Origin of the sequence: Bacillus sp. ISL-47, from assembly GCF_018613175.1 — a bacterium.
Classification (GTDB): Bacteria; Bacillota; Bacilli; order Bacillales; family Cytobacillaceae; genus Cytobacillus.
In genome coordinates this window covers 1-115343 of sequence record NZ_JAGGQS010000022.1, presented here as the reverse complement: position 1 = coordinate 115343, position 115343 = coordinate 1, and the positions used below count along the sequence as shown (strand labels likewise).

The window sequence follows — 115343 nt, the reverse complement described above, 5'->3', positions numbered from 1 at the left end:
ATTTCTTGGAATTAACAGCTTTCTATACTTATTTACCAGTTAACAGCAAAATTGCCGAAGCTAATCCAGAATGGGCAACTGATGCTGGTGAAAACTATACAACAAATGGACCTTTCCATTTAACAGAATGGTCACACAGTGACAAAATTGTCCTTGAGAAGAGCGAAACTTACTGGGACGCTGAAACTGTTAAGCTAGACACGATCGAAATGATCATGATCAATGATCCAAACACTGAACTATCCATGTTTGATAATGGTGAATTAGATTGGGCTGGAGCTCCAACTGGTGCCCTTCCAACTGATGCTATGCAGGCTCTTAAAGATGAAGGCCGCTTAGTAACGAATCCAATTGCAGGAATCTATAATTACAAGTTTAATACAACTGTTGAACCTTTCAACAACGCTAATATCCGTAAAGCATTTGCTCATGCAATCAACCGTCAGGAAATCATTGACAACATTCTTCAGGGTGAGCAGCTTCCAGCTATGGCGATTGTTCCTCCATCAATGTTTGAAGAGAACGAAAAGGGTTATTTCCCTGACAATGATGTAGAGAAAGCAAAAGAATTCTTGCAAAAAGGTTTAGAAGAGCTTGGATTAAGCGATGCTTCTGAACTTCCTGCTGTAACTCTTTCTTATAACACATCTGAAGCACACCAAAAGATTGCTCAGGCAATCCAGGATATGTGGAAGCAAAATCTTGGCGTTGAAGTAACGCTTGATAACGCCGAGTGGAATGTTTTCCTTGATAAAGTTAACACAATGGATTACCAAGTTGCACGTATGGGCTGGTTAGGTGACTTCAACGATGCAATGAACTTCCTAGAAATGTATCGTGACGCTGATGGCGGTAACAATAATACAGGCTGGGAAAGCAAAGAGTTCCAGGATCTGCTTGCTAAATCTGCAACAGAAACTGATGCTGATGCTCGCCAGCAATTATTAAAGGATGCAGAAGCAATCTTCATGGAAGATATGCCTGTAGCGCCAATCTACTTCTACACTAATAACTGGGTACAAGCTGAAAACTTAAAAGACGTTGTTGTATCCGGACTTGGTGATGTTCAGTACAAATGGGCATACTTTGAATAAGAATAGCTAACTTGACGAAAGGTATATGGGATATTTAATCCCATATACCTTCGTTTCTGATTAAGGCATAGTAATAAATTGGAGGTGTTTGACAATGGCGAAATATATTGGAAAGCGCTTACTGTATATGATCCTATCCTTATGGATGATTGTTACAGCAACGTTTTTCTTCATGCGCATTGCACCCGGAAACCCTTTTGCATCAGAGAAAAAACTTCCTCCCGAAATTGAAGCTAACCTGAATGCCCACTTTGGCTTAGACAAGCCATGGTATGCACAATATTGGGAGTATCTAGTTAGAATTGTCAATTGGGATTTCGGCCCATCATTTAAATATAAAAGCCAAACTGTTAATGACCTAATTAATGAAGGCTTTCCCGTTTCATTTTTACTTGGTATGGAAGCAATTTTTATCGCTGTTGCAATTGGTGTGCTTTTAGGAATCATTGCGGCATTAAAGCATAATAGATGGCCGGATTATACAGCAATGATTATTGCTGTTTTAGGTATCTCTGTGCCTTCCTTTATAATGGCATCTTTCCTGCAATATTTCCTCGCTATTAAAATGGGTATCTTCCCGGTAGCACGTTGGGAAACATTCATGCACAGTGTTCTGCCAGCCTTGGCACTAGCCTCAACACCGATGGCTTTCATTGCACGATTAACACGTTCAAGCATGCTGGAGGTTTTGGCAAACGATTATATTAAAACAGCAAAATCTAAAGGATTAAGCAGTGGAGTAATTACAGTTAAACATACAGTCCGTAATGCACTATTACCAGTTGTAACATATATGGGACCGTTGACTGCAGGCATTTTAACAGGAAGCTTCGTAATTGAAAAAATCTTTGGTATTCCCGGACTGGGTGCACACTTTGTAACGAGTATCAATAACCGTGATTATACGGTAATTATGGGTGTTACAGTTTTCTACAGTATTCTGTTGCTTGTATCTATTCTCCTTGTTGACATTGCATACGGAATCATCGACCCACGCATTAAACTTGCTGGCGGGAAGAAAGGAGAGTAATTATGCAGATTTCGAAAGATAAGTTTAAATTAGTCGGAACGCAGCTTAGTGAAGCTGAAAAAATTTCAAAACCGAGTCTTTCATTTTGGAAGGATGTATTTATCCGATTTCGAAAAAACAAGCTCGCTTTGTTTGGGTTAGTACTATTAGGTTTGCTAATCTTCATGGCGATCTTTGGACCATATATGACTCCATATGATTATGCATCAAATGACCTCGGCAATAAGAACCAGCCTCCTTCATCTGAACATTGGTTTGGTACAGACGATCTTGGACGTGATGTGTTTGCGCGTACATGGGAGGGTGCAAGGATATCAATTTTTATCGGTGTTGCTGCAGCGTTGATTGATTTAATTATTGGTGTAATCTGGGGTGGAATCGCTGGATATAAAGGCGGACGTACTGATGAATTTATGATGCGTTTTGCCGATATTCTTTACGGTGTCCCTTATCTTCTATTAGTTATTTTGTTAATGGTTGTTCTTGGACAGGGTTTAACTACTATGATCATAGCGATGTCAATCACAGGCTGGATCAACATGTCCCGTATTGTCCGTGGACAGGTATTATCACTAAAGAGTCAGGAATATGTTCTGGCAGCGAAAACGCTTGGTGCCAATACGAATAGAATTATGAGCAAACATTTAATTCCAAACTCAATGGGACCGATTCTGGTTACCATGACATTAACTGTCCCTTCTGCAATATTTACTGAAGCATTCTTAAGCTTCCTGGGGCTTGGATTGACTCCGCCGCTTGCCAGCTGGGGTACAATGGCCAATGATGGTCTTCCGGCGATGCGTTATTATCCATGGCGTTTATTTTTCCCTGCTACGTTTATCTGTCTAACAATCTTTGCTTTCAACGTAGTTGGCGATGGATTACGTGATGCTTTAGATCCAAGAATGCGGAAATAAAGGAGTGAGAATATGGAAAAATTACTTGAAGTCAAAAATTTAGAAGTCTCATTCCAAACATATGGAGGTACAGTAAAAGCAGTCCGCGGTGTCAGCTTTGACCTTCATAAGGGAGAGACGCTTGCCATCGTTGGTGAATCAGGGTCAGGAAAAAGTGTTACGTCCCAATCAATTATGAAGCTAATACCTATGCCGCCAGGCCAGATTTCCGGAGGCCAGATACTATTAAGCGGTGATGATATAGTACCTAAAACCGAAAAACAAATGGAAAAAATCCGTGGGAAAGAAATCAGTATGATTTTCCAGGATCCTATGACATCCTTAAACCCGACAATGAAAATAGGGAACCAGATAACGGAAGGCTTAATAAAGCACCAAAATATGTCCAAGCAGGATGCAAAGAATAGAGCGATTGAACTTCTTCGCTTAGTTGGTATTCCGATGTCTGAAAAAAGGGTAAACCAATATCCTCATGAATTCTCAGGCGGTATGAGACAGCGTGCCATGATCGCAATTGCTCTTGCTGCTAATCCAAAGCTTTTAATCGCCGATGAGCCAACAACAGCGCTTGACGTTACAATTCAGGCACAAATTCTTGAACTGATGAAGGATCTACAGAGCAAAATGGATACATCCATCATTTTCATCACCCATGATCTTGGAGTTGTAGCCAATGTTGCAGATAGAGTCGCTGTAATGTACGCTGGACAAATTGTTGAGATGGGTACTGTTGATGAAATATTCTATGACCCGCGCCATCCATATACATGGGGCCTTCTAGCTTCCATGCCAAGTGTGGATAGTGATGATTCAGCTGAATTAGCTGCCATTCCTGGTACTCCTCCGGATTTAACAAATCCTCCAAAAGGAGACGCGTTTGCAGCAAGAAATAGTTATGCACTAGCAATTGATTTTGAAGAAGAACCGCCAATGTTCCAGATTTCAGAAACTCATTTTGCAAAAACATGGCTTCTTCATCCGGATGCTCCAAATGTTGAGCCGCCTGAAGCTGTAAAGAAACGTATGCGCCAATTATCCTCCACATTTGAAAAACCAGTATTAGTGAAGGAGGGTAAATAATCATGGCAGAAAAATTACTTGAAATTAAAAACTTGAAACAGCACTTTAATGTTGGACGCCCGAATATGGTAAAAGCAGTTGATGGTATTACTTTTGATATCTACAAAGGTGAAACTCTTGGCCTTGTAGGTGAATCCGGATGCGGAAAATCAACAACTGGACGTACCATAATCAGATTATATGACGCTACTGATGGCCAGGTTCTCTTTGAAGGTGAAGATGTACATGGCAAAAAGTCTGCAAAAGAACTAAAAAAGTTTAATCGTAAAATGCAGATGATCTTTCAGGATCCTTACGCATCTTTAAACCCTCGTATGACGGTTGCTGATATCATTGCTGAAGGCATTGATATTCATGGTCTGGCTAAGGATAAGAAAGCGCGCATGGAGAGAGTCTATGAGCTTTTAGAAACGGTTGGTTTAAACAAAGAGCATGCTAACCGTTATCCTCATGAGTTCTCTGGCGGACAAAGACAGCGTATCGGTATCGCCCGTGCACTTGCTGTTGATCCAGACTTTATCATTGCTGATGAGCCAATTTCAGCCTTGGACGTTTCGATCCAGGCCCAGGTTGTAAACTTGATGAAGAAGCTTCAGCGTGAAAAAGGATTAACTTACTTATTTATCGCCCATGATTTATCAATGGTTAAGTATATCAGTGACAGAATTGGGGTTATGTACTTTGGAAAGCTGGTAGAATTAGCACCAGCAGATGATCTTTACAACAATCCAATGCACCCATATACCCAATCACTATTATCAGCGATTCCGCTGCCGGATCCAGAAACGGAACGGACACGCAGAAGAAAATCCTATGATCCTTCTGTACACAATTATACTGAAGGTGAACAGCTGGAGATGCGAGAAATTACACCAGGACATTTTGTTTACTGCTCTGAAAAAGAATATCAGCAATTAAAAGCCCAATATGCAAAGTAATAAAAAACGATCTCATACTGAGATCGTTTTTTTACATCCTGGAAAAGTTATAATTAATAAACTTAATGCCAAACCCTTTCAATGCGAAAGGATATACCAAGATGTAAAATTGATCTGTACACATTTCGAGAGTGAAAATATGTCTTTAACACTTTTATTCGCTAATGTAATTTGCTTTAGTATATAATACAACATTTTGAAGAATATTACTATTAGAATTTTCGATTAATTATATTTTTCCGCGAAATTGCTTAATTAAACATTTTGTTTTAAATGGTGAATTATTTTTTAAAAAAAGGTTTAAAGATTAAGAGGAAAAGATACATATAAGGAAAGAGGTACAAGTTTTTAAGATTCATCATAGCACAGGTTTCGAAATAACTTTATAATGAAAGTAACAGTAAGGACGTTTGCAAGGAAGAGGGGGCATAACATTTGAAAAAGACAAAGAGGATAGCTGCATCCTTGTTGGTTATGGCAGGTATTTCATTTACGGCAGGTACCGGTGAAGCAAAAGAACAAGAATTTTTGGAAATAGGAAAGCAGCCTCAGCGAGCACACAGTTCGCTTTTGAAAGAACTCCCAGAGAAAGTTAGCCGTTTTCAATTTGATTCCGGCTATGTTTTTCAATACCCAGATGCTGTAAGAGGGGTTTATGTAACAGGGCATTCAGCAGGTGGAGAAAGGTTCAATAAGCTTTTAAGTTTAATGGATAAGACTGAATTAAATGCTATGGTAATAGATATTAAGGATGATTGGGGAAACTTGACTTATATCCCGGAAGAAAACTCCCCATACAGTGGTATAGGGAAGCCCTACATAAAAGATACAAAGAAGATCCTGAAAACAATGGAAGAAAAGCAAGTTTACCCGATCGCAAGGGTGGTTGTTTTCAAAGATTCCGTACTTGCCAATAAGAAGCCTGAGTTGACATTCAAAGAAGGAAATAAGGTATGGAAAAACGGCAGAGGAGAGTCTTTTGTCAATCCATTCCTGAAAGAAGTCTGGGATTATAATGTAGGAATAGCTATTGAAGCAGCTAAAATGGGTTTCCAGGAAATACAGTTTGATTATGTCCGTTTTCCGGAAGGATTTGAACATCGGGATACATCTTTGTCATATGGTCTGGGGGAATATAAAGATTTGGAAATGGAAAATGTCCAAAAACGTGTGAAAGCAGTTACTGATTTTGTTGCTTATGCAAAGGAACAGTTAGAGCCATATGGAGTAAAGGTTTCAGTTGATATTTTTGGCTATACAGCAACCTTGCCGGAAGCCCCTGGAATTGGCCAAAATTTTACTAAGATCTCAGAACATGTAGATGTAATTTCTTCGATGATTTATCCGAGCCATTGGACTTCTTACTTTGGAATAGCTAAACCTGATCTAGAACCATACAAACTGGTGGCAGAATATGCAAAGCTTGAGAAAAAGAAGTTGAGTGAGCTTGAAAAACCGCCTATTTCCAGACCATGGCTTCAGGACTTTACGGCATCTTACTTAGGATCGGGTAACTACAAGAATTACGGAAAGGCCGAAGTCGAAGCCCAAATTAAGGCTTTAAACGAACAAGGTATAAATGAATTCCTCTTATGGAATGCAGGCAATACGTATACGCAGAATGTGGATTACACTCCATAGAAAAAGAGGCTGAAGAAATCAGCCTCTTTTCTATTAACCGTTTAATCTTAAATCTGGCTCGAATGTTAAGACCACATATGCTTTATGTTTATCTTTTTATTTGACACCATTATTGTATGCGGTATCATAGTATATAGGCATATCGGAATTTACTTTTTCTTTCCGCCTACGCTTTTCCATCCAGTCTGCACTTTTGCAGATTGATCCACGAATTGGGATTTATTTTTACCGCCAAAAAACCTTTCTCCAATACCATTAGTTAGTACACCTAATAAGGCAGTAAATCCAATTATGAGCAAAGCAACAATTGTTAAATCTGTTATGTAACCAACCATGATAAACCTCCATCTTTCTTTTCACAGTTTCCTGTGATTAGTATGAAACATCCCCTATCCCTATTTTATTCGAAATTTTCACGTATTAAAAGGGGAAATTCCACAAATACTTAATCTGGCAGGATATATCGTTTTTTAGGAAAATGTATAGCTTATTACTTTCTATTCAGACACACCTTCATGGAAAGGAAAGCTGGGAGCTTATCATGCTGGAATAAATACTTGCGCCACCAAATCTAAGGTTTGGGAAGCAGAAAAGGAGCAGATCCATGCATTGGTATGAAAAATTGAATCAGTATTTCCCTATAGAGGAAATGAAATCGAAAGATCACATGGAAACACTTTTAAAGGAGCGTTCGGACATTTATCACAAGGATGAAGGCCCTCACCATGTCCTTATGTATGTAGAGCTCGACAATTTTGTGTTTATTGATTATTTATTTGTATCAAAAGATGCCCGCGGCCAAGGGCTTGGCCATAAATTGCTTGAAAAGCTTAAAGCAAAGGGAAAGCCTATAATTTTAGAAGTTGAGCCAGTTGATTATGAAGATACCGATACAGAAAAACGTTTGCGTTTTTATAAAAGAGAAGGGTTTGAACATGCCCAATCAATTGGTTACAGCCGGAGATCGCTTGCAACAAATGAAATTAATTCAATGGAAATTCTCTATTGGTCCCCAGGGAATGAAAGTGAAGAAATGATTTATGAAGCAATGAAAAAAACATATGAAATGATTCACACCTATAGGGACACGCATTTCTATGGCCAATCTTATCAGCCAGTCGAAGAAGTTCTAACTTTTGAAGAAGATAAAAATGGCCAGGATGTTTTGGAGGATCTTTAAGAAAAGCAATAAAAGCACATAGTCATCAAATGGAAAAACACAGCCACTTCTGGAAATGGCTGTGTTTTCATTTTCATTAATTAATTGAGAATAAAAAAATAATTGTTATAGGTTTAATTGAGTTAAATATGGGTAATTAATAAGAGATTAGAAAATATAATTTTTTTATTTCTACATAATTTTCCTTGAATGAGCAAGCTGATGGATTCTTTCAGAAATAAAATAGGAAAATTAAATAAAAAAATGAAACTTTTTGCTCGCTGGTTCGTCTTATATAATAGATTTGATTCTTAAATAGGTTTGTTTAATTTATGTATAAGACTTTTATCATATTTATAAAAAGTTATACCAAATAGATCTTGTTTGTTGTATAATAAATAATATAAATTACTTGATTAAAGTTATTTTAATTTAGATAGCTCTAAATATATGTAATTAAACAAATATTAATCTAGATAATGGATTTATATATGTCTAAATTTAAGGAGTGTGAATTTGTAAAATGGTCACATTATACACTTCACCAAGTTGTACATCTTGCAGAAAAGCCAAATCATGGTTGGAAGAACATGAAATTAGTTATAAAGAAAGAAATATCTTTTCCGAACCGCTTTCGATTGACGAAATTAAAGAAATCCTTCGAATGACAGAAGATGGAACAGATGAAATTATTTCTACTCGCTCCAAGACATTCCAAAAGCTTGATGTGAACCTTGAAACAATGCCTTTACAAGATTTGTTCGAGCTTATTAAAGAAAACCCTGGACTTCTTCGCCGTCCAATCATCATTGACGAAAAACGTCTGCAGGTTGGATATAATGAAGATGAAATCAGACGTTTCCTGCCGAGAAAGGTTCGAACTTACCAGCTGCGTGAAGCACAGCGCATGGTTAACTAATTTTAATATCTGGACTTCTTTCTGCTTGCAGAAGGAGGTCTTTTTTATTATTCATGTGAAAAATAACAAGGAAAATGGATATAATAATAGAATATAAAAAAACATATATGTTATTTCATTATTAGCATATGCTAAAAAATGCATTAATTTGAGCCAATTGTAATAGGCATATAACGGTTTTATTAAAGATATGACTTTTTAATTCCCTTTATTCTCGTTTTGTCATAAAATGAAAGTACAAGGTACAAAATACACTTTACCTTCTTTTTATATGGGGATTAGCCAATTGATTTATGGGTAAATGGATAACACACATGACTGCTGGGGGTATTTGTCCCTTCAATCATAGCCAGAAGGGAGAGTTGCTGCATGGAAATCGAACGTATTAATGATCATACAGTTAAATTTTATATTTCTTATCTTGATATAGAAGAAAGAGGCTTTGACCGTGAAGAGATTTGGTACAATCGTGAACGGAGTGAAGAACTCTTTTGGGAAATGATGGATGAGGTCCATCAGGAGGAAGAATTTCTTGTGGAAGGTCCGCTTTGGATACAGGTTCAGGCTTTGGATAAAGGCTTAGAGGTCTTGGTTACAAAGGCTCAGCTTTCCAAGGATGGGCAAAAATTTGAACTTCCTGTTCCTGATGAAAAAGTGAAAGACTTGCCTGTGGATGAACATATAGAGGAAATGCTTGATCATCACTTCCGCAAATCAGATGATGACTCAGGATATGAGGGTGATCTGGAATTTCTTTTAACTTTTAAAGATTTTGAGGATATTATATCCTTATCAAAAAGAACCAATCTTGATTCCATAAACACGAAGTTATATTCCTTTGAGGGGAAGTACTATTTATTCGCAGAGTTTCCGGAGGATCTTTTTGAAGAAGATGACATAGATAACATGCTAAGCATTCTCCTCGAATATGGGCAAGAAACAAGCACGACGATACACCGTATTATAGAGTACGGTAAGTTGATTATTGAAGAAAGTGTCTTCGCACACTTAAGAAAGCATTTTAAATAATTCAAACCGATTTCATTTTTGGAATCGGTTTTTTTATTTTGGCTGTTTTCGCAAAACTTGTTGCTTTAAACTCATTTATCCACTGAATTGATTAGAGCGGAAGGCGAGAGATCCCTTCAAAAATGCAAGAAAGTCTTTTGAAGGAATTAATACTACAATAGGCATGGTTATTCGATTCTAATTTAAAGAAGTAAATTTATTTTTTCTGAGTAGAGAGGATTTTGGAAGCAAATGGAGAAATAGCAATGTTAGGAAAGGAGTTGATTATTTGTTAGTTGCAAACACAGAAGGAGGAGAACGAGTAAATTTATTTGAAAAGCATAATCTTCGGAGGTTAAGGGAACTTAGGATACAGAACGGATTTTTCTGTCCTGAATGCAGCGAAGAGGTTGTCTTGAAAATTGGGACAAAGCGTATCCCCCATTTTAGCCACAAAAAGGGATCGGAATGTCCAGAAAGCTATGAAAGGGAGTCAGATTATCATATTAACGGCAAACTTCTTTTATTTGGCTGGCTGAAAGAAAAAGGGCTTAATCCTGTTCTTGAACCTTATTACCCCAACATATCACAAAGGCCGGATATTGGCGTCAAGTATGGAGGAACAGATTATGCTATTGAGTATCAGTGTTCAATCATTTCTGAGGCATTGTTTACAAAACGTTCAGAGGCGTACATTAAATCGGGTATCATTCCTATATGGATACTGGCAGGAAAAAATTTAAGCCGAAAAGGAAAAAATAAAATATCTTTATCTGGTTTCCACTATTTATTTCTTCGCAAAACAGCTTCAGGCAGTTGGGTCATTCCTTCTTTTTGTCCTATCAATAAGTCTTTCATCAATATTCATCAGATTATTCCATTTACAGTAAGAAACACTTTTGCAAATTTTGAAATTAAGACAATGGGCCAAGCCAGCTTAGAACTATTATTTGAACCACCTCGTCTTAACAGTAATCTAAATCAATATGAGTGGCAAAGGGTGATTCGGCAAGCGAAAAATGGTCTACCCCAAACCCGAGGAGCTTTCCGTAATAAATTTTTGCAAGAGTTATATTCCCTCTCACTTAATTCTTCTCTACTGCCTCCTGAGATTGGCCTCCCGGTTTTTCACGCACCCTATATTGAAACATCCCCTTTACAGTGGCAAAGTTATTTACATATAGATGTACTCATGAAGGAAGATGTTTTTTCTTTGGAAAGAATGATTTCATGCTTTCAAAACAGGGTATGGAAAAGTGATATTAAAATCAGAAAACTTCCTCTCGTACACAGTGGCGAGGCAGTTCTTGCCGTGAAAGAATATGCAGAGCTGCTTGTTAACTTAAAGTTCCTTTTAAGAACAGGAAAAGGTCTATACAGAAGAGCTGCTCCATATCCAGCATTTGAAAATCAAACCTCGCTGCTTCAGCGGGAAGCGGATTTTTACCGGGATAAAGGAAATATCATTGTGGAAAATATAAAGGAATGCTTTTATGTTAAATAGAGTTAATGAAAATACCTTTTTTAACATAAAATAATTGAGCAATGAGCAATAAATACCTATAAAAGAAGGATTTTCTCACTGTAAAGAGAAGATACAGTAATGGTGCTTTAGAAAATGGGACTTTTGAATGGAGGATGAAGATGACAAACGAATCAACAGTAAAAAAGCTTCCTGCAAGAAATGAAATTGCAGCAGAAGATACTTGGCGTCTTGAAGATGTTTTTTCCACTGATGATGAATGGGATAAAGAATATAAAGAAGTTGAGAAACTAATACCACAAGCGGGCACTTATCAGGGCAAGCTTGGTGCAAGCGCAGAGACTTTATATGAAGCACTGCAGTTCCAGGATCATTTGCTATCACGCCTCGGCAAGCTATATACATATGCCCATATGCGTTATGACCAGGATACGACAAATTCTTTTTACCAGGGCATGGATGACAGGATAAAAAATCTATACTCGGAAGCTGCCAGTACATTGGCTTATATTGTGCCAGAGCTGCTTGCGGTTGATGAACAAAAGATTAGCGGTTTTCTAGAAGAAAAGAAAGAACTACAGCTATATAAACATTCCCTTGAGGAAATTAATCTTCAAAGACCTCATGTATTATCTGCTGAGCAGGAGGCGCTGCTGGCTCAGGCATCTGAAGTCCTTGGGGCTTCAAGCAATACTTTTGGCATGCTGAATAATGCCGATTTGGAGTTTCCGTCCATAAATGATGAAAATGGTGAGGAAGTTGAAATAACCCATGGGCGCTTTATCCGCTTTCTTGAAAGTGATGATCAGCGCGTCCGCCACGATGCCTTTAAAGCTGTTTACAATACTTACGGAAAGTTCCGCAATACGTTCGCAAGCACCTTGAGCGGCAATGTTAAGAAAGACAATTTCAACGCCAGGATTCGAAACTATGATTCTGCACGCCATGCGGCATTAGCAGCCAATAATATACCTGAAAGTGTTTATGAAAATTTAGTGAATACCGTCAACAATAATCTTCATCTTTTGCATCGCTATGTGAAACTGCGGAAGAAGGTTTTAGGCGTTGATGAACTTCATATGTATGATTTATACACCCCGCTGGTTAAAGAAGTAAAAATGGAGATACCCTATAATGAAGCAAAGGATTTAATTCTAAAAGGTTTGAAACCGCTAGGTGAGGATTATTTAAGGATCTTAAAAGAGGGGTTCGACAATCGTTGGGTGGATATCCATGAGAATAAAGGCAAAAGAAGCGGTGCCTATTCTTCCGGAACATATGGGACCAATCCATATATCCTCATGAACTGGCAGGACAATGTGAATAATTTGTTTACCCTGGCCCATGAGTTTGGACATTCCGTACACAGTTACTACACTCGCAAACACCAGCCATATCCTTATGGAAACTACTCAATCTTTGTGGCTGAGGTGGCTTCTACATGTAATGAAGCACTTTTGAATGACTATTTACTGAAAACCATTGATGATGATAAGAAACGTTTATATTTACTGAACCATTATCTTGAAGGCTTTAGAGGAACTGTTTTCCGCCAGACAATGTTTGCGGAGTTTGAGCATCTGATCCACACAAAGGCGCAAAGTAATGAAGCTTTAACAGCAGATTCACTAACAAAAGCATATTATGAGCTGAACAAGAAATATTTTGGGGAAGAAGACATTGTCATTGATGAAGAAATTGGTCTTGAATGGTCAAGAATTCCGCATTTCTATTACAATTATTATGTATATCAATACGCTACCGGCTATAGTGCTGCTACAGCGTTAAGCAAACAAATCCTTGATGAAGGCCAGCCCGCAGTCGACAGGTATATTGAGTTCCTAAAGTCCGGAAGTTCGGATTATCCGATCGAAGTTCTGAAAAAAGCAGGAGTTGATATGACAAGCAGCAAGCCAATTGAAGATGCATGCAAAGTTTTTGAAGAAAAGCTGAAAGAAATGGAGAGCCTGCTTTCATAATTAAAAAGGAGAGTCCCAAAAGTATAGCTTTTGGACTCTCTTTTTACCAGCAAATACATTAAGGAAAAAAAGAAGAAAATCGTCCTTATAATAAAAAACTGACTCAAAAGAGTCGTCACTTAACGACCTTTTGAGTCAGCCTCTTTTTGGTGTAGTTAGAAGCCCCTAAACCGCTTGCGATCATTCAGATACAATAAAAGGATCAGCAGGGATACAAATAATAGGGGAGAAGTAATGAATATAGGGAAGAGCTTCATTAAACCAAAAATATTTAAAATAAAGGAGAGCAAAATGAGGACCAGCATGACGAAAATCGGCAGTTTTTTCATTTAGTTCTCCTCCTTATCTTATTGGATTCACAGAATATATAATCACAGCAGAAGTGCTTTTTGTATAATCTTATGCGATTGTCCGATCTATCATGACTTGATTATGACAATATTGTGAAAAAGCACACAATCTTATTGTTTTGCTTGTTTTTTTCATGGTATATTACAGGTGTGAAGTTGGTCACAAGCAAACATATACCCCTTTGTTTGGTCGTGAAAAATTTCTCCCATCCCCTTTGTTCGTATAAATAATTCGAAAAAAGCCGTGCTCATAATCTGCATGGTTTTTTTCATGAGATAAACCATGAGCTACTGTCCTGTTAAAAATAGAATAAGCTGTGCACTCTGCACAGCTTATTTGCTAACCTATATATTTCCAAAACTTCCCATACTTTGCCGGAATATGCTCAACTACTTGCTTGAGCTGCAGCTTCTTCATTTCCCGGTTTACTTCGCTATCTGACATATCGTATACCACTGAGATTTCCTTGCTTGCTACAAGTTTAAAATATTTTAAGAAATATTCAAGCGGTGGAAGAGGAGATCGTTCTGGCTTTGCAGGCAGCATCTCTTCCAGAATCTGTTCATAAATCTCATAAGGATAATAACCGGTAACCTTGATTCCTTCATCTTCAATATTTTCGTTGAAGAACACTAGGGTAGGGATTTCCTGGACGTCCATTTCAGCAGTAATTTTTAAGTCACATTGAAAAGCTTTTGCTGCACTGTCTGAATGGATATCAGAAACAAACTCTACTACATCAAGACCGACATCTTTTGCACATTCCTTTAGTACCTCAAAGTTGGAGACATTCTGTTTCTCAAGAAACAAAACCTCCTGAAGCTTCCGTAAAAATTTGATCCCCGCTTTTCTGCCCTGCAATTCAGCTGCTTTAATCGCAACCGATGCAAGATGGGGAGAGGAAATTGGATTCTCGAACCAGACGCTTCCATCACAAGACATTCCGGAGCGGCTTGCTGTTTTTTCCCACAAATCCGCAATGTTTTCGTAATTTTGTCTTTTTCCCATATTCAAGGTTGCCAAACGGCCGCTTAATACATGCTTTATTGAAAAATAGCGGCCATACTCAATCAGCAGCTTTTTTACGATTGGTTCCAGTGCCCAGCACTCAGGACAAAGGGGGTCAACAAACATATATACTTCAATCGGCTTTTTCTCACTGCCGTGGCAATGTGGGGATGCCTGCTTGTTTTCATATGATTCCCGCTTGTTCACGAGCCTTCACCTTTCACACCGTTTTCAGGTGTATTAATCATATGCTGTGCCGTAAGAACAAGCCTTGCAAAAAAGTCCTCTCGCAAAGGACCCTCAAGCCCAATTTCATCCATTGCACTATCCATGCAGGAAAGCCAAGCCCGGGCCCGGGTTTCCGTTATAGGGAAAGGAATGTGCCTGGCACGCAGCATTGGATGCCCATGTTCTGAAGTATATAATGGAGGCCCCCCTAAATATTGGGTCATGAATTGTTTTTGTTTTCTGGCTGTCTCTGTCAGGTCATCTGGAAAAATAGGAACGAGATCAGGATGTTGTCCTACGCGCTGATAAAAAGCGTCAATAAGCTGGTGGAGCTTTTCCTCGCCAATAGCGTCGAAGGGAGTGTGCATTTTCTCGGCCATATTTAAAACTCCTTTTATGAGTTAGTTCACTAAATTAAATCTTCCTATATAATATCGGATGATGGTATCTGTTTATATTCTATCAATGAGGCATTTATATCTCAAACAAATAGCTTATAGCAGAACTTCAGCTCCGGAAACGACATCGTTAGGGCACTTATTCTTACTATTAGTATGAGTTAACAGCATAGCATCAATCCGGGTGAAAGATAAAACATTAGCCTAACGAGGATATAGCAATAGCAAAAGCCGCCTGGCTAATAAAAAACACAGGCGGCTTTTGCTATACAATTTTAAACTATAAAAGATGCGGTTATCTTTTTTATGTAGTTCAGTGTTTCCTTAAAAGGGGGAACACCGCCGTACTTATCTACATTTCCGGGACCTGCATTATAAGCGGCAAGTGCCAATTCAATATTATCCCCATACCTGTCCATCATTTGGCGAAGATATTTCACTCCGCCAAATATGTTTTCCGCTGGGTCAAATATATTTTTTATGCCAAGGCTCCGGGCGGTTTCGGGCATAAGCTGCATCAGGCCTGAAGCGCCTGCTTGGCTAACGGCATTTGGATTAAAATTTGATTCTTGTTTGATAACTGATTTAATTAAATGAACAGGCACATTAAACATATCTGATGCTTTTTGAATCAAATCATCGAAATCTCCAGTTGGCAATCCGGCAATTTTGGTAAGCTTAACCGGCGGCAGGGCAGGCGTATTCAAACGATTTTTATCAGTTAGATTAAAGTAAGACTCCAGGGAAGCAATGGTGCCAAGGCCATCAGTGACTTGGGATGAGGCAGACTGGTCACTAGCCGATATAAGACCTGTTAAAAGCTGCTGAAACAAAGGGCTTGAGTTGTGATTTTGCTTTACATGGTTAAAGCCTTGAAGAGCCTGCAATTCAAGCATAATTTTCATTTGATCTACATTCATAATAAAGCTCCTTGGCAAAAGGGAAACTTCCTTATTGTGATTCCTTTTGCTGTCTATATTTTTCATTATAGAAACGCTTAATTTTATTTTCGGTTTTCCTGAGAGGAATGTTTAGCTCTTTAAGCAGATTTAGAAAAATGGCTTTGCCTTCTTCTCTTTTGCCCACTTCATATTCTATCTCAAAATCTTCTTTGTTTAAATAGCGGCTGTGATCTAAAACAGCTAGTCCGTTCAAATAATTTTTTTCAGCCCGGGTGGTTGAGAGCGAGCCAAAGTATTGAAAATTTTCAGGATTTACACCCATTTCCCCGATCGCCTTTTTTATTTGTTCAAAAGGAATTTTTCCTGTTTCTAATACCTGCTGGACCTCAGGCTCTGTAAGGTTTTCATTCGTTTCCAATAGCCCTTCCGGATGGGGCTGCTTTAGCGTCATTTCAAATGAATCATTTTTCCTTCTAATTCTTAGAGCGCTGCCATGAGATTTTAATGAAAAGTCAGGTGTATCGAAGTAATAGTTTACCTGTTCAGTAAAATCTTGTTCATTTATCCCCAAAAACTTCATTAATGTGAAAAATTCTTCTTTCGTGACCATGTTTTTAAATTCAATCTCAATATTTTTAGACAAGCTTAACACCTCAATTAAAAGCTATTTCCTTCATTATCTCCTTCATAAAGCAAGACTTCAATCTTTGAGATATTTCAAACTCCTGCGATAAAGTGAAACTCAATCAGTGGGGAAATTTTTTCATTCCCCACTGATTGTAAGTTGAACCAATCGGGCATTTACGGGCAGTTAGTCCCGTGATTCATCTTTGAGAAATGCAAGGCAGATAAGTGGGACTTTTACTGCCCGTTAATCTGCGATAAAATAGGAAATGACTATGGAGGTAGAAAAATGAAACAAAAACTAACAGTTACAAAAGCAGAAATGAAAGAAAATGGGTTATTTTTAGAGGTAGAGGATGGATCTGTTTCAGGTTTGAAAGCAACAGAGCAAATACTGGCTGATTCAGACAATCTGTCATTTATTTACATAGCAGATAATAACGAAGATTATACATATATTTCCCTTCCTGAATCTGTTTGGCCGGAGCTGAAAAATGCCTACGATGCCCGTTTGCCTGTCTATGTAACAGATCAGCGTGATCAGCTGCTGCTTAAAGGTTTTCATGAGGAAATAGGAGATTTAATAGAAAATATTAGAGGCAACAGCAATTACGGTGAGGAAATGGTTGCAAAAGTGGAGAGCATTTTTTAAGTGAGTGTTTAATAGCCGTTAAACAAGGATAAAGAGGCAGATATATTTTCAAAAGAAACCGTGTGCCTGGATGTCTAGTATGCTTTTCCAGGCTCCCGCTCTCTTTTACTTCGGATGTGGTGGTGTTGCAGGTGAAGCATTGGGATTTATTTTTGGCCCCATATAAGCAGGCGGTCGAAGAATTAAAAGTTAAATTAAAAGGGATGAGAAGCCAATTTGAAATGGATTCTTCCCATTCGCCGATTGAATTTGTTACCGGAAGGGTAAAGCCTATAGCAAGTATTTTAGATAAAGCGAATCAAAAAGGGATCCCCCTTGATAAATTGGAATCCGAGATGCAGGATATTGCGGGTGTCAGGATGATGTGCCAATTTGTCGATGATATAAAAAGGGTTGTTGAACTATTAAGACAGAGAAACGACTTTGAAATTGTGGAAGAAAGGGATTATATCTCTCATAAAAAAGCAAGTGGCTACCGATCTTACCATGTGGTAATATGCTATCCGGTCCAGACGATCAAAGGAGAGAAAAAAATTCTCGCTGAAATTCAGATTAGAACGCTGGCAATGAATTTCTGGGCTACAGTTGAACATTCCCTAAATTATAAATATAAGGGGCAGTTTCCTGAAGATATTCAGATGAGGCTGCAAAGGGCAGCAGAGGCAGCTTTCAGGCTTGATGAAGAAATGTCTCTGATCCGCGGAGAAATCCAGGATGCGCAGGCGTTTTTTACAAGAAAAAAGGAAAAGCAGCAAAAGGAAGATAACTAAGCGAATATTTATTTCTAAGGCTCTAGTGAAGTGCATTGTCTTTTTGGCACCCTGTTGATTGGAGCGGAAGGCACGAGACCCCTGCGGAAGTGCGGATCAAAGGGAGCCCCACAGGCTAATGCTTGAGGAGGATCCCGGAACGTCTGCGGTTCGCTGAGTGCCTGGAGCGGAAAGAAACAGGCAAGTTTTACAGAGCTATTTCTAAAAAGAGGAGCTTGGATACGATGAAATTTGCCATTACCTCAAAAGGAGATTCAAAATCAAATACGCTCATGCACAAAATGAGAACCTATTTATTGGACTTCGAGCTGACATATGACGAAGAACAGCCTGATATTGTCATATCGGTAGGCGGGGATGGCACTTTGCTCTATGCCTTTCACCGATATAGCAGCCGTCTTGATAAAACCGCGTTTGTGGGGATTCATACTGGCCATTTGGGATTTTATGCAGACTGGGTGCCGGAGGAAATCGAAAAGCTTGTGATTGCAATTGCCAAGACTCCTTATCAAGTGATTGAATATCCGCTGCTTGAGGTGATTATTCGATACCAGCATGGCGGGAAAGAAACACGCTACTTGGCACTGAATGAATCAACTGTTAAAGCGGTTGAGGGAACTCTTGTGATGGATGTAGAGATTCGCGGACAGCACTTTGAGCGTTTCCGAGGGGACGGACTTTGTGTATCGACCCCATCTGGCAGTACAGCTTATAACAAAGCATTGGGAGGAGCTATCCTTCACCCTTCGCTGCCTGCCATCCAGCTTGCTGAAATGGCGTCAATCAATAATAAAGTGTTCCGTACAGTCGGTTCTCCGTTAGTTCTTCCGGCTCATCATACTTGTATGCTCAAGCCCGTAAATGAACCGGATTTTCAAATTACGATTGACCATCTGACTCTTCTTCATAAAGATGTAAAATCGATTCAGTTCAGGGTTGCGGATGAAAAGATCCGCTTTGCCAGATTCAGGCCATTTCCATTCTGGAAGAGAGTCCACGACTCCTTTGTTGCGGATTAAGCAGCTAAGATGAGCTTTGTATGGGAAAGTCTAATAGAACAGGAGCGCAATGCATAATGGCGCGTTTTCAATTGCAATGGGTAATTTCTGCACAGCAGTCAGGAAAAATAATCAGGGAATTTCTTAAAGAAAATGATATTTCAAAGACAGCACTTACGGATATTAAATTTGCAGGAGGTTTTATTACTGTGAATAATACAGATGTGACTGTCCGTTATGAACTTAAAGAAGGAGACATGCTTAAGGTTGGCTTTCCGGAGGAATCACCGAGCGAGGGAATGAAAGGGGAAGATTTGCCCCTGGATATTCTTTATGAGGATGGTTATGTCCTTGTTGTGAATAAACCAGCTGGTATGAGTACAATTCCTTCCAGAGAGCATCCGTCAGGCAGTTTGGCCAATCGCCTGATCGGATACTATCAGCGAATAGGGTTAATGTCTACCACACATATTGTAACACGGCTGGACAGGGATACTTCTGGGATCGTATTGATTGCAAAACACAGGCATCTACACCATTTGTTTAGCCAGCAGCAGCGATCCCGGGAGATACACAGAATGTATGAAGCATTTGCAGAAGGAGCCGTTAAACAGGACACCGGTACTATAGAGATGCCAATAGCCAGAAAGAAGGACAGCATTATAGAACGGGAAGTTAGTGAAGAAGGTCAATATGCTTGCACCCATTATAAGGTTATCAGCCGAAAAAAAGGGTTTACCCATCTGCGGCTGAAATTGGAAACTGGCAGGACCCATCAAATCAGGGTCCATCTTTCCTGGCTGGGGCATCCCTTGGTGGGGGATGAATTGTATGGTGGAAGGAGGGACTTCCTTAACCGTCAGGCTCTTCATTGCTCCTGCCTTTCCTTCTATCATCCGTTTTTGCAAAGGACTTTATCGTTTGAAGTGCCTCCCCCAGAAGATATGAAATGTCTATTATAAAGGCTGTTTTCGCAAACTTTGTTGCTTATTAAACAAGTATTGTAGAGAGGTTGATTTCCGCTCCAGGCTGCTCAGCGAACGCGGGGTGGGCGGTGAGCCTCCTTGGCGCGCTGCGCCTGTGGGGTCTCACCTGTCCCACTCTATTCACAAATCTATTCAAAAACAACAATCTTTTAGAAAACAGCCAATAGAAAAAAGGCCGGTTCTTCCGGCTTTTTTCTATTTACGTCTTGAATTGTTTATAATGGCCTGAATTTCTCCTCAACATAAGGCATGCTTGATTGAACAGACAAAATTTCCATTTCAGGATACCTGAGAGCGGTTAATTTATTCCCAAATACTGCCCCTGTATCGATGTTATAAGTATTTTTTATTTTCCTTACTTCTTTTACCGGGGTATGCCCATATACTATGGCAGGCTTTCCTTCATATTGCTTTGCCCAATCTCTCCTAACCGGTGTCCCGTCAGGATTCTTTTCTCCGGTAATATCTCCGTATAGGACGAATGTCTTTACTTTGGAAGAATGCTTGCCGATATAATCCTCCCTTATCCCGGCATGAGCAATGACAAGTCTTTTGTTGTCAAGTACATGGTATAAAGGTGCTTTTTCATATAGCTCCATGAACTTTCGCCTGATTTCCATTCTCTTCTTCGAATCAAGTTCTTTATATTCAGCTACAGTTGTCTCCAACCCGTGGGTAATTTGAACCTTGTTCCCCAAAAAATAGCGGTATAGTTTATTGCAATGATTACCTGGTACGTAAAAAGCCATATCATTTGCTACAAGATTATATACTGCATCAATGACTGTTAGGGATTCTGGTCCCCGATCTGTTAAATCACCTACAAATGCTAGTTTCCTCCCATTTGAATGAACCGGATATCCGCTGCTCCATTCGTAATTCATTACCTGGGTAAGCTCTTTAAATTCGGCAAAACAGCCGTGAATATCGCCAATAATATCTAGTTTCATACTGGTGCTCCTTTGCTTAATCTACTGTTATGTTATCAATATTCCTTTTTATTATCCGGGTTTGCAAATTTTAAACTTGCTGTGGTCCATGATGATTTTTTGTTGGTGGGAAGGGAACTTTAAGGTTAATAAACAAAGAGTCGACCCTTATTTTTACCAGAGGGATGCTCATAGACGACAAAAAAACAAAGATTTGCTAGTATAGTGAGGTACGTTTTTCAATAACTATGAAAGGGGGTAATTCATTATGGCAGAACATGCGGAAGAAAGAGATACGCATATCAATAGAGATCTTTTAATCCAATCTTTACAAAATGAAGAAATCGACATTTTCAGGAATGAATTTCTTGAATTGCATCCTTATGATCAGGCTTCATTTTTTAAAGATCTGGATGAGGACATCCGAACAAAAATTTATCTTTATCTCTCTCCGGAAGAGATGGCGTCCCTTTTTGAAAATCTGGAAATTGATGAAGAAGAATATAAAGACGTTCTTGCTGAGATGAACCCCAATTATGCAGCAGACATGCTTTCGCAAATGTATGCGGATGATGCAGTCGATGTATTAAATGAACTTGATAAAGACCAGGTTGTCAGCTATTTGACCATCATGGACGATGAATCGGCAAAGGAAATTAAAGATTTGCTTCATTACGAAGAATATACAGCAGGAAGTATCATGACGACGGAATTTGTCTCCCTGTCAGCAAATCAGACCGTCCGATCAGCCATGTATATTCTTAAAAATGAAGCGCCCAGGGCCGAGACGATTTATTATGTGTATGTCGTTGACGAGGAGAAAAAGCTTATTGGGGTTATCTCTTTAAGAGATTTGATTGTCAGCGATGATGATACGATGATCTCTGAAATTACAAACGACAGGGTTGTATCAGTGTCCGTAGGTGAAGATCAGGAAGATGTAGCAAGAAAGATTAAGGACTATAATTTCCTGGCTGTCCCTGTTGTGGATTTTCAGAATCATTTATTGGGAATTATAACAGTAGATGACGTCATGGACGTTATGGATGAAGAAGCGTCTGATGATTACTCAAAGCTTGCTGCTGTTTCCGATATGGATAATATCGACAGAAACCCGGTCTCGGCTGCACGCAAAAGGCTGCCGTGGCTTATCATATTGCTGTTTTTGGGCATGTTAACTGCAAGCCTGATCGGAAGATTTGAAGATACCCTGGATCAAGTTGCGATCCTTGCGGTTTTTATCCCGCTGATAGCGGGAATGGCAGGGAATACAGGTACACAGGCATTGGCTGTAGCTGTCCGCGGTATTGCGACAGGTGATTTAGAAAAAGAAAATAAAATGAAGCTTATCATTAGAGAAGCAGGGACTGGTTTGATCACCGGAGGAACCTGCGGTGTTCTGGTAACGTTGGTTATTTATTTATGGCAAGGAAATTTCTTTCTGGGCATTTTAGTTGGTATTTCTATTTTATTTACACTAATTGTTGCAACCTTAGCCGGTGCCCTTATTCCACTATTCATGCACAGGATGAACATCGATCCAGCTGTGGCTTCAGGGCCATTTATTACAACAATTAATGATATCATTAGCATTCTTATTTATTTCGGAATGGCTACATTATTTATGAGTTATTTAACAGGTTAAGGGGGTTTTTCTATGGAACATGGAGCATCGGTTACATCACTCGTAATTGTTATTTTAGCTGCCTTTATTACGCCCATTTTGCTACACCGGTTAAAGATTAATTTTATTCCCGTAGTAGTTGCGGAAATCCTTGTCGGTTTGGTAATAGGGAAAAGCGGATTTGATATTGTTCATGAAGATATGTGGCTCGAAACACTTTCAACATTGGGCTTTATATTTCTCATGTTTTTAAGCGGACTGGAAATTGACTTTACCGCCTTTTCATCGAAAAAGAAACGTGAAAAACTTCCAAATGGAAAACTTGAACCAAATTCGTTTATGGTTTCATCAATCATTTTTATTGGCATTTTCCTTGTCTCATTGGCATTATCTTATTTATTTGTCCTTGCAGGCTTCATTGATAACGCCTTTTTAATGACACTAATCATCTCCACCATATCCCTTGGAGTCGTTGTTCCGACTTTAAAGGAAGCGCATATCATGAAGACTGGCATCGGCCAAATTATTTTATTAATTGCCGTTATCGCCGATTTGGCAACGATGATTTTACTTGCTGTTTTTGTCTCCTTGAATGATGGAGGGGAAGGAAATACTTGGCTGCTTCTGGTCTTATTCGCCGTAGGTGTTTTATTGTATTTTGCTGGCAGGCGGTTTAAAAACCTCAAATTTATTGAAGCGTTGTCGACAGGTACTGTCCAAATCGGAACGAGGGCTGTCTTTGCTCTCATTATTTTCCTTGTTGCACTTTCAGAAACTGTCGGAGCAGAGAATATTTTAGGTGCTTTCCTGGCAGGTGTGCTCGTATCACTGCTTGCACCTAACCAGGAAATGATTCACAAGCTGGACTCGTTCGGTTATGGATTTCTCATACCGATATTCTTTGTAATGGTTGGAGTGGATCTTAATGTCTGGACTTTGTTCGGCGATCCCAAAATGCTTATGCTTATACCGCTTCTGCTGATTGCCTTACTTCTTTCTAAGATTTTGCCAGTTTATCTTTTAAAAAGATGGTATGACATAAAGACGGTAATTGCTTCAGGCTTTCTGTTAACATCCACCCTATCGCTTGTGATTGCTGCTGCAACAATTGGGGAAAGGATGGGCGTAATTACGGCAGAAATGAGCGGCACGCTGATTCTGGTGGCTGTTATCACAAGCGTCTTTACACCGGTTGTTTTTAAAAAGCTCTTCCCGCAGGAAGCTGCAGAGGAGAAGAAGCTCAAGGTTTCCTTTATTGGGGCTAACCAAATGACTATGCCGATCTATAGTGAGCTTAAATCCTCTTTATATGAACCTGTTCTTTATCACAAGAAGCAGGAAAAGGCGGAAAAACAGATTGCAGACTCTTTATTTGATATTATTGAAATAGAAGATTTCGATATGGAGGCACTTGAGAAAACAGATGCTTTTGATTCGGATATCGTTGTAATTTCTACAGGCGACGAAGAGACCAATGCAACGCTTTCCATTGCCTTTAAAGAAAAAGGCGTGGAGCGAGTCATTTGCCGCATGGAAAGCCCTGATATGGAAGAAACACTTCGTGAGCATGATGTAGAACTATTTTCTACGATACTCTCTGCCAAGGCGCTTCTGAGAGCCTTAATTGAATCACCAAGTGTAGTTAACATTTTAACAAATCAGGACACTGCATTATATGAAATCCGGTTATTAAACGAGCAGTTTGAAGGCATGATGCTCAGAAGATTCCCGTTTACAGGAGATGTCATTTTTGTACGGATTTTCAGGGGGAAGGATTCAATCGTGCCTCATGGGGATACCGAACTTCATGTCAATGACCGATTGATTGTTACTGGCTCAAAAGAATATGTTGATGAATTGAAGCGTGAGCTAGAATTTTGTGAATGGTGTTAAGAAGCGTAAGGTCTGTTATAAACCTGCGATCGCTGAAGACACTTAAAGCTCAAAGCATTCAAATATAAACGTTAAAAAATCCTGCTTGCCACGAGCAGGATTTTTTCATGTTTCCAACACGGCTATAGGCTTTTCTTTTTTTAAAAATTCATGTACAATTAGCACTAGGTACTAATAACTTGTAATAAATATTTCAGGAGGCCTATAAAATGACTCTTTCTTTAAATGGAAAAACGTTCGTAGTAATGGGAGTTGCCAATAAAAGAAGTATTGCCTGGGGGATTGCCCAATCTCTTCACAATGCAGGTGCAAGGCTGATTTTTACATATGCGGGAGAAAGGCTTGAAAAAAGTGTGCGTGAACTTGCTGAATCGCTTGAAGATGCCAATTCACTCGTACTGCCTTGCGATGTAACAAGTGACGAAGATATTGCAAAATGCTTCAGTACAATTAAGGAAGAAGCAGGCGTAATTCATGGAATTGCACACTGCATCGCCTTTGCCCATAAAGAAGAACTTCAGGGTGAGTATATGAACACAACAAGGGACGGATTCCTTCTTGCGCATAATATCAGCTCTTATTCCCTGACGGCTATCGCAAAGGAAGCAAGAGGGTCAATGACTGAAGGGGGAAGCATTGTCACCCTTACCTATCTTGGCGGTGAAAAGGTTGTAAAAAATTATAATGTTATGGGAGTGGCAAAAGCATCACTTGATGCAAGTGTCAAATACCTTGCTAATGATCTTGGAAAAGACGGTATTCGTGTAAATTCCATTTCAGCCGGACCAATCAGAACTCTTTCTGCTAAAGGAATCAGCGAATTTAATTCAATTCTAAAGGAAATCGAAGAACGTGCACCGCTTCGCAAAACAACGACACCTGAAGAGGTTGGGGACACTGCGCTATTCCTGTTCAGCAGCCTGTCACGCGGAATTACAGGTGAAAATATTCACGTTGATTCAGGTTATCATATTCTTTAAATTATTGAGGCTGACTCAAATTTGAACTACAATTTTTTTGAGTCAGTTTTTTGTTTTATGACATTAAGGACAATTATTTTTCACCTTAGTGTATGTGCTGATATTGATTCTTGCATCCTGTTGATTGGAGCGGAAGGGGCGAGATCCTCGAAAATGCGTCCGCATTTCCTTCGTGCGGTGTAAAATCAAGGATGCTGATTCAGAGTCCTGCGGGAGAAGCGAGTCAACGGGAGACCCCGCAGGTGCGAATGCACCGAGGAGGCTCCCGGACCGCCCGCGGAAAGCGAGCCCCTGGAGTGGAAATCAACAGGCCAATTTTATAAAGCTATTGTCTTGGAAGAAAGAGGGTGCCCAAAGCCTATACTATTTGGACACCCTCTTTTTTATTGTCCACGCAGAAACGAAAGCCCATTTTCTGCATACATATAATAAGATGAAAGATTATGATTGCGGAGGTGGACGATAGTGGCAGAGAAAAAAGAAAAGCAACCCTTATTTTATATTCAGCAGCCAAATTTTCAATTTCCGGAAACTAAAATGCAAACTGTTTATTCCAGCAGAAAAGCAGAATTGGAAAATAAAAACAAGCAATTGGAGACAGGGTCGGAACTTCATGATCATACCACTATAGAAAAACATAAAAACATGATTGAAGATGCGGCGGTTGAGAAAGTGGCAGACAAGGAGAAAGTGCAGGAAGCCATAGAAGAATTTGAAGCAAGCCGGGAGGAAAAAAAAGAAGCACCCTCTTTTGCTTTTACTACAGAAAAAAGAAAGCCGTCTTTTCAACGGGTGAAAGGCTTTAAGGAAATGGACACGGCTGAACGTTTGGATTACTTAATTGATTTTCCAAAACAGCTTCCCCCAATTCCTTGCATTTTTGAAACCGAAGAGAAAGCAATTAGAGGATTTTTGGCCACTAAAGATAAAGAATGGATAGAAATTAAACTTTTTGATGAGTCAATTGAAAAAATTAGCATTCAATCATTAAAGGAAGTAAAAATGATTGGCTTAAGAAGATAATCTTCCCACAAAAAGAGCCAGCCGTATGGTACGGCTGGCCTCTTTTAATTAGTCTTCACAAACATCAAGGTCTACATCGGCAATACATTGAACAGCACAGAAGCAGCTTAGATCAACTGTAACACAATCGTCAGTCGCTAAGAAGTAGTCTACTTCACAAACTTTCTTCAAGTCAATGCAGCAGTCATCAGCAAGATTAACTACCTTGTCACGACCTTCTTTCCTATTTACCGGAAGAAGGACACGAAGCACTGCACAGCAGTTATCAAATACTTCTTCTACTCTGAAGAAGATGGAAACACATGCACAGTCATCTCCTTTAAAGAAAGCATGGAACGGTGACCCATCAGCTGATTTTAGTGTGAACACGCGAGTATCCGGACGCTTATGGCGACGTTTGCTTGAAGGTGATATAGCTCCCAGCGGCTCCAGGAAACAGTTTGAAGGGCATTCGCACACATCTTCTGCATTATCTTGAATATCTTTTATAGCACGAACTACTTCACATACACAGCTTTTGCCTTTGAAGTCGTCTTTTTTTCCACAACCCATTTTTGATTTCCTCCTTGTTTGTTTCTTGTGGTCTACACTAATAACATATTGCCGGGGTCCCCTATGGGTTACGGACAAACGCCTTGTTTTACAAAAAAATAGGCTCTTTTTTTATAATTGGAGGTGAAAAGGTGGATATAACACCTATGGAATTGCTTATCCTCTCTCTTGCAAGCTTTCGGCTGACCAGACTGATTGTGTTTGATAAAATTACGGAATTTATTCGGAAACCATTCCTGGAGGAAGTAGAAGAAAAAGGTGAAGACGGTGAAGCTGAAATCTATATAGTCATAAAAAACGGAAGGGTCCGGGGGTTTTTCGGTGAACTTTTGAGCTGTTTTTGGTGTACGGGCGTATGGAGTGCCATCTTTATATGTGCATCATATGCTTTTCTCAGGGAATGGGCTGTTCCAGGATTGCTAGTGCTCGCTGTGGCGGGGCTTGCAGCAATCATTGAAACGGTGCTTCAAAAGTGGATCGATGAATAGAAAGGTATTTATTGCTTAGGCATTTGATTTACACAAGCATGGTGGCTCAGCATAAAATATTCAGAGGGAAAATATTTGAAAATGGAGGGCCTCCCCATGATGAAGAATGAAAATGAGCAAGCGGACACAAAATCCAGGCCTCTAAAAAAGAAAAAGAAAAAAGGCTGTGGGTGCGGGAAAAAGTCAAAGAAAAAATAAAAATAAAGCCGGCAGGTTTCCGGCTTTATTTTTTTGCGGTTGATTGGAAAAATTAGGATTATCAATAGTTTTCATAAATTAGCACCTGTTCGAGGACAATATAACTAAAGTTTCTACATAGGAAGGGAATTATATGAAAAAAAGACACTTATGGCTATCGGCAGCCTTACTCTTCGCAATAACTGGATGCAGCGGAGATGGTGAAGTGACAGAAAGCGATTTGGCACTTCTCAAGACGACCAACCCTCCGCCTACTTTAATTGACAAGAATACAAAAAAAAATTTGGACTTGGTTGCAAGTATTGAGCATGATGTCGAATCCATGGAAGAGCTATATGATGTGGCTGTTGTGAAAGGGGATGGCGACACACTTGTCGCCTACAAAGTCAAACACCTGAAGCGGTTTAACATGAAAAAGATTGAAAAGAAGATGAATAAGATGCTTGAGGAAAAATATCCGGACGAGAATTTTACCGTTTCGAGCGACTATAAGATTTTCATTGAGGCTGTAGAGCTCCAGGAAAAAATGAAAGATCCGGATTTCTCTGATAAAAAAGCAAAAAAGAAGCTTGATAAAATTATTAAATTAAAAAATGAAATGACATAGAAAGGGGCATGGGCAATGAGTAAAAAAAATTCCAGCAAGACACCGGAGCAGCAGCAATATGAACAGCTAGAACAAAAGCATGAACTGCAGCGCCCCGTCATAAAAAATTGTATCCGTGCTTTCTGGGTAGGAGGCCTAATTTGTGCAATCGGACAGGCTATTACGTATTTCTACATTTATTTTTTTAACTTTACAGAGCAAACAGCCGGAAATCCGACAGTAGCTACCATGATTTTCCTATCCATGCTGCTGACTGGCTTTGGCGTCTATGACCGCCTTGGCCAATTCGGGGGTGCCGGGAGTGCTGTTCCTGTAACAGGGTTTGGGAATGCAGTTATCTCAGCAGCAATCGAGCATCGTACAGAGGGATTTGTACTGGGTGTCGGGGGAAATATGTTCAAGCTTGCCGGCTCCGTCATTCTTTTTGGAGTATTCTCGGCTTTTGTAGTAGCTCTCATTAAAACGCTTTTAGGGATATGGGGGGTTATTTAATGCTAAAAGGAAAACAATCCTGGATTTTTCAAAACCGCCCTGTAATTGCTGCTACTGGTGTTTCCGGTGGTCCTTTTGAAGCAAATGGCAATCTTGCGGAGGATTTTGACGTCCTGCACGACGACCTATGGATGGGGGAGGACTCCTATGAAAAAGCTCATCGTGTCCTTATGGAAGAAGCTGGGCAAACTGCATTGCAAAAAGCCAATAAGCAAAAGGAAGACATTCAGTTTTATATTGCAGGCGATTTAATTAATCAAATAACTCCGTCAAGCTTAAGCGCAAGGACCATTCAGATTCCTTATTTCGGGATATTTGGTGCTTGCTCTACTTCTATGGAAGGACTGGCGCTGGCATCCTTTATTGTTAATTATCAAGGGGCTGACTACATTTTAACAGGTGCATCCAGCCATAACGCAGCTGTAGAGAAGCAATTCCGGTATCCGACCGAATATGGCGGGCAGAAGCCGCCAACCGCTCAATGGACGATAACTGGTGCAGGAGCAGCCCTTGTTACTTCTAAAGTACCTGGCAAGAATATGCCTGTCACAACTTCAGCCACTATTGGAAAAGTGATCGATATGGGCCTCACGGATCCTTTTAATATGGGAGGGGCAATGGCTCCGGCAGCTGCAGATACGATAACAGCACATTTCAGGGATATGCAGCTTGATCCATCTTATTATGATTTGATTGTAACTGGAGATTTGGGGAGAATTGGACAGGAAACCGCTTATGAACTGCTGTCTAATAACGGCCTGAACATAGAAAGAGAGAAATTCAAGGATTGCGGGCTAATGATTTATAAAGAAGATCAGCCTGTTCAATCAGGCGGAAGCGGAGCAGGGTGCTCAGCTACGGTATTGTATGGACATTTATTAAACCAAATGAAACAGGGAGTATATAAGAGAATACTTGTAGTTGCCACAGGAGCGCTTTTATCGCCATTGACCTTTCAGCAGAATGAGAGCATTCCTTGCATTGCCCATGCAGTTTCAATCGAAATGGATTAAAGGAGGTTTTTTTGTATGTTGCCAATGTTTTTCTGGGCTTTTGTTATAGGGGGTCTTATTTGCGTAGTTGGCCAGATATTATTTGATGTATTTAAATTAACACCTGGTCATACATTGAGCCTTTTAGTTGTATTAGGAGCGGTTCTCGATGGAATTGGTCTTTATGAACCACTAGCTGACTTTGCAGGGGCAGGCGCAACAATACCGATTACAAGCTTTGGCAATTCCCTGGTGCATGGCGCCATGCAGGAAGCTGATCAGCACGGCCTTGTCGGTGTTTTGACAGGAATGTTTGAGGTAACCAGCTCCGGTATATCCGCTGCCATTATATTCGGCTTTATCGGCGCACTTATTTTTAAACCAAAAGGCTAATGGCGAAGGACGTTGGTAACGGATGGAAGAAAGTAAACAAAATCTAAAGGTACTGCAAGTGATGATTAAGGAGATGGAATATGCGTTAAGTGAAAAGGCCATGGCTTCTTCAGATGATAAAGCACAGCGTATTTTCCATCAGGGGATGGTTACAGCTTCAGATATAAATGGTTTTTTATCCAAGCGCATAAGAGAACTTAATCGTTCATTTCATTATTAGGGGCAACTACATTGACAGAAATACTTGCAGCAGTTGTACGTTCATCATTTATCATCCTGGGACTCTTTTTCATCACGAAATTATTAGGAAAAAAGCAGCTCTCCAAGCTATCCTTTTTCGAATATATTGTTGGCATCACTGTAGGCGATATCGCAGGAACACTTTCTATGGATCCTGAACTAAGCTTAAGGGATGGAATAACTGCCTTATTGATTTGGGCATTTGTGCCATTATTTATCAGCATTTTGTCATTAAAAAGCAAGCCCTTTCGAGATTTTGTTGAAGGGAAGCCAACAACTTTTATTGAAAAAGGAAAAATACTGGAAGATAATTTAAGAAAAGAAAAGTTCAGTGCAGACGAATTGATGGAACAGTTAAGAAAAAAAGATATTTTTCGGGTTGCCGATGTGGAATTTGCTTCTTTGGATTCGAATGGCGAATTAAATATAATATTAAAAAAAGCCAAACAGCCGCTGACTGCAGGAGACTTATTTGACCACTTTCCAGAAGCGGGCGTACCACATGCTGTCATTATGGATGGGACCATTTACTACGACGCTTTGAAAAATGCGGGAGTTAGCAGGGAATGGCTGAGCATAGAATTGGCAAAAAGACAGGTAGAGCCAGAAAATGTCTTTTTTGCTCAAATTGATGAGCAAGGCCAGCTTAAAATTGATCTTTATAATGACTCATTAAAGATACCTGAGATAAAGCAGGACGAGCATCTTTTAATCTTAATGAAAAAAATTCATTCTGAACTTGAATGGAACTCAATGACTGCACAAGAACCTGTTTTAAAAACTGCTTATAAGGACTACGCAAGGCGCATAGACGAATTAATAACAAAGGCCAAGCCTTATTTTAGTCTGATGGACTAAAATGCAAGAGTTGCTTAGGGGCTTGCCTATACACCTGCTGGTTAATATACATATCTTGTATTGAGTAAAAACAAAGTGAGGTGATAGGCATGGGCTTCGGTTATTGCGGCTATGGTTATGGCGGCTATGGCGGGGGATACGGCGGAAACACTTTTGTTTTAATTGTCGTGTTATTCATCTTGTTAATTATTGTTGGTGCGAGTTTCTACCACTAAGATTTTATTTTGAGAGCGGCTGACCTAATGCCATAGTCATGGTTGGGTCGGCTTTTCTTTATTTCACCTTTTTTGCCCTCCTTCATACAATATAAAGTAGTTTAAGAAGGAGCGTGAAAAGCAGCATGGATAATAATTTCTTTAAAAACCTTGAAAAGAAAACAGGCGTAAATATGAAGGATGTATTTGAGCTGGCCGGTTCTTTGCAGAATGCAAACTTTAAAGATGAAAAGACAGTAAGAAATGTTATTAAGAGGGTTTCCAAAATTGCGAATAAGCCCGTTTCAAAAGATATGGAAGATAAAATTGTGAAATCAATTGTTGCTGATGGCAAGCAGCTTGACTTTAATACCATTTCACAGATGATGAACAAAAAATAATGAATGATAAAAGGACCTGGCAATTAAAGGCCAGGTCCGTCTGCTTTTCTAAAACTTTAGCGTCTGCTGCTTCTTGTAATGGGGGCAAGGAACCGTGAAGGATAGGCTTTTCGTCCACGCCTTTTTTCCGGTACTGAAATATATAAGTCTTTTTTCGCCCTAGTTACAGCTACATACATCAGTCTGCGCTCTTCCTCCAACGGAGCGGAATCCCCTGAACGGTAAGCTTCAAGAGCATGATCATGAGGAAGGCTTCCTTCTACAGCCCCGACAACATACACCACATTATACTCAAGGCCTTTTGCACGATGGATCGTACTTAAAGTAATGGCGTTGGAATAACTTTTGCTGAGTTGCTTGATTTCTTTATTCATGGCTTTCATATGCTCAGTATGCTCTATAAATTCGGCAAGAGAATTAAAATTGCGCGCCGCAACCTTCAAGTCCTTCAGGTCATCAGATCCCTTTTCCATCTTATTGCCCTCATTGCCCCGTTTTTTTATAAAATCCTGAAATCCGAGTTCCTTTTCAACCGTTTCAATTGCAGTTAAGGGAGTAAGCCCTGAAAGTGATCTGGTCACGGGAATCACCTTTTTTAATTTGCTTTCCTGAAAAGCAAAGCCTGTTTTTATATGGCTAAGACATTCGAGCAGTGAACAATCCTTTAAAATACTCTCCGCTTTTATATCCTGCAAAGCCGTCTGCTTAACAAAAAGAGAAGGTAATATATCTTTTATCGCATTTTGATCGTCTTCATTTATAGAAAGCTTCAAAAAAGAAAGCATGCTTCTGACAATAAAACGATCATAAAATGATTCGGCATCCTGATCTAGTTTAAAAGGGAGGCTTGAATTTGCCAGTCTCTCGAAAACAGCTCTGCTGCCGGCGTGTGTCCGGAATAAAACCGCAAAATCTTGTGGTTCATAGCCTTTTTCTATTTTATCCTGAATGTCTGTTAGGATTATGGTTGCTTCCTCTTCTTCATCATACGGAAAAAATAAGAAGGGCTGCTGATTACTCGAATATTGGGCATTCATGCTTTTTGCCCGTCTTAGTTTATTAAGGGAAATAATTTGGTTGGCTGCTGAGACTATCTCATGTGCAGAGCGATAATTTTGATTTAATGTTATGACCTTTGCTTCGGGAAAATCTTTTTCGAAATCGAGAAGATATTGCGGGTCGCTGCCTCTGAAAGCATAGATAGACTGATCATCATCGCCGACTGCACATATATTTTTTGTCTGTGCAGAGAGCATTTTCATTAGTTCGTATTGAACTTTATTAATATCCTGGAACTCATCAATCAAGAAATATTGAAATCGACTTTGATATTGTCCGAGGATAGCGGGATGATTTTTAAAAAGGGCATAACAGCCTGTTAGCATGTCATCAAAATCAAATAATCCTTTTCTCTCCTTTGCTTGTTCATATCTTTTATATAGAATTGCGGTTTGTTTTTCCCAGTCATTTTCAGGTTGAATCTTCTCTGGCATGATAAGTGAGTTTTTCCAATAACTAATTTGCTGTAGTGTCAGGTCATAGGCAATTTCTTTTTCGTCCAATTTTAAATCTTTGCAAGCCTCTTTAATAATCTGCTCCCGCTGCCATTCTCTGTTCAGCAGCTTGCCTGAAGACCATTTTTCAGGGGAATGGAAGGAAAGGATCCGGTAAAACAGACTATGAAATGTACCTGATATTACCTGCTTTACCTTTCTGGAGTCCATTCCGGGATAATCAAGCAGCCGTTCTTTCATTTCGGCAGCAGCCTTTGCAGTAAATGTGACGAGCATAATCGACTTCGGGTCGATCTTTTTTTCCCGCAGCATAAAAGCCGTCCTCGTAGTTAAAACTCGGGTTTTTCCGCTTCCTGCTCCAGCAAGGACAAGCAAGGGCCCCTCGATATGGGATACAGCAGCAGCCTGCCGCTCATCCAAAAAAATTCCTGATTGGGACAGCGCCTGCAAGTACTCATCCGGAAAGCTATGGTTCTGAGTGTTGTCTTTCGTGTAAGGAGGGATGTTTTTAACAGGCAGAGCTTTTTTAAAGGTTGAATCGGCATTTTTAACTGCAGTGGAAGCAATAGCCCTTGATACTGGAATCTGGAAACCGTTTCTTTCGATAAATTCTTTCAATTCAGCTTGTGCTGTTTTAGAATCGGAATCCTGTTCAGCATCCTGGCACATTCTGCTAATAGGCTGAATATGATAAAAATGAGGTTCCTTGCTGATGCCTAAATACAAACGGACTGAAGCCCCGCAATCCGGACAAAACAATTTCCCTTTTTTGCCCTCTTGATATATATGTTGATAGCTTTCTCTATTTAACTTTTCAAGATTTAATACTTTATTATGTAAAAGTGCCGTTTTCATAAAATACCCCGCTTAAAGCAATCATTTGGACAATGGATTTAGTACGTCCCATTCAAAATGAATGCTGAATTGCCTTTGTCACGTAAAAGGAACAAGACAAAGTTTATCATATCAAAACACAGAAGGATTCTAAAGTCCCTTAATGTTTAATTTTCTTTGAAAACGGGTACATAAAAATGAATTACATAACGTATTTCTTTAATAAGAGTGTGAATGGAGAGGGGGGAGCAATCATGGGCTATATCCTGCCTTTGACCTATTACCAATATAATCAGTACGCAGAAAGAGAATTTGGCAATAAGTATGATCCTTTTCGTTTTGTACCTGTTACCCGAATAGCTGCTCAATCTAATTCAAAAGACTTCATTCAAGAACTTCCTACTGATATAAAAAAAAGATTAAATAAAACGAAAGCATATCAGCGTTCCGAAAACAAAAACACTACAAATAGAAAAATAGCAGAACAAACATATGGCGAGCTGACTGGAAAAGGCCGTCACTTTAGTGAATGTATATAATAGAAAAAAGAAGGAGGGGCTTAGTACGTTTGCACGTGCAAAGCCTCTCCTTCTTTCCATTCCGCATATAAAACTTTCTTTATAGACACAGCTCCGTTCGCTTTTATTTCATTATTAAGCCTGATTTCGTCCCATCCAATGCTTTTAAGATTATCCCATACCACTTCTCCATCCAAAATGACTGTAACTGGAAGTTCAACCGTGTTTAACGGTAAGTTCAAATCCTGAATAGTAGGCGATGCATACACTGGTTTTTTTAACGCACTAATCGTTCCGTCAGTTTCCAGGATGGCATATTCGCACTCACGGATGGAAAAAACGTCCTTTGAACGGAGAAGATGCTGCAGCTGGTTTAAATCCAAGTGGTTTTTTTTCAATTCTTCATAAACAATTTTCCCCTTTTTAATAACGATAGAAGGTTCACCCTCAAGGAATTTACGGGCGCGTTTAAACTTTTGTGTAAGAGTTTCTGTTGCATAAATTAAGATTCCCCATACAGCTACTGCAAAGAAAATTTCAAGAATACCAATTTCTTCATCATAAAGTGCATTCCCCACCAGCTCTCCCAATACTATCGCCGATATAAAATCAAAAGGAGTAATCTGAGTGATTTGCGTTTTTCCCAAGACTTTTGCCATTACAAATAAAAAGATGTAGCCTATTACCAGTACACTGACGATATGTAAATATTCCATCCAAACCACTCCTTTAAAGCTGCATCTGGAATAGTGTTTGCAGAAAGATGAAAAATTATTGCACAACAAAAAGCTCCTGCCACCAAGGCAGGAGCTAGTCCGTTAAATTAATTTTTTCATCGTGCGGTGCGGGATCCCTGCATCCATAAATTCTTCTGAGATGACCTCATAGCCCAATTTTTCATAAAAAGGAATGGCTTGTGTTTGGGCGTTTAATTTTAGAGCAGGCAGTCCCTGGTCTTTTGCGTATTCTTCAATTTTCTTCATGATCGCTTTTCCGGAACCGCTTTTCCGATTCTTTTGCAGTACGCAAATTCTTTCTACTTTTCCAACCCCATCTACAGTACGGAAACGGCCTGCACCTGCTGGCTTTCCATCATCATATAGTACGAAATGGGCTGATTCATCTTCATACTGGTCAATTTCCTCTTCTTCAGGAACATTTTGCTCGTGAATAAATACCAGTTTACGTACAGAAAATGCATCCTGTAATTGTTGTTCAGTTGCGACGATTTTTACTTCCACTTTTGATTAATCCTTTCCTAGTCGAAATGTTTCATATACAGTCCAAGAGCCATTTTCCAGTTGATACAGAAGATGAAAACGGTCTATTACTTCTTCGTGATTAACCGGCTGCATTCTTAAAGATCCATATACATCTGAATGCTCATCATTGGAAAGTTTTTGACCAATTGTAATATGAGGGACAAAATTATACTCAGGACCCTCTGCAGCAATATTATCATTCAATTCCCGGTGAAGCTCTTCCAGCTGGGAGGTAGGCTCAATCTTAAAATAAATGACATTGTTAACCGGCTGAAAAGAGCTGATTTTCGAAGCATTTATTTGAAAAGGCTGGTGTTTAATGGCTATACCGTGCAAAGTTTCAGTTAGCACTTTAATCTCCTCTTCCGATGCTTCAAACCCGGATCTTAACGTGACATGTGGAGGAATTAATGCATAATGCGGATCATACCGCTTTCTATAAGAGTTGGCTAAATCTTGCAATTTTTTTGAAGGGAAGATAACGATACCGTATTTCGTGCTCATACAACAACCTCCATGTTTATTTTTGTTTAATAACTGGCAGGATTAAATGAGATAATAAAACTTTGTAGTTGAACTATTATAGCAAATTTTCTAAATTCATTATATAATTATACCTTTTTTTAAAAGAAAAAACAGTGCCCATCCATGTATTCTTTTCGTCAAAGCTCAATAATAGTCCTTTTCGCTTATAAAAAAGGTCAAAACATTAATTTAAGTGCTCTTTTCAAATCTGGCTGCCAGTATGTCCATGTATGATCTCCATCAAATTCGTCATAAAAATATGGAAAACGTTTTTCTTCAATTAGTTTTGAAAGTTCGCGATTTGGAGTGAGGAAGTCTTGTTCCGAGCCTCCGGTTGTTTTTACAGCTGTTTCTTTTTTTCCAATGACATGGTAGATATTAAGAAGGTGTGGCTGGTTGAATTCTTTCACAGCCTCCATAACTGATTCGTTTACAAAAGGAGACTGTAGAATTAACCGTCCGAATGTATTGGGGTATTGAATCGCTGTCATTAACGATACCGTAGCAGCAAGGGAGTCCCCCATCAGCGCCCGGCCCATTCCCATTTGGTAAGTGGGAAACTCACGGTCAAGGAATGGTACCAATTCATGTGCAAGAAAGCGGATATAAGCTTTATTCTGGTCTCCGTCAGGATGATATTTGTTCCATCTATCTTTAACGTCTTTATATGGAACGCCGACAATGATTAGGTTTTCAATTTCTTTTTCGCCTAAAAGTTCGTCTGCGATACGGCCAGCTCTTCCAAGCTGAAAATAATCTTTTCCATCCTGGGTGATGGCAACGGTATATTTATATAAAGGTGAATAGGAAGCCGGCAAATAAATGAGCAGGCTAACCTCTTCTCCCAGCTCTTTGCTGTCTATCTTAATATCCTTAATTGATCCTCTTGGAAAATCCATGTTATCTATTCCTCCGTTTGCATGTATGTAAGGCTTTTCATCAAGATTTTATCATATATATATACGATTTGCTTTTTACAAGTATTCTTGAAGGAGGCATTCTGTAATAATATGGGTGAAAGTGCTAAAAAAGATGCCAGCTAATTCTAAAAGATGAGCAGCTACATGCATAAAATACTCATACCTTTCGGAGGTTAACGGAAGACGTATACTGAATTATAAATAGAAGGAGGTATCATTTGACAATCAGGATATCCTTTAGATAGTATATAGTACGAGAAACTGTAATTTTATAAAGGGGGAAGTATAATGAAAAAGAAAAGTTTTCTTCTCGCAACAGTTTTACTGTTAGCGCTTTCGATGGTACTTGCTGCATGCGGTGGCGGGACTGATGAAGGCAATGGCGGCGGTGGCGAAGGCGATGGCGCTGAAAAGCCGAAATTTATGAGCATCGTAACTGGTGGAACAGGCGGTACATACTATCCGCTAGGCGGATCGTTCGCTGAGATTATTTCTGATGCTACGGGAATAGACACAAATGCTGAAGTATCAGGTGCATCTGCAGAGAACATGAACACACTGAAAGATGGCAATGCAGAAATCGCTTTCTCTCAAACAGATATTGCTTCATATGCTAAAGAAGGAAAGCTGATGTTTGAAGGAGCAGCGGTTGATAACGTAAGTGCAATTGGCACACTCTATCCAGAAACGATTCAGATTGTTACAACTGCAAAGTCAGGCATTAAATCAGTTGAAGACTTAAAAGGCAAAAAGGTCTCAATTGGAGCTCCAGGTTCAGGTACTGCTGCAAACGCTGAGCAAATTCTTGAAGTGCATGGGATCACATTAGAGGATATCAACAAACAGGACCTATCTTTTGATGAATCTACTGCAGGAATTCAGGATGGCACAATTGATGCCGCTTTCGTTACAGCAGGAACTCCAACTGGTGCTGTAGAAGGCCTTTCTGCAACCGAGGATGTTGTCATTGTTCCAATCGAACAAGGCAAAATTGATGAACTGATTGAAAAGTATCCATATTACGTCCAGGATGAAGTTCCAGCCGGAACTTACAAGCTTGCTGAAGCTGCTCCAACAGTAGCTGTACAGGCAATGCTTGTTGTTTCTAACGACCTTTCTGATGAAGTTGTGTATGATGTAACAAAGGCTATCTTCGAAAATCTTGATAAAGTAACTCACGCAAAAGGCAAAATGATCAAAGCAGAAAATGCTGTTAAAGGCACGGGAATCGAACTGCACCCTGGTGCTAAAAAGTACTTTGACGAATTAGGCTTAAAAGCTGAGTAGTCTGCACAAAACATAATTTAAACGCTTAAAAACTTGGCCGGCTGTAAAACCTAATAAGGTTATTACGCCGGTCAATTAACTTTAAAAAATGTTTTTCCAATCAAATGTAAAGACTGGTTATTATAACTATTATTTTAGGTGGGGTTTTATATGAAATTTAAGAAGCCAGGGAAGGCAAAATTGATCCTGGCATTCCTCAGCCTCACATCCATCGCAATTATGCTTTTCATTCCTATAAAGCAGGCAATTGTTTTTGAATATCAGGACAAAGGAGAAGTGCTTGCTTATCTCCCAATTAAAGAGGACGGATCTTTTAAAATAAAGTACACTCATTCCATTCACCTTTCAGATGTTGTTGAAAGCTACAATTTAACTGAAAAAGGCAATATTAAGCTATACGAGCTTATGTATGAGGATTTTGCGATTGGAATGCCTGAAAATGCTTCAAATGGAGAAATATTTGAACAGAAGGACGGCAAATATTATATTAAGAATATGAATCGGGTTTTTCCTTCATTTGATCTCCGGCTAGGAGAGGTTAGAGCAAATCATACAGTAATTAATGGAGGAAAAGAGTATCCGCTTTCAGACTATATAGAACCAGGAACCTGGGTGCGTATAAAAGCTAAAAAATTAAACTTAATTGAGACTTTGAAAGGAGTGAATATCCTTGGACAATAAAGGGGAAACGTTATCTCTGGAGGAACAGCAGAAACTGCTGGAAAAGTATGATCCCGAGGCTGGTACAAGGAAACTCAGAGGCATTATGGGCTGGATTGTCTTTATTGGCCTTTTATCATTCTCGCTATTCCATTTATATACTGGAGTTTTCGGAATGCTTACAGCCCAGCTGCAGCGTTCGATCCACTTAGGTTTTGCATTGGCTCTGATCTTCCTGTTATTTCCGGCAAGGAAAAAAGACAGGGGGCGAAAACATAAAGTTGCCTGGTATGATGTAATACTGGCAATTCTCGGTATTGTAGTAGGATCCTATTGGCCTCTATTTATTGATGAAATTGTTATGAGAGCTGGGCGACTGACAGAAATAGATTTTTATGTAGGATTGCTTGCGGTATTATTAGTGCTTGAAGCAACAAGGCGTGCAGTTGGATTGCCGATTACTATTATTGCTGTTATATTTCTGGCATATGCCATGTATGGCCCTTATATGCCTGCATTCTTGGCACATCGCGGATTGGATTTGGAAAGACTTGTTCAAACGATGTTCTTTACGACTGAAGGGATTCTTGGTACTCCATTAGGCGTATCAGCTACCTTTATATTTCTATTCCTATTATTTGGATCTTTCCTGGTGAAAACAGGTGTTGGGCAATACTTTAATGATTTGGCCGTTTCCATTGCAGGGAAGAGAACAGGAGGTCCTGCAAAGGTTGCGATTTTTTCCAGTGCCCTTCAGGGAACAATCAGTGGAAGTTCTGTTGCAAACGTTGTAACTTCGGGCTCATTTACCATCCCAATGATGAAAAAACTTGGCTATAAGAAGGAGTTCGCAGGTGCGGTTGAAGCGACTGCTTCGACAGGGGGGCAAATCATGCCTCCAATCATGGGTGCTGCCGCATTCCTTATGGTCGAGTTCATTGGCGGAGGCATTACCTATTGGGATATTGCCAAAGCTGCAGCAATTCCAGCTCTTCTTTATTTTGCCGGCGTTTGGATCATGACTGATTTTGAAGCTAAAAGAGTAGGCCTTAGAGGGCTGAATGATGACGAAATGCCAAATCGGAAAGAAGTACTTAAAAAGATCTATTTGCTTCTGCCTATTCTGGCAGTTATCGTTTTACTTATGAGCGGAATGAGTGTAATCCGTGCGGCTCTTTGGTCTATTGTTATTACAATTGCAGTGAGTATGATACGGAAGGATACCAGAATCAACTTCCGGGATGCAATAGATGCATTGGTTGATGGTGCACGTACAGCTTTGGGCGTTGCAGCTGCTACGGCTGCAGCTGGTATAATCGTAGGTGTAGTTGTTAAGACTGGTCTTGGATTAAAAATGGCTAATGGCCTGCTTGACCTTTCTGGCGGTTTGCTAATTCCAACCTTGATGCTGACAATGGTTGCAGCCATCATCCTGGGAATGGGGTCGCCGACGACTGCAAACTATGTTATTACATCTACCATTGCTGCTCCGGCCATTATACTGCTGGGTGTACCTGATTTGTCTGCCCATTTATTCGTATTTTACTTTGGTATTGTGGCAGATATTACCCCACCAGTGGCACTTGCTGCATTTGCTGCTGCTGGGGTTTCAGGAGGAGATCCGATTAAGACCGGCGTAAATGCCTCCAAGCTTGCAATTGGGGCATTCATCATTCCGTATATGTTTGTTCTTTCTCCAGAGCTTTTGATGATTAATACCACCTGGTATTACTTAATTTGGGTAGTATTCACTGCTTTGGCCGGTATGATGGCGATTGGTGCTGGGGTAATTGGCTACTGGCTGCGCAAATTAAATCCCCTGGAAAGAATATTGGGAATTGCTGGCGGACTGATGCTGATTTATCCTGAAGGTATTTCTGATATAATCGGACTTGGAATTTTTATCTTGCTAATTGTATTGCAGGTTGTCTTCAAACGAGATGATAAAGCAAAGCCCCAAACGGCTTAACGAAAAAAGGAAGGGTCTCCTCTGAGATCCTTCCTTTTTGTTTGCCAGATTGTTTTGGGTTTTCTCCTTTTATGCTTCCTGATCGCTTTGGCCGATGGATAGGCTTGCGTTGATATAACCTTCTTCATTGCTATTTAGTACAACAGTGAAAGTTCCGGGTTCATCGCCTTCATATAGTTCATCGCTAACTGCTTCCTTTAATAGTTCGCTTTTATATTCAATAATTTCACGCTGCTCATTTTGATGATCAGTATTTCTGTCAACTTCTTCTGAATCTCTCGGAATGCGTTTTTCGATATAAGAAAGGATCTCATCGTTGCTCATTTCCTTTTCCATATCTTCAAATTGCAATTCAATGTTAACAGCACGATGGGTTTCAAACTCTACAAGCATTGTATCGCCATTAAAGCGGGCAATTTCCTTGTTGTTTTGATTTTCTCCATATTCTTCAACAAACTGTTCGTGTGTGTCGCCTAACCCAACTTCTTCAGTAATCTTTGATTGATCTTCGGGAGCTTCCTCTGTCTCCGCTCGCTGTTCCTCTAATGAAGGATTATTTTTGTCTTCCTCCTCAACAACATTTTCTTCACTTTGATTACAGCCCGCCAATACCAGGCTTCCGGCAAACAAAGCCATTAAAAATGAATTTTTTTTCATAAAACCTTCCTTTCTTCTCTTCTAAATGTAATTCACAGGACAAAGCCCTTTTCAGGAATATATACCCTCTTAAGTGGCAGTTAATCAGTGCAGGACAGAAATGCAGTGAAGGCAGGAAGGCATAATAAAAAGCCGTATTTCGTATGAGAAATACAAGCTTTTGTTATTTGAAGTATTGAATTAGCTGATTTGGCGTGTTTTCTTATCTGGCAGAATGGACATAATATGATTTAAATTAAAAATGCGCATTTGCTTTCTATATAAGCAGTAAGCCAAAATAGTGCTCCCGCGCAGTTCTTTAATTAAAATTTTTCTTTGTGTAAATGAATTACGTTTGGAGAGATAGATGATTTCCACAGGCTTTCTCTCTTCCATTGCTCGATAAAGAATTCCTTTCATATAAATCCCTCCTTACTTATATTTACATTATATACGAACGAATGTTCTTTTTCAAGCGTTAACAGAAAATATGTTCGCATAAAAAAGAGGGTGTCCCAAAAGTATAGCTTTTGGGCACCCTCTTCTTTCCAAGACAATAGCTCTATAAAATTGGCCTGTTAATTTCCACTCCAAGGGCTCGCTTTCCGCGGGCGGTCCGACGCTCCTCGGTGCATTCGCACGCCTTTTAAATAATTTTTAGTCCTTTATCTTTCAAGAGGTTTAGGAACACTGTGCCATATTGGATTGTGTAGCCTAAAAAGATGGCGACGAATAAAGTACCTAATCCTACCGGACCGCCTAACAGGAAACCAAAAGCCAAAGCCAAGGATTCATTTAGGATACGGGCGTTTTTAATGCTAATATTCAACCTTTTAGCTGTTGCAATCATTAAACCATCAATGGGTCCGCTAAATAATTTTGGGCGGATATAAATGGAAACGCCAAATCCAAGTAATAAAACACCTGAAAAGAAGGAGAGGATTTGAACAGGAAAAAGTGTAATATCAGTGCTGTTAAATACAAGTTCCAGCCAAAGATCGATTCCAAGACTTGCTAATAAAGTACCTATAAAGGATTTGAATTGTGGCTTTTCCCAGGAGAGCAGTGCGTTGAAAAATATTAGGGAAGTAGTAACCAGAAATGACCATGTTCCGATTGTCAGACCGAACTTTTTAAAAAGTCCAACATAGACGGTATCCCAAGCACCTGCACCAAGACCGGATAAAATAATTAATGAGACACCCAAAGTGAGTATTAAATAACCTGCAATGATTTGAATGATTGTTATATGTTTTATCATGATGTAGCCTCCCCAATACATATTACCGTATTTAAATAATTTCTCAAGGGGAGGAAGATGAAAAGAGGAAGGTAATTTTATCATATAAAAAGAACAGCCACCCAAAAAGGGAAGCTGCTCGAGGCTTAGACCTTGATATCGATTTTGGCGCTTTTCTTTAATTCTTCAACATGCTTAACCAGTATTTCTTGCTGTTTTTGCTGTTCAAGCTGCTGCTTGATCTGTGGCTTTACTTCTTCCAGTTTAGGGGGCTCTTGGCCTTCAGCGCCACCCTGGCTTGCATACTCATCATAAAACTTCTGGATCTCGGCGTCTGTAACCTCTTCAGGCTTAATTTCGCTATCGATATACTTTGTGTATTTAATGTTGTTGGCAATTTCTTTCTCTAAGGAGTCTGGATTAAGACCAGCCTGCTTCATGGCTGTTTCGAATTCTTTATCGTCTTTAAATTGTCCTTTTGTTTCTTCAAGCTGCTTTTTTACTTCTTCATCAGAAGCTTTATAGCCTTTTTTGTCCGCTTCCTGGAGAAGAAGAGTCTGGCCAACTAAGCTATCAAGCGTTTGCTCCTTGATTTGCTCTGCAGCTTCTTTAGTAGTAGGATCTTGTCCCATTTGCTGAAACATCATTTGGGATGATGTAAGAACGCTATTATACTCCCGGCCAAGAATTTCCTGGTCATTTACAATTGCAACTGTTTTATCTTCCTCAAGCTTTTGTTCTTCCATTTTCTTTTGCATTTCTTCCATTTGCTTTTGCTGATCCTGCTGATCGGTTTCAGCCGTTTCAGCCGTTTTGGCCTTATCATCTTTTTCTGCGCTCTTGCCTTCTTCATCTGCACCGCAAGCTGCTAACACTGCAGAAAGTAATACTAGTAAAAAGGGATACATTAGTTTTTTCATTAAATTTTCTCCTTCCGTAACCCTGAAATATTTGATTCATCTAACAAAAGAATCATATAGAGGGCATTATAAAGCATATTTTCTTAAAAAGATACATTACAGACTTAAATCAAAAAAATGTAATGTGAATGTAATCTATTTTCAAACTATTAATCTTCTATTAATGAAATGAATATCGGTATTGACTTTTATGTGAAAAAAGTTTATATTTTATATTGTCCTCACTAGGGGAAAACAAAATAGGATTCCGTAGCTCAGCTGGGAGAGCGCTACCTTGACAGGGTAGAGGTCGCTGGTTCGAACCCAGTCGGAATCATCAGTTAAAAGCCTAGAGCCTCAACGGTTCTAGGCTTTTTCTATATTCTTAAAAATATAGAGTAAACCCCAATTGTTGACGAATTGTTGACGAAATTTTTAAATGCTATTTTTTTGCCGTGTAAAAAGTGAGTCTAATTTGTTAGCTGCTTCCTGATCTGCAGTTTGTAAAGCATGTCCATATGTATCCATGGTTATACGGATATTTGAATGACCCAGTCTCTCTGAAATAATTTTTGCATGAACACCCTGATTTATTAGTAGGGTTGCTGAAGTGTGTCTTAGATCATGTAACCTGATAAATCGGACTCCAGCCCGGTCGGTAAATCGTTTCCACCAGGTAGTAGGCGTGGTGGGGTAATAGTGTTTTCCGTTTTCATTGCAAAAGACAAATTCATGCTCATGCTCAATCCACAAATCTCTCATCCGCATTTTTTCTTTTCTCCAGTGTATATGGTATCTTTTTAGCTCCTCTACCATCATACGCGGCAAAGAAATAACCCGTTTTGAATTCCTTGATTTTGGACCTTTTAAAATGGGTCTTCCGCCGGTACCACGTGTTATAATCTGTTTGATTTGAACAATACCTTTTTCCAAGTCAATATGAGACCATTCCAGCCCTAATAATTCACCACGTCTTAATCCAGCAGCAAGAGCAAGAGAAGTAAATACACGCCAATGTACCGGTTCTTCCTGAACAGCATCAAACAATATGGCTACTTCATTTTCATCATATACGTTTATTTCTTTCTCTAAAATTCCTCGTTGGCTGGGTTTTGAGACATCTGCAGCAGGGTTACTTTTTATAATCTTCCAATCTGCAGCTCGCTGAAGAATGTTTCTAAGGACACGATATACATATTGCGCAGTGGAGACAGCCATGGGGCTGCCGTCTACTTTTTTTAATTGAGATAAAAAGTTAACAATATGAATCGGCTTTATCTGGTCTAGTCGCAAATGGCCAAGAGCAGGGAGGATGTGGTTTTTAAAGTGAGTAAGGTAAACATCTAATGTTTGTTCACTTAGCCCGCCTTTTTCAGCATATTTTTTCTGCCAGTCTTTTACGAACTCTGCAAGAATCATTTTTTCTGGAGTAATGTACGCACCTGACTCAATTTCCATTTGGAACTTAACTAACTCTGACTGCAGGTAGTCATTTAATTTCTTTCTTGTTTTTAGTAAAGACTGATCCTTAATTCGTATAGTTTTGGTTTTCTTCTTTCTTTTGCCTTTTGAATCATAACCGACCTCTACAACAAGCATAAAAGAGTTTGCTCCTCGTTTTTGAACGCTTGCCATTATTTTTTCCTCCTTATTAATTTTATCAAGAATTTCGATAAGGGAATATATGTTCTGTTCGGTGTTGAAATAAAAATGCCTAGTTCAACAGGCAACTTTTTAGGTGGATATTTAATTCTCTGTTCTAAAAAATATTTCCTAATGGTAATATTTAATTGAACGAATAAAATGGAGTGAAGTAATATGCTTACTGATTTTGATATCAGGGCGAAATTAATTGAAAAAATTCATAAAGAAAACCGCGGCAAACACTACAGGATAATTGAAGAACTAGTTATTTGCGACGGATTGGCCCGTGCTGATATTGCATTAGCAAACGGAGTTTTTCATGGTTTTGAAATAAAGAGTGACCATGATAGCCTGGAAAGATTAATAAATCAAATAGAGTGCTATGATAAAACGTTTGATAAAAATACAATTGTTGTGGGTCAAAAATTCGAAGATCGAATTGCTGACTATATCCCTTCACATTGGGGTATACAAGTAGCATATGTAAATAGGTTTGGTACAATTTCAATTAAGAAAATTCGATCAACCAAAATGAATAAAAAGATCTCATTGTACAATCTCTTAGACCTGCTCTGGAATGTTGAGTTAAGGTCTTACCTTAAAGAAAATAAGGTAAGAGGTTATTCAAAAAAAGACAGAACAGGTCTCAAAGAGATGGCAATTGAAAACATTGCATTTAAACTATTGAAGGATTATACGAGAGAGACCCTAAAAACTAGGACCGGTTGGAGAGAAGATTTACCATGAGAGTAATATGGTGATTCTCATCTATTGAAACCCAGCTTTGAAGATTACCAGGTCCAGTTGTTTCCCCTGAGTATCTATCATAAATCTCAGTGTCTCCCCATGAAAAGTCTGGACCCTTAAAATGTCCGGACTTTTCAATTATTGCTTTACATCCTTCTAGCACTTTATCAATTTTCAACCCTCCCTTTTTAAGAGTCAGACCTTTATAGATGAAGTATTCATTTTCCGCTGCATAGCGGATCTTAAAGGACATCTGCATTCCAGGAATAAATTCGAAGTAGGAGTAATGTGAAATTGTGTAATCAGAAAAAATCGGTTCAATGCCTTTTGGCATTAGAGCTTTTCGGATATTTTCGAATAATAGCTTTTCAAATCTTTGAATGGATACTAGTTCCTCTTTAGGAACATTAAGAGTATCAGGGATCGATCCACTTGCAATGATAATTCGCCTGAATGAGGCAAGGTTAGGAATAGTTGAAAGAGTACTTTTTAACACAAAAATCTGTGTATTCAAAGTGTCATTATTAATAAACTGTGCGTCAAGTATAAGATCACAATTTGAAAGTTCGTTCTCTCTCAACATGTCAGAGAAAGAAAAATCAAAGTCTGGATCGGAAAGCTCATTAGTTGTAACTCTAATCGCAATTCCGTTAGCAGATACTTCTTTAACCTTTGCAATTTTTTCCGAATTGTCAGAAACATGTACCGCTGGAATCATATCACTCAATACATCATCCATAATGCATTTATCAATGAGCTCGAAGTATTTTTCATTATCGATTTCTAGAGCAGCATGCAAGTCAAAGTAGAACTTCCTACTTTTCCAAGCCCTTGTTATATCTGAGAACTTAGAAATAGTATCCGGTGCAACTTCAAATAAAGGAACAATTTTGTCTTTTACATCATCCTTTAATTGAATTAATGCATCCTTTTCTCCTGCTTTACATCTTAAAATTGGTACATACAACATTAATAATCCCCCATTTTGTTAATATTTTTATATTAACAGGAGTAATTAGGTTAAATATAAATGCTGTTCATGCTGTCCCTAACTTCCTGGAATTTTATTTAATTTCCAAAAGAATTCCATGAAATATATGTTCGTTTAAAGTTGAAAAGAAAAGCCCAAAAGGGCTAATTATTGAATCTCAGAATTATAAATTTTCCAATGGTAATTTAAATCATAGTCTCCGCGTGATTCTAAAGTACCTTTGACTGTAACACTATCACCTGGTTTTAAATCGGTGAGAAGATTACCTGTAAAATCTGCAACAAAAACATTGTAAGCTTCATTACCTGATGAATTAACATCATCCCACGTTTGACCGGTGTAATCTCCTGCACCTAATATCCAAATTTGTGAAGAACCTATTTCCATTATAGTGCCAGACCAGGTTACTTCTTGACCGTATAGGTAATTATCCCATGTAGGCGTTTTTTCTTCACCGAGTTCTTTATAATTATTTATGAACTCTGGGAAGTTATTGAGAGAGTCAATAGTTTTCTGTTGTTGCTCGGATATTTGTTTTTCGGTGTCACTCGGTTCTTCTGCTTTTTCATTAACTTCATCAGTAGGCTTGTTTACCGGCTCTTTAGTTTCCTCTGTACCTGAACATGCCCCTAAGATAAAGCTTAGAGATAGAACAGAGATAACTAGTAAAAACTTGTACTTCATCTTACCCAATCTCCTTTTTAATAAATTTATGTATTTATGGATTAATTACCCATTAATACTCAATATAAAAACACGCAAATCTACGTGTCACATGGTTTGGTTTTATTGAAAAAACTATCTATTTTTTAAATTTTTTTAAGTGAGCAAGTTCTCTTGGCACACCATATATTTCAGCAATTTCATAGATTGAAAGATGTGAATCTTCATATTCACTTAGACTTTCGTCTGGAAGTAACAACTCTACAGCGAATTGACTTGCTTGCCTTTCGTATTTGCTTTCTGGAAAGAAAGTATTCTTTTTTAGGAATGAAGCATTATGTTTGGGGTGAAGAACCGAGTGACCTAATTCATGTCCCATGACAAAATTACGGACTTTGCCCAAGTTGTTATTTATGAAAATAAATTTATTTTTTCTCTCATATTTGTACATTCCCTGGACTTCATCCGTAAAATCCCATGGTACAACATGGACACCAAGTTTCTCAGCGATTAGAAAAGGATCTCTTGTCTTGAATTTCTTAATTAATCTTTGAACTTCAGCAACAATAAAATCCTTCATCTAATCAGTCCTGTTTATCACGATATTTCTTAGGAATATATTTTTTGTTAATCCTGGTGGCTTGTCTAATTGCATATTCCATGGCATCCATGATTGATTCCTTTGCTTCCTCGCTAATTGGTTCCCCCATTAACATATAGCCATCGTCTTCAGAAAGGTCTTGACGAATTTTCTCCATTCTTTTTGCAATATCTTTTTCGTCTTTTGTGGAAGGCTTTTGTGAATTTTGTTTATCACTTACCTCACCAGTTATATAAGACACAGACACTCCGTATTTAGAAGCTAGCTTTCTTAATGTTTCTAATGAAGGTTCGTTTCGTCCTTGCTCATAATATCCATAGCCACTTTCGCTAATCCCAAGAAAGGTAGCAACATCCTTTTGTGTCATTTTGTTCTTTTTTCTTAATTCCCTTAATCTCTCAGCGAGTAGTGACATAAATACCCTCGTTTCTATAACTTTCTGGAATAATTACTCTTTAATTATACAACCTGTAGTTGGGTAATTAAACAAATTGAATAAAACAACAACAAAATATTGTGTTTTATTATTGACGTACAACATTTTGTTGGGTAAAATAAAGACAACAAAATGTTGGGAGGTGCAAAATGAAAAGCAATCGTAGAGATATCCTAATTTCTTTAAGAAAGGAAAAGGGTCTTCTTCAAAAAGATGTTGTTGATTTATTACAAAGGTTCCATAATGTCGAAATAAGTGAAAGTTATTATGGAATGATTGAACAAGGAGTACGTACCCCAAAATTAAGCATAGCTCTTGCAATATCTGAGCTCTTCGAAGCTAACCCGTATGATATTTTTTTTGAAGTAAAACCCAACAAAAAGTTGCGTGAGCGAAATCTTGCTTAGACTAAATAAAATCTGAAACCCTTAGGAGGTGCAAAATATGGATCTCAAAAAGCTAATAGCCCACGACCATTTCAAAGTGCAGCGAAAAACTCTTACAGCTCAGGAAGTGGCTGATTATATTGGTGTCCATCCTGACACAATTTATACGATGGTCCGTGAAAAACAAATCCCACATTTCAGGGTTAGGCGAAGAATTTTCTTTTCTCTGGAAACGATCAATGCCTGGATGCGTGACCAAGAACAAAAAAGTCTGGAGGCTATGTAAATGAATCAATTGCAGCCTATTTGCCAAAGAGGTAAGCGAGTATTAACAACCACTCAGCTTGCAGCAGCTTTTGGAACAGAAGCAAAAATTATTAACCGGAACTTTCAAAGAAATGCTGATCGGTATGTTCAAGGCAAACATTATTTTGCCTTATCCGGAGAAGAATTACGGGAATTCAAAGGGTCACGTCAATTTGACGACAGCCTTAAATTTACTTCTATTCTCTATCTTTGGACTGAAAAAGGAGCTTGGCTTCACGCTAAATCACTAAATACTGAGCAAGCATGGGATGCATATGAAAGGCTGGTCGATGAATACTACACGATTAAAGAAGACATGGTTCCTCTATCAAAAGATCAGGCTCTGGTAACGGTGCTGAGAACAACTGCAGATCTTATGGAGGATACTCAAACCATTAAAGCTGAACAACATAAAATCAGAAAGCTAGTCTATGAGATTGATCATAAAGTCGAAGAGCATATCACTCTATCCAGTGGCGAACAACGACGTGTGCAGAAAGGAATCGCTCAAAAGGTTTATGAGCTGGAAAGTAATCCAGAGTTCCGTTCAAAGCTATTTAGGGAACTACATCGAGAATTAAAGGACCGTTTTGGTGTAGCAAGCTACAAAGACATTAAGAGAAAAGAGCTTCAATCAGCCCTCAGCTACATAGAAAACTGGTTTCCTAGAAAAGTTTCATGAGCGAAGGCACCGAACGAAGCTGCCAGGCTCAAAAGAATTCGGTGCACTTCCTTTCATCTATTAATTTTAATAGCAATCTATTAATTTGTCGGTTCCATACTGGAACGTTTCCAAATTGGAACATAGAAGGGAGGGAGAAAGGATTGACTTTCGGCGCAGTATTGAAAGCATGCCGGGAGCGAGCTGGTCTTACCCAGGAGGAAATCGCAGAGAAGCTTCATCGTTCACGGAGTTGTATTTCAAAATTTGAAACAGATAAAAAAACACTGGATGTCGCTACTTTAATTAAGTGGGCAGATGTTACCTCAGCTAAAGATGTGGCATGTGCCATTGTGACAGGGGTAGACCCAGTGATGATAATACAGCAGTTAATGCCGTTGATAGGAGGAATAATCCAATGGTTCTGACCAGAAAAGAGAAGCTGGAACAATTAATTAAAAAATTGAAGAGGCAAGGAGTCAAGATTGATTGGGCTGTTAGGATCAGTACTCCAAAGGAGGGTTCATAAGTGGACTTGGGTTATGTCCTAGCTATGATTTTCGGAACCTATTTTATTTTCATCATGGGAATTTTAATTGGAGATTTTACTTCAAATCAAAAAGAAAAGCAGTAAGCTCACCACAGCTCACTGCCACTTAATCGTCGATACTTCTATTCTAACATCCATAGAATAGGGCGGCAAGAACCTTTGTTCCTGCCGCGATAAGTCGGAACGAATATCTACCATTCCCCCATCATCTACGTTTCGGCTTATCGCGGTGTGAATAAAGCACCTAATACATAGAGAGGAGGATAAAAATGAATCATCCTATGATTGACCAAATAGAGAGGTTTGGATACCCGAATATGGTTGAACAGCCTGAACACGTGGGGCTAGATTATTTTGGACATGAAATTCTTTTTGGTGATGACATTGTTGAATATGACGGTGAAATCATTTTGAGGGATAACTTGGAGCGGTATTTAACAGAAGTCATGGGATTTGAATTTAAAACAGCATAAAAAGACACCTGTTGGGAGGCAGGTGTCCGGGTTCGATGAAAATCGAAAAACAATTATAGTACCGTCATTGTAGCATATAGGCCCCTGGCGGTAAAGGGAGGACTCAATAGTGGCCATTAATGCAGTATGTACAAAAGCAATGAGCCGTTATGAATGGCTGCAAGAAAGGGCTAAAGGAATCGGCGGAAGTGATGCTGGAATCATACTGGGAGTTAATAATTTTCGTACACCTTTTGAACTTTGGCTAGAAAAGACAGGACAGGTCGAACCACAGGAAACTGATAATGAAGCAATTTACTGGGGAAATCAAATGGAAAATGTGGTTGCCAAGGAGTTTGAAAAGCGTACAGGTAAAAAGGTACGCCGAACAAATTTCATGTACAGCCATCCCAAGTATCCATTTATAAAAGCAAACGTTGACCGTTTAGTTGTTGGTGAATCAGCTGTTTTGGAAAGTAAGACAGCCAGTGCGTTTCTTGCTAAAGAGTGGGAAGGCGAAGAAATTCCGGCAAGCTATCTTGTGCAGCTCCAGCATTATCTAGGAGTGACTGACAAGGAAAAAGGTTATATCGCTGTTCTTCTTGGCGGGAACAAGTTCATCTGGAAGGAAGTAGAGCGAGACCAGGACCTTATCGATATGATTTTCAATGCTGAAAAGCACTTTTGGGAATATCACGTACTGCAAGGGCATGCTCCAGAGCTAGACGGATCCAGCGCAGCTGAGAAGTATTTGAAAGAGAAGTACGATCGTGCTGAGAAGGATAAAGAAATTGTCCTTCCATCTGACTATAAAGATTTGCTGGTTCAATATGAGAAAGTGAAATCCGATGAAAAGCTGATTAAAACAGCAAAAACGGAAATTGAAAACAAATTAAAAGAAGTATTGAAGGATGCTGAAACAGGAATTACTGACCAATTTATTGTCACTTGGAAAAATCAGAATAGAAAAAGTGTGGATTCGAAAGCCCTGAAAGAGAGGTTTCCAGACATTTACAAAAAAGTTTTGAAAGAATCCTCTTTCCGAAAATTTGCTGTAAAGGAGATTAATTGATGGCGACCAATACAGAATTGAAAAATCAATTAGCTAATAGACAGGAGACAGCAGCAAAGCAAGTATCAGCTCAGTCACTTGGACTTAAAAGTCTACTAAATACGCCAACAATGCAAAAGAAATTTGAGCAGGTATTGGCCAATAAAGCTCCGCAATTTATGGCTTCCGTTCTTAATTTGTATAACGGAGATCCTGGCCTAAGAGAAGCTGAGCCTATGTCCATAGTGTCCAGTGCAATGGTTGCTGCATCTCTCGATTTACCAGTTGATAAAAACTTAGGCTACGCCTGGATTGTTGCTTTTTATGATTCTAAAAAGGGGTATAAGGCAGCGCAGTTCCAACTGGGATACAAAGGATACATTCAACTGGCATTAAGAAGCGGCCAGTACAAGGCCATAAATGTAATACCGGTATATGAAGGAGAACTCCTAAAGTGGAATCGTCTAACGGAGGAAATTGACCTTGATTTGGATGTCAGGAAAAGTGACAAGGTCATCGGTTACTGTGGCTACTTTAAGTTGGTCAATGGCTTTGAAAAAACGGTCTATTGGACCCGAGATGAGGTCGAGGCGCACAGGATTAAGCATAACAAGGCAAAAGACAAGAAATCCATTAATAATGTTTGGCGCTCTGATTACGATGCGATGGCTATGAAAACGGTTCTTAGAAATATGCTAGGCAAATGGGGTATCTTGTCCATCGATATGCAAAAAGCATTCTCAGAAGATGAGCAGGAGCGTGAGGTAAAAGATATTACGGATGAGGCCAATGAGTATGATGAGCCAATTCAGTATGACTCTCCAAGCAAGGAAGAGCATGTATCAGATGAAGAGCCTGAAATTATTGATACGGATCAAAAGAAGAAAAAAACTAGCAAAAATATGTCCGCCCAGGAATCATTGGACATAGATTTTGAAGATGCAGAGTAACAAAACAAATGTCCTCCTTCCAGCATGGATCTGGGAGGAGGCTAGAGATAAAGAACAATTGAAAATGCTTGTTTTAGAGTATATGCGGAGGTATTCGGATTACAAAGTAAAAGGGGTTAAAAACGGATTTGCTGTATGTGAGAGGGAGTGAATCACATGTTTGTTAAGACCATTCGTATTCCAAATGGAGATGTATTTTCAAAGTATTTTATATTCAAATGTGAAACTATCGGGGAATCTGATATGCGTGCCATGTCATAAAAATGTCCATAGGAAGTAGGTGATACGGTGCCCGAAAGTTATCCATTTCCAACCTATTCAGGATTATTAGAGCCGAAACATTACAAAAAAATTGGATCAGCATTGTGGCTTTTTCTCTGGTGCGTCAGTTCCACTACAAAAGAGATTGAACGAGATGGAGTAACCTGGGGCATCGTGTTAGGAAATAAGCCATTGAAACGCTCAGAGTTGGCAAAACCTTTTGGAGTTAGCGAAAGAACTGTTCAAAGGTGGCTGGATGACCTAGAAACACATGGTTACATAAAGATCACCAGAGCACCTTATGGATATATTATAACTGTTAAAAACTCTAAAAAATACAGCAAAGAGAGAGTGGACAAAAACGTCCAGTCTGATGGAGACCGGACAAAAACGTCCAGTCCAGAGTGGACAGAAATGTCCAGTCATGTGGACAAAAGTGTCCACTCTAATAAAGATATTACAAAGATAAATAATACTACTATTACTATTACTAAAGAAAATGACCCAGTAGATATTATTGCTGAAAGATTCATAGAGTTACGAACGATACAAGAAGGACGTTCTGTTTACCCAACAACAAAAGATTATGAAGCAATCGCCCGGATTGTCGCCCGTGGTATGCCGTTGCCACAAACAATCAAATTGCTTGAACAGTGTTTTGCTGAATATAAAGAACGTCAGCCAAATGGAGCCATTAAAGCCTTCGGTTACTGTGAAAAATACATCATGGATCATTATGAGGCCTTAGTAGCAAGAGAACAGGCAAAAGAAGCAGCTAAAAACGTTAAGCCTTTTAAAAGCAATAATTCTTATAAACCTAAGGGTATGCGATCCAAGCCAATACGTACGGAAATGCTGCCAGATTGGTTTTATGAAAATGAGCAACCAAAACAACCGATAAAGGAAAAATCACCTGACCAAATTGCTGCCGATAAGGCTGAACTTGATGAAATGCTGAGGAAAATGCAAGAGCGGGAAGTGCCTAGCAATCAAGATGAGCTGGCCCGTAAAAAGGCAGAACTAAATGAAAAGCTAAAAATATTAAGATCAGGGAGTTGAAACCATGGGGATCCTATATGAATCCGTTATGCAACAGAAAAGGAATATCCTCATCAAGAGATTGTCAGAACTTAATATTTATAAGGCTCAGTCAGGAAAGAGAATCCACGATTGTGATTACGAGGAACTGAAATATGAGCTTGTACTGGCATCTTTTCGGGAGATTAATACAGAGGCTACACAAAATAACTGGTTTTGAAGGGAGATATGAAAAATGACTATCACAAATGTTAAATTAGTTACTCGCTGTCCAAAATGTCTGGCCAAGGGGACAGTGATAGGACATCGAAAAAACCTCTTATTACTTGAATGCAGGGACTGCAATACACGCTGGAATACTTACTCAAAGACTTGCAAGATTTGTGGAAAGCCAAATTATTTCTACATTGAGGGTCCATGCGTGAAATGCTACTCGGAAAAACACAACGCCATATGATTTTAAAAGCAGCGAAGCTGAGCTTGCTGCTAAGTTTCCTCAAAAAAAAGACCCCTATAAAGAGGTTGTTTAGCTGACAAGCTTATTTAATGCGGGGATTAATTCATTAAAGTACGGTTTTACAATAAAATCTTTAGCACCATAATTTAAAGCTTCCACGATTAATTTAGATTGTCCCATTGCGGAGCATATAACAACTTTTGCATTTGGATCAAGATTCTTGATCTCTTTTAAAACAGCCATTCCATCTTTACATGACATTGTTAAGTCTAGTAATACGATATCTGGGGAAGACTTCTTGAAAAGTGATATAGCTTCGCAACCATCAGAGGCTTCAGCAATTACTTGATAGTTGCCTTCAGACAAGGTTCTTTTAAGTATTTGTCTCATAAACATAGAATCATCAGCAATTAGTACTTTATTAATCATATCAAACTCCCTTTTTGAAAATTAGGCAAATTTAAGAAAGGAGTTATAAGAGATTTACGAGATTGATAAATCTCGGTAACCCGGCTGCCTTAGCTTTTACCTTACACCCGTGGCTTTGCGTCTTTTACTTTCATAAAATTTGCCATTATAGGTATATTAACACAGTGAATATAGTGGAAAACGACAAAATGTGACAAAAAATTGATAATTTCGTGACTTATGGATTATAAATTTCGTTGGTGGTGAGGGAATGAAGCAATTAGACTTATTCTCCTTTGCCCTTGAAGATCAGATAGCTGAACTAAAACAAGGCGAAGAGTTGGAGTTTTACAGAGGGATGGAACGGCTGCTGATCCGTCATCATGAAAAATACAAGGGCGTTTGTCATTATCAGGGACCTGATTTCTCTGGTGTAGCATTTCATCTTGATGAAAGGGAAGGATTAGATTTGTTTGTTGCCAAGATAAATAGGTGGCTGGAAGAGTAAGACAAGGAAGCAAAAGAGTAAACTAGGTATTCTTTCGAATTCTAAAAGTATACTCCCTGCATTTTTTGTAAATGTTAAGAGAAAAACAAGGGAGGATTTTTAGTTGGAATGGATTTTTTATCTATACCTGATAAATACGTTTTTTATCTTAATCATAGCAATTCGGGATGTACGTAGGCCTGCCAAGGCTTTGAATTGGATAATAATCGTCCTTCTTTTTCCTATCATTGGTTTCTTGCTTTATCTTAGCATATCAAATCCTAAGTTTATTCATCGGAAAAGATTGACCTCTTCTAAAAGTGAATCGAATAAATTACCTGATACATTTGGTGATTCAGCATCGGTAATCGCCGATGCTTTACGGCCCTTCACTGTGAATGGGCTACGAACGGGCCAAGTCCAAGTATTTGACAATGGAATAGCAAAATATAAACAACTCATTGAATCCCTCCAAAAAGCCCAAAAAACGATTGATCTGGAATATTTCATATTTAGGAATGACCAAATTGGTAATCGCATCACAGAACTGCTAATCGAAAAAGCAGTAAATGGAGTGCGGGTTCGTTTTATGAGAGATGGCTTGGGGAGTTATAAATTTCCGCGTGAAAAAATCCGACAGATGGTCAAAGCAGGGATAGAATGCCGTACAATATTTCCTTTACGATTTCCTTGGATCTTTTCTTATTGGAATTATCGGGATCATTGTAGAATTGTCACAATTGACGAAAAAGTAGCTTTTACTGGATGCATGAACGTAGGATATGAATATACAGGATTGAAGCCTGACGTTGGCTACTGGCGGGATACCCACTTGCAAATCATAGGAGATGCATTGGTCGATTTACAGACTGTCTTTGATGTTCATTGGAATATGGCAGTGCCGGAAAAAATAAAATCAAATACTAACCCGAAAACAAAGTCTGATGTAATCAATCCAATCGGCAGAGAAGATCATGTCAGATGGTTAGCCGAATTGGGATCAGAGTTGAGCACCCTAGATTATAATGAGATAGACATATCGCCAAAAACAAGGACATTGCAAAAAGCGTATATCCATACGTTGGAAGGAAACCCTGGAATTCCTACCCCATTTATTCGTCAAACTTACTTTATATGTATAACACAAGCGACTAAGACTATTGATATAACAACACCCTATTTTGTACCGGAAACAGATATTATTATGGCATTAAAGACAGCAATAGCTCGAGGTGTGAGCGTAAGATTGCTGGTTCCTCGCCACAATAATCAAAAAATCGTGGGTTTTGCAAGTCGTACTTATTATGGGGAACTTTTAGAAGCTGGTTTACAAATCTACCAGTACGACAAAGGAATGATTCATACCAAGGTGTTGACTATAGATGAGGAGATTGCTGCCGTAGGCTCAGCAAACTATGATATGAGAAGTTTTCGACTGAATTATGAGGTATGTCAAGTCTTGTACAGTGCAGATGTGGCGAGGGAACTCACAGATCAGTTCGAACGTGATCTAATTGACTCTATTCCATTAAATATTGAAGACTTGCTGGAACGACCCCTGACCGAGCGGATTGTTGAACAGAGTGCCCGCCTGTTTTCTCCATTATTATAAGTTGATAAAACCGGTATTTTTTATCTTTCTGATTTTAATTTAGCTTACATGTTGTAATATAAATATTTTAAAACATGAGGATTTTTGAAATCGAGTGAAATATAAAATGGAGGAATAAACTTTGGGTGAAGTTTTTTTTGGTTTACTGACAATCAAAGTCATAGTAGGTTTTGTCACCTTATTTTTTATCATTATCATAACCGGTAGAACATCAATCTCTCAGTTAACCCCGTTTCACTTAGTTTTTGTATTAGTGCTTGGAGATTTTTTAGGAAATACCATTTATGAAAATAAGGTAGGGATTTTTCACTTTTTATATGCCATCGGATTGTGGACGCTTCTCATGTTGGGGATAGAGTTCTTGACTCTAAAAAATAAATCGACACGTTCTCTCTTATTGGGGGATCCTAACATCATTATTCGGGATGGTGTAATGGATAGAAAGTTACTTAAAAAGAACAAATTGGATGTAAATCAAGTATTAAGTATACTTCGACAAAATCAGGTTTTTTCTGTTCGCGAAGTCAAATACGGTATATTGGAAGCTAATGGGCAAATAAGTATATTATTACAATCGAAGTATCAAAAACCAGACAAGCAAGACCTCAGTCTTCTAGAAAGTCCAGTATACCTCCCAACAGCGTTAATTATAGATGGGGAAGTATTAAGGGATAATTTACATGAACTCGGATTTGATCAACAGTGGTTAGATAATCAATTAACTACCAATGGCTATGATAATGTTAAACGTATACTCTACGCAGATTGGCGAGAAAATGAAGGAATTCATATTAGTCCATTTTAAAATTTTATTAGGATATTAGCATATGTTTGTGAATGGCCATTTGGATTTTAAATATTAATTCAGTGTTTTTATAAAAATTGAAACAGAGAATATGTATCTCGACTCTTATTTGAAATTTAAAATGTTATCTGCATTTTGATTGATACTTGAAAATTAATTTATCAAGAGATTGACTGTTTCTTATAGTTTCAGGGTCATCTAACCCTTTCCTTAATCCGGTTTCAATAAGCACTTTTCTATACAATTTAATCTTTTTTCTAAGCTCTCGGCAGAAATTACACATTAATTTGCTCCTTTAAATGATAAAATTACAGGAACTATTATTTCAGATAAAGGGAAAATATTGAATGATTTCGACAAAACTTGTCTATAAAAGACAAAAATTAGTAATAAGAAAAAGCCAGGATTTCTCCCGGCCGACCTAATATAATTTTAGCACTTGGGAGGGATTCCTGGTGAAAACCAATATAGAAAAAATGACAACTGAAATCGATAGTCGATACCCCGCCGAGAGAGTTCGGTAAGCAAGTTATATCCTGGTAATCAGGGAAGCCTTCTCATTATGAATTAAACTACTCAAATAAGATATGATCATTTATTCCATAACTTGGATAGATTGATGGGGACTATTTCTTCCCCATTAATTTGTTTATGTATTATTGGATTTTGAAAAGGGTTGTAAGCATAATTTTCACTACCATATTTTGAATTGCGAGCACGGACATCAACACCGAGGACACTTCGAATCATTTTGTGGTATGTCATAGCTGTTCATCTCCTTTGTATTTATTAGATTTATTATTTTTAATTGCTCAATAAAAAATTCATAAAAAAACAAAATAAGTCTACTGGAACAACCAGGGGCACTGAATGGCGAATTAAGCGTTGTTTGGTGTCCATTTTTATTATATCCAAAGGAGTGTTTTTAATGAAAGAAGCTGCCAGCAAACAAATTGAATCCATTCTTAAGGATTACCATTGGATGATGAACTCTATAAAGATACTCAGGGACTCAATGAAAGATGCAGGGGAAGAGCTCACAGCTCAATATGGAGATGAGGCTGGGATGCCGAAAGCTAAAGGCTCCACAAGTGATCCTGTTTATAGAGAGTGTGTACGCAGAGAGAGAAGACATTCAGTTATTCATAAGTACGAGGCAAAGATTTCTGTTATTCAGGATCGGATGCATCTTATTACAGATGATAGAGAAGTGGAGGTTCTCTATTGGCTGCTTGAAGGGAAAAGTTATCGATGGATTGCTATGCATATGGGTTTGTCTCATACCCACATTGGACGTATTAAAGATTCAATTGTTAAGAAAATGAGTGAATATGTTCCAAATGGGACAATCGGGACAAATGATACGAAATTGCTAAAACATAAATCTGCTTGCTAAACTTGAAGGCAGGACGGGGAGGCGGTAATAAGCTGCTTCCTCTATATTTGTTCGATGATACATATTCAAGTGAATTATTTACAGGAAAATATCTCCTTTTGTCGAATATGGTGTAAAGGGGGGGTGTAATAGATGAAAAAATTCAAAGTAAGATTTAGCTTCGATCATGAGAATTCTAAAACTTTAGAAATAGAAGGGGAATCTTCAGAACAATTGCTTAACAAGTTAACCAGTCATTCTGGTTGGTACATTGATAGTAAAGCAGAGACTGCAATCAACATGAACCTTGTGACAAGAATAAGCTTTGCAAAACCTGCAAGAGCCTCTGCAGTTAGTGGCTTGTAATCGTGGTAAATATAGCATCCTTCGGGGTGCTTTTTTCTTTATTCAAAACAAACTCAAATACCTGGAGGTGGCAGGTGATGTAGATGACTGAGAAATATGTTCAAGCTGAGAAGGATTACGTCAAAGGCATGAAATACAAGGACATTGCTGAGAAATATCAGGTGTCACTTAATACCGTCAAGTCCTGGAAAAAGCGATATGGCTGGAATCGTGATAGGGGTGCACCCAAAGAAAAAGGTGTGCACACAAAAAAGCGGGGTGCTCCTAAAGGCAATATTAATGCAAAAGGTAATAGAGGAGGAGCTGCTCCAAAAGGGAACTCCAATGCAGTAACCCATGGTTTTTTCTCGAAGTTCCTCCCAGATGAAACAATAGAGATAATGGAGCAGATGCAGGAGCATTCCCCAGCTGATTTAATCTGGGATCAAATACAAATTCAATACGCTGCCATTATTCGAGCGCAGAGAATCATGTTTGTTGAAAATAAAGATGATATCACAAAGGTATTAAAAAAGAAAAAAAACTCAGATTTTGCTGAAGAAAGAGAATGGGAATACCAATTCGCATGGGAAAAGCATGCTAACTTCCTGAATGCTCAGTCCAGGGCAATGGGTGAGCTGCGTTCCCTTATTAAGCAATTCGATGAAATGGCTCACATTAACGATGAGCGCAGGCTTAAGCTTGAGCTTATGCGGGCTAATATCGAGAAGACAAAAGCTGAAATCAAAAATGAAGGTAGTGATGGCAGCAAGGTCGTTATTGTTAATGATAAAGAAGCAATGAGGAAGGCGTTAGAGAATGACAGTCAAAACGATTAATGTCATGGATTTAATGAACGTCAATTTCTATTCCCTCTGGCTTGCTGAACAGTCCCATATAGTCGCTAAAGGCGGCCGATCCTCTATGAAATCCTCCGTGATAAGTCTAAAGCTTGTAGTCGATTTTTTGGAAGATGACTTGGGCAATGTGGTTTGCCTTAGGAAAGTAGGTAAATACCTTTCCACTTCCATCTACGAGCAAATTAAATGGGCCATATACATGTTGGGTGTTGAGGATGAATTTTATTTTGGGAAATCTCCATTGTTGATTCGGCATAAAGCTACAAACACGGCTTTTTATTTTTATGGTGTAGACGATCCAATGAAGATTAAGTCAGCCAAAATAGCAAAAGGCTATGTCATGGCCCTCTGGTTCGAAGAAGCGGCTGAATTCGCTGGTGTTGAGGATATCGATATCGTTGAGGATACATTTATCCGGCAAGAGATTGAAGGAAAAGAGGTTAAGGTATATTTTTCTTACAACCCTCCCAGGAATCCATATAGCTGGATAAATGAATGGTTAGAAACCAAGGTTGGGGATAATGATTACTTTATTCACCATTCAACTTATCTTGATGATGAAAAAGGTTTCTTATCCGAGCAAATGATCCGGAAAATTGAGAAGTACAAAGAAAACGATGAGGATTACTGGCGCTGGATGTATGCTGGTGAGGTTATCGGTCTTGGTGACATGGTTTATAACATGGCACATTTTAAAGAAATCGATGAGCTGCAGAAAGATGACGATTTGATTCTTATCGATATTGCCATTGATACCGGGCATCAGGTGTCTGCGACCACTTTCTTGGCCTTCGGATTTACGAAAAAGCGGAATGTAATTCTACTTGATACCTTTTACTATAGCCCAGAAAACAAAGTGGTAAAAAAGGCTCCTAGCGAGCTGTCAAAGGATTTAAAAGAATGGATGGATAAGATTCAACAAATCTATAATAGACACTTTGATCAGCAAACCATCGATTCTGCAGAGGGAGCCTTGCGGAACCAGTTCTTTAAAGATTATGGAATCCGCCTTCATCCGGTAGCGAAGAAAAAGAAAATAGACATGATTGATAACGTCCAGGACTTATTGGCTCAGGGGCGTTTTTTTGTGCTTAAAAAAGCAGCCAATGAGATTTTCCTTACTGAGCATAAAAAATATCAATGGGATGCTGACACCTTGCAAAGTGATGATCCGAAGGTTATAAAGCAAGATGATCACACTGTCGACGCGTTTCAGTATTATGTTCAGGATAATTTAAGGAAGCTTGGATTGAAATATTAAGGCGGTGACAACTGATGTTTAAAAACATGCTGGCCCGCATAAGGCAGGTGATGTACAGAATGGGATTGATTAAAGGCATTAAGAAGCTGGCTGACCACAAGGACATCCAGATTAATGAGGATTTCTACAAAGATATTGGGAATTGGAAAGCTCTCTATAAAGGGTATTTTAGTGAATGGCATGATATCAGCTATACAACGATTGCGGGACCGAAAAAACGTCGAATGGCTTCCTTGAACATGCCAAAGGTGGTTTCTCAGGAGCTTGCCACATTAATCTTTAACGAACGCTGCGAGATAAATCTTTCTGACAAGACATTGTCTGAGAACATTCATGATGTCTTTAAGAATAATAATTTCGTTAAGAAGTTCCAGGATTACTTAGAATACCAGTTTGCTATGGGTGGCATGGTGATCAAGCCTTATGTAGAGGATGGAAAATTAAAGCTCTCTTATGTGACAGCCGATTGTTTTATTCCGATTAGCTGGGACCATAATACCATTAGAGAGGCTGTTTTCCTAAATGAATTCTCCAAGAAAGGAAAGAAATACACTCACCTGGAATGGCATTTGTGGGAGGGGGAGACCTATTTAATCCGGAATGAAGTCTATGAAAATAATACAGGTGAGGAATTAGGAGTTAAGGTTCCACTGAAGCAGTTTTTCCCGAATCTTGAAGAGGAGATTAGAATATCCAATTACAAGCGACCGGGTTTTGTCTACTTTAAGCCAAACATAGCCAATAACTTAGATACAACTAGTCCATTAGGAATTTCCATTTTCGCCAATGCGCTTGATACGCTGCATTCCTTGGATATCGCTTTTGACTCCTATCAGCGGGAATTCAAGCTTGGGAAAAAGCGGATTTTAGTACCGGATACAGCTATTCAAACCGTTATTGACCCACTAACTGGACAGATGCACCGTTATTTCGATGCCGATGATGAAGTTTACCAGGCTTTGGCGTTAGGTGACATGGATGCCAATAAAATAGCAGACATTTCAGCAACACTTAGGGTAGAGGAACATATATCAGCGATCAATTCTTTGCTCAATGTCCTGGCAATGCAAATAGGCTTTTCTTCAGGTGCATTCACTTTTGATGGCCAGGGAGTCAAGACAGCAACAGAGGTTGTTTCGGAAAACTCTAAGACATTCCGGACCAAGCAAAGCCATGAAAACCTCATTGAAGCGGGAATTCAGGAACTAGTGGAATGTATTATTCAGGTCGCTGAGCTATATCAGTTATTTTCCCGGCCAGAAGGCGAATATGAAGTTACAGTTGCTTTTGATGACTCTATAGCAGAAGACCAGAACGCAGAGATTGCAAAGCAGGTTCAGTTGGTTACCAATCAGCTGACTTCTAAGAAAAAGGCGATTATGAAAATCCACGGCTTTTCAGAAGAAGAAGCCGAGCAGTTACTAAAGGAAATTGCTGAAGAAAATGCAACAGCAACGGCTGAAGCAATTGATTTCTTTGGTCTTAACAAAAATAGACAAGACCAGGGTGAGACTTAATGGAACCACTAAGGCAGCAGCAATTAACAATGCCTGTTATCGAAGTCTTTCTATCCATTGAGGAAGAAATCCTTTTAAACATTGCCAAGATCCTGAAACAAGGAAAAAGCCTGCTGGAAGAAGATGTAGAAAGGTGGCAAACCGAAAAGCTTGGACAATTAGGAAAATTAACACAGCAAAATATTATAACCATAGCAAAATACGCAGAACTTTCGATAGAAACAGTAACAGCTATGCTTGAAGAAGCTGGCTATGAAGCTGTCACAGATTCAGAAATGGAATTGATCGAAGCTGTTGCTCAAGGAATCTTGCTGCAACCTCCTTTACCTAAAGAAAGCCCTGTTCTTGAAGCGGTATTAGTGTCTTTTCAAAGGCAAGCAAGGGAAACTTTCAACCTGATCAATACAACTATGTTAGATCAGTCTCAGCAAATATATTTAAATATCTTGAATGAAACAACAGGAAAGATCTTGGCAGGTACAAAAACGCCAAGACTAGCGCTGGCAGAGACAGCTGCAAGGTGGGCAGAACACGGGGTTCCTGCTCTTATTCGAAAAGACGGGGCCAAGATGTCAACGGAAGCCTATGTATCAATGGTTACAAGGTCAATGTCAAACAGTGTTGCCAATGAAATGCAATTTGCTCGAATGGATGAATATGGCGCAGATTTAGTTGAAGTCAGTTCCCATATGGGAGCAAGGCCAAAATGTGCAAAGTATCAGGGGAAGATTTTTTCAAGGTCAGGCAACAGTCATAAATACCCTCCGCTTTCATCTACTAGCTATGGTGAACCCGATGGACTTAGGGGGATTAATTGCCGGCATGTTTTTTATCCCTTTATTGAAGGTTTTTCAAAGCGTGTCTATAAGCCTTATTCAGCTGTAGAGAATAGGAAGGTCTACGAAGAAAGCCAGAGGCAGAGGCACTTAGAAAGGGAGATCAGGAAAGCTAAAAGACAATTAGCTGTAGCTGAAGCCCTGGGTGAATCTGATGCAATAGATGCTGCCAAAAAGAAAGTGCGGCAACGACAAGCTAACATGAGAGCCTTTATCAACGATACAGGCCGCACTAGGCGATACGAACGTGAAAAAGCTTATTAATAAGGTGCGTCTTTTTAAAGGTTAGACGCCATAAAGAAACGGAACCTTTTGCGTGAGGTGTGACACGCTAAAAAACATTAAAAAGGGGATCGGAATAGATGGATTTAAAAGAATTACTTGGTGAAGAATTGTACGGTCAGGTTATGAAAAAAGTGGGAGATAAAAAGGTTGCTATTGTTTCTGATGGCAATTGGATCCCAAAAGAAAAGTTTAATGAATTGAACGAAAACACCAAGGAATTAAAAAAGCAGTTGAAAGATCGTGATATTCAATTAGCTGAACTTGGTGAAAAGGCCAAAGGACATGAGGAATTAACAGCCAAGATTAATGAATTAACAGAAGAAAATAAGAAAACTGCAGCTGAATATCAGCAGAAGCTTGATCAGCAGGCTTTTGATTTTGCTTTAAAATCTGCTTTAACAAATGCCAAGGCTAAAAACCCTAAGGCGGTTGAGGCTCTATTAAATAAGGAATCTATCAAGTTGGATGGAGATAAGCTCTTGGGCTTGGAGGACCAGTTGAAAGCATTGCAGAAAAGCGATGCTTATTTATTTGAAACAGAGCAGCAGCCTAGTAAACCCACATTTTCACAGGGTCAACACCAGACGACTCCAGCTGGTGAGCCTAGCACACTTTTAGATGCATTAAATCAAAGGTTTTCAACAACCAATAATTAAAATTAGGAGATGATTTAACATGCCGATTACATTAGCACAAGCAAAGGTTGGAATGGCAGACCATATTGACCAGCAGGTTATCGATGAATTTCGTCGAGCTTCCTTCCTTTTAGATCAGTTAACATTTGATAATGCTGTTTCTCCAGGTACAGGTGGTTCAACATTAACCTATGGATACACTCGTTTAAAAACTCCTTCAACTGCTGGGTTCCGTGAAATTAACAGCGAATACACAGCAAATGAAGCAGACCGCGAGAACCAATATGTGAATCTTAAAATCTTTGGTGGAGCGTTTAAGATTGACCGTGTTATTCAGGATACTAGCGGTCAAATCAACGAAATGAATTTTCAAATGCAGCAAAAAATTAAAGGGGCAGCAAACCTGTTTCATTACACAGTAATCAATGGTGATTCAGCTGTCGATTCCAAAGCATTTGATGGATTAGATAAGGCGCTTACTGGTTCTAATACAGAATTAAACACTGATTCTGTTATTGATCTTTCAGATGAAGCAGGCTTAGACAGCAAAAAGTTTGCTTTATTGGATGAGATTGATAATTTCTTAGCTGAACTCGATGGCCGGCCAACCATGCTGATGGGGAACAGCAAGTTAATCACTAAAATCAAATCAGTTGCCCGCCGGGCTGGTTACGCCACTAAAACAGAGGATGGATTTGGACGCACCGTAACAGGGTATGATGGAATCCCATTGGTGGATCTTGAATATTTCTATAACGGTACTTCAACGGTACCGGTTGTTCCAATCGTAAACCGTACGGTTGGTACTGAGCAAACGGGCTTAACTGATCTTTATGCTGTTTCTCTTGGAATGGATGGATTCCACGGTGTTTCGCCTACCGGTAATAAAGTGATTCGTACTTTCTTGCCTGATTTCAACTCTCCAGGAGCGGTTAAAACAGGTGAGGTTGAAATGGTGGCTGCTGTTGCCCTTAAAGCTACCCGAAAAGCCGGTGTTCTTCGTAATATTAAAGTGCAATAATAAAGAAGGGAGCTTTTTTTATGGCTAAAATTAAAAGTCCCAATCCTCATTACAACGGGAATAGCGCTTCCCTTCAATTTATTAATGGAGAAGCTGAAACCGAAAATAAATGGCTGATCGAGTGGTTTAAGAATAAAGGTTATACGGTGGAGGAATCTAAAGAGCCTAAAAAGAAGAACTCAGGGCAAACGAAAGCTAAAAAGCCTGAAGGTAAGAAGGATGAGTAGTCATGCCTTATATTGATCAGGCTTTTTATAATGATGTATACAAAGGTACTCCAATGGATGCTGAAACTTTCACCAAATTGGAGATAAGGGCTTCAGATTTGATAGATAGGGTGACGAATTATCAATTAATGGGAGTTGATCTTTCACAGCAACCTTCATTAATTCAAACAAACGTAAAAAAAGCTGTAGCGGCACAAATTGAATATATGTATTTGGAAGGTGGGGAATTGTCAGTTCATGGCGGTTCCCCTTCTTCAGTTAGTATAGGCGGCTTTAGTTATACAGAAGGTTCCGGTGTGAAAATAGTTTCTGAAATGGCCCGCAACTATTTAACGCCAACGGGATTGCTGTATATGGGGGTTGGGGTTAGATGTTAAATATTAAGCCTATTCCCAGGAAGCTTTTAATTCATGAAGCAACTTATGAAGAATTCGATACGAATAGCAGATATGGTGAAACTTATCTTCCTGCCGTAACTCTGAAAAATATCAGGATTAATTTTGAAAGAAGCTTAAACCGTTCGAGCGATACAGAAGCCAAAAACATTAAAGCTACAATGTTCTATGACGTTAGGAATTCCAGCGCAACAGGTGCTTTTGTGTTTAAAGAAAAGTCAAAGCTTACGTTTGATGGTTTTGAAATGCAAGTCCGAAAAATCAATCCAGTTTATTCCGATACTTTCCACCATTACGAGGTCGAATTGATATGATTCGGTTCAATGTCAGGGTTGAATTGGGTAATATTCGGCAGCAAGTGGAAGCAGCGGCGGATGCCGGACAAAGGCAGCTTGATCAGGAGGTATTAAAGGGTTCAAACTATTTCATCCCTAAAGACACAGGGGAACTTGAAAGATCTTCATTAAGGGCTTCACAAATCGGTAAGGGAAAGTTGATTTGGGACACTCCGTATGCAAGAAAGCTGTACTATAACCCACAGTACAACTTTTCTAAGGATGTAAATCCCAATGCACAGGGTCTTTGGTTTGAAGCTGCAAAGGCCAGATTCCTAAGTGATTGGATTCGAATGACACAGCAGGCAATTGATCGGCACTTGTAAGAAAGGGGTGAATTTCCCCTATGGCTTCGGATTTTATTGATGATATGGCGACACACCTTGAATCAGCCTTTACTTTATTCACTTCAATATCTGTTGATGTTCTTCCTGAAGATTTAAATGCAATCACTATAAGAAGAATACCTTCCGCGCCTTTAGGCAGGTATATGGATTCAACTAAAGATTGGAGTATCGCCTTTCAGGTTCTTGTGAAACATCAGGAACAATGGAAGGCGATTCAAACCATGAATAATATAACCATTCATTTAGATCAGTTAGGCCCTGGAGATGTGTTGTCTGCAGATGATTCCTATCAATTTATTAAATCAGAAATCTATACCATGCCTATTTTAGTGGAGAAGGACAGCCGGGGCAGCTATATCTATTCAGCGCTATTTAACGCAACTATAACCAAGAATTAAAGGAGGGCATTTTGATGGCAGGATTCACTTTAAATTCAGCTCATACTTTTGAAATTGAAACAACCCAGACAAGTGACGAAATGTCACAAGTTTGGGCGCGTGTGGCAGCAGGAATCAATACCTTTGATCCACAATGGAATGAAGAAATTGACCAAACGCCTTATTTAGATGGTGATGGATTCGGCTCATCTGATGTTACTGCAGCACAGCTTGTTATTGTATTTGAGGGCCATAGGAAATATGGGGATGAAGCACAAGATTTCATTGCCGGACTTCAAACAGAACTTGGAGAAGGGCGTAAAACCCTATTCCGTTGGACAGATCCAGAAGGTGATTCTTATGAAGGACCATGCACTGTTGCTAATATTGTCGGTGCTTCAGGGGCTGCCAATGAGAAAAGCACGTTTAGTTTTGAAATCCATTTCAATGGAAAGCCGACTTATACCCCAGCTACACCATAATTAATAAAAAAATAATGAAAGAAAGGGATCTAAAATGGCAATTAAAATTAATGTTCAAAAGGCTTATGAAGAAGTAGATATTGCGGGAAAGGTTTATGTTATGGATCTGAACGATCATAAGCTTCAGGAATATACCAAAGCTTTCAAACAGTTCAGGAAAGAATCCCTAAATCTTTCCGAAAAAGATTTTGCGGATATGACTGAAGATGAACAGACGTCAGCAGAAAGAAAGAACCTTGAATTAATGGAAAAGGTTGCTGATCTACTTCTGGGTAAAGGTTCTTTTCAAAAGGTTTATAGAGATACCGGGAAATCATTGATGATTATGGCTGATATTTTGCTTCAACTGATGGATGTTGTGAACGGTAGACTAGAAACCTTCAAGAAAAGAGAAAAAGCCTATTACACAGGAAAATAAAAGCCTATGAAGCTTACTGAACGGTTTACTGATGAAATAGAATACAAGGGCCAAACAATAAAGCTGAATTTAGCATTTGATAATGTCCTAAGAGTAAGGGAATTACTCCAAGATGATGTTTTTTCAGGTGCTGAAAAACTGCTGATATTGTTTGAAATGCTTGTTAAAAATGCCAATGGGTTGAACTTCTCATTCAATGAAATTAATCAACTCATTGGCTTTATTTTTGACGAAATCTTGTTCCCTAAAAAGGGCAGCGATGGGAGAAGTCACTTTGACTTTGATCAAGACGCTGCCTTTATTTATGCTTCATTCCTGCAAGATTACAAGATGGATCTCTTTGAAATGCAAGGCAAACTTCATTGGGAAAAGTTTTTAGCCCTATTAGAATGCTTGTCTGATGATACCAAGTTTAAAGAGGTTGTATCAATCAGGGCACAAAAGATCCCAGCACCGACTAAATACAACCAAGAAGAACGAAAGCGACTAATTGAACTAAAGCGGATTTATAGGCTTAAAAACAAAAAACCCTCACTTGAAGAAGCTGATGCAGCTTTAATGTCCATTTCTAAGGCTTTAAAGAAGTCCTACAAAAAGGGTAGGTGAAGGTAAATGGCTGCTGATGGGCGCATAGTTATAGAAACTGCTTTAGATAGCAGTAATGTTGATTCAGGGTTACGGCAGATAGAAAACAGGGTCCAAAAGCTTGGTGAATCAATACAATCTGCCGGGGACTCTATGACAAAAGCGATAACAGTTCCCCTTACTGCAATGGGAGCTGCCGGGATTGCTGCTGCATCTTCTGTCAGTGATGCCCAAACAAAGATTAGGAACAGTTTAGGTCTAACTAAAGATGAAGCTGAAGCACTAACCCAAACAGCCAAAGGGATCTATTCAGATGGATTTGGTGAAAGTCTGGATGATGTTTCAAACGCATTAATTCAGACCAAACAAAATATTAAGGGGTTAGATGAAGAAGATCTTGCAAATGTTACGAAATCAGCAATGAACCTAGCCCAGACTTTTGATGCTGATGTAAATGAGGTTACAAGGGCCGGTTCCAACTTGATGAAAGGTTTTGGGATTGATTCAGAAGAAGCTTTCGATCTCATGGCACATGGCGCACAGAATGGCCTGAACTTCTCTAATGAAATGTTTGATAATCTAAGCGAATATGCGCCACTCTTTGGGGAAATGGGCTTTTCGGCTTCTGAATACTTCCAACTCTTAGAACAAGGTAGCGAAGCCGGAGTTTATAACCTTGATTATATTAATGATGCAATGAAGGAATTTCAAATTAGGGTTAAAGATGGTTCAAAATCCACAAGTGATGCAATGGGGCAAATGTCCGAAAGCACTCAAAAGGTATGGAAAGACTTTTTGGCTGGGAAGGGAACAGTAAAAGATGTTCATAACGCAGTCATTGCTGAATTGAAGGGGATGGATGACCAGGTAAAGGCCAACGAAATAGGGGTTGGTCTATACGGCACGAAATGGGAAGACCTTGAAGCTGATGCTATGTATGCCCTTGGCAATATTGATGGTGGGGTTAAAGGTGTCAAAGGTTCTATGGATGAAATGAACCGGGTTACAGAAGAATCCTTTGGAACCAAATGGAAACAGTTCACAAGGGAAGCCTTGCTTGCCCTGGAACCATTAGGCAAGGTACTGTTGGACTTTGCTATGATTGTTCTTCCTTATGTATCACAAGCGACTAAATTCGTTTCTGATGCCTTTGTTGGCATGGATCCTGTTATGCAGGCCGTTACAGTGGGGATAGGTCTTATTGTTGCTGCAATCGGCCCTTTCTTGACGATTTTGGGCATGATGATTGGCCCTATTACCAATGTGATTAATGCCCTTATGAAATTAAGGCCAATGTTCACCGTGATCAGAACAGCCATGCTTGCCCTTACCGGCCCGGTTGGGATTATTATTGCTGTTGTAACAACTTTGGCTATTGTAATCTATCAAAATTGGGATCAGATAAGGGTATGGACAATTGAAAAGTTTACTGAAGTAAAGAATTTCCTTTCGAATTTCTTTGATTTAACAGAAAGGCTTTTTAAGATTGCTGTTGAGTTTATAAAAACTACCTACACCAATGGTATCCAATACGTGAAAGTGAAATCAGTAGAAATTTTTACTTCTGTAAAAACATTTATATCAAATACCTTTGAGAGTATAAAAACCAAGATTTCTGATACAACTGAAAGAATCCGTTCAACTGTTTCAAGCAAATTCCAGGCTTTGCGGGATGCAGTAAGTGAAAAACTCAAATCTGCAAAAGAAAAAGTCATTGGAATTTGGGGAGAAGTGCATGGTTTCTTTGAAGGAATCGACTTATACAGCATTGGATCAAACATAATTCAAGGGCTTATTGATGGGCTTTGGGGAAAATTCAGCAGCTTAATGAGTACAACAAGTGAAATTGCAAACAGCATTACCAAAAAGATAAAAGGTGCTTTAGATATTCATTCCCCTTCAAGGGTGATGATGGAACTTGGTGGTTTTACAACAGAAGGCCTTGAAGAAGGTATGCTTGCAAGGTCAAGAAATCTTGAAAAAGCTGCTGAAAAGATCGGAAACGTTGCTATTGACGGAGTAAAAGAGTCCACACTTTCAGGAAGATCTGTTTCAGGTTCAAATTCCTATTACACAGATAACAGCAAATACAATGTAATCCTTGAATATAAAGGAGGTACAGGAAGAACAAGGCAGGAGCTACTTGAAATGGTTGATATGATTGACAGAGAGCTAGAGCGAAGAAAGAGGATTAACGCCAGGGCAAAAGGGGTGATTTTAACTTGATCACATTCAATGGGGTTAATTTAAATAGTGCTGTTCCTGGTTTGCGGATAGGGACTATCAGACGCGATATTCTTCCCCCAAGGGTAGTGAACATGATTGATGTTCCTGCCCGTATGGGGGCTTATTTTTTGAACGTGAAGAATGGGGTAAGAACTTATACTGCAACTATTTCCATTACAGGCATAAGCCTTGAAGATATACGTTTCAAGGTTCGTGATCTTGCAGAAATCTTGAATACTGATGGCCTTGCTTCATTAGTCTTTGCTGATGAATCCTACAAAACCTATATGGCAATTGCTGTTGAAAATACTGAACTTGATGAAAAAGAAGTTCTTGCAAAAGGTTCTATTACCTTTTTAATTCCTGATTCTGTTGGAAAAGGGGCAACGGTTAGTAGCAACCTTGGAGCATCGGGGCAGGTTCATTCTATTGTGAATAACGCAAATAGCCCAGCCTTTCCTATCTTCAAAGTTGATTTCAATGCTGACGCGCAATTTTTTTCAATGATCAGTCCAGATGGTTTTGTGCTTATTGGTAATCCTGCTGGGGTTACTGAAATTACTAAAAAGCCTTTGGAAATGGTTCTAAATGATAAAGCTGAAGATCTAACACCATGGAGTTCGGCAGGGGCGCAATTAGATTATGAATATGCCGTAAATTCAGGAACAATGGCTGTTGTATCAGATACTTTGGGCGGTGGGCTTAAGTTTAAGCCTTCGGATTATGGTGATGATGCTGCAAACGCAGGTAAATGGCATGGTCCAGCAATAAGAAGATCCTTACCTTCACAAATTCAAGATTTCAGGATTGAACTTTCCATTGAATTAAGATCAAGTGATTTAGAAACAGGCCGGATTGAATTTGTATTCTTTAATGCTTCTAACGTTGCCCTTGGCAAAATGGTTCTTTGGGATCGTTACCCAAAAAGCGAACTAAACACAGGGCATATATATGCAGGAAACATTCAGGACCAACACACCTTAATCGCTTCAATGGGGCCAAAAAAATATGATTGGAACCAATTCTTTGGCAAATTGAACATAAGACGGGAAGGAAATCAATGGGAAGCTTCAATTGTACAAACTGATTATTCGGGGCGGTACAAATATGGGACACACCTTTACAAGCGAGGCTTTTTAAATCTTTTTAATGATCCTATTGCTTCAATTCAAGTACACATATCAAAATACGGTTCTACACCTGCTGCTGATATGTCTGTTCGTGATATTCGCATTCAAAGAATTAATCAAGTTCTAATTGAAGAGGTGCCTACTTTATTTGAAGCAGGTGATCAATTAATTATTGATCATGAAAAAGGAGCTTGTTTTCTGAATGGTCGGTTTTTTAATCAGCACCTTGATCCGGCAAGCAAGTTTTTCAAGCTTATTCCTGGAACTACCCAGGTAACAAGCAGGACAACAGATGAAGCCAATACAACGATTCAAGCGGAATTTATGGAAAGGTGGATTTAAACCATGATCTTTGTTTTAGACAATGCAGAAAATGTGGTAGCAACTTTAAACAATGAGGTTCCTGATGCCTGTCCATATTTTAATGATAATATGACTGAACGCTTGAATGATGGATACCTTGCTTATGAATTTGAAGTGCCTGCTGAACACAATGATGCTGCATATCTTTTGGAAGATGGTTATCTGATCCGAAAGGGATTGGATGATCATCTTCTTTTATTTCAAATTTCTAGGGTGGATGAATACCGTGATGATCAAGGACTGAAGAAATACATTTATGCTGAATATGGTTGGGAAGAACTGAATAAAACGATCATTAGGCCTTCTTCATTCCTTGGAAGAACAGCTGAAGGGGCTATGAATGATGCCTTACTTGATACACGTTGGGATGTAGGAATTGTGGAATGGTTTGGCACAAAAGATTTTTCTTTTGATAATCATATCACTTCTCTCGGTTTCCTTCATGAAATAAAAGATGTCTTTGGCGGTGAACTTCGTTTCAGGGTAGAGATGCACAATGGGAAGGTTTCAGGAAGGTTTGCAGATCTTCTTATAAAACGGGGAGAAGATGCCGGGAAAACCTTCACCTATGAAAAAGATCTTGTTGGTGTTAGAAGAATTGCTGATAGGTCGACTGTATTTACCGCCTTGATCGGTGTTGGAAAAGGAAATGAAACTGGGGTAACATTAAATTTTTCAAATGAATTAAGATCCAAGGCTTCAGGTGATGCCTTTGACAAGCCAGTTGGTCAAGCTTGGGTTGGGGATCCTGAAGCCCTGCAAAGATGGGGTCATAGGGATAAAAACGGAAATCTAAAACATTTATTCGGAACTTTTGAATATGATACTGATCAGCCTGGTGTCCTTCTTGATAAAACTTGGGAAAAACTTCAGCATATCAAGAATGGGTTAATGAATTATGAAGTGCTTGTTGCCCTTCTTGAAAACGTTGAAGGGTATGAGCATGAAAAAGTTCGGATCGGTGACACGGTTCTTGTTCAGGATCTTTCTCTCAAGCCAGCTTTAATGCTTGAAGCTCGAGTTCTTGAAATGACAAGATCCTTTACTGACCCTGAAAATGACAAAGTTGTCCTTGGTCAATTCCTTCCTGCTGTTTCAAATGCTGATGAAAACATAAAAATTCTTCAATCTGTTCTTTTGAAAAAAGAAAAAGAATGGGAACGTGTTCCTGCTGCTAATGAAATCGTTTATACAGATGGAAAAACAGTTGAAAGTTTGAAGCCTGCACAAGCCGGGGCTGATGTTACCGGGGATAATACTGCAAAGAATACCGAAAATGTAGGTTCTACACCTGCTGCCACAATAGAGCAGAATGCAAACAATGCGGTGCAGAAGGGTGTTTCATATACAAACGGCTGGAATTTTGATGCAGATAACGGTGTAACGATTACCCGTTCGGATGGATTGGTTCGGGTTGTGGAAAGTGCTACTGACGGAATTAAAATACAACGTCGTAATGATGTATCATCCCCGTGGCAAGATGTTTTCTTTGTAGATATATTGGGAAAGTTGCAAATTGCAGGTGATCTAGTTGGTGGAAGTAGTATTGACGTTTTAACAGATGTGAAAGTTGGCCAAAACATTTATCTGCAATTTGCTTATGAGGATCGGTTCAATAAAAAAGGGGTTATTTTTTACGACGGGGTAACGCATGGAGGAATGTCTACACAGATCACAGGAACATATTTGGGGATGGATATTGAATCTAATCAAATTAGAGTTAAAGGCAATATTCTAGATATTTTAAGCGGGTTAACAAGGTTTTGGGACGGAACGGATGTGTATTTCAACGGAAACCAACCTATTTCAAGTCATGTTGAAACAGGATTTTGTGGCTGTGGGGGTATGGCGGCAAATACAACAACGTCAGCCGTAGCAGGCCAAGGTGTTAATTTTAAAATGAAAAAATCTTACACTCCGTCAAGTGTTGCATTAACTGTTTCTTCTAGTAACAGACCAGCAAATGTCATTGACATAAACCCTAACGGTTTTTGGATATATGTTAATGGCAATGGAGTAGATGGCGGTTATTATTATTGGCGCGGAACTTACACAGCATAAGGGGAGTCATATGATAAAAGAAATGATAAGTAATCAGTTAATTAATATTTGCGGACACTGTGGATTTGAGAACACTATTGATGTTACGGGAAAAGTTCAAAAGTTTCTTCCTGAATTTAATCAGTTTGAAAATCTAGTTGTGGAATGCCCAAATTCCGAGTGCAAAAGTATTGAAGTTTTCAACATGAATATCCCTGTTAATGACACTGACGAGCCGTTTAAAACGGGAGAATTACCTCTTAATGAGGAAATTCAACGATATTATTTACGTTTATTAATTCGGGAGATTCGAGAAGATTTTAAGACCTGAATAGGGTCTTTTTTCTTTTGCTTTAAAGGAGGGATTGTAGGTGAGACAAGAGGCGGAAACAATGGATTTATGGAAGACATCTGTGAAAAAAGACATTGAAGAAATGAAAGGTGATATTCGCCGGCTACAGGATAAAACACTCTTGCAAGACCAAATAATCCAGAATATCCAAGGTGATCTAAAAGAAATTAAAGAAGATACTAAATGGCTAAAAAGAACAATTACAAACGCCATTATTATGTCCGTTTTCACAGCTATAATTGGCGGCGGTATAGCAATCATTTTTACAGTATTTAAAGGAGGAGCTTAAAATGTACGAACAACCGAAAACATGGAAAGACTGGGCCATCCTTTTAAGCGGGTGGCTTTCTTTATTTGCCCTAGGATTAAAGGCTGTTTTCAGTGTGGACATAACTCCCTTTGCCAGCGATATTGCTAATTTCATTTTGTTGACTATTTTCATTGCAGTAAATGCTTGGACAGTATGGAAGAACACATATGCAAGCAGAAAAGCACAACAGCAGAAAAAGGCGCTACAAGCACAAGGATTGATTAAGAAATAAGCTGCCCAATTGGGTGGCTTGTTCTTATGTATTGAAAGGGGTGATGGTTTTGTAACGGGCAAGAGCGGTAATACATGTAGTTTATTTTCATTGGAGTAAAAATATTATTAGAGGTGATTAACATGGTAAAAGTATTTATTGATCCAGGCCATGGTGGTACAGATCCAGGTGCAGTAGGAAATGGACTTCAGGAGAAAAATATAACACTCCAAATTGCAACACGCATAAAAGATATCCTAACCCTTGAATATGATAATGTTTCAATTCGTATGAGCAGGACAGGAGATCAAACGGTTTCCTTAACAGAACGTACTAACGCTGCTAATGCATGGGGAGCTGATTTCTTCCTGTCAGTCCATATTAATGCCGGTGGGGGAACTGGCTATGAAGACTACGTTTATCCTGGAGTAGGGGTACCTACAACCACATATCAGAACAATATTCATGCTGAATTAATTAAGTTGGTTGATTTCTATGATCGTGGTAAAAAGCAAGCCAATTTCCATGTGCTACGGGAAACAAGGATGCCAGCACTTTTAACGGAAAATGGCTTTATAGACAATGCCAATGATGCAGCTAAATTAAAATCTAATACATTTATTGAAAATCTGGTACGGGGCCATGTAAATGGAATTGTTAAAAGCTTTAATCTTCCAAAGAAAAATGCAGCTGTTTATCACACAGTTGTTTCTGGTGATACAGTTTATTCACTGAGTAGGACATATGGTAGTACGATCCAGCAGATTAAAGACTGGAACAACCTTGATGATAATTATATTATCTACGTAGGACAAGTACTTCGAGTGAAATAAACATATGGCATACCCTAAATAAAAATAGCCCTTCTTTAGTGGAGGGCTTAATTTTTACTCTCTAATTGAAGAAACGCACCCATTAGTTTAAGTGAATTCCTTCACAATTTGCAATATAAAAAGGATATGAATAGTGTTTTGCTTGAAAATTTTTACAAATTCGTTATACAATTTGCTTATTTGTTAGAATGTCTTTTTTTACTATGGCTGAAATCAATGATGTATTGATAACTATAAAGTAATAATGCCCTTAAGAAGTCGATTATTAAGTATTGGAATTTGGTTAATTTTTCTAAAGAAAATATTTTATAACGGTTTACAAGTTTTACACCCCCTAAATAGATAAAACAAATGTGAAGTATCGTATTAGAAATTAAATAAATTGGAAATTTCCCATAAGTCAATTTTAATATCCAAAGACTTGAAACAATGTAAGGACCAAAATTAAAAAAGTTCATACTATCTAAAGGTGGTATTCCTTTATAAAATCGCCACCATTTTTTCTTTTCCCCAAATAAATCTATTGCTTCTGTAAATGTACTCATAAATATTGCTGCTGGAAGATATTTTTTAAATGAATTTCTACCTAATAATGGCACTGTTAGCCAGGGTAAAATTAACAAAGCTAAATAAAATGATTTTGAGTTTTTCATTATACCACCTCCATTGTTTATGATATGTATTTTTTAACAATTAATCCAGATGTGTACGATTACTTTACAAACCTGTACCTTCGCCTCAATAAGAAAAAGGCTACCGTTTTTGGCAACCAATTCTTAAAGGATAACTACCCGTTAGCTTAAGTACATTCTTTCACAATCTGATTTTGTAACTATATATTCCTCTACACCATAATCCACTATGTTCTGCAAAACATGAGCTAAAAGGTATTCCCATCCTGTTCAACTACATACATAAATTATTTCACATAGATAATGGACAATTTTATTAGATTTGTTCATTAATAAACAAATTTTAATCATTTAACAATTGTAAGAATCACGTTTATTTTTATACTAATAATGAAAGATTAAAGAGATTTCAATTTGCCCTTCATCAAAGGATTTAAAACCATCATCAGTAATCTTTACTATTGTTATGTAAATAAAATAAAAAATGATTTCCTGGTCTGGAAACCATTTTTGTAGTTGACAATTTGGTGTTACCAATTCGTTTTTTCACTGTCCAAGTAGATGTAAAAAATTCTTAAAGATAGAAGTGAGATTGATTGTTTTTTCTTCTAGAAATAATGACTTAAATAATATATTGTATACCTAAAACAATGAAAGCCCTACCTCTCTTTCATCCTTACGGCTCCTTGTCCGTGCCAGTGTGAATCAGGATTGCAAAAATCAAGTGACTATTTATCGAGTTGTTTGATGAAACTTCAAAGGTTCGTAACGGAAATTTAAATAATAAAAATGGGTTAGATTGTAGAAATAACAAAAGAGGTTAATGCTCTAAAAGTTAGTTGGAGAAGTTGAATGTCTTTAAAAAGATTTACTTTTAATAATAAACATATTCCCAAAAAAATTCAGGATATTTTCGGGAGATGTAATATTATCTTAAATTAACCTTAACAGAAACTTTTTATTTGATTTTCAGTAATGCCTTTAATTAATCCCAGTTCACTAATCAAAAATTCATGTGCATTATCTAACATTTTTTTTTCGCTTGTATTAAGTGCTTTTTCTTTCTTCATACGCATTAAATCACGTACAACTTCAGTACATTCTTGTATTTTACCCGTTTTTATTTTGTCCGTGTTCACTTTATACCTTTGTTTCCACGGCAGTAATCTAGCTGATTCTCCATGATGAAAAATGTTTATGATGTGTTTTAATTCAATTATGTCAGTAACAGGGCGTATACCTGAACTCAATATTTTACCCGTAGGAATCATGACCTGCATATTACCGATTAACATTTTTATGACATAATACTGTTGTTTTTCCCCTGAGATTTCCTTTTCTTCTATGGTTTTAATTATACCTACTCCGTGCATTGGATAAACAATGTTATCGCCAATTTGAAACAAATAATCCACCTCCATATATGGTAACCTTCTTAACCTTAACACATATATTATTTTTTATCAAATTTTTAATAATATCATAAATTTATTTTCAGTGTCAACTACTTTTTCTTAAAAAATCAATAAAAGCAAAAACAATATGAATCGTGTCGGATTACCAATAAAGGGAAGGTTAATTTTCCCGCGTATGTCAAATTTGCTATTGTATTTCCACAGCTTTTTTATGTTTTAGTTAGATTACTCGATCGTATATATATGAAGACTGTGATAGTCTTTGTTGACATAGTGTTTTATCCTATGTAAGGGAGAGTACGCTATGGTAAGTGAATTTGAATGCTTACTATTTATTAAAGAACTTGGACGTTTACTAATTGAACTTAATAACTGTAGCGATAACCAAGTTCCGGAGCAGCATCCAACAAGATATTTTTTACTTCGCAAAGCGTTAGTCAGTATGTCTGATTAACGCTTTTTTTAACACCTACTCGAAAGAACCAAGGAGGAATGATTTATGCTGAATGTATTAAATAAAGCTGATTTATTAAAAAATCTACGCAATTCCAGTCGAGGTAATTTGTTTGCGACAGAGATTCCAAAGACTGCAAAACAAGATGATAAAAAGATTGAAGAATTAGTTGCAGAATTAGAAAATGAAGGAAAAATCAAGTTAAGAGAATGCATACAGCGAGAATACTCCGTTTATTTACATGGCATAATTAAGTATGCTTCAGAATAACCAGTACTGCATTATTCGATAAATCACAACAATACGACATACCGTACCAAGTCTTTAACAATCAATTTCGTAACGAATAAAAAAGAAGGCTGTCTCAACAGCCTTTTAACCATAATATAATCATTTTTAATTTATACCAATACATCTAATGAATTTCCAGCCCTATTCAATTTCTATGTGCTGCAATTTTCTTTTTTTTCCTAAAACGATTACAAGCAGTAGATATTTATAGTTTTTCCATAACAAAATCGTGTTGTAAATTTCTCTCTAATTTTTCTAAGTTACCACCATCTTTCACAAAAGTTTTGAAAGTATCAGCCATTAACTTTCCTGGGTTTTTATTTAGGTGTTTAACTTTAAGGAATGTATTCACTTTTACACAATCAGGAGTTACATCTCCACGGTGTAATTTCCCTGGAATTTCTGTCCAGAATTTTTCCCAATCATCCAATAACCCAATATTTTTAAAATAATGTTTTTGTAAGCCGCATAACCATGCAGTACAAGATGTGTTCCTTTTTTGACAACCTTCCTTATCCTTCAAAAATTCACATCCCTGACAACAAGAATTTCCACTTCTAATACAGATACTGCAAATTTCGTCAGCCCCAATTTCTTCAAACACTTTTAAACCATACTGGATAAGATGCTCTTTTTTCATCTCTATACTCATTATTTACTCCTACTTTACCTGGTTTTTAAAGGGATTTAGTCTTTGCAAACTTCCTTATTCTATTAGTTTGCCACCAAATTCAACAATCTCATCCCTTATAAACCTAATTTAAAGCAGTTGATTCTTACGTTTTGACGTTTCTTGCACATGGAGTCTTGTTCCACTAATATGCCCCTTTTGCTTAATAAGAATTTCCACAAACAATAATAATCAGTTACATAAGATTTGATATACCTCTTTACATCTTTATATAGCAATATTTATTTAATACATCCTCTTTAACAGAGCGTTTAAAATAAGTAGGTTTATGTTATAGTTACTTTAAGTCTGAACGACTTGGGGAGGAAGTAAACGGGTATGAACGATCAACAATCCGAAGAAATGGTTAAACAATTGCGAAGAATTGCGGATGCTTTAGAACGTTTATCACCACCACAGCCTAAAGAACCTGCTTCAAAAGATTTGCAGAAATAAAATAAAGAAATTAGAGGCCGCTTCTTATAGCGGCTTTATTTTTTTAGTTCTGTTAAACAATCATGTTGATATTTCCCCAAAGAAAAAGAACTCATATTCGAGCTTAGAGAGTATCTTCTTCAACTTAAGTAAACTGCCACGTTGTGAAACAAGAAAAAGAGCTGCCGCGTCAACCCTTTTTCACATAAAATTTTTCCATCAGCAAACCCTTCTAGTAAAACTTCTCAATTTGTTATTGAGATAAGAGAATCGGAATTATTATGTCTAAATCTTTGTATTTCAACAAACGTTTTAAAAAGAAAGTAAACATTATGCTGAACTGACAGTGAACACCACTTGAAAACTCGTGTATTAAGAGAGCCATCCAAGCACAATAGAACCAAGCCGATGCCAAGGTGTCGAAAATGAATGGTGTAATTAATTATAAAACTAACACATTGAGTCAAATGATTCGGTGCGTTAGTTGTTTTAGAAAGAAAGGCTTTTCATTAACTTTATGAAGAATTGTACTTAAACTAACCTGCCCTCCGTATTATAAGGTCACCAGATATTTCTGGTTGACCATTTTTTATTTGGTCTTATTATATCAGTAGCCAGGGTAGAACGTACCTGCCCGTGGGGCTTTGACCCCGTCAGCTAAACCGTTCGCCCCCTACTTGTAGAAACATGTTTGAGGCTGGTTGGGACATAGATCTCGTATAACAAGCGAAGCTGTGACACTGCATGGAGGAATTAGGGGTACTGGCAAATCATTAGTTTAGGAGGAGGATTTATAAATGATTCCAGTCATTGGTCTGGATGTTTCCAAAGGGGAAAGCCAAGTTCAAGCATTTTTGCAAAAAGGTAAACCGTACCGTAAGAGTTTTAAAGTTTCGCATACTGTTGAAGGTCTTGGTTTACTTGTAGAATTTCTGGAGGAAGTAAAGAGACAAACTGGTCAGAAACCACCTATTGTTTTAGAAGCAACAGGACATTATCATTCCCCTGTTGTTCAATATTTGGAGGACCGTGGATATTTACTGATCATCATTAATCCACTGATTTCTTATAAGGCTAAAAGTTCAAGTCTTCGGAAAGTAAAAACAGATGCCGTTGATGCTTACCACCTCTGTGAACTGTTTTATAAAGAGGAGCTGGAGCCATATAAAAAACGAGGAGTCCAACTATTAAACCTTCGGAACCTTACAAGACAACACGAGAATATTACTGGGGTGTTCGTCCAAACGAAGCTACAATTTCAAGCAATCCTAGACCAAGTCTTCCCCGAATATCGAGGGGTTTTTGGTGACTTATATTCAATCGTATCACTCTTAACTCTTTCAGAGTTTCCCTCATCTGAGGATATTTTAGCGGTAAGTAAAGAAACACTAGCAGATAAAATCGCTGAATTATGTAAGAGTCGATCTTATAGATGGGCAAATGAAAAAGCTATTGAGCTCAAGCTGCGGCAAAACGAAATCCTTTTGAAAAGACGGTTTATCAGAGTCATATATTAAGTCTTGGAATGTATATTAACTTAATTCTTCAATACAAAGAGCACCTATCCAAATTAGAGTCTGAGATAGATGCCCTCGCAAAAGAAGTTGAAGAATATAATATTATCAAATCTATCCCTGGTATAGGAGAAAAGATCGCTGCCACGATCATTTCAGAAATTGGGGAGATAGATCGATTTACTGATCCTAAAAAGCTGGTAGCTTTCGCTGGAGTTGACCCAAGTGTATTCGAATCTGGTAAGTTTACAGCCACCAAAAATCGAATCACAAAAAGAGGATCCAGTAGGCTTCGTCACGCCTTATATATGGCTGTTCGTTGTGCTATACGTGACTGTCGTAAGAGCAAAACAAGCGATGAAATCATGCCTCGAAATAAGAAATTACGAGAGTTTTATGATAAAAAGCGTGATGAAGGAAAACCTTTTAAAGTAGCTGTTATGGCTTGTGTAAATAAGCTTTTACACTGGATATTTGCCCTTTTAAAACACAGAACGACTTTCCAAGATATAGCTTAGAATCAAAATTAAACTAAGTAACACAAATCCTTCCAAGAACAGAATAGTGGAAGGTTATTTGGCATGCATATTTTTAGTATAGCATGGGATATTTTAAGTTTTTATTGAAAAATATTGACAAACTATTAGCTGGTTTAGTTCAATAAGAAATCATAAAGCCCTTCTCAACTGATATGATCCCCTTATAGTNNTACTATAAGGGGATCATATCAATCTGAGAGGGCTATTATTTTCCTATTCCATTTGATATAGTATCTTCTGGGGTGACATCATGGAATACGATTACGATAATATTGATCTGGATAAAGTCTACACCTACAATGAATTGCCTGATAAACAAGCTGGACGCTGCGACTACTGTGGTAATTCTCATTTTAAATCAAAAGTAGGGAATGGTGAATTCCTTAGAGAGTGCAGTAATTGCGGGATGAAAAAGTCGATTTGATAATTGACTTTTTTATTTTGCTAAAAAGGAAGGTCATCCTTAACAATTGGCTCAATCCGTCTTACATCCACAGTAATATCATTCTCCTCGTTCCAGGTAACCATCTCAATGACCAAGTCCCTACACCCAGATTCACGCCATTGCTGCTGGATCCACTCGTATGCTACAACTACAACTGCAATTGCAAAGTTTGGATTATCTTTAAAATCTCGGTCTCGAACGAAAAACTCTCCGCGGCTTGAACCTCTATTGCCTTCAATATTGAGCATTGTTTCAATTACTACCCTCATTTTAGTGACTTCCTTTTTAATTTAATTATACACAAACAAACGTTCTGTTTTCAATGAGCGCAAAACATTGATGTCTTGTTCAACAAACGGGGGCGGTTTAGTTGAATAATAGTGCTGGTATGTTGCATTAGACCAAAAATGCGTTATTGTGCATCCGAGAGCAGGTTATTAAAATTTATCAGACTTATATAAATCCAATTCAAACTAATTAAAGGTATTTCTTTAACGTTTCTCGGAGGGTACCTTTTGTTTCTGCATCTTTTTGAAGGCTGATTCCGTAACGTACCATTTCTCTAACAAGGTCAGGTCTAAGTCCCGTAAGGACGGTTTTGGAACCCATCATATCCACTCCAGCTATGATCATACGAAAATCATCTATAACATTCTTCTCCATCGTAGCAACACCCGATAGGTCCATAACAAGTGTTTGGATTCTCGTGACAGCTATTTCGTTTAATACTTTCTCTTCTATTATTTGAACTCTAAATGAGTCAATTGAGCCAATTAAAGGTAAAACGGAGACAGTATCGCTGACTGGGATAATTGGAACTGATAAATGTTCCACGATTTCTCGCTGTTTAAAGAGCATTTGGTCTTTATAATCTGAGTAACTAAGGAAGAAATTGTTAAGAAATTGATCGATTTGATCATTTACTACTTGTTCTAATTCAAAAAATTCTGAATCCTGAATTTTTAGATCCTTTTCAACGTTAAGCTTACTGATTATCTGCCACAAAGTTCTCCTAATTGCTTGAACCCATTCTAATTTTAATGCAAGTGTTAATGAATGCTCCGCCCAAGCAACCCCTTCCTGCTTAGCAAAAGAGACTAATTCATCATTATTTCGGTTAATTATGAAATAAATTAATTTCCTGGCATTTTTTAATAAATCAATGTTTCCCATTCTTAAAATATCATTGATTTTAGCCGAAACATTTACTGCTTCATTTAGTAATTTATTTTCAAAATGTTTCCCATTTTCGTTTATATAATGCAGTAACTCTTCCTTTAAAACTTGTTTCATATCCATTCCTTCGAGCCCCCCTAATAATTCTACTTTTTAAAAAGAAATAACCTATTAGTTATACCCCTTATTTATGACCTTTAAACTCCATTTATCAAAATTATTTTTAAGCTAGGAATAGCAAAGGTGGAGAGTTGAATGAGTAGGATACCATAATAGTCCCTTTTTTTTGGGGGGACTCGGGTTAGCCAAAAGGACAACGCAAGATGGTGATATATTGTAATATTAAAACGGGGCAAGAGCTCCAGTGCACACAAGGGGTATTTTTGTTATTCGACCTAACTGGGTAGGTTTGTTAAACAAAAATTATAAACTGTTATGTCGTATTAGACACAAACTGCGAAATAAAAAAATAGGCTTCATAATGAAAAAGCGCCTAAAAAGAGGCGCTTGATACATTAGCAATCCTTAGATTCATTGTAGTGAAGAGGAGGAGGGATTAACCAACCTTTTTCTTTGTTAAGATTTAACATTTTTAAGCCAAATTGGGCCTTTGCCATATGAAACTGTCCATACATCATAGCAATATCTTCACGAATACTTTGACCCATTACTTGACTGCATGCAACTAATCCAGCAGCTACATCTTTTGAAACTGATGCACTTATTTCGGGATCAGTAAATCTGGCTCCTACTGGGATGCTTTCTAAATTTGCATTAGGGCGATCTGGGGGAGCAGGTGGTAATCCAATTCCATTTGCTTTTAACAATTCTTGCAATTGATTGTTTTCGTTTTTCAAACCCTGTATCGCTTCTTCTATGAGTTTTTTTAAGTCTTGGTCGCCAGTATGGTTAATAAAAGACTGATATCCGGCAATTAGGCCATTATTAGTCAATAGGTGAGTCCAAGTCGAAATTACCTCACCATAATGCATGGGTTCATCCTGGGGGTTACCACTTAATATTCCCATAACTACACTCCTTATCATTTTTTGAATATTCATGGGTTACTCCTTTTAACTAGAAATAGAGTATAAGGATATTATGTATTTGCATGCAGGAAAATATTCACTTAAAAGGAGTTTTTTTGCAAGGGTATATATGACAGACTACTAGGGGATAAATGTTTTGCTGCACAGTTCGGAAAAAATGCGCACTAAAGGAGAAGGTGATTTTTCAACGAACGGGTGCTTTAGTTGAATAAGAAATCAAAATGAGCACAAGTACTAGTTGTTGACGAATTGTTGACGAACACGGTCAACAATGGCCCTTTTTAAACCTAAAAGAACAAACTTCATTCCTTCTGAAGCCTTGATATATAAGGGATTTCCTTTAATGAATTTATTGTATCCGTGGCTGTTTGCCACTTTGACAGGGTAGAGGTCGCTGGTTCGAACCCAGTCGGAATCATCGGTAAGATCCTTGGCTAACCATGATAGCCAAGGATCTTTTTGTATGTAGTTAAATTACCATGGTTCTTCCTATGAAATATGTTGATTTTGGTTTTCTTTTTTCTCTTGGTAAAGAGAAGGGCAAGCTTTATTTAATATGTAATTGTTGCTAAAGTCCTCTTTGTGTAGGGGCCTTCAGCTTTTAAAATATAATTTTCCTCATTTTAAAGATGACAAAAAAACCTTTACCATCTGTCTGGTAAAGGTCTGGAAAAATCTATACTAATCACTTTACCAACATGGCAAAGGTCTCGCTTACAACGATATGCTGCAAGTCAGTCCCTTGATACGTAATGACAACATAACTGTCAGCTACCTCCCTTTGGAGTACTATTGGCTCCTTTGTGAGCACAGATGAAATCTATCAACATTATCTTTATAATAATATAATTTATTCAATAAAGTAAAACTAGCTGCAAAAACTCATAAGAATGTTTTACCTATTAGGCGATAGGGAAACGTTAAAATAGGAAAATTCACAAAATAAATTTTATTAAAAAACTATGCTATAATTATAGTGAATTTACAAGAGTTAGGGGATATTTCTATGTTGAAAGATCTATTTATAGGCCTCTCCCAAAACGAATTTCTGAATACTGCGGCAAAGAAGTATGGATTGAAATTAGGGGCGCAGAGTGTTGTTGCGGGAACGAATTTAGAAGAAGCGATCCACAGCATTAAAGAGCTTAACGCACATGGAATCTCTTGTACTGTCGATAACCTCGGGGAGTTTGTATACAAGAAGGAAGAGGCGACAGAAGCGAAAAAACAAATACTTGGTGTAATTGAAGCTATTCATAAAAATCAAGTTGATGCACATATTTCTCTAAAGCCTTCACAATTGGGCCTTGATATTGATTACACTTTCTGTCTTGACAACGTAAGAGAGATCGTGGATAGAGCCAGCCGCTATGGCATTTTTGTGAATATGGATATGGAAGACTCCAAACGTCTGCAGCCTTCCTTTGATATACTCGATGAACTGTCGAGGGGATATGATAACGTCGGAACGGTTATCCAGGCATACTTCTTTGGTGCTGAGGATGATATCAAAAAATATCAAGACTTCCGCCTTCGTATTGTAAAAGGTGCTTACAAAGAGCCTGAGGAAATTGCTTATCAGGAAAAAAGCGAAATTGACACAAACTTTATTAAACTTATAGAATGGCATTTGCTGAATGGGAAATTTACATCCATTGCCACTCATGACCATAAAGTTATTAATCATGTAAAGGAATTTGTAAGGGCTAACAATATTCCGAAAGAAAAGTTTGAGTTCCAAATGTTATATGGATTCAGAAAGGATATGCAGTTAAAGCTTGCGAGCGAAGGCTATAACTTCTGTACGTATGTTCCTTTCGGGAACGACTGGTATGGCTACTTTATGCGCCGCCTTGCAGAAAGGCCGCAAAACCTAAACCTTGTTGCCAAGCAAGTATTCAACCAGAAAACGAATACAATGCTGGGTGTGGCAGCAGGTGCATTTTTATTGGGTAGATTGACAAAGCAGCGTAAAAATAAATAATCTGTAAAACCTTCCTTGATGAAAAGGGAGGTTTTTAAATATGTAAAAACATATTTTCCTAAATAAAAAGGAAATATCTTGATTAACACGAATTCTATAGGTGAATTATTTGTAAAGAGGGAAAGAGGAGTATGCATGAATTTACAATTAAAGCCTGTAACAGAGAAAAACTTTTTTGACATCATTAACCTCAAATCTGAGGAAGAGCAGGAAAAGAAATTTCAGATATTCGAAAGAATGGTAGGATCCAATGCTTTTTTTATCGCATTGGCTTCAGTCAATGGATGGACTTGCAAAGCAATATATGATGGTGATATGGTAATTGGCTTTGCTACACATGGGCTGGACAAAGAGCAAAATCGCTATGAACTCGTCAGCCTTATGCTTGGGCATCAGTTTCAGGGAAAAGGCTACGGAACCCCGTCGATTAACCTGGTAATAAAGGAAATGAAAGAAATGTATGTTTGTGATGAAATCTATTTATCGGTTATCAAAGAGAATGAGCCAGCCATTAGAGTATATGAAAAAGCTGGCTTTGAACCAACTGGTGAGATTTTTCAGGCATTTCATCCTGAACCTGTCTACCGGCTTAAAGTATAGCAAAAAGGCTGACTCAAAAGGTCGTTGAAAGACGACTCTTTTGAGTCAGTTTTTTGTTTTGAATGCATTTTTCCTCATTTTCGGGTTAATTATACAAAATTAGAGGAGATATTCGTTCTAATCTGCTCCTTTCGGATCTCGATGGAGATCTGAACGGTCTTTGCATCTTTGTTTTTAATAAAGTTTTTTAAAAGGAATGCCTTCACATTTTCTTCTTTTTTCACCTTGATGTATTGCTGATATTGATTCTTGCATCCTGTTGATTGGAGCGGAAAGGGCGATCCTCGAGAATGCATTCGCATTTTCTTCGTGCGGTGTATATTCAGAGATGTTTATTCAAAGTCCTGCGGGAGAAGCGAGTCACCGTGAGACCCCGCAGGTGCGAATGCACCGAGGAGGCTCCCGGACCGCCTCGTTCGCTAAGTCCCTGGAGCGGAAATCAACGGGCCAATTTTATAGAGCGATTGTTTTGGAAAAAGAGGGTACCCAAAAGCTATACTTTTGGGACACCCCCATCATTTTAGGTTGCAATTTTGGTTTCAACTCCATAAAGGATAGAATGGCAGGTTAATTTGTTAAATTTTATTATTATTAAATTCTATTTATGTAATATTTTCATTGAGATGGCAGCTATTGATGAGAAGTTATCCCATGTATAACCTATGAAATGATGTAGTTCCGGAGGTGGAGGAAGATAAGTGGAGTTGGCGCAAAAAAGGTAAGTTTACTACAAATCCATCCACTTAAAGAACAATAAAATATAATTGGGCCATATACCTTTATATAAAAACATGAAAAAACACAAACCCGAAAAATAAAAAGGCCATTATATAATGAAATTTTCTTCGCATTCCCGTAGACTTCCTTCTCCGCAATAAACCGCTAAATAAGAGAACAGCCAAAACGATCCATGTAATCAATCCGCTTGCTGTTTTAGCTTTCCAAAGATCTTCAAATAGGGCAGTTATCATAATCACAGCGTGTGCGATTATAAGCAGTGATGCTGTAGCAGCAATAGCAACATGATATTTCATCATTCTTTTCGATATCTTCGCAAGGGTTATTTTTACTTTCCTTATCTTGCTTTTTCGGATAAGGAGGAATATGAAATACATATTCAAGTTTATTAAAAATAAAATAAAAGCTGCCTGTGCCAGTACTTTCCCCAATAAGATTTTGTTTGAATCATACCCCTGATACCAGCTCCACAGCAGAATCAAAAGAATTGTAAAAATATTAACGCCCAGCCATCTGGCAATCATTTTGTACCTCCTGACTTTTTAACTACTATATCATTTTTTACACGTAAGCAGTGAAAGGGACCCTTTGGGTCATTGAGTATTTTAATGTATAAAAATAAATTTTTTTATTTAAAAATACATTTTTTCCTTGCAAAAGAAGTATTTCATCCTTTAATATTTTGTAAAGAAGGATTTCCTTCGAAGAAAAAATAGGTCTTATAGATTAATAGGAATAAAAATATAATTTAGAATAGTAGAAAATCTTCTTGTGGGAGAAGTATTTAATGCTTTATACTTTGCATAAGAAGTTTTTCCTGCACTATTCAAGAGGAGATAGCATGAATATCAAAACATTAAGCCAAATGATTAAAGCGAGCTATTCCTCACTCTCTCCTGGTCAGAAAAAAGCAGCTGAATTTTTTATGAATCATGCTGATGAAGCGGTGCTTTTAACAGCATTTCAGATCGGAAGGAAAGTGGGAGTCAGTGAAACAACCGTGATCCGGCTCGCATATGCCCTAGGATTCAGCGGCTATTCCCAAATGCAGGATTTGGTCAGAAAAGACTGGCTTGCAGGTAAACAGCACACACCATGCGAAGAGCTTTCTTCATCAGAGACTGATGAAGAAGAAAATTTGTTCAGGAGAGTAATTGATCAAGAGAGGAAAATACTTCGGCAATTGCTTGATCAGGTTAATGATGATGAGATCTGGAAAGCGATTGATGCTGTAATTCACGCAGACAGGGTTTATATAGGAGGTTTTGGCAGTTCTTTTGCGGCCGCATACTGGTTTTATTACACGCTTAAGCAGTTAAGGGGAAATGTGTTTATTTCAGGTCCAAACGGTTTTTTGCCTGAGGATGTGTGCGATTTAACAGAGCATGCCGCAGCTGTAATTTTTTCTTTTCCGCGATATCGCAGGGATTCTTTTAAGCTGGCTTCTTATGCTGAAAAACAGGGTTCACGGATCATTGCCATTACAGACCGCCAGCTATCGCCTGTGGGGCAAATGGCTGCAGTCACACTTACTACTGACGAATATATGGATTCTGGCCATCACTCCATAGCATCAGTTGTAAGTTTGCTTGAGGTGATTATCGCAGGAATACAAGAACGGGACCATGAAAGAATTACAAAAAGGCAGCAAAAGCTTGAGATTCTGTATGCTGAAAAAGAATTATTTCTTGAGTAGTGATGAACAAAGGGGAATTAAAGAGAAAATTAAAGGGGGTACATACGAATGAGCAGTCTTTCTAAGAAAATGCCAGAAGGTGAACAAGTACAGCTGAAATCGTATGCGACAGGAGACTATCTGAAATTTTTAATCCCGTCTTTAGTGGGAATATTGTTATTTATGGTGCCAATCAGTGATGGGGAAGGCATTACCATTCCCGTAGCATATTTGGCAGGCCAGATAGGAGCTTTATTGGGTGATTCCGTTTATGCCATCACCGTCATTGTGATCAGTCTATCTGTAATTGGATCATTAATCGCTACAGTATTTAAGCCTTCATTTATATTGAATAGCCCTTTTCTAGATAAACTATTCAATGTCAGCAAGTTTTGGCTTGCAGCGAGATTCCTTGGAATGGTTTTTGCTATTATAACTTTGTTTGAAATGGGCGTTGAACCGATTTATTCTGAAAATACCGGCGGGTTATTAATCTATGATTTAATTCCGATTCTCTTTACGACCTTTCTCTTGGCCGGTTTATTATTGCCTTTGCTTTTAAACTTTGGATTGCTTGAATTCTTTGGTGCATTGCTTATTAAAGTGATGAGGCCTGTCTTCACGCTCCCGGGCCGTTCATCCCTTGATTGTCTGGCTTCCTGGGTGGGAGACGGTACAATTGGTGTCCTTCTGACAACGAAGCAATACGAAGACGGTTATTATACGAAGCGTGAAGCCGCTGTCGTTGCTACCACTTTCTCAGTTGTTTCTATTACTTTTACAATTGTTATCATTCAATACATGAACCTGGAGCAATATTTCCTTCATTATTATTTTACGATTATTCTTGCGGGACTTGCGGCGGCTATTATCATGCCTCGTATTCCTCCGCTATCGAGAAAAGCGAACACGGGCTATGAAGGCACAGAACTTAAAGAGGAAACTTCCATTCCTGCTAATGTATCCGCAGTAAATTGGGGCATTAATAATGCGGTTAAAAAAGCGCAGACCAATAAAGGTGCAGCGGCAGTGGTCAAGGAAGGTTTCCAAAATGTCCTTGATATGTGGCTGGGTGTATTGCCGATTGTTATGGCGATTGGTACGGTGGCATTGGTTGTTGCTGAATATACACCTGCTTTCACGATACTTGGAAAACCATTTGAGCCAATCCTTGCACTGATGCAAATACCGGAAGCGGCAGAAGCAGCACAAACAATGGTAGTAGGATTTGCGGATATGTTCCTGCCAGCAGTTATTGGAAGTGGAATTGAAAGTGAATTGACAAGATTTGTAATTGCTTGTGTATCTGTCACACAGCTTGTTTATATGTCTGAAATGGGTGGTCTGCTGCTTGGTTCAAAGCTTCCCGTCAGTATTAAAGACTTAATTCTTATTTTCTTGCTGCGTACAATCATTACGCTGCCAATCGTAGTGGTTATTGCACATATTATATTTTAATGAGAAATGGGATTATTTTTGCAATGGTGAATCAACTAGACTCAGCCGGGGGGAAGAATTTGAAGAAAGAATTATTATCATCACTGTCAATCAGGAGCCTTCATACGGTTGAAGAATTGGAAGCTGTATATCAGCTGGAAACACGCATTTGGAGCGTGGAAGATGCAGTGCCAGTAAATCATACTGTGGCAACAGTCAAAAATGGCGGATTTGTATTAGGGGCCTTTTTTAAAGAAGCCTTAATAGGTTTTCAGTACAGCTTTCCTGGATTTGATGGAAATAAGGTCTATTTATGTTCTCATAGCCTTGGGATTCATGCTGACTACCGCTCTTTTGGAATCGGGGAAAAGCTGAAAGTAGCCCAAAAAGAAACAGCCCTGGAAAAAGGGTATGAACTCATTTCCTGGACGTACGATCCACTGGAAACAGTAAATGCCAATTTAAATCTCCATAAACTTGGTGCGGTGTGTACGGGATATTTTGAAAATGCCTATGGAGAAATGTCAGATCAAATGAATGCGGGAGTTCCAACTGACCGCTTTTTAGTGGAGTGGAGAATTAAAGAACAAGCATCAAATTGGAGCAAGAAAACTTTTGAATTGCCGATCGTGATAGAAACCCGTTCTGAAAACGGTCATTCTGTTCCACTAAAAACCGACTTGTCTCATGCCGGCGATAAGCTTCTCGTACCCGTACCAGGGAATTTTCAGGACATCAAGAAAGAGAATTTTTCACTTGCATTAAAATGGAGAGAAAGTACAAAAGACGTTTTTATCCATTATATAAACGAAGGCTGGATTGTAACTGATTTAGTCAAAGATCCAAACAGGGAAAATCAATACTTATATCTCTTAGAAAAAGAAAATGTTTTCCGCTAGATAGAATGGAAATTAAAATACTATACTCTTCAACATAACTCTTCCAGGTGATACAGCACAATCCACGCACTATTGGAAACAGGATATCATCGATCCTGAAGGACATACAGAACGATTATATTATCGTTCCTGAAAAACCGGGTATGGGCTTTGAAAAACTACCATTAGAATAGTAGAAAATGTAACTATTTTTAGCAGGATATTTTTAAAGCAATAAAAACTATACAGGAATAAGGGAGAAAAACAGTTCATCGTTTTGATGGACTGTTTTTTTTGGGGTGGAGTAATAACTGCTCAAATGACTCGTCTGACTTCTATTTCCTCCTCCTCTTTGTGACCCATGTCACCGAAACTTTGTCTGATTTTTGTTAATATAGTGACAAATTTGAAAACATTTGCAAGAGGGGTGCATGGATTGAGCGTAAAGGGTTTAGCTTTCATAACAATTATTTTGACATACATCTTAATCGTATTTGGGGGCTATGTAGCATCCTCTGAGTCTGGTATGGGCTGCGGGCCAGAGTGGCCTTTATGTAATGGACTGGTGATACCAATTCTTGAAGGGGATACTTTAATTGAATTTGCTCATCGGGTAATTGGCGCAATACTTGGGATTATTTCTGTTGCGCTATTTCTTAAAATTAAACAATCCAGACCTGACCCGGATTTAAAATCGGCTTCCTGGGGATTAATGATTCTTCTCATTCTTCAAATACTATTAGGAGCAGTAGTCGTTCTGCTCGATTTACCGGCCATTGTTGTTTCCATTCATCTGATCATTGCTATGCTTTTCCTGGCAAATCTAATATGGATATGGGGAAAAATCGCTTTCGGGAATGGAAATCAGCTTTCGCTGGGTAAAAACAGAAAGAATACAGCAGTATCGTCCCATCTAAATGTTGTTTTATTGCTAGTGGTGCTGACTTTATTTTTGGGTGCTTATATAAAGCATCAGGCATTTGGATTGGCATGCGGCTGGCTCGAGTGTGGTAATGGGTTTATTCCTGCATCCATACCGGGGATGTTCCAAACAGGCCACAGGCTGCTAGCTGGTGTTTTAGCATTTTATATATTTATTCTTACATATATATCTTTTAAGAAAAGATGGAATGCTGGTTTGCAAAATAGGCTAATGGCAGCCTCATTAATTGTGATGGGCCAAATACTCATCGGCATAATCACAATCATTAGTTACATTGAAGTTTCATGGGCCGTCCTCCACCTGGCGCTGGGCACTGCACTTTTTGCTTTTGTTTTTGAAACGAGAGTATATGCGTCTACTGTGCATAGCATGGAAACTACCCTGAGAGCAGTAAAGAGCAGGCAGCAATACCTAGATTAATTAAGTATCCCGCTGCTTTTGCAGAGGGATTTTTTACTACAGAAAAGGCCGCCTAAAGAGAAAGAAGAGTTGTCGGGCTTTGTAAGGAGACATTAGGATCTCATCAATAGGGCAGAAAAAAATTTAAACCTTTACATCATACCTATCCAGGTATAAAATAGATGATAAATGAGCCTTTACATGACTCTTTTAGGAGGGGGAATGAACATGCTTGAAGAAAAAAAGAATAATGCTGAAGATTGCAAAACTGGAACCTGAGGCATTAGCAGACCCTCCTCTCAGGTTGAGGGGAAAAAAGCAAAATCACTGCCTCCAATATGACCAGGTACCTACGTATGGCTCCTGGTAGGAGCTATTTACTTATTATATAAACTTTTTACTTAAAAAGGCCGTCTTTTGACGAGCCTTTTTTTAATGCTTGGCTCTGTTAAAGCTTATTGTTGTTTATTCATAGTCCTGCAGGAGTGCGGATCAAAGGAAGACCCCGGGAGGAGCGTCGGACCGCCCGTGGTCAGGGTATCCAAATGCTTAAAAATAGAATGCAGGTTACTTTTGCATATCCCTTTTTGTTATTTCACTGCGAATATCCGTATCCTTTGAGAATTCAGTGTCCTGCTTTTTGTTATTTGGATATTTGTTTTTTCTTTCGCGATTGTCATTTTTGTTTGTCATGGTCATAACCTCCTTTTCTCTGCTTTATTTTGCAGCGTGGGGGGACCGTTTATTCGCAGTTTTTAACTGGGTGGAAAATATTTACAAAGTTATGGCGTAGCGAATAATTCATTGAAACCAGCGAACAAATCACAAAAACCAACGAATAAAACAGGGGAATTAGCGAACAAACTTGTAAATTAGCGAATAAACCACTGATTTTAGTGAAAAAACAGCGCGATTCTAAAAGCCGGCCCCTGTTTAGGGCCGGCCAAGCTAAAGAAGCCGTATGTTAAAGATTTTGCTGGTTTCTTAGCTGCTGTTCTGCCATGGCGACAAGACGTTTTGTCATTTCTCCCCCGACAGAACCGTTTGCTCGTGCGGTCGTATCAGCACCAAGCTGAACACCAAACTCATTGGCAATTTCTTGCTTCATTTGATCCAATACATTTTCTGCACCGGGCACCAAAAGTTTGTTTCTTGCCATGATACATCACTCCCGACGATTTTTTGAGCAAATACATGCTCGTTTTTAACTTAACCGATTAATGAAAGGCAGATACCATTTTAAATTTGCCAATAATTTTGCATCAAAACATAATTAACATGTGAGGTTTTATAACATAAAATTTAGAAAATTATAAAAAACACATTGACATATTGGTAAATTAGGATAAAATAAGATTAAATTAAATGATGTAAGAAAATATAACATGAATATATTAATATTACTTACATCATTAACTAAGGGAGGAAATAAAATTGGATGCCACGTTTTTAATGAACAGTTTATGGGTAATGTTAGGAGCCATTTTAGTTATCTTCATGTTAGGCGGATTTATTATGCTTGAGGCTGGTTCGACAAGAATGAAGAATGCCGGCCATATTGCAGGCAAAACCATTTTTACTTTCGGGCTTGCTTCACTTGTGTTTTGGGCTGTAGGTTTTGGTTTCATATTTGGTGATAATGCCAACTTTTTAGTCGGACTTTCAAATTTCTTCTACTCGGGTGCTGAGCTTGAAGGGATGGGCTTATCTTCTCCTGTATTCTTCGTTTTTCAGCTGGCATTTGCTGGCATTGCCATCACGATCGCGCTAGGCGGATTTGCCGAACGTGCAAAATTATCCGTTTACCTCATTTTTACTATATTGTTTTCCGCAATTGTTTACCCGGTTGTTGCACATTGGATCTGGGGCGGCGGGTGGCTTGCAGAGCATGGCAAGCAGGATTTCGCCGGTTCTACAGTTGTTCACTTAACAGGTGCTATGGCAGCGCTGGCTGCCACTATTTTGCTAAAACCGCGTATTGGAAAATTCAATAAAGATGGTTCAGCAAACAACATATATGGACATAACCAAGTTTATACTGCATTGGGCGTACTGATTCTTTGGGTCGGCTGGTTTGGATTTAACGCCGGCAGCACCTTATCAGTTGAAGATGGCTTCTTTGGATTTGTAGCATTGAACACAAACCTGGCTGCTGGAGCTGGCGCTGTAGCTGCATTGATTATTTCCTGGATGGTAATGGGCAAATCAGATGTACCGACCATGCTTAATGGGGCTTTGGCAGGCTTGGTTGCCATTACTGCTTCTTGTGCTTTTGTTGATACATGGGCATCAGTTGTAATTGGGCTTGTGGCTGGAATCCTTGTGTTCTATAGTGTCAGGTTCTTTGAAAAGAGAAAAATCGACGATCCTATTTATGCTTTGTCGGTCCATGGTGCAGCAGGAATTTGGGGAACTTTATCTACAGGATTCTTTGCAACACCAGAGCTGGCCACAGTTGGAAAGCCAGGGTTATTTTACGGAGGCGGTTTTGAACAGCTGGGCGTACAATTTATGGGGGTAGCAGTATCCGGACTTTATGCATTTGCTGTATCTTTCATTACTCTGGCAGTCGCCAAGAAGTTAATGGGAGGACTTCGTGTAACAGAGGAAGAAGAAATTATGGGATTGGATTTAAGTGAACACGGCAGCTATGGATACCCGGAAGTATTCATTGCTGAAGAAAACAAAAGGTTAAGCTCGTAAACCTTCAAAATACGGGCTTCCTTAAAGGAAGTGTCCGGATGACTTGCGGAAATAAATCTTATCAATCCCTGAAAAAATGGAAAGATGAACAAATCTTGAATTTTCGGTCTGATACTTATGCGCTGAATGAGTTTCATGATCGTGTTATGAAAACAGTTTTTGATATAGCCTTGGATCGAATGAATAATGAAAAATTGCCCTCATGGAAGTTCGCCTGGTTCGCTACGGGAAGCGGGGGGAGAAAGGAACAAGGCTTTTTAAGCGACCAGGACCATGGGCTGATATATGAAGCGAAAGATCCTGAGGCTGCAACATACTTTTTGAAGCTGGGCGAGGAGATAGCAGAAGGACTTGAGACAGTTGGATACCCCTGCTGCGAAGGAAAGGTAATGAGTTCCAACCCGATATGGTGCAGGGATTTAGTGGAGTGGAAGGAACAGATATCAGATTGGATGGAAGAAGGAAGCTTGCAAACAATGAGAAATCTGCATATTTTCTACGATAGCCGAGCGCTGGCTGGTGAAAATGAATATATTGGAGAATTAAAATCACTCATTCATAATCGTATTAACCATGATCCCAATCTGCTGAGCCGGCTGATGGAAACGAGTATGCATATGAAAAATGCGGTTGGTCCGCTTGGCCAGCTTCTTCCGGAGGAAAAAGGAACCCATCAAGGTAAGCTGGATCTCAAATACACCGCATTTATCCCTTATGTAAATGCGGTTCGGATTCTATCTATCAAAGAAGGGATATTTGAAACTTCAACGATTGCCAGGCTGGAAAAGCTTCAAGATATGAAAGACTATGGTGCAGTAATGAACAGATACCAAAACAATTTTGCCACTTTATTAAAATGGCGGCTTCTGGCCTATAAACAAACTGATACCTACGATGATACCCACTTCCTGCAATTAAAAAGCTTAACGAAGGGGGAGAGAAATGAATTAAGAAGTATTTTAAGGGATGGAAAAAAGCTTCATCAATTTGTGATCAGGACCGTTGAAAAGGGTGTAGTGTAATGGGATTCGATCCTTTTGTACAATTTGTCAGAGGAATTCAAGGGAAGCTTCATTCCAATATGTTTGGGGGCTTGAATGGACAGAACGCTCAGCATATGGCGTTTATCAGGCAAATGCAAAGGGAACTGGAAAATGCCGATTCAATGGCCATACCCATCAGAAAGTTAAATGTTGTTGTGTTTGATATCGAAACAACAGGGTTTTATCCGGATAAAGGTGATCAAATCATTTCCATTGGAGCAGTTAAAATAATCGGAGGGGAAATTTGCGACAAAGATTGTTTTTATTCCCTCGTGCAATATGATAAACATCTTCCTCCAGAAATAAAGGAACTAACCGGGTTATCTGAGGGTCAATTAGTTGAAGCACCTTCCCTAGCGGACGTTTTGATCAGATTTTTTGAATTTGTTAAGGATATGCCGCTTGTTGCCCATCATGCAAATCATGAAAAAAGCTTTATGCGCCACAGCTGCTGGAAGTTGTACCGCACTCCTTTTAAGCATAAAATATTGGATACGTCCTTCCTTTACAGGGTGGCAGAACCTGATCAGGCTCTTTTCAAATTAGAAGAGCTGTGTGAATATCATGGCATTCCCGTGATTGGCCGCCATCATGCGCTCGGGGATGCGAAGCTTACCGCGCAGCTATGGTGTATATTAAGTGAAAAAGTGCAGAATTCAGGCTGTGCAAATTTAAAGGACGTTTATGAGCGTCTGGCAAAGCTTAGTTGAATTCTTTAAAGGTCAGTTCTGAACTTAACGTTCAGGCTGATCTTTTTTTGTGGCATAAAATGCTGAAAAAATTCTTATACTTTATTGACCAGTTTGGTCAAGAGGGATATAATGAAATTGTAGTTGACCGATTCGGTCAAAAATGAAGTGAAGGAGACAAAAAATGTTTTCCAAGTTTTTAAGTTTAGATCCGGAGAAACGGGATCGGATCATAAATGCGGCAACAAAAGTATTCGCACAAAAAGGCTACCGTAATGCCTCAACAAACGAAATTGTCAAGGAAGCTGACATCTCCAAGGGATTGTTATTTCATTATTTTAATAATAAAAAAGATATGTATTTATTTTTGTATGATCACTTGATGGAGGTGTTTTCTGAAAAAATATCGGAAAAACTGGATTGGTCAGAAAGGGATATCTTCATTAAGCTGCGTCAAATCACATTAATTAAATTTGAGTTATTTGATGTATATCCTGAAATATTAAATTTTTTTAAAGCGGCCTACATGGAAGAGGCTGAGGAAGTGAAAGGCGAACTTGAACGCAGAAATAAAGAAATGCTGTCCAAAAGCTATAAGAAGTTTTTTTCGGATATCGACACATCTCAATTTAAAGAAGGTATTGATATTAAAAGAGCAGTAGATATCATCTATTGGACGATCGAAGGTTTTGGCAATCAGCAGCAGGATCAAGTGATTTCTGCGAACCTGGGGCAAATTGATATTGATAAAATAATGGCCGAAATGGATGTGTATCTTGAGCTGTTAAGAAGGGCTCTTTACATAGATAAATAGCCGTTACTTGAATTTTTACTCGGTTAAACTTGCCTGTTGATATACACTCCAGGAGCTCAGCGAGCCGAGAGCAGTCACGGCGCATTAACGCCTGCGGGATCTCCCTTTAACACGCTCTTCTCGCTGGACGTGTATCAAGCATCTCCGAATTCACACCGCACAGGTATTGCGAATCACTTTCGAGGATCTCGCGCCTTCTTCTCTAATTTACAGGGTGCCCAAATTTAAAATGAGCTTTAACACCGAATTTTTATAAATGAGGAGGCTGTACCATGAGTATTATTGAAATCAGCAATCTGACTAAAACCTATGGGAAAGCAAGAGGGGTCCATAATATTAGTTTTACAGTGGAAGAAGGGGAAATTTTTGGTTTTATCGGTCCGAATGGGGCGGGAAAGTCGACCACGATACGTACACTGCTGGGACTTATTTATCCTACTGGCGGCAGTGCAAAGATCTTCGGAAAAGATTGTATTAAATATGGACCTGAGATAAAAAAGGATATTGGCTATTTGCCTTCTGAGGTTTTTTATTATGACAATATGAAGGTTTTTGATTTGTTAAAATACTCTGCGAGCTTTTATAAAAAGGATTGCAGCAAACGAATTCACGAACTTGCAGACATTTTGAACCTGGACCTTTCTAAAAAGATTGATGATTTATCTCTGGGCAACCGGAAAAAGGTAGGGATCATCCAAGGACTCCTTCATGAACCTAAACTGATTATCCTGGATGAACCGACGAGCGGATTGGATCCCCTTATGCAGCAAAAATTCTTTGATTTGTTAAAAGAAGAAAATAAAAAAGGTGCCACTATCCTTTTTTCATCCCACATCTTAAGTGAGGTGCAAAGATTGTGTGACCGGGTTGCCATTATTAAGGAAGGGGAAATCGTTACGCTGGAGAAAATCAGCACCCTGAAAGAGAGTACCTACAAAAAATTTAAAATCGAAACAGCTGTTTCCATTGACAAGGAATATTTTCAAATGGAAGGTGTTAATGACCTGGAGGCAAATGGGGGAACGGCTACCTTTTTATTTAAGGGGAATGTGAATTCCATGATGAAGAAAATTGCTGGAATTGATATCGTGAATATTTGGATTGATGAGCCTGACCTGGAGGAGATTTTTATGCATTATTACGAAAAGGAGGACTAATAGGCTATGAATATATTTATACATGAATGGAAGTCCTGCAGAAAATCAACGCTAATCTGGTCACTTTCATTGGCTTGCTTAACCATCCTTCTCTTTTCAATGTTTCCTGCTATCGCAAGAGATGCCGAGGAATTTAAGAGTGTGCTTCAAGGTTTTCCGGAACCAGTCCGAAAAGCAATCGGACTGGAAATAGATAGTATTGCTACTTTGCTGGGATTCTATTCCTATGTGTTTTTGTATGTATCCCTTTGTGGGGCAATACAAGCTATGAATCTTGGAACCTCTCTATTAACAAAAGAAATTCTTGAAAAAACAGCAGATTTTCTATTAACCAAACCTATAACGCGGAAACAAGTTCTAACTTCCAAACTGTTGGCTGCAGTTGCCTCATTAATCATAACAAATATCTTTTTTATAACGGCTGCAAATATAATGGCTTCTATAGTTAAGACTGGCAGTTACAGTATGTCTGCCTTTGTTCTAATTTCTGCTTCTTTATTTTTGCTGCAGCTTATTTTTCTGGCTATTGGGATTCTTGTGTCGGTTATTGTTCCGCGTATTAAATCGGTTCTTTCTGTTTCACTGGCCACTGTTTTTGGCTTTTTCATGCTTGGAATCTTCGGTTCGGCCGCGGGTGATGAAGCAATGCGTTATATTACACCTTTTAAATATTTTGATCCAGCCTATATCGTTGAAAATTCAGCCTATGAACCGGCATTTCTTGCTCTGGGGGCGGTCATTATTGTGGCAGCAATTTCGGCTGTTTACTATATTTATTCAAAAAGGGATATTGCATTCTAATAGCAAAGGGAGGTGCTTATATGAATTTATTTTTCAGGGAACTAAAAGCCAACCGTAAATCATTGATCCTCTGGTGTATCGGCATTTTGTTGATGGTTGCAGGCGGTATGAGTAAATTTGAGGGAATTTCTTCGTCCGGTCAGTCGATGAATGAATTAATGGAAGCCATGCCCAAGGCACTACAGGCGATTATGGGGACTGGGTCGCTTGATATCTCTACTGCAGGAGGATATTACGGTGTGCTTTCTTTGTATTTGATGGTGATGGCGGCAATCCACGCCGGGATGCTGGGGTCGACTATTGTCTCAAAGGAAGAACGTGAAAAAACAGCTGAATTTTTACTTGTTAAACCTATTTCAAGAAACAAGGTAATTACCTGGAAGTTAATAGCTGCGCTAGTGAATGTTTTGCTATTCAATATCGTCACTTTCGTTTGTTCTGCAGCAGCGGTAGAGTATTATAACGATGGGAAAAGCTTGAATGGAGATATTGCGCTTTTGCTGGCAGGGATGTTTATCCTCCAGTTGATTTTCCTTTTTCTGGGGTCTGCAATTGCATCTGCCGCCGGGAAACCAAAAACAGCTGCATCGCTATCAACGGCGATTCTAATGGGCACCTTTCTGTTATCCATTATGATTGACATTAGTACGTCGATTGATTTTCTGAAGTACCTGACACCTTTTAAATACTTTGAAGCAAAACAGGTTATGTTCGGCGGAGGATTGGAAGCGGTTTTCCTGATTTTATCTGCAGCATTCATTTTATTTTTTATATTCGCAACCTATAAGTTTTATAAAGATAAGGATATGGTCGTTTAAAAAGAAGCATGGATTCCGGTCCATGCTTCTTTTTTAGCCTTAAAACTCTCCATCGAATGGGGTGAAAGGAATATTAAGCCTATTTTCTACAGCTCTTAGTCTTTGATTTAATCTGTTGAGCCTGCGAGTGTGGCGGTCAACAGTCTGATTTAGCATTCGTACTTGATCAGTTAAGTTAGTTAACTGCCTGTTTAAGCGTGTAATTTCTCTCGATTGGTCCTGATTTTGCCTCTCCAGAGCCGTTACCCTTCTTTCAAGCTGAGGTGGCTGTCTGTCAGAATCATATTGTTCAAATTGCTGAAGCTCTGGAGTGAAGTGGCCTGAAGGCTGAGGAAGATAACCTTGATAATAGCCATATGGATACATTTGGGCATTCTCCTTTTTTACAAAATGCTAAAGCTCCATATAAACTATGCCAAAATGGGCGGAGAGGCACGGCAAAAGCCTATTCTGAATTTTGCTGCCATTTATTTTTCTCATAGATTGTTGTTCTTACCACAAACTTTGCCCGTTGATTAAACTTAGTTAGCAGTGAGAAGCAATAAACTATACGAAAAGTGCTATTTTTTTATATTTAGGGCCTAAAAAATGTGCAGAATATCTGTTGTATCTCGTTCGCTTTTGGATGATTTTGTAAAATAACCGGCTAATGCAACCTCTAGCATTAGTCTTTTACTATTATCTTTAATAAAGTCTCTGCCTAAGATCTCCTCCAGTTTCTCAAGACGATGGTATAACGTTTGCCGAACAATAAATAATCGGCTAGCTGCTTCTTTCTTATTTCCTAAACATTGTAAATAGATATATAAAGTAAAAAGCAAGTTACGATCATTTTTTCGGTCATACTCAATGAGGGGCATTAGATACTCGTAAATCAAATTTTGTAAATCGTTTTCCCCGATTGAGGTCAGGAGTTTTTCAGTATGAAATTCTTCGTATATAACAATGTCACTACTTTTAAAATTTCGAGTATAATCAAGAGCTTTTTTTAATGTAGTGATACTTGATTGGATTAATTCAATACTTCGGACCTGTGCGCCCAAAATAAATTTATAATTATTAGATGGTGTCTGTATAGTACTGAAAATCCGGTTTTTGAAGGTTAATGTGTTTGGCGATTCATCAAACCAGAGAATTAAATGACCTGGGATATCACTTAAATAACTATGAATAAACGATAACTGATTTTTCTTTGCCTTTGAGTATAAACAAGCTATATCCATTTTAAAATTACCCAAAATAAGTGCAGAGTAGACAGGTAAATCTGCATGGTGTTTGAACAACTCTTTCTTTGTTTCTTCCAATTGTTCAAAATCTGATCCATTCCATAAACTTTGAAGGCAAAAGAGGAATTGCTTTTCAGGAGTTGGGAAGTGCAGTAAATCATACACTTTCCTGGTTATATCTATAAATCGGACTTGTCTTTCAAACACGATAATTGGAAAATCAGCGTCTTCTGCCAAATGGATAATCGCCTCAGGTAAGTTATCTATGTATGTGTGCAGTTCGATGCAAATACCGGCTGCTCCTCTAAGAATTAATTCTTTTACGAATTTTACTCCTGTATCTGGATTCTGTGACCAGCCGATACCGGTTGTCAAAATCAATTCTCCTCCATTTATCAATGTACCAACTTCAGTTACTTCCAAAATATGTGCCCATTTCACCCTGCGGTTTATTCCTTTTTTTCCTGCAAGAACTTTATAACCATTAAAACAAGTAAAGTTAAATAACTCTGAAATAGTCAAGGTATGATTTGATGGCAAGTCGTTCTCCTCCTTTGGACACTTTGTAAAATCAATTAACTTAATTATACATAAGTTGTCTAATGAGTCAGAATGGATTTCATACTAAAATTAATATTGTAAATATTCTGTATTTAATTTTAGGCAAGAGTGAGAGAAAAGCAGCAAAGGAAGGACAATTCATGAGGTAAATTCCTGCAAAAAGCTATTACGGTAAAAGGGATAGCTATAATTATAAAGGAGGTATAGATATGGATCAGATAAAGAGTGCAATTGAAAAGGATCGAAGTTATATATGGCATGCCATGAACCGTTATTCACCTGAATCAAAACCTTTAATTATCGAAAGGGCTGATGGCGTTTTTGTCGAAGATATAGAGGGTGTAAGATATTTAGACGCTATGAGTGGACTCTGGTGTGTGAATTCAGGTTATGGGAGGACTGAGTTTGCAGATGCTGCAGCAGAACAATTAAGTAAGATGGCTTATTTTCCTATGTCTCAAAGCCACATGCCTGCTATAAAATTAGCGGAAAAATTAAACGATTGGCTTGAAGGAGAGTATATTATTTTCTTTTCGAATAGCGGATCTGAAGCTAATGAAACTGCCTTTAAAATAGCCCGCCAATATCACGAACAAAATGGTCAATCAGGGCGATTCAAAGTTATTTCCCGTTACAGGTCCTATCACGGGAACACAATGGGTGCTCTTTCAGCAACCGGTCAGGCACAAAGAAAATATAAATATGAACCACTTGCAGCAGGGTTCATCCATACTGTTCCCCCAGATTGTTATCACTGCCCGGTTAATAATAATCCTGAGAATTGCCATTTAGAATGTGCAGGACTCTTAGAAAAAACGATTAATTGGGAAATGAGCGAAACAGTTGCAGCGGTAATCATGGAACCTTATATCACAGGAGGCGGAGTGCTGATTCAGCAAGACGGGTACCTGAAAAAGGTTGAAAAAGCCTGCAAAAAAAGCGGTGCCCTGCTGATTATGGATGAAGTAATTTGCGGTTTTGGAAGGACAGGAAAAAAATTCGGGTTTATGCATGAAGGAATCCGGCCGGATATAATTACAATGGCAAAGGGCATTACAAGCGGCTACCTTCCTTTAGCTGCAACTGCAGTACGAAAAGAAATTTTCGATACTTTTAAAGGAAGTGAAGAGTATGACCATTTTCGCCATGTAAATACGTTTGGCGGTAATCCCGCTGCCTGTGCCTTAGCATTAAGGAATCTGGAGGTTATGGAAGACGAGAGATTAATAGAAAGATCAAACTCAATGGGTGAGCAGCTCATGCATTTAATGAAAGAGATGTTGTCTCATTCAAACGTTGGTGATATTCGTCAAAAAGGACTTTTGATGGGAATTGAGTTAGTTGAAGATAAAATGACTAGAGAGCCTCTTAATACAGGGAAAGTTAATCAAATCATTGCATCATGTAAAAGTTTCGGTGTGCTCATTGGTAAAAATGGAGACACTGTCGCAGGATTTAATAATGTGCTCACAATTGCTCCTCCATTAACAATTAGTACTAATCAATTGCAGCATTTGACAGATGTTGTCAAGAAATCCATCAATGAAGTGTGCAAGAGGTAAAACTCAAAAGGGGGGGAAAGGGATGAAGTATGAAGTTGATCAAAAAGATCCACGGTTTAAAATTTCGCATAGGGAAGCTTGGATTGGTATTATCCTGGTAATCATTAATTTCATATGGTGGTTTGGCTTTGCATATGGAATGGGATCGAAATCAGTAGAGAGTTATTCTTATGTTTGGGGTTTGCCAGCATGGTTCTTCTATAGTTGTGTTGCAGGATTTGCAGTAATGGTTATTTTAGTTATACTCGCTGTCAAATTTTTATTTAAAGAGGTACCCTTTGAGGATGAAGGGGGCGATTCATAATGAAATGGGAAGTAATGATTCCACTTATCATCTTTTTAATTGTGATTTTCATTATTGGCTTTTGGGCCAGTAAACAATTGAAAAACACCAATACTTTCCTCGAGGAATATTTTCTTGGAGGGAGACAGCTTGGCGGGTTTATCTTGGCAATGACAATGATAGCCACTTATGGAAGTGCCAGTAGTTTTATTGGCGGGCCGGGGGTTGCCTATAATCAGGGGCTTGGTTGGGTATTGCTCTCAATGGCACAAGTGGCAACTGGCTATTTTGTTTTAATGATTTTAGGGAAAAAATTTGCGATTGTTGCCAGGAAATACAACGCTGTAACATTAATTGACTTTCTAAAAGAGCGCTATCAAAGCAAATGGGTGGTTTTGCTTTCAGCCCTTAGCATCATCATATTTTTATTCTCTGCTATGGCTGCACAATGGGTAGGGGGAGCAAGATTAATAGAGTCATTGACAGGCCTGTCATACACTGCTGCCTTGTTTCTTTTTGCAGCATCAGTAATGGTTTATGTAATCATTGGAGGATTTAGGGCTGTAGCACTTACGGATACAGTACAGGGAGTTGTTATGTTCTTTGGTACACTTATCCTGCTAGTTGCAACTGTTATAGCGGGTGGAGGCCTATCCAATATCATCTCGGATCTGTCTGCTGAAAACCCAAATTTAATCACACCTTTTGGCCATGATGGAAGTTTGACGCCTCTATATGTTTCTTCCTTCTGGATTTTAGTAGGTGTAGGGGTAGTAGGGCTGCCGCAGGTAACAGTAAGGGCGATGTCTTATAAAGATTCAAAAGCGATGCACAAGGCCTTGATTATCGGAACAATTGTTGTTGGGTTCATTATGCTGGGAATGCATTTGATCGGTGTCTTTGCCAGGCCAATTCTGCCTGGAATCGATGTCGGTGACAAAGTAATGCCTATGATTGCGATGGAAGTTTTGCCGGCATGGCTGGCTGGCATCGTTTTAGCAGCTCCTATGGCAGCAATTATGTCAACGGTCGACTCACTTTTATTAATTGTAAGTTCAGCAGTAGTTAAAGATGTTTATCTTAATTATATAAAACCAGATGCAACCGATAATAACATAAAAAATATAAGTTTTACTGTGACGACTGTGTTGGGCGTATTAGTCTTTTTGATGGCCCTTAGCCCTCCTGATCTATTAATATGGCTGAATCTCTTTTCTTTTGGCGGTCTTGAAGCAGCTTTCATTTGGCCAGTTGTTCTTGGTTTATATTGGAATTCCGGCAATAAATTTGGTGCAGTCACTTCGATGATCCTGGGTGTAGGTTCCTATATACTTTTCCATATTTATTATCCTAACGCACTTGGAATGCATACAGTAGTTTTGCCAATTCTTATATCATTAATAGGATTTATTACAGTAAGTTTAGCCACCAACCATAGTTTTAACAAGCCTTCGGACGGTAAATTGCAGACTGATGGCAAGGAAGGAGTTTTTTAAATGATCAAAACAAATGAAAGGCAAGAGCGACTGAAAAGGGATGGAAAAGAAGTTGTGGAATTAACAAAGAATTTGGTAAAGATTCCGAGTGTTTACCGACCTGGAGTAGAGGGAGGAAATGAAGAAAAGGTAGCACAGTTTACAGCTGACTATTTGAAGGGGCTAGGAATCGAAGTTCATATAGAAGAAGTAGAGCCCGGAAGACCAAATGTCATTGGGATTGTAGATTCTGGAAGACCAGGAAAGACACTGTTGTTTGAAGGGCATACAGATGTTGTAACAGAAGGTGACCGTGATGCCTGGACACATGACCCCTTTAGCGGAGAAATAATTAATGGAAGAATGTATGGCAGAGGTACAAATGATACAAAGGGAAATCTGGCTTGTATGATCACTGCTGTTCATTCACTTCTAAGAGATAATGAGGAATGGAATGGAAAAATCATACTTTGTATTCCGTGTGATGAAGAAGGCATGATGATCGGCATAAAGAATTTTATAAAACATGGATGGGCGGATAATGTAGATGGGGCAATCATTTGTGAACCAGAAGAAAATCAAGTGTGCATTACACAAAAAGGGGCTATGCGTGCAGTTGTAAATGTATTTGGGAAAATGGCCCATGGAGCAATCCCTTTAAGTGGTGTTAATCCCAACACGAGAATGGCGAAACTAATCTGTGAGCTGGACCGACTGGAACAGAAAGAGAAAGAAAGGTTGGGGAATCATCCAATGCTGGGCTGGCCAAGTATCACTCCAACCATTTTGCAAGCGCCAGTCAGAGGCGATGCTCAAATTAATGTCATACCAGATCAGTGTATGACAACGTTAGATATAAGGACAGTACCTGGTCAGGACCACAGTGAGCTGAAGAGAGAGATTAGAGATATAATTAATCGATTATCCGAGCAGGATCCGGACTTTAAGGCCGAATTTGAAGTAATCGAAGACCGTCCATGGACTGAAACTGACATGGAAAATGCGATAGTAAAGGCAACAGCAAAAGCAGTATTCGAGGTTACCGGTAAAGAACCTGTTTATAATGGAGTTCCAGGTGCTACAGACGGTACTTTTCTCCATGTTGCGGGGGTTCCGATTGTAACTATTGGAGCTGGTGACCGAGAAGTTCCCCATCAAATAGATGAGTATGTTGATATTGAGGAACTTGCAGAGACCACAGAGATTTTTCGGACAGCAGCATTATTGTTTTTAAATGAAGGGGAAGAAGAATAGAACCATACAAAATAGCCATCCCTATATATACAAAAATGGCTTATGGATTCTTAGGAAAAATTTTCAGATAAAAAACATGTCCCAAAAGCACATCTTTTGGGACATATTTTTATATGGAAAAGTTCTTTGTAAACCATATGAATGTTATTTTTATGGTGAATTTTAAGGAAAAAAATATATTCTAATATTAAAAGTATATCGACTAATAGCTAAAATATCCCAAACCAATTCAAGAAGATGTTCCTGTAAGCAGCTGAAAGTGGTGGTAATTAGAAGGGCGGCAGAATAGGGAATCGGAAGCTTATTACCTAAATTTCATAATTTGATAGGATAGCGCCTAATTTGGAAGGGGCACTCCAGCCTCTACATAAAAGGGGGAACACCTTTGCTGATTTCTGAAACAAGAGAGGAGAGGGACTGCAGCTGCTGGTCATCCAGGTCAAATGCAGTTTTGATCTTGTTTTCAAGGTCTGCTGTTACTCTTCTTTTGCCTACCTCAACTAGGGCGATTAAAGAAAAGCTGCAGCTGACAATTCTTGCAAAGTCACGCTGTGTCATATTATAGCTTTTCCTGATCAGCTTAATAATTTCTTTATCCATCACAAAATCATCCTCTAAAAAATTGTACCCATTATTTACGGGCCGTTCTGTTGTATGAATGAAGTCTCTTTAGCTATAAAATTAGCATTTGGTTAGGGCTTTGTCAAAGTAATTTATTGAAAGTGGAAATGTGGTTTATTAGAGTTAGAAATGGTATATTTCATCCCTTTCAAGGATCAGAATAGGTAACGCAAAAGGAAGGGGGAGATACTTTATGAATATACTCTGGGATTTTGATGGAACTTTGTTTGATACGTATCCGGCCTATACGGCTATAGTAAAAGAGGTTATGGGTAACGCGAATATTCCGGATATCGAGATATTTGCCCAATTAAAAATTTCTTTCACAGATGCCTTTCAGTATTTCCAGCTTACTGAGGAACAAATTATGACGATCCGTAAACAGGCAAGGAGCCTTAAGCCTAAGGATTTAAAGCCTTTTCCGCATTTGGAGGATGTGCTAAAGCTGGCAGATAAAAATGTCATTATGACACATAAGGAACGGGAGGATGTTGCAGCTATTCTTGCTTTTCATAAGCTAGACGTTTACTTTGAAGATATGGTAGCCGGTGATGATGGATATCCTCGAAAGCCCCATCCCGCTTCCTACGAATTTCTGCATGAAAAGCATAGGATTGATTTAGCAGTAGGCGACAGGGAAATTGATATACTGCCGGCTAAAAGCCTTGGAATTAAGACCTGTCTTTTTCAAAACACGGCACCCGGTGCGAATTTTTATCTGGAAAACTACAAAGATTTTTTGAGGGTCGTAAAGTAAAAACGTCAGCACTGTTTTTGCCGTGCTGACGTTTTTTTTATATTTAGTGCATGTGATTTTATAACTCAAGTGACTTCGGAGAATTTTCCTTTGAATTCATAAGCCTTATATGTTGAGGCTTAATTTCTATAACCACGTAGTTTAGATCATTCGGTGCGTCAAACCAGGGTCTAATATTTTTTCTATGATTTTTTTCTGATTCCTACGATTAAACCTTTCTCATGATCTTGTTCCATCATCATATTTATCGCCAAATAGTTTCTTCTTTTCAATCGTTTCAAAATCCGCTTTGTACTTTTCTTCTGTTGATGAGCTGCTCTTTATTTTGGATCCGTTTTTTTCCTCCTCTTTTTCCTGGTTGAGGTCTTCTACTGGAAGCGGGTCAACATTTTTTTCACTCTCGAATTTATCAAATAAGCTTTCTTTTTCAGTTTTATATTGTTCCGGTCTATCCATTTTTCCATCCTGCAATTTTTTATCTGCCATGTAAGTAATCCTCCTTATTTCCGATTCTTTTCCTGAGGTTTTTCGGGCTCTCTTTGGGGCTCAATATCTTTGTTGTGTTTTTTCTTTTGCTCTTGCTCTATAGAATCATTTTCTGCAGTTCTTTTTTCAGCCATCAAACTATAACCTCCTTTAGGTAGTTAGTATTCATTACCCGCAGCAGGATAAGTGAAACGTTGCTGAGCACGATCTCAGGCGGAGTTTATAAGTATAAAAAGAATCAAGTTTATTTATGGTTAGTAAGAAACCTTTAGTCCGAATGATTCTATCGCTTAAGGAGAGACTATTTAGTACTCTGCATTAGTTGGTGAATAATATGTTTAAAAAGAAAAATCAGATTGCCGATATTAAAGCTCTTTTTAAAAAAGAGATTGGCCATACCATGGATGCTGTATTTCAGGATTTGGAGATAGAAGGGCAAAAGGTGCTTCTCGTATATTTGAGCAGCATTTGTGATACGGAAAAAATTCAAAGTGATCTTGTGAAGCCATTTTTTGAAATAAGCCAAACAGACCAGTTTGCCCAATATCTTCAATCATTGAATGGAGTAAAAGAATATGCTGAGTTTGATCAGGCTTTAAAGGAAGTGATGAGAGGAAGTGTGCTCATACTGTTTGTGCATGCTGCCTATACAGTTAACTTCAAAAACTATATTAGCCAGGGAGTTCAGGATGCCTCCGTTGAAACTACCATTCAGGGACCGCAAACTGCTCTTAGTGAGGATTTGGGCACGAATTTAAATATTATCAGGCATCGTTACCATCAGCCCAGTTTGACTGTCGAAAAAAATGAAATTGGATCTGTATCTGGTTTAGAGATGCATTTGCTTTATGATGCCAAAAAAGTGGACCCGGAAGTACTTGGTAATCTTAGGGAGAAAATAGAAGAGATAAAGTATTCCAACGAGATTATCCAATCCGCTGGTGAATTTCATCGATTATTGACACCAAATAAAAGATCTTTATTTCCTGTTTTTATGATAACAGAACGTACAGACCGGATTGCTTTGAATCTCTCACAAGGAAAAATCGTCCTTTTGATGGAGGGCTCGCCCTTTGCTTTGATTCTTCCGGCTGTATTCTATGATTTTATGAGTTCGATGGAGGATTTTTACCAGCCCTATTGGGTGGGGAAATTTTTGCACGGGCTCCGCTATTTTGGTTTATTAATCAGCCTTATTTTGCCGGGTTTGTATGTGGCCCTTGCTTCTTATAACCCGGAAGTATTTCAGATTCAGCTTGCGCTGGGGATTGCGGGGAGCCGATCTTCTGTCCCCTATCCTACCTATCTGGAAGTATTGTTTATGCTTTTAATGATGGAGCTTTTAACAGAGGCATCCATAAGGCTTCCTAAAACGATTGGTTCAACAGCCACTACGGTGGGCGGGCTCATTTTAGGGCAGGCAGCAACTGAAGCGGGGCTTGTGTCTAATATTATGATAATTCTTGTATCGGCCGTGGCCATTTCAAATTTCGTTATTCCAATTAACGAAATGAGCTTCTCTATGCGTATTGTAAAATACCTGATTCTTTTTATAAGCACCTTAACGGGCATGATTGGGCTAATAGTAGGTCTAATGGGATTAGTGGTATATTTGGTCAGTCTTGATAGTTTCGGCCATCCATACTTGAGGGTGTTTTTAGGGGAAAGCAAAGATGGAAAGCAAGGAGCAGCAAAATGAAAAATAGGTACTTATACTATTTAATCATTTTAAATATGCTTGCGAACTTGATTGTCTTTGTACCGCGTATCTTAATAGATGAGCGGCGCGATGGAGCTGTAATGGCTTTGATTTTAGCCCTTCCGCTCGGAATAGCAGTAATCTTTCTTTTTATAGGAGCTCTTTCAAAGTTTCCTGGAAAAGGGCTGCCGGAAATCTTAATGGTATCTTTTTTGCCTGTATGGATGGGAAAAGTAATGTTGGTTTGTTTTTCAATGATTTGGATAACATCAGGTATCATATCGCTGATCGCTTTTACTCATATTACGGAAAGGTTCATTAACCCTGATATGCAGGGGTGGCAAATTGGTCTCCTTTTTATTGTGTTTGTATCCCTTGCTGTCTTACTAAAGACAAAGAAAGTATTATTTTTGCTTGAGATTGTCCTAATTTTGAATGGGCCGCTTGCTATTTTCCTCGTTTTGAAAATCTTTTTATCCGGATCTATCGACTGGCAGGAAGTACGTGAAGGGACCACTTATATTTTTGAAATGGCTAATTGGAAATCTCTTTCAGCATCAACCTATTTATTTTCCGGCTATGCGAACATGGTTATTTTTAATCGCATGTTTAAGAAAAAGATTGGAAGGCGTCACTTATGGCTGTTCATTCCTGCAGGTGCAGGAATGCTGATCACTACATACTTTGTCCCGATTGGCATATATGGTTTTGATGCGGTTGGAGAGATTGAGTATCCCTGGCTTACAAGCGCAGATGCTATTAGAATGGAATTCGGATTTGTGGAGAGGGTATTTTTTATATTTCTCCTCATGTATATTGGCATCTCCCTTATTAATGTGATTGTTCACTGGCATGTTGGACAGCAGCTTATCATTGGAGCATTTCCAGGGAAGAAAAGGAAAAACAAGCGTATAACCCTTGAACATCTATTGCTCGGGTTGTTTTCAGGCATGTACTTTTTTCTTTTATTCTACTTAAATGAAACAGAATCCTTTAAGTTAGCAGAGTGGTGGATGAAAATAAGAATGCCCGGGGAGTATTTTATGGTCATCCTTCTAATTATAGTGGCCTGGAGGAAAAAATAATGAGAAAAGTGATGTGGATCCTGCTTGCTTCTATTATAATTCTCGGGATGGCCGGCTGCGGTTTCAAGGATATCGATAACCGTTTTTTTGTAGTATCAATGGGAGTAGGAAAAGCAGAAGCAGCGGATCAAATTAAAGTGATTGTGAAGCTTGCGATACCTTCCGGTGAGACAAGAGCGGATGAAAGCAATTTTATTATTATTTCAGAAGACTCGGAGACGATATCGGATGCTATTCGAATTATAAAATCCAGAGTAGATAAGGAATTGGACTTCGGCCATTTGAAAGCCATTATTTTTGATGAAGAGCTCCTTGATCAAAATGTTGAGAAAGAATTGGACTGGTTTTTAAGGAGGCGTGATGTTCAAATGATTGCTTGGGTTGCAGCTGGGAGGCCATCTGCTGAAGAAGTCTTAAAGATAAAACCCAAGTCAGAGCGTCTGCCCTCCAATACGATTTTTCTTGCTTTTGATTTAAAAGGGTCTGAGTCTCCTTATACGATTGCCAAATATCTATTTGAATTTTACAGGGAAAATAAGAGCAGAGGTATTAGTGCAATTATGCCAGTAATTGAAGCAAAGGGGGATCTTCTTGAAATAAATTCTTCTCTTATATTAGATGACTATAAAAAGTCGGCTTTATTGGGCAGAGAGGAAACGAAAATGATGAATCTCCTTAAAAATGGCCTTGAGAATCCGCAGTTTAAAGTAAAACAGGAAAAAGAAATTTTTGTTGTGAGTGCCAAAAAGGCAAAGACTGCTTTAAAGCTTAGAACACCTAAGGGAAAGGACCCAGTTATGGATATCTCTATTAAAGTGAACGGTCTTATAGAGGAGGCCCATACCAATATAAATGATCAAAACCTCGAAAAATATAATGAAGCCCTGGAAGAGGAAATAGAAGCTGACACCCTTGCTCTGCTAAAAAAGCTGCAGGATCAAGGGGCGGACCCAATTGGTTTTGGACTGCGCTATAGGGGTTCGCATTTTCAAAATGATTCTGAATGGAAGGAATGGCAGGAAATATACCAAAGGCTTCGATTTCAAGTAAAAGTTAGTGCTGATATTCAAGGGACAGGGCTGATTGAATAGAAGGGGTAACTAAGATAAATATAAAGAGCTTTTAGTCCCGTAACTTGGTAAATAACTTTATATTTTCAGTTAACTTTTTAAAAATAATGTAAATCATTGTTAAATAATGGATTACACCCTTTGAAATGCCAGGAGATTTTGTATGATTAACTCTGTAAGATATTTTAAGCAGCCAAGGAGGAATAGAAATGAAGAAATGGTTATTAGCTTTGATGGCAGCTCTAATGATTACAGGTCTGGCAACAGGGTGCAGCAATGAAGAAGAAATGGACGAGACAAACACAGAGGAAAATGAAGATGCAGGAACTGAAGAAGGAACTGAAGAGGAAACCGAGTAAGTCTGAAATTGTATGAATTGAAAAGAGGCTGGGACATAACT

At 38.6% G+C, this 115343-nt stretch carries 129 protein-coding genes, 1 tRNA gene, 2 pseudogenes and 1 riboswitch (1 of these 133 running past the window's edge); of the genes and pseudogenes, 94 read left to right on the top strand and 38 right to left on the bottom strand.

Annotation, left to right across the window (positions count from 1 at the left end):
- From J7I93_RS09130 to J7I93_RS09105, 6 genes are all read left to right on the top strand, one after another.
- Positions 1-1094, top strand: the 3' portion of a protein-coding gene (locus J7I93_RS09130) for a peptide ABC transporter substrate-binding protein (protein WP_214725452.1). 556 nt of this gene lie to the left of the window's left edge; the window shows 1094 of its 1650 coding nt (coding positions 557-1650); the start codon falls outside the window, past its left edge; the stop codon is at positions 1092-1094.
- A gap of 94 nt (positions 1095-1188) precedes the next feature.
- Positions 1189-2124, top strand: a complete 936-nt coding sequence (locus J7I93_RS09125; RefSeq protein WP_214725450.1) for an ABC transporter permease — start codon at positions 1189-1191, stop codon at positions 2122-2124.
- Positions 2124-3041, top strand: a complete 918-nt coding sequence (locus J7I93_RS09120) for an ABC transporter permease (protein WP_375137354.1) — start codon at positions 2124-2126, stop codon at positions 3039-3041. Before J7I93_RS09125 ends, J7I93_RS09120 begins: the two co-directional genes overlap by 1 nt.
- A gap of 12 nt (positions 3042-3053) precedes the next feature.
- On the top strand, positions 3054-4121 hold the full coding sequence (locus J7I93_RS09115; protein ID WP_214725448.1) for an ABC transporter ATP-binding protein: 1068 nt from the start codon (positions 3054-3056) through the stop codon (positions 4119-4121).
- Between the two features lie 2 nt (positions 4122-4123).
- Entirely contained in the window at positions 4124-5059 is a 936-nt protein-coding gene (locus J7I93_RS09110) for an ABC transporter ATP-binding protein (RefSeq protein WP_214725446.1), read from the top strand.
- Positions 5060-5533: 474 nt separating this feature from the next.
- The gene (locus J7I93_RS09105) at positions 5534-6700 is read left to right on the top strand and encodes a putative glycoside hydrolase (protein ID WP_214725465.1); all 1167 of its coding nucleotides are present in this window, start codon (positions 5534-5536) and stop codon (positions 6698-6700) included.
- Between the two features lie 149 nt (positions 6701-6849).
- Here the strand turns inward: J7I93_RS09105 and J7I93_RS09100 are convergent, their stop codons facing one another.
- Positions 6850-7035 carry a hypothetical protein gene (locus J7I93_RS09100; RefSeq protein WP_214725444.1) on the bottom strand — a complete coding sequence of 62 codons (186 nt, stop codon included), beginning with the start codon at positions 7033-7035 and terminating at the stop codon, positions 6850-6852.
- A gap of 269 nt (positions 7036-7304) precedes the next feature.
- Here J7I93_RS09100 and J7I93_RS09095 point away from each other — a divergent pair, with 269 nt between their 5' ends.
- From J7I93_RS09095 to pepF, 5 genes are all read left to right on the top strand, one after another.
- Positions 7305-7880: a GNAT family N-acetyltransferase gene (locus tag J7I93_RS09095; protein WP_214725442.1), complete on the top strand. Its 576-nt coding sequence runs from the start codon at positions 7305-7307 to the stop codon at positions 7878-7880.
- A gap of 502 nt (positions 7881-8382) precedes the next feature.
- Entirely contained in the window at positions 8383-8778 is a 396-nt protein-coding gene (gene spxA, locus J7I93_RS09090; RefSeq protein ID WP_214725434.1) for a transcriptional regulator SpxA, read from the top strand.
- 369 nt (positions 8779-9147) lie between these two features.
- The gene (gene mecA, locus J7I93_RS09085) at positions 9148-9807 is read left to right on the top strand and encodes an adaptor protein MecA (protein WP_214725432.1); all 660 of its coding nucleotides are present in this window, start codon (positions 9148-9150) and stop codon (positions 9805-9807) included.
- 268 nt (positions 9808-10075) lie between these two features.
- On the top strand, positions 10076-11290 hold the full coding sequence (locus J7I93_RS09080; RefSeq protein WP_214725430.1) for a competence protein CoiA: 1215 nt from the start codon (positions 10076-10078) through the stop codon (positions 11288-11290).
- A 140-nt stretch (positions 11291-11430) separates the two neighbouring features.
- Entirely contained in the window at positions 11431-13248 is a 1818-nt protein-coding gene (pepF, locus tag J7I93_RS09075) for an oligoendopeptidase F (RefSeq protein WP_214725428.1), read from the top strand.
- A 155-nt stretch (positions 13249-13403) separates the two neighbouring features.
- On the opposite strand, the gene J7I93_RS09070 is transcribed toward pepF, so the two are convergent.
- The 5 genes from J7I93_RS09070 to J7I93_RS09050 form a co-directional block, all read right to left on the bottom strand.
- A complete protein-coding gene (locus J7I93_RS09070) occupies positions 13404-13577 on the bottom strand; it encodes a hypothetical protein (RefSeq protein ID WP_214725426.1) in 174 nt (57 codons plus the stop codon).
- A gap of 361 nt (positions 13578-13938) precedes the next feature.
- Positions 13939-14814, bottom strand: coding sequence for a ClpXP adapter SpxH family protein (locus J7I93_RS09065; protein WP_214725424.1), 876 nt, complete (start codon positions 14812-14814; stop codon positions 13939-13941).
- Complete coding sequence (locus J7I93_RS09060) at positions 14811-15215, bottom strand: globin domain-containing protein (RefSeq protein ID WP_214725421.1); 405 nt, start codon at positions 15213-15215, stop codon at positions 14811-14813. Before J7I93_RS09060 ends, J7I93_RS09065 begins: the two co-directional genes overlap by 4 nt.
- Positions 15216-15508: 293 nt before the next feature.
- Complete coding sequence (locus J7I93_RS09055) at positions 15509-16153, bottom strand: lytic transglycosylase domain-containing protein (protein ID WP_214725419.1); 645 nt, start codon at positions 16151-16153, stop codon at positions 15509-15511.
- A 31-nt stretch (positions 16154-16184) separates the two neighbouring features.
- The gene (locus J7I93_RS09050; protein ID WP_214725418.1) at positions 16185-16778 is read right to left on the bottom strand and encodes a CYTH domain-containing protein; all 594 of its coding nucleotides are present in this window, start codon (positions 16776-16778) and stop codon (positions 16185-16187) included.
- A 270-nt stretch (positions 16779-17048) separates the two neighbouring features.
- On the opposite strand from J7I93_RS09050, the gene J7I93_RS09045 reads away from it, so the two are divergent.
- From J7I93_RS09045 to J7I93_RS09030, 4 genes are all read left to right on the top strand, one after another.
- Positions 17049-17411, top strand: a complete 363-nt coding sequence (locus J7I93_RS09045; protein ID WP_214725416.1) for a UPF0738 family protein — start codon at positions 17049-17051, stop codon at positions 17409-17411.
- A 131-nt stretch (positions 17412-17542) separates the two neighbouring features.
- Positions 17543-18181, top strand: coding sequence for a GTP diphosphokinase (gene yjbM, locus J7I93_RS09040; protein ID WP_144546637.1), 639 nt, complete (start codon positions 17543-17545; stop codon positions 18179-18181).
- 224 nt (positions 18182-18405) lie between these two features.
- Entirely contained in the window at positions 18406-19200 is a 795-nt protein-coding gene (locus J7I93_RS09035) for an NAD kinase (protein WP_026583728.1), read from the top strand.
- A gap of 56 nt (positions 19201-19256) precedes the next feature.
- Positions 19257-20141, top strand: coding sequence for an RluA family pseudouridine synthase (locus J7I93_RS09030; protein WP_214725414.1), 885 nt, complete (start codon positions 19257-19259; stop codon positions 20139-20141).
- Positions 20142-20380: 239 nt separating this feature from the next.
- Here the strand turns inward: J7I93_RS09030 and prpE are convergent, their stop codons facing one another.
- Complete coding sequence (prpE, locus tag J7I93_RS09025; RefSeq protein ID WP_214725413.1) at positions 20381-21115, bottom strand: bis(5'-nucleosyl)-tetraphosphatase PrpE; 735 nt, start codon at positions 21113-21115, stop codon at positions 20381-20383.
- A gap of 247 nt (positions 21116-21362) precedes the next feature.
- Between prpE and mgtE the strand changes: the two genes are divergently transcribed.
- The 4 genes from mgtE (at position 21363) to J7I93_RS09005 (ending at position 26614) form a co-directional block, all read left to right on the top strand.
- Complete coding sequence (mgtE, locus tag J7I93_RS09020) at positions 21363-22739, top strand: magnesium transporter (protein WP_214725410.1); 1377 nt, start codon at positions 21363-21365, stop codon at positions 22737-22739.
- A 12-nt stretch (positions 22740-22751) separates the two neighbouring features.
- Complete coding sequence (locus tag J7I93_RS09015) at positions 22752-24611, top strand: monovalent cation:proton antiporter family protein (protein ID WP_214725408.1); 1860 nt, start codon at positions 22752-22754, stop codon at positions 24609-24611.
- A gap of 209 nt (positions 24612-24820) precedes the next feature.
- Positions 24821-25591, top strand: coding sequence for an enoyl-ACP reductase FabI (fabI, locus tag J7I93_RS09010; protein ID WP_214725406.1), 771 nt, complete (start codon positions 24821-24823; stop codon positions 25589-25591).
- A 465-nt stretch (positions 25592-26056) separates the two neighbouring features.
- Positions 26057-26614, top strand: a complete 558-nt coding sequence (locus J7I93_RS09005) for a CotO family spore coat protein (protein WP_214725404.1) — start codon at positions 26057-26059, stop codon at positions 26612-26614.
- Between the two features lie 48 nt (positions 26615-26662).
- Here J7I93_RS09005 and J7I93_RS09000 read toward each other — a convergent pair whose 3' ends face one another.
- Positions 26663-27166, bottom strand: a complete 504-nt coding sequence (locus J7I93_RS09000) for a CotY/CotZ family spore coat protein (RefSeq protein WP_214725402.1) — start codon at positions 27164-27166, stop codon at positions 26663-26665.
- A gap of 131 nt (positions 27167-27297) precedes the next feature.
- On the opposite strand from J7I93_RS09000, the gene J7I93_RS08995 reads away from it, so the two are divergent.
- From J7I93_RS08995 to spoVIF, 9 genes are all read left to right on the top strand, one after another.
- Positions 27298-27654 carry a DUF1360 domain-containing protein gene (locus J7I93_RS08995; RefSeq protein ID WP_214725400.1) on the top strand — a complete coding sequence of 119 codons (357 nt, stop codon included), beginning with the start codon at positions 27298-27300 and terminating at the stop codon, positions 27652-27654.
- Positions 27655-27985: 331 nt separating this feature from the next.
- The gene (locus J7I93_RS08990) at positions 27986-28459 is read left to right on the top strand and encodes a YhcN/YlaJ family sporulation lipoprotein (protein ID WP_214725398.1); all 474 of its coding nucleotides are present in this window, start codon (positions 27986-27988) and stop codon (positions 28457-28459) included.
- Between the two features lie 15 nt (positions 28460-28474).
- The gene (spoVAC, locus tag J7I93_RS08985; protein WP_214725396.1) at positions 28475-28951 is read left to right on the top strand and encodes a stage V sporulation protein AC; all 477 of its coding nucleotides are present in this window, start codon (positions 28475-28477) and stop codon (positions 28949-28951) included.
- Positions 28951-29964: a stage V sporulation protein AD gene (spoVAD, locus tag J7I93_RS08980; RefSeq protein WP_214725394.1), complete on the top strand. Its 1014-nt coding sequence runs from the start codon at positions 28951-28953 to the stop codon at positions 29962-29964. Before spoVAC ends, spoVAD begins: the two co-directional genes overlap by 1 nt.
- Positions 29965-29979: 15 nt before the next feature.
- Positions 29980-30336, top strand: a complete 357-nt coding sequence (gene spoVAE, locus J7I93_RS08975) for a stage V sporulation protein AE (RefSeq protein WP_214725391.1) — start codon at positions 29980-29982, stop codon at positions 30334-30336.
- Between the two features lie 22 nt (positions 30337-30358).
- Positions 30359-30556, top strand: coding sequence for a hypothetical protein (locus J7I93_RS08970; protein WP_214725390.1), 198 nt, complete (start codon positions 30359-30361; stop codon positions 30554-30556).
- A gap of 11 nt (positions 30557-30567) precedes the next feature.
- Positions 30568-31434 carry a DUF421 domain-containing protein gene (locus tag J7I93_RS08965; protein ID WP_214725388.1) on the top strand — a complete coding sequence of 289 codons (867 nt, stop codon included), beginning with the start codon at positions 30568-30570 and terminating at the stop codon, positions 31432-31434.
- Positions 31435-31523: 89 nt separating this feature from the next.
- Positions 31524-31649 (top strand): YjcZ family sporulation protein, encoded by a 126-nt coding sequence (locus J7I93_RS08960; protein WP_214725386.1) that lies wholly within the window; start codon positions 31524-31526, stop codon positions 31647-31649.
- Between the two features lie 125 nt (positions 31650-31774).
- The gene (gene spoVIF / locus J7I93_RS08955; RefSeq protein WP_214725384.1) at positions 31775-32029 is read left to right on the top strand and encodes a sporulation-specific transcription regulator SpoVIF; all 255 of its coding nucleotides are present in this window, start codon (positions 31775-31777) and stop codon (positions 32027-32029) included.
- Between the two features lie 56 nt (positions 32030-32085).
- On the opposite strand, the gene J7I93_RS08950 is transcribed toward spoVIF, so the two are convergent.
- Positions 32086-34398 carry a UvrD-helicase domain-containing protein gene (locus tag J7I93_RS08950; protein WP_214725382.1) on the bottom strand — a complete coding sequence of 771 codons (2313 nt, stop codon included), beginning with the start codon at positions 34396-34398 and terminating at the stop codon, positions 32086-32088.
- Between the two features lie 233 nt (positions 34399-34631).
- Between J7I93_RS08950 and J7I93_RS08945 the strand changes: the two genes are divergently transcribed.
- Positions 34632-34916: a hypothetical protein gene (locus J7I93_RS08945; RefSeq protein ID WP_214725380.1), complete on the top strand. Its 285-nt coding sequence runs from the start codon at positions 34632-34634 to the stop codon at positions 34914-34916.
- Positions 34917-34936: 20 nt separating this feature from the next.
- Here J7I93_RS08945 and J7I93_RS08940 read toward each other — a convergent pair whose 3' ends face one another.
- The 4 genes from J7I93_RS08940 to J7I93_RS08925 all read right to left on the bottom strand — a co-directional run bounded on the left by J7I93_RS08940 (position 34937) and on the right by J7I93_RS08925 (position 37581).
- Positions 34937-35611, bottom strand: a complete 675-nt coding sequence (locus tag J7I93_RS08940; protein WP_214725378.1) for a DUF421 domain-containing protein — start codon at positions 35609-35611, stop codon at positions 34937-34939.
- Positions 35612-35713: 102 nt separating this feature from the next.
- A complete protein-coding gene (locus tag J7I93_RS08935) occupies positions 35714-36136 on the bottom strand; it encodes a GNAT family N-acetyltransferase (protein ID WP_214725376.1) in 423 nt (140 codons plus the stop codon).
- Positions 36137-36142: 6 nt separating this feature from the next.
- The gene (locus tag J7I93_RS08930) at positions 36143-36661 is read right to left on the bottom strand and encodes a YjcG family protein (protein ID WP_214725374.1); all 519 of its coding nucleotides are present in this window, start codon (positions 36659-36661) and stop codon (positions 36143-36145) included.
- 197 nt (positions 36662-36858) lie between these two features.
- Entirely contained in the window at positions 36859-37581 is a 723-nt protein-coding gene (locus J7I93_RS08925) for an alpha/beta hydrolase (RefSeq protein WP_214725372.1), read from the bottom strand.
- Positions 37582-37890: 309 nt separating this feature from the next.
- Here J7I93_RS08925 and J7I93_RS08920 point away from each other — a divergent pair, with 309 nt between their 5' ends.
- The 3 genes from J7I93_RS08920 to J7I93_RS08910 all read left to right on the top strand — a co-directional run bounded on the left by J7I93_RS08920 (position 37891) and on the right by J7I93_RS08910 (position 41518).
- Entirely contained in the window at positions 37891-38889 is a 999-nt protein-coding gene (locus tag J7I93_RS08920; RefSeq protein ID WP_214725370.1) for a TAXI family TRAP transporter solute-binding subunit, read from the top strand.
- A gap of 150 nt (positions 38890-39039) precedes the next feature.
- Positions 39040-39570, top strand: coding sequence for a DUF1850 domain-containing protein (locus J7I93_RS08915; RefSeq protein ID WP_214725368.1), 531 nt, complete (start codon positions 39040-39042; stop codon positions 39568-39570).
- Complete coding sequence (locus J7I93_RS08910; RefSeq protein WP_214725366.1) at positions 39560-41518, top strand: TRAP transporter permease; 1959 nt, start codon at positions 39560-39562, stop codon at positions 41516-41518. The genes J7I93_RS08915 and J7I93_RS08910 overlap by 11 nt, the downstream gene beginning before the upstream one ends.
- A 69-nt stretch (positions 41519-41587) precedes the next feature.
- Here J7I93_RS08910 and J7I93_RS08905 read toward each other — a convergent pair whose 3' ends face one another.
- The 4 genes from J7I93_RS08905 to J7I93_RS08890 form a co-directional block, all read right to left on the bottom strand.
- Positions 41588-42175: a hypothetical protein gene (locus tag J7I93_RS08905; protein WP_214725364.1), complete on the bottom strand. Its 588-nt coding sequence runs from the start codon at positions 42173-42175 to the stop codon at positions 41588-41590.
- Between the two features lie 180 nt (positions 42176-42355).
- Complete coding sequence (locus tag J7I93_RS08900) at positions 42356-42574, bottom strand: WYL domain-containing protein (RefSeq protein WP_214725362.1); 219 nt, start codon at positions 42572-42574, stop codon at positions 42356-42358.
- A 226-nt stretch (positions 42575-42800) separates the two neighbouring features.
- Positions 42801-43415 carry a YczE/YyaS/YitT family protein gene (locus tag J7I93_RS08895; RefSeq protein WP_214725360.1) on the bottom strand — a complete coding sequence of 205 codons (615 nt, stop codon included), beginning with the start codon at positions 43413-43415 and terminating at the stop codon, positions 42801-42803.
- 125 nt (positions 43416-43540) lie between these two features.
- Positions 43541-44314, bottom strand: a complete 774-nt coding sequence (locus J7I93_RS08890) for a SurA N-terminal domain-containing protein (protein ID WP_214725358.1) — start codon at positions 44312-44314, stop codon at positions 43541-43543.
- 243 nt (positions 44315-44557) lie between these two features.
- Here J7I93_RS08890 and J7I93_RS08885 point away from each other — a divergent pair.
- Positions 44558-44630, top strand: a tRNA-Val gene (locus J7I93_RS08885).
- A 98-nt stretch (positions 44631-44728) separates the two neighbouring features.
- On the opposite strand, the gene J7I93_RS08880 is transcribed toward J7I93_RS08885, so the two are convergent.
- Positions 44729-45928 (bottom strand): tyrosine-type recombinase/integrase, encoded by a 1200-nt coding sequence (locus tag J7I93_RS08880; protein ID WP_214725357.1) that lies wholly within the window; start codon positions 45926-45928, stop codon positions 44729-44731.
- 183 nt (positions 45929-46111) lie between these two features.
- On the opposite strand from J7I93_RS08880, the gene J7I93_RS08875 reads away from it, so the two are divergent.
- Positions 46112-46684, top strand: coding sequence for a sce7726 family protein (locus J7I93_RS08875; RefSeq protein ID WP_214725355.1), 573 nt, complete (start codon positions 46112-46114; stop codon positions 46682-46684).
- Here J7I93_RS08875 and J7I93_RS08870 read toward each other — a convergent pair.
- The 4 genes from J7I93_RS08870 to J7I93_RS08855 form a co-directional block, all read right to left on the bottom strand.
- Positions 46653-47654: a beta family protein gene (locus J7I93_RS08870; RefSeq protein ID WP_214725353.1), complete on the bottom strand. Its 1002-nt coding sequence runs from the start codon at positions 47652-47654 to the stop codon at positions 46653-46655. The two genes, J7I93_RS08875 and J7I93_RS08870, sit on opposite strands and share 32 nt — an antisense overlap.
- A 168-nt stretch (positions 47655-47822) precedes the next feature.
- A complete protein-coding gene (locus J7I93_RS08865) occupies positions 47823-48359 on the bottom strand; it encodes a hypothetical protein (protein ID WP_214725351.1) in 537 nt (178 codons plus the stop codon).
- A 118-nt stretch (positions 48360-48477) separates the two neighbouring features.
- Positions 48478-48918, bottom strand: a complete 441-nt coding sequence (locus tag J7I93_RS08860) for an ImmA/IrrE family metallo-endopeptidase (RefSeq protein ID WP_214725349.1) — start codon at positions 48916-48918, stop codon at positions 48478-48480.
- Between the two features lie 4 nt (positions 48919-48922).
- Complete coding sequence (locus J7I93_RS08855; protein WP_214725347.1) at positions 48923-49354, bottom strand: helix-turn-helix domain-containing protein; 432 nt, start codon at positions 49352-49354, stop codon at positions 48923-48925.
- A gap of 170 nt (positions 49355-49524) precedes the next feature.
- Here J7I93_RS08855 and J7I93_RS08850 point away from each other — a divergent pair, with 170 nt between their 5' ends.
- The 9 genes and pseudogenes from J7I93_RS08850 to J7I93_RS08810 all read left to right on the top strand — a co-directional run bounded on the left by J7I93_RS08850 (position 49525) and on the right by J7I93_RS08810 (position 55250).
- Complete coding sequence (locus J7I93_RS08850) at positions 49525-49782, top strand: helix-turn-helix transcriptional regulator (protein WP_214725345.1); 258 nt, start codon at positions 49525-49527, stop codon at positions 49780-49782.
- Between the two features lie 76 nt (positions 49783-49858).
- Positions 49859-50047 (top strand): helix-turn-helix domain-containing protein, encoded by a 189-nt coding sequence (locus J7I93_RS08845; protein ID WP_026041684.1) that lies wholly within the window; start codon positions 49859-49861, stop codon positions 50045-50047.
- The gene (locus tag J7I93_RS08840; protein ID WP_214725343.1) at positions 50048-50749 is read left to right on the top strand and encodes an ORF6N domain-containing protein; all 702 of its coding nucleotides are present in this window, start codon (positions 50048-50050) and stop codon (positions 50747-50749) included.
- A gap of 143 nt (positions 50750-50892) precedes the next feature.
- Positions 50893-51156, top strand: a complete 264-nt coding sequence (locus J7I93_RS08835) for a helix-turn-helix domain-containing protein (RefSeq protein WP_214725341.1) — start codon at positions 50893-50895, stop codon at positions 51154-51156.
- 391 nt (positions 51157-51547) lie between these two features.
- Positions 51548-51751 carry a YqaI family protein gene (locus J7I93_RS08830; RefSeq protein ID WP_214725339.1) on the top strand — a complete coding sequence of 68 codons (204 nt, stop codon included), beginning with the start codon at positions 51548-51550 and terminating at the stop codon, positions 51749-51751.
- 139 nt (positions 51752-51890) lie between these two features.
- Positions 51891-52802 (top strand): YqaJ viral recombinase family nuclease, encoded by a 912-nt coding sequence (locus tag J7I93_RS08825; protein WP_251025783.1) that lies wholly within the window; start codon positions 51891-51893, stop codon positions 52800-52802.
- Positions 52802-53731 carry a recombinase RecT gene (locus J7I93_RS08820; RefSeq protein WP_214725335.1) on the top strand — a complete coding sequence of 310 codons (930 nt, stop codon included), beginning with the start codon at positions 52802-52804 and terminating at the stop codon, positions 53729-53731. Before J7I93_RS08825 ends, J7I93_RS08820 begins: the two co-directional genes overlap by 1 nt.
- Before the next feature lie 288 nt (positions 53732-54019).
- Positions 54020-54829 (top strand): annotated as a pseudogene (locus tag J7I93_RS08815) (hypothetical protein); the annotation flags it as partial.
- Positions 54830-55055: 226 nt separating this feature from the next.
- A complete protein-coding gene (locus tag J7I93_RS08810) occupies positions 55056-55250 on the top strand; it encodes a hypothetical protein (RefSeq protein WP_214725331.1) in 195 nt (64 codons plus the stop codon).
- 306 nt (positions 55251-55556) lie between these two features.
- On the opposite strand, the gene J7I93_RS08805 is transcribed toward J7I93_RS08810, so the two are convergent.
- The gene (locus J7I93_RS08805; protein ID WP_163142833.1) at positions 55557-55916 is read right to left on the bottom strand and encodes a response regulator; all 360 of its coding nucleotides are present in this window, start codon (positions 55914-55916) and stop codon (positions 55557-55559) included.
- Between the two features lie 71 nt (positions 55917-55987).
- Positions 55988-56070: riboswitch (cyclic di-GMP riboswitch) on the bottom strand.
- Between the two features lie 96 nt (positions 56071-56166).
- On the opposite strand from J7I93_RS08805, the gene J7I93_RS08800 reads away from it, so the two are divergent.
- The 3 genes from J7I93_RS08800 (at position 56167) to J7I93_RS08790 (ending at position 58799) form a co-directional block, all read left to right on the top strand.
- Complete coding sequence (locus tag J7I93_RS08800; protein ID WP_076256985.1) at positions 56167-56403, top strand: hypothetical protein; 237 nt, start codon at positions 56167-56169, stop codon at positions 56401-56403.
- A 103-nt stretch (positions 56404-56506) separates the two neighbouring features.
- Positions 56507-57994, top strand: coding sequence for a phospholipase D-like domain-containing protein (locus J7I93_RS08795; protein WP_214725329.1), 1488 nt, complete (start codon positions 56507-56509; stop codon positions 57992-57994).
- Between the two features lie 121 nt (positions 57995-58115).
- Positions 58116-58799, top strand: a complete 684-nt coding sequence (locus tag J7I93_RS08790; RefSeq protein WP_214725327.1) for a DUF421 domain-containing protein — start codon at positions 58116-58118, stop codon at positions 58797-58799.
- Between the two features lie 124 nt (positions 58800-58923).
- Here J7I93_RS08790 and J7I93_RS08785 read toward each other — a convergent pair whose 3' ends face one another.
- A complete protein-coding gene (locus J7I93_RS08785) occupies positions 58924-59082 on the bottom strand; it encodes an aspartyl-phosphate phosphatase Spo0E family protein (protein WP_214725325.1) in 159 nt (52 codons plus the stop codon).
- A gap of 645 nt (positions 59083-59727) precedes the next feature.
- On the opposite strand from J7I93_RS08785, the gene J7I93_RS08780 reads away from it, so the two are divergent.
- The 23 genes from J7I93_RS08780 (at position 59728) to J7I93_RS08670 (ending at position 77565) form a co-directional block, all read left to right on the top strand.
- Positions 59728-60195, top strand: coding sequence for a helix-turn-helix transcriptional regulator (locus tag J7I93_RS08780; protein WP_214725323.1), 468 nt, complete (start codon positions 59728-59730; stop codon positions 60193-60195).
- Between the two features lie 132 nt (positions 60196-60327).
- A complete protein-coding gene (locus J7I93_RS08775) occupies positions 60328-60540 on the top strand; it encodes a hypothetical protein (protein ID WP_214725321.1) in 213 nt (70 codons plus the stop codon).
- Positions 60541-60623: 83 nt separating this feature from the next.
- Complete coding sequence (terS, locus tag J7I93_RS08770; protein WP_214725319.1) at positions 60624-61358, top strand: phage terminase small subunit; 735 nt, start codon at positions 60624-60626, stop codon at positions 61356-61358.
- Positions 61339-62640, top strand: a complete 1302-nt coding sequence (locus tag J7I93_RS08765; RefSeq protein WP_214725317.1) for a PBSX family phage terminase large subunit — start codon at positions 61339-61341, stop codon at positions 62638-62640. The genes terS and J7I93_RS08765 overlap by 20 nt, the downstream gene beginning before the upstream one ends.
- 14 nt (positions 62641-62654) lie before the next feature.
- Positions 62655-64157 carry a phage portal protein gene (locus tag J7I93_RS08760; protein ID WP_214725315.1) on the top strand — a complete coding sequence of 501 codons (1503 nt, stop codon included), beginning with the start codon at positions 62655-62657 and terminating at the stop codon, positions 64155-64157.
- The gene (locus J7I93_RS08755) at positions 64157-65257 is read left to right on the top strand and encodes a phage minor capsid protein (protein WP_214725313.1); all 1101 of its coding nucleotides are present in this window, start codon (positions 64157-64159) and stop codon (positions 65255-65257) included. The genes J7I93_RS08760 and J7I93_RS08755 overlap by 1 nt, the downstream gene beginning before the upstream one ends.
- Positions 65258-65355: 98 nt before the next feature.
- On the top strand, positions 65356-65934 hold the full coding sequence (locus J7I93_RS08750) for a phage scaffolding protein (RefSeq protein WP_214725311.1): 579 nt from the start codon (positions 65356-65358) through the stop codon (positions 65932-65934).
- A gap of 19 nt (positions 65935-65953) precedes the next feature.
- A complete protein-coding gene (locus tag J7I93_RS08745) occupies positions 65954-66934 on the top strand; it encodes a major capsid protein (RefSeq protein ID WP_214725309.1) in 981 nt (326 codons plus the stop codon).
- A 20-nt stretch (positions 66935-66954) separates the two neighbouring features.
- Complete coding sequence (locus tag J7I93_RS08740) at positions 66955-67161, top strand: hypothetical protein (RefSeq protein WP_214725307.1); 207 nt, start codon at positions 66955-66957, stop codon at positions 67159-67161.
- Positions 67162-67163: 2 nt separating this feature from the next.
- Entirely contained in the window at positions 67164-67538 is a 375-nt protein-coding gene (locus J7I93_RS08735; protein WP_214725305.1) for a head-tail connector protein, read from the top strand.
- Positions 67532-67870 carry a putative minor capsid protein gene (locus J7I93_RS08730; RefSeq protein ID WP_214725303.1) on the top strand — a complete coding sequence of 113 codons (339 nt, stop codon included), beginning with the start codon at positions 67532-67534 and terminating at the stop codon, positions 67868-67870. Before J7I93_RS08735 ends, J7I93_RS08730 begins: the two co-directional genes overlap by 7 nt.
- Positions 67867-68217, top strand: a complete 351-nt coding sequence (locus tag J7I93_RS08725) for a minor capsid protein (protein WP_214725301.1) — start codon at positions 67867-67869, stop codon at positions 68215-68217. The genes J7I93_RS08730 and J7I93_RS08725 overlap by 4 nt, the downstream gene beginning before the upstream one ends.
- A 20-nt stretch (positions 68218-68237) precedes the next feature.
- The gene (locus tag J7I93_RS08720) at positions 68238-68636 is read left to right on the top strand and encodes a phage tail terminator protein (RefSeq protein ID WP_214725299.1); all 399 of its coding nucleotides are present in this window, start codon (positions 68238-68240) and stop codon (positions 68634-68636) included.
- Between the two features lie 14 nt (positions 68637-68650).
- Positions 68651-69097, top strand: coding sequence for a phage tail tube protein (locus J7I93_RS08715; protein ID WP_214725297.1), 447 nt, complete (start codon positions 68651-68653; stop codon positions 69095-69097).
- Positions 69098-69131: 34 nt separating this feature from the next.
- The gene (locus J7I93_RS08710; RefSeq protein ID WP_214725295.1) at positions 69132-69515 is read left to right on the top strand and encodes a hypothetical protein; all 384 of its coding nucleotides are present in this window, start codon (positions 69132-69134) and stop codon (positions 69513-69515) included.
- Between the two features lie 6 nt (positions 69516-69521).
- The gene (locus tag J7I93_RS08705) at positions 69522-70121 is read left to right on the top strand and encodes a Gp15 family bacteriophage protein (RefSeq protein ID WP_214725293.1); all 600 of its coding nucleotides are present in this window, start codon (positions 69522-69524) and stop codon (positions 70119-70121) included.
- A gap of 6 nt (positions 70122-70127) precedes the next feature.
- Positions 70128-72326 (top strand): phage tail tape measure protein, encoded by a 2199-nt coding sequence (locus J7I93_RS08700; protein ID WP_214725291.1) that lies wholly within the window; start codon positions 70128-70130, stop codon positions 72324-72326.
- Positions 72323-73798 (top strand): distal tail protein Dit, encoded by a 1476-nt coding sequence (locus J7I93_RS08695; RefSeq protein WP_214725289.1) that lies wholly within the window; start codon positions 72323-72325, stop codon positions 73796-73798. Before J7I93_RS08700 ends, J7I93_RS08695 begins: the two co-directional genes overlap by 4 nt.
- A 3-nt stretch (positions 73799-73801) precedes the next feature.
- Positions 73802-75880 carry a phage tail spike protein gene (locus tag J7I93_RS08690; protein ID WP_214725287.1) on the top strand — a complete coding sequence of 693 codons (2079 nt, stop codon included), beginning with the start codon at positions 73802-73804 and terminating at the stop codon, positions 75878-75880.
- A 10-nt stretch (positions 75881-75890) separates the two neighbouring features.
- Positions 75891-76190: a hypothetical protein gene (locus tag J7I93_RS08685; RefSeq protein ID WP_214725285.1), complete on the top strand. Its 300-nt coding sequence runs from the start codon at positions 75891-75893 to the stop codon at positions 76188-76190.
- Positions 76191-76230: 40 nt separating this feature from the next.
- Positions 76231-76500, top strand: a complete 270-nt coding sequence (locus J7I93_RS08680) for a hemolysin XhlA family protein (protein ID WP_214988519.1) — start codon at positions 76231-76233, stop codon at positions 76498-76500.
- A gap of 1 nt (position 76501) precedes the next feature.
- Positions 76502-76753 carry a phage holin gene (locus J7I93_RS08675; protein ID WP_214725283.1) on the top strand — a complete coding sequence of 84 codons (252 nt, stop codon included), beginning with the start codon at positions 76502-76504 and terminating at the stop codon, positions 76751-76753.
- Between the two features lie 122 nt (positions 76754-76875).
- Positions 76876-77565, top strand: coding sequence for an N-acetylmuramoyl-L-alanine amidase (locus tag J7I93_RS08670; protein ID WP_214725281.1), 690 nt, complete (start codon positions 76876-76878; stop codon positions 77563-77565).
- A gap of 176 nt (positions 77566-77741) precedes the next feature.
- Here J7I93_RS08670 and J7I93_RS08665 read toward each other — a convergent pair whose 3' ends face one another.
- The gene (locus tag J7I93_RS08665; protein ID WP_214725279.1) at positions 77742-78218 is read right to left on the bottom strand and encodes a hypothetical protein; all 477 of its coding nucleotides are present in this window, start codon (positions 78216-78218) and stop codon (positions 77742-77744) included.
- Between the two features lie 923 nt (positions 78219-79141).
- The gene (locus tag J7I93_RS08660; RefSeq protein WP_214725277.1) at positions 79142-79603 is read right to left on the bottom strand and encodes a CarD family transcriptional regulator; all 462 of its coding nucleotides are present in this window, start codon (positions 79601-79603) and stop codon (positions 79142-79144) included.
- Positions 79604-80111: 508 nt separating this feature from the next.
- Here J7I93_RS08660 and J7I93_RS08655 point away from each other — a divergent pair.
- The gene (locus J7I93_RS08655; RefSeq protein ID WP_214725275.1) at positions 80112-80336 is read left to right on the top strand and encodes a hypothetical protein; all 225 of its coding nucleotides are present in this window, start codon (positions 80112-80114) and stop codon (positions 80334-80336) included.
- A gap of 226 nt (positions 80337-80562) precedes the next feature.
- On the opposite strand, the gene J7I93_RS08650 is transcribed toward J7I93_RS08655, so the two are convergent.
- Positions 80563-81009: a DNA mismatch repair protein gene (locus J7I93_RS08650; protein ID WP_214725273.1), complete on the bottom strand. Its 447-nt coding sequence runs from the start codon at positions 81007-81009 to the stop codon at positions 80563-80565.
- Positions 81010-82259: 1250 nt separating this feature from the next.
- On the opposite strand from J7I93_RS08650, the pseudogene J7I93_RS08645 reads away from it, so the two are divergent.
- Positions 82260-83494 (top strand): annotated as a pseudogene (locus J7I93_RS08645) (IS110 family RNA-guided transposase).
- A gap of 271 nt (positions 83495-83765) precedes the next feature.
- Positions 83766-83939: a DUF8096 family protein gene (locus J7I93_RS08640; RefSeq protein ID WP_214725271.1), complete on the top strand. Its 174-nt coding sequence runs from the start codon at positions 83766-83768 to the stop codon at positions 83937-83939.
- Between the two features lie 20 nt (positions 83940-83959).
- Here J7I93_RS08640 and J7I93_RS08635 read toward each other — a convergent pair whose 3' ends face one another.
- From J7I93_RS08635 to J7I93_RS08625, 3 genes are all read right to left on the bottom strand, one after another.
- On the bottom strand, positions 83960-84229 hold the full coding sequence (locus J7I93_RS08635; protein WP_214725269.1) for a hypothetical protein: 270 nt from the start codon (positions 84227-84229) through the stop codon (positions 83960-83962).
- Between the two features lie 208 nt (positions 84230-84437).
- Complete coding sequence (locus tag J7I93_RS08630) at positions 84438-85259, bottom strand: STAS domain-containing protein (protein ID WP_214988517.1); 822 nt, start codon at positions 85257-85259, stop codon at positions 84438-84440.
- 392 nt (positions 85260-85651) lie between these two features.
- Positions 85652-86164 carry a DUF3231 family protein gene (locus J7I93_RS08625; RefSeq protein ID WP_214725459.1) on the bottom strand — a complete coding sequence of 171 codons (513 nt, stop codon included), beginning with the start codon at positions 86162-86164 and terminating at the stop codon, positions 85652-85654.
- A gap of 1027 nt (positions 86165-87191) precedes the next feature.
- On the opposite strand from J7I93_RS08625, the gene J7I93_RS08620 reads away from it, so the two are divergent.
- Positions 87192-88169 carry a proline dehydrogenase family protein gene (locus J7I93_RS08620; RefSeq protein ID WP_214725267.1) on the top strand — a complete coding sequence of 326 codons (978 nt, stop codon included), beginning with the start codon at positions 87192-87194 and terminating at the stop codon, positions 88167-88169.
- 135 nt (positions 88170-88304) lie between these two features.
- Entirely contained in the window at positions 88305-88769 is a 465-nt protein-coding gene (locus J7I93_RS08615; RefSeq protein ID WP_214725265.1) for a GNAT family N-acetyltransferase, read from the top strand.
- 779 nt (positions 88770-89548) lie between these two features.
- Here the strand turns inward: J7I93_RS08615 and J7I93_RS08610 are convergent.
- Entirely contained in the window at positions 89549-90031 is a 483-nt protein-coding gene (locus tag J7I93_RS08610; protein ID WP_214725263.1) for a hypothetical protein, read from the bottom strand.
- Between the two features lie 317 nt (positions 90032-90348).
- On the opposite strand from J7I93_RS08610, the gene J7I93_RS08605 reads away from it, so the two are divergent.
- From J7I93_RS08605 to J7I93_RS08590, 4 genes are all read left to right on the top strand, one after another.
- On the top strand, positions 90349-91203 hold the full coding sequence (locus tag J7I93_RS08605; RefSeq protein ID WP_214725261.1) for a MurR/RpiR family transcriptional regulator: 855 nt from the start codon (positions 90349-90351) through the stop codon (positions 91201-91203).
- Positions 91204-91251: 48 nt separating this feature from the next.
- Entirely contained in the window at positions 91252-92640 is a 1389-nt protein-coding gene (locus J7I93_RS08600; RefSeq protein ID WP_214725259.1) for a YjiH family protein, read from the top strand.
- 59 nt (positions 92641-92699) lie between these two features.
- The gene (locus tag J7I93_RS08595) at positions 92700-93518 is read left to right on the top strand and encodes a GNAT family N-acetyltransferase (protein ID WP_214725257.1); all 819 of its coding nucleotides are present in this window, start codon (positions 92700-92702) and stop codon (positions 93516-93518) included.
- Positions 93519-93933: 415 nt separating this feature from the next.
- Positions 93934-94860 (top strand): COX15/CtaA family protein, encoded by a 927-nt coding sequence (locus J7I93_RS08590; protein WP_214725255.1) that lies wholly within the window; start codon positions 93934-93936, stop codon positions 94858-94860.
- A gap of 546 nt (positions 94861-95406) precedes the next feature.
- Here the strand turns inward: J7I93_RS08590 and J7I93_RS25395 are convergent.
- Together J7I93_RS25395 and J7I93_RS08585 are read right to left on the bottom strand one after the other, a co-directional pair.
- Positions 95407-95532, bottom strand: a complete 126-nt coding sequence (locus tag J7I93_RS25395; RefSeq protein ID WP_285289070.1) for a hypothetical protein — start codon at positions 95530-95532, stop codon at positions 95407-95409.
- Between the two features lie 271 nt (positions 95533-95803).
- Complete coding sequence (locus J7I93_RS08585) at positions 95804-95998, bottom strand: alpha/beta-type small acid-soluble spore protein (RefSeq protein WP_110067807.1); 195 nt, start codon at positions 95996-95998, stop codon at positions 95804-95806.
- 275 nt (positions 95999-96273) lie between these two features.
- Between J7I93_RS08585 and J7I93_RS08580 the strand changes: the two genes are divergently transcribed.
- The 7 genes from J7I93_RS08580 (at position 96274) to J7I93_RS08550 (ending at position 102864) form a co-directional block, all read left to right on the top strand.
- A complete protein-coding gene (locus J7I93_RS08580) occupies positions 96274-97542 on the top strand; it encodes an ammonium transporter (RefSeq protein ID WP_214725253.1) in 1269 nt (422 codons plus the stop codon).
- A gap of 38 nt (positions 97543-97580) precedes the next feature.
- Positions 97581-98564 (top strand): DUF294 nucleotidyltransferase-like domain-containing protein, encoded by a 984-nt coding sequence (locus tag J7I93_RS08575; RefSeq protein WP_214725251.1) that lies wholly within the window; start codon positions 97581-97583, stop codon positions 98562-98564.
- Positions 98564-99295: an exonuclease domain-containing protein gene (locus tag J7I93_RS08570; protein WP_214725250.1), complete on the top strand. Its 732-nt coding sequence runs from the start codon at positions 98564-98566 to the stop codon at positions 99293-99295. Before J7I93_RS08575 ends, J7I93_RS08570 begins: the two co-directional genes overlap by 1 nt.
- A gap of 163 nt (positions 99296-99458) precedes the next feature.
- A complete protein-coding gene (locus J7I93_RS08565; protein WP_214725249.1) occupies positions 99459-100088 on the top strand; it encodes a TetR/AcrR family transcriptional regulator in 630 nt (209 codons plus the stop codon).
- Positions 100089-100360: 272 nt separating this feature from the next.
- On the top strand, positions 100361-101245 hold the full coding sequence (locus tag J7I93_RS08560) for an ABC transporter ATP-binding protein (protein ID WP_214725247.1): 885 nt from the start codon (positions 100361-100363) through the stop codon (positions 101243-101245).
- A gap of 6 nt (positions 101246-101251) precedes the next feature.
- Complete coding sequence (locus tag J7I93_RS08555; RefSeq protein WP_214725245.1) at positions 101252-102046, top strand: ABC transporter permease subunit; 795 nt, start codon at positions 101252-101254, stop codon at positions 102044-102046.
- A 20-nt stretch (positions 102047-102066) separates the two neighbouring features.
- Positions 102067-102864 (top strand): ABC transporter permease subunit, encoded by a 798-nt coding sequence (locus J7I93_RS08550; RefSeq protein ID WP_214725243.1) that lies wholly within the window; start codon positions 102067-102069, stop codon positions 102862-102864.
- Between the two features lie 39 nt (positions 102865-102903).
- Here the strand turns inward: J7I93_RS08550 and J7I93_RS08545 are convergent, their stop codons facing one another.
- Together J7I93_RS08545 and J7I93_RS08540 are read right to left on the bottom strand one after the other, a co-directional pair.
- Entirely contained in the window at positions 102904-103230 is a 327-nt protein-coding gene (locus tag J7I93_RS08545) for a hypothetical protein (protein ID WP_214725241.1), read from the bottom strand.
- Positions 103231-103445: 215 nt separating this feature from the next.
- The gene (locus J7I93_RS08540) at positions 103446-104630 is read right to left on the bottom strand and encodes a PucR family transcriptional regulator (protein ID WP_214725239.1); all 1185 of its coding nucleotides are present in this window, start codon (positions 104628-104630) and stop codon (positions 103446-103448) included.
- A 230-nt stretch (positions 104631-104860) separates the two neighbouring features.
- Between J7I93_RS08540 and J7I93_RS08535 the strand changes: the two genes are divergently transcribed.
- From J7I93_RS08535 to J7I93_RS08520, 4 genes are read left to right on the top strand one after another with little or no spacing between them, the layout of a single operon-like run.
- Positions 104861-106213, top strand: coding sequence for an aspartate aminotransferase family protein (locus J7I93_RS08535; RefSeq protein WP_214725237.1), 1353 nt, complete (start codon positions 104861-104863; stop codon positions 106211-106213).
- A 22-nt stretch (positions 106214-106235) separates the two neighbouring features.
- On the top strand, positions 106236-106517 hold the full coding sequence (locus J7I93_RS08530) for a YhdT family protein (protein WP_214725235.1): 282 nt from the start codon (positions 106236-106238) through the stop codon (positions 106515-106517).
- Positions 106517-107992: a sodium/pantothenate symporter gene (panF, locus tag J7I93_RS08525; protein WP_214725233.1), complete on the top strand. Its 1476-nt coding sequence runs from the start codon at positions 106517-106519 to the stop codon at positions 107990-107992. Before J7I93_RS08530 ends, panF begins: the two co-directional genes overlap by 1 nt.
- Positions 107993-109225 carry a M20 family metallopeptidase gene (locus tag J7I93_RS08520; protein ID WP_214725231.1) on the top strand — a complete coding sequence of 411 codons (1233 nt, stop codon included), beginning with the start codon at positions 107993-107995 and terminating at the stop codon, positions 109223-109225.
- A 363-nt stretch (positions 109226-109588) separates the two neighbouring features.
- Here J7I93_RS08520 and J7I93_RS08515 read toward each other — a convergent pair whose 3' ends face one another.
- A complete protein-coding gene (locus J7I93_RS08515; protein WP_026583460.1) occupies positions 109589-109825 on the bottom strand; it encodes a helix-turn-helix domain-containing protein in 237 nt (78 codons plus the stop codon).
- Positions 109826-110039: 214 nt separating this feature from the next.
- Here J7I93_RS08515 and J7I93_RS08510 point away from each other — a divergent pair, with 214 nt between their 5' ends.
- Positions 110040-110603, top strand: a complete 564-nt coding sequence (locus tag J7I93_RS08510) for an HAD-IA family hydrolase (protein WP_214725229.1) — start codon at positions 110040-110042, stop codon at positions 110601-110603.
- 219 nt (positions 110604-110822) lie between these two features.
- Here the strand turns inward: J7I93_RS08510 and J7I93_RS08505 are convergent, their stop codons facing one another.
- Both J7I93_RS08505 and J7I93_RS08500 read right to left on the bottom strand, forming a co-directional pair.
- Positions 110823-111089 (bottom strand): hypothetical protein, encoded by a 267-nt coding sequence (locus J7I93_RS08505; RefSeq protein ID WP_214725227.1) that lies wholly within the window; start codon positions 111087-111089, stop codon positions 110823-110825.
- 14 nt (positions 111090-111103) lie between these two features.
- The gene (locus J7I93_RS08500; protein ID WP_214725456.1) at positions 111104-111223 is read right to left on the bottom strand and encodes a 3-methyladenine DNA glycosylase; all 120 of its coding nucleotides are present in this window, start codon (positions 111221-111223) and stop codon (positions 111104-111106) included.
- Positions 111224-111423: 200 nt separating this feature from the next.
- On the opposite strand from J7I93_RS08500, the gene J7I93_RS08495 reads away from it, so the two are divergent.
- From J7I93_RS08495 to J7I93_RS08480, 4 genes are all read left to right on the top strand, one after another.
- Positions 111424-112788, top strand: coding sequence for a spore germination protein (locus J7I93_RS08495; RefSeq protein ID WP_214725225.1), 1365 nt, complete (start codon positions 111424-111426; stop codon positions 112786-112788).
- Positions 112785-113873, top strand: coding sequence for a GerAB/ArcD/ProY family transporter (locus J7I93_RS08490; RefSeq protein ID WP_214725223.1), 1089 nt, complete (start codon positions 112785-112787; stop codon positions 113871-113873). Before J7I93_RS08495 ends, J7I93_RS08490 begins: the two co-directional genes overlap by 4 nt.
- Positions 113873-114964 (top strand): Ger(x)C family spore germination protein, encoded by a 1092-nt coding sequence (locus J7I93_RS08485; protein WP_214725221.1) that lies wholly within the window; start codon positions 113873-113875, stop codon positions 114962-114964. Before J7I93_RS08490 ends, J7I93_RS08485 begins: the two co-directional genes overlap by 1 nt.
- 188 nt (positions 114965-115152) lie before the next feature.
- Positions 115153-115302 carry a hypothetical protein gene (locus J7I93_RS08480; RefSeq protein WP_214725219.1) on the top strand — a complete coding sequence of 50 codons (150 nt, stop codon included), beginning with the start codon at positions 115153-115155 and terminating at the stop codon, positions 115300-115302.
- Positions 115303-115343 lie beyond the last annotated feature (41 nt).

Coding starts and splice junctions, on each gene's coding strand:
- J7I93_RS09125 (WP_214725450.1), top strand. CDS start 1,189: ATGGCGAAATATATTGGAAAGCGCTTACTGTATATGATCCTATCCTTA.
- J7I93_RS09115 (WP_214725448.1), top strand. CDS start 3,054: ATGGAAAAATTACTTGAAGTCAAAAATTTAGAAGTCTCATTCCAAACA.
- J7I93_RS09110 (WP_214725446.1), top strand. CDS start 4,124: ATGGCAGAAAAATTACTTGAAATTAAAAACTTGAAACAGCACTTTAAT.
- J7I93_RS09105 (WP_214725465.1), top strand. CDS start 5,534: ATGGCAGGTATTTCATTTACGGCAGGTACCGGTGAAGCAAAAGAACAA.
- J7I93_RS09100 (WP_214725444.1), bottom strand. CDS start 7,035: ATGGTTGGTTACATAACAGATTTAACAATTGTTGCTTTGCTCATAATT.
- J7I93_RS09095 (WP_214725442.1), top strand. CDS start 7,305: ATGCATTGGTATGAAAAATTGAATCAGTATTTCCCTATAGAGGAAATG.
- spxA (WP_214725434.1), top strand. CDS start 8,383: ATGGTCACATTATACACTTCACCAAGTTGTACATCTTGCAGAAAAGCC.
- mecA (WP_214725432.1), top strand. CDS start 9,148: ATGGAAATCGAACGTATTAATGATCATACAGTTAAATTTTATATTTCT.
- pepF (WP_214725428.1), top strand. CDS start 11,431: ATGACAAACGAATCAACAGTAAAAAAGCTTCCTGCAAGAAATGAAATT.
- J7I93_RS09070 (WP_214725426.1), bottom strand. CDS start 13,577: ATGAAAAAACTGCCGATTTTCGTCATGCTGGTCCTCATTTTGCTCTCC.
- J7I93_RS09060 (WP_214725421.1), bottom strand. CDS start 15,215: ATGGCCGAGAAAATGCACACTCCCTTCGACGCTATTGGCGAGGAAAAG.
- J7I93_RS09055 (WP_214725419.1), bottom strand. CDS start 16,153: ATGAATGTAGATCAAATGAAAATTATGCTTGAATTGCAGGCTCTTCAA.
- J7I93_RS09045 (WP_214725416.1), top strand. CDS start 17,049: ATGAAACAAAAACTAACAGTTACAAAAGCAGAAATGAAAGAAAATGGG.
- J7I93_RS09035 (WP_026583728.1), top strand. CDS start 18,406: ATGAAATTTGCCATTACCTCAAAAGGAGATTCAAAATCAAATACGCTC.
- J7I93_RS09030 (WP_214725414.1), top strand. CDS start 19,257: ATGGCGCGTTTTCAATTGCAATGGGTAATTTCTGCACAGCAGTCAGGA.
- prpE (WP_214725413.1), bottom strand. CDS start 21,115: ATGAAACTAGATATTATTGGCGATATTCACGGCTGTTTTGCCGAATTT.
- mgtE (WP_214725410.1), top strand. CDS start 21,363: ATGGCAGAACATGCGGAAGAAAGAGATACGCATATCAATAGAGATCTT.
- J7I93_RS09015 (WP_214725408.1), top strand. CDS start 22,752: ATGGAACATGGAGCATCGGTTACATCACTCGTAATTGTTATTTTAGCT.
- fabI (WP_214725406.1), top strand. CDS start 24,821: ATGACTCTTTCTTTAAATGGAAAAACGTTCGTAGTAATGGGAGTTGCC.
- J7I93_RS09000 (WP_214725402.1), bottom strand. CDS start 27,166: ATGGGTTGTGGAAAAAAAGACGACTTCAAAGGCAAAAGCTGTGTATGT.
- J7I93_RS08990 (WP_214725398.1), top strand. CDS start 27,986: ATGAAAAAAAGACACTTATGGCTATCGGCAGCCTTACTCTTCGCAATA.
- spoVAC (WP_214725396.1), top strand. CDS start 28,475: ATGAGTAAAAAAAATTCCAGCAAGACACCGGAGCAGCAGCAATATGAA.
- spoVAD (WP_214725394.1), top strand. CDS start 28,951: ATGCTAAAAGGAAAACAATCCTGGATTTTTCAAAACCGCCCTGTAATT.
- spoVAE (WP_214725391.1), top strand. CDS start 29,980: ATGTTGCCAATGTTTTTCTGGGCTTTTGTTATAGGGGGTCTTATTTGC.
- J7I93_RS08970 (WP_214725390.1), top strand. CDS start 30,359: ATGGAAGAAAGTAAACAAAATCTAAAGGTACTGCAAGTGATGATTAAG.
- J7I93_RS08960 (WP_214725386.1), top strand. CDS start 31,524: ATGGGCTTCGGTTATTGCGGCTATGGTTATGGCGGCTATGGCGGGGGA.
- spoVIF (WP_214725384.1), top strand. CDS start 31,775: ATGGATAATAATTTCTTTAAAAACCTTGAAAAGAAAACAGGCGTAAAT.
- J7I93_RS08950 (WP_214725382.1), bottom strand. CDS start 34,398: ATGAAAACGGCACTTTTACATAATAAAGTATTAAATCTTGAAAAGTTA.
- J7I93_RS08945 (WP_214725380.1), top strand. CDS start 34,632: ATGGGCTATATCCTGCCTTTGACCTATTACCAATATAATCAGTACGCA.
- J7I93_RS08940 (WP_214725378.1), bottom strand. CDS start 35,611: ATGGAATATTTACATATCGTCAGTGTACTGGTAATAGGCTACATCTTT.
- J7I93_RS08930 (WP_214725374.1), bottom strand. CDS start 36,661: ATGAGCACGAAATACGGTATCGTTATCTTCCCTTCAAAAAAATTGCAA.
- J7I93_RS08925 (WP_214725372.1), bottom strand. CDS start 37,581: ATGGATTTTCCAAGAGGATCAATTAAGGATATTAAGATAGACAGCAAA.
- J7I93_RS08920 (WP_214725370.1), top strand. CDS start 37,891: ATGAAAAAGAAAAGTTTTCTTCTCGCAACAGTTTTACTGTTAGCGCTT.
- J7I93_RS08915 (WP_214725368.1), top strand. CDS start 39,040: ATGAAATTTAAGAAGCCAGGGAAGGCAAAATTGATCCTGGCATTCCTC.
- J7I93_RS08905 (WP_214725364.1), bottom strand. CDS start 42,175: ATGAAAAAAAATTCATTTTTAATGGCTTTGTTTGCCGGAAGCCTGGTA.
- J7I93_RS08900 (WP_214725362.1), bottom strand. CDS start 42,574: ATGAAAGGAATTCTTTATCGAGCAATGGAAGAGAGAAAGCCTGTGGAA.
- J7I93_RS08895 (WP_214725360.1), bottom strand. CDS start 43,415: ATGATAAAACATATAACAATCATTCAAATCATTGCAGGTTATTTAATA.
- J7I93_RS08890 (WP_214725358.1), bottom strand. CDS start 44,314: ATGAAAAAACTAATGTATCCCTTTTTACTAGTATTACTTTCTGCAGTG.
- J7I93_RS08880 (WP_214725357.1), bottom strand. CDS start 45,928: ATGGCAAGCGTTCAAAAACGAGGAGCAAACTCTTTTATGCTTGTTGTA.
- J7I93_RS08875 (WP_214725355.1), top strand. CDS start 46,112: ATGCTTACTGATTTTGATATCAGGGCGAAATTAATTGAAAAAATTCAT.
- J7I93_RS08870 (WP_214725353.1), bottom strand. CDS start 47,654: ATGTTGTATGTACCAATTTTAAGATGTAAAGCAGGAGAAAAGGATGCA.
- J7I93_RS08865 (WP_214725351.1), bottom strand. CDS start 48,359: ATGAAGTACAAGTTTTTACTAGTTATCTCTGTTCTATCTCTAAGCTTT.
- J7I93_RS08860 (WP_214725349.1), bottom strand. CDS start 48,918: ATGAAGGATTTTATTGTTGCTGAAGTTCAAAGATTAATTAAGAAATTC.
- J7I93_RS08855 (WP_214725347.1), bottom strand. CDS start 49,354: ATGTCACTACTCGCTGAGAGATTAAGGGAATTAAGAAAAAAGAACAAA.
- J7I93_RS08850 (WP_214725345.1), top strand. CDS start 49,525: ATGAAAAGCAATCGTAGAGATATCCTAATTTCTTTAAGAAAGGAAAAG.
- J7I93_RS08840 (WP_214725343.1), top strand. CDS start 50,048: ATGAATCAATTGCAGCCTATTTGCCAAAGAGGTAAGCGAGTATTAACA.
- J7I93_RS08830 (WP_214725339.1), top strand. CDS start 51,548: ATGAATCATCCTATGATTGACCAAATAGAGAGGTTTGGATACCCGAAT.
- J7I93_RS08825 (WP_251025783.1), top strand. CDS start 51,891: ATGAGCCGTTATGAATGGCTGCAAGAAAGGGCTAAAGGAATCGGCGGA.
- J7I93_RS08820 (WP_214725335.1), top strand. CDS start 52,802: ATGGCGACCAATACAGAATTGAAAAATCAATTAGCTAATAGACAGGAG.
- J7I93_RS08810 (WP_214725331.1), top strand. CDS start 55,056: ATGGGGATCCTATATGAATCCGTTATGCAACAGAAAAGGAATATCCTC.
- J7I93_RS08805 (WP_163142833.1), bottom strand. CDS start 55,916: ATGATTAATAAAGTACTAATTGCTGATGATTCTATGTTTATGAGACAA.
- J7I93_RS08800 (WP_076256985.1), top strand. CDS start 56,167: ATGAAGCAATTAGACTTATTCTCCTTTGCCCTTGAAGATCAGATAGCT.
- J7I93_RS08785 (WP_214725325.1), bottom strand. CDS start 59,082: ATGTGTAATTTCTGCCGAGAGCTTAGAAAAAAGATTAAATTGTATAGA.
- J7I93_RS08780 (WP_214725323.1), top strand. CDS start 59,728: ATGAAAGAAGCTGCCAGCAAACAAATTGAATCCATTCTTAAGGATTAC.
- J7I93_RS08775 (WP_214725321.1), top strand. CDS start 60,328: ATGAAAAAATTCAAAGTAAGATTTAGCTTCGATCATGAGAATTCTAAA.
- terS (WP_214725319.1), top strand. CDS start 60,624: ATGACTGAGAAATATGTTCAAGCTGAGAAGGATTACGTCAAAGGCATG.
- J7I93_RS08765 (WP_214725317.1), top strand. CDS start 61,339: ATGACAGTCAAAACGATTAATGTCATGGATTTAATGAACGTCAATTTC.
- J7I93_RS08760 (WP_214725315.1), top strand. CDS start 62,655: ATGTTTAAAAACATGCTGGCCCGCATAAGGCAGGTGATGTACAGAATG.
- J7I93_RS08755 (WP_214725313.1), top strand. CDS start 64,157: ATGGAACCACTAAGGCAGCAGCAATTAACAATGCCTGTTATCGAAGTC.
- J7I93_RS08750 (WP_214725311.1), top strand. CDS start 65,356: ATGGATTTAAAAGAATTACTTGGTGAAGAATTGTACGGTCAGGTTATG.
- J7I93_RS08745 (WP_214725309.1), top strand. CDS start 65,954: ATGCCGATTACATTAGCACAAGCAAAGGTTGGAATGGCAGACCATATT.
- J7I93_RS08740 (WP_214725307.1), top strand. CDS start 66,955: ATGGCTAAAATTAAAAGTCCCAATCCTCATTACAACGGGAATAGCGCT.
- J7I93_RS08735 (WP_214725305.1), top strand. CDS start 67,164: ATGCCTTATATTGATCAGGCTTTTTATAATGATGTATACAAAGGTACT.
- J7I93_RS08730 (WP_214725303.1), top strand. CDS start 67,532: ATGTTAAATATTAAGCCTATTCCCAGGAAGCTTTTAATTCATGAAGCA.
- J7I93_RS08725 (WP_214725301.1), top strand. CDS start 67,867: ATGATTCGGTTCAATGTCAGGGTTGAATTGGGTAATATTCGGCAGCAA.
- J7I93_RS08720 (WP_214725299.1), top strand. CDS start 68,238: ATGGCTTCGGATTTTATTGATGATATGGCGACACACCTTGAATCAGCC.
- J7I93_RS08715 (WP_214725297.1), top strand. CDS start 68,651: ATGGCAGGATTCACTTTAAATTCAGCTCATACTTTTGAAATTGAAACA.
- J7I93_RS08710 (WP_214725295.1), top strand. CDS start 69,132: ATGGCAATTAAAATTAATGTTCAAAAGGCTTATGAAGAAGTAGATATT.
- J7I93_RS08705 (WP_214725293.1), top strand. CDS start 69,522: ATGAAGCTTACTGAACGGTTTACTGATGAAATAGAATACAAGGGCCAA.
- J7I93_RS08700 (WP_214725291.1), top strand. CDS start 70,128: ATGGCTGCTGATGGGCGCATAGTTATAGAAACTGCTTTAGATAGCAGT.
- J7I93_RS08690 (WP_214725287.1), top strand. CDS start 73,802: ATGATCTTTGTTTTAGACAATGCAGAAAATGTGGTAGCAACTTTAAAC.
- J7I93_RS08685 (WP_214725285.1), top strand. CDS start 75,891: ATGATAAAAGAAATGATAAGTAATCAGTTAATTAATATTTGCGGACAC.
- J7I93_RS08675 (WP_214725283.1), top strand. CDS start 76,502: ATGTACGAACAACCGAAAACATGGAAAGACTGGGCCATCCTTTTAAGC.
- J7I93_RS08670 (WP_214725281.1), top strand. CDS start 76,876: ATGGTAAAAGTATTTATTGATCCAGGCCATGGTGGTACAGATCCAGGT.
- J7I93_RS08665 (WP_214725279.1), bottom strand. CDS start 78,218: ATGAAAAACTCAAAATCATTTTATTTAGCTTTGTTAATTTTACCCTGG.
- J7I93_RS08655 (WP_214725275.1), top strand. CDS start 80,112: ATGCTGAATGTATTAAATAAAGCTGATTTATTAAAAAATCTACGCAAT.
- J7I93_RS08650 (WP_214725273.1), bottom strand. CDS start 81,009: ATGAGTATAGAGATGAAAAAAGAGCATCTTATCCAGTATGGTTTAAAA.
- J7I93_RS08640 (WP_214725271.1), top strand. CDS start 83,766: ATGGAATACGATTACGATAATATTGATCTGGATAAAGTCTACACCTAC.
- J7I93_RS08635 (WP_214725269.1), bottom strand. CDS start 84,229: ATGAGGGTAGTAATTGAAACAATGCTCAATATTGAAGGCAATAGAGGT.
- J7I93_RS08630 (WP_214988517.1), bottom strand. CDS start 85,259: ATGGATATGAAACAAGTTTTAAAGGAAGAGTTACTGCATTATATAAAC.
- J7I93_RS08625 (WP_214725459.1), bottom strand. CDS start 86,164: ATGGGAATATTAAGTGGTAACCCCCAGGATGAACCCATGCATTATGGT.
- J7I93_RS08620 (WP_214725267.1), top strand. CDS start 87,192: ATGTTGAAAGATCTATTTATAGGCCTCTCCCAAAACGAATTTCTGAAT.
- J7I93_RS08615 (WP_214725265.1), top strand. CDS start 88,305: ATGAATTTACAATTAAAGCCTGTAACAGAGAAAAACTTTTTTGACATC.
- J7I93_RS08610 (WP_214725263.1), bottom strand. CDS start 90,031: ATGATTGCCAGATGGCTGGGCGTTAATATTTTTACAATTCTTTTGATT.
- J7I93_RS08605 (WP_214725261.1), top strand. CDS start 90,349: ATGAATATCAAAACATTAAGCCAAATGATTAAAGCGAGCTATTCCTCA.
- J7I93_RS08600 (WP_214725259.1), top strand. CDS start 91,252: ATGAGCAGTCTTTCTAAGAAAATGCCAGAAGGTGAACAAGTACAGCTG.
- J7I93_RS25395 (WP_285289070.1), bottom strand. CDS start 95,532: ATGACAAACAAAAATGACAATCGCGAAAGAAAAAACAAATATCCAAAT.
- J7I93_RS08585 (WP_110067807.1), bottom strand. CDS start 95,998: ATGGCAAGAAACAAACTTTTGGTGCCCGGTGCAGAAAATGTATTGGAT.
- J7I93_RS08575 (WP_214725251.1), top strand. CDS start 97,581: ATGACTTGCGGAAATAAATCTTATCAATCCCTGAAAAAATGGAAAGAT.
- J7I93_RS08570 (WP_214725250.1), top strand. CDS start 98,564: ATGGGATTCGATCCTTTTGTACAATTTGTCAGAGGAATTCAAGGGAAG.
- J7I93_RS08565 (WP_214725249.1), top strand. CDS start 99,459: ATGTTTTCCAAGTTTTTAAGTTTAGATCCGGAGAAACGGGATCGGATC.
- J7I93_RS08560 (WP_214725247.1), top strand. CDS start 100,361: ATGAGTATTATTGAAATCAGCAATCTGACTAAAACCTATGGGAAAGCA.
- J7I93_RS08555 (WP_214725245.1), top strand. CDS start 101,252: ATGAATATATTTATACATGAATGGAAGTCCTGCAGAAAATCAACGCTA.
- J7I93_RS08550 (WP_214725243.1), top strand. CDS start 102,067: ATGAATTTATTTTTCAGGGAACTAAAAGCCAACCGTAAATCATTGATC.
- J7I93_RS08545 (WP_214725241.1), bottom strand. CDS start 103,230: ATGTATCCATATGGCTATTATCAAGGTTATCTTCCTCAGCCTTCAGGC.
- J7I93_RS08535 (WP_214725237.1), top strand. CDS start 104,861: ATGGATCAGATAAAGAGTGCAATTGAAAAGGATCGAAGTTATATATGG.
- J7I93_RS08530 (WP_214725235.1), top strand. CDS start 106,236: ATGAAGTATGAAGTTGATCAAAAAGATCCACGGTTTAAAATTTCGCAT.
- panF (WP_214725233.1), top strand. CDS start 106,517: ATGAAATGGGAAGTAATGATTCCACTTATCATCTTTTTAATTGTGATT.
- J7I93_RS08520 (WP_214725231.1), top strand. CDS start 107,993: ATGATCAAAACAAATGAAAGGCAAGAGCGACTGAAAAGGGATGGAAAA.
- J7I93_RS08515 (WP_026583460.1), bottom strand. CDS start 109,825: ATGGATAAAGAAATTATTAAGCTGATCAGGAAAAGCTATAATATGACA.
- J7I93_RS08510 (WP_214725229.1), top strand. CDS start 110,040: ATGAATATACTCTGGGATTTTGATGGAACTTTGTTTGATACGTATCCG.
- J7I93_RS08505 (WP_214725227.1), bottom strand. CDS start 111,089: ATGGCAGATAAAAAATTGCAGGATGGAAAAATGGATAGACCGGAACAA.
- J7I93_RS08500 (WP_214725456.1), bottom strand. CDS start 111,223: ATGGCTGAAAAAAGAACTGCAGAAAATGATTCTATAGAGCAAGAGCAA.
- J7I93_RS08495 (WP_214725225.1), top strand. CDS start 111,424: ATGTTTAAAAAGAAAAATCAGATTGCCGATATTAAAGCTCTTTTTAAA.
- J7I93_RS08490 (WP_214725223.1), top strand. CDS start 112,785: ATGAAAAATAGGTACTTATACTATTTAATCATTTTAAATATGCTTGCG.
- J7I93_RS08485 (WP_214725221.1), top strand. CDS start 113,873: ATGAGAAAAGTGATGTGGATCCTGCTTGCTTCTATTATAATTCTCGGG.
- J7I93_RS08480 (WP_214725219.1), top strand. CDS start 115,153: ATGAAGAAATGGTTATTAGCTTTGATGGCAGCTCTAATGATTACAGGT.